General features: G+C 59.6%; 102 protein-coding genes, 1 tRNA gene, 3 rRNA genes and 3 pseudogenes (2 of these 109 running past the window's edge). 51 read left to right on the plus strand and 58 right to left on the minus strand.

The genetic code is table 11. The features are described from left to right. The 4 genes from ACZ5C7_RS16430 to ACZ5C7_RS16445 all read right to left on the minus strand — a co-directional run. Positions 1–880, minus strand: partial view of a transposase gene (locus ACZ5C7_RS16430; RefSeq protein ID WP_464377360.1) — the 5' portion only. The gene continues 767 nt to the left of window position 1, outside the view; 880 of the gene's 1647 nt are visible here — the first part of the coding sequence; its start codon is at positions 878–880; its stop codon lies off the left edge, out of view. Between the two features lie 496 nt (positions 881–1376). Beyond that, a complete protein-coding gene (locus ACZ5C7_RS16435; RefSeq protein WP_464377361.1) occupies positions 1377–3203 on the minus strand; it encodes an ATP-binding cassette domain-containing protein in 1827 nt (608 codons plus the stop codon). A gap of 466 nt (positions 3204–3669) precedes the next feature. Then, positions 3670–4455 (minus strand): ABC transporter permease, encoded by a 786-nt coding sequence (locus ACZ5C7_RS16440; protein WP_464377362.1) that lies wholly within the window; start codon positions 4453–4455, stop codon positions 3670–3672. A 35-nt stretch (positions 4456–4490) separates the two neighbouring features. Beyond that, positions 4491–5543, minus strand: coding sequence for an ATP-binding cassette domain-containing protein (locus ACZ5C7_RS16445; protein WP_464377363.1), 1053 nt, complete (start codon positions 5541–5543; stop codon positions 4491–4493). A gap of 501 nt (positions 5544–6044) precedes the next feature. Here ACZ5C7_RS16445 and ACZ5C7_RS16450 point away from each other — a divergent pair. Next, positions 6045–6680, plus strand: a complete 636-nt coding sequence (locus ACZ5C7_RS16450) for a TetR/AcrR family transcriptional regulator (RefSeq protein WP_464377364.1) — start codon at positions 6045–6047, stop codon at positions 6678–6680. 215 nt (positions 6681–6895) lie between these two features. Here the strand turns inward: ACZ5C7_RS16450 and ACZ5C7_RS16455 are convergent, their stop codons facing one another. The 5 genes from ACZ5C7_RS16455 to ACZ5C7_RS16475 all read right to left on the minus strand — a co-directional run bounded on the left by ACZ5C7_RS16455 (position 6896) and on the right by ACZ5C7_RS16475 (position 11347). Further along, positions 6896–7129, minus strand: coding sequence for an HVO_2901 family zinc finger protein (locus ACZ5C7_RS16455; protein WP_464377365.1), 234 nt, complete (start codon positions 7127–7129; stop codon positions 6896–6898). Between the two features lie 240 nt (positions 7130–7369). Next, the gene (locus ACZ5C7_RS16460; protein WP_464377366.1) at positions 7370–8785 is read right to left on the minus strand and encodes a class II fumarate hydratase; all 1416 of its coding nucleotides are present in this window, start codon (positions 8783–8785) and stop codon (positions 7370–7372) included. Positions 8786–8907: 122 nt separating this feature from the next. Further along, positions 8908–10587, minus strand: a complete 1680-nt coding sequence (locus ACZ5C7_RS16465; protein ID WP_464377367.1) for a PH domain-containing protein — start codon at positions 10585–10587, stop codon at positions 8908–8910. Then, a complete protein-coding gene (locus tag ACZ5C7_RS16470) occupies positions 10584–11045 on the minus strand; it encodes a PH domain-containing protein (RefSeq protein ID WP_464377368.1) in 462 nt (153 codons plus the stop codon). The genes ACZ5C7_RS16465 and ACZ5C7_RS16470 overlap by 4 nt, the downstream gene beginning before the upstream one ends. Before the next feature lie 50 nt (positions 11046–11095). Continuing rightward, a complete protein-coding gene (locus tag ACZ5C7_RS16475) occupies positions 11096–11347 on the minus strand; it encodes a BolA family protein (protein ID WP_464377369.1) in 252 nt (83 codons plus the stop codon). Positions 11348–11507: 160 nt separating this feature from the next. Here ACZ5C7_RS16475 and ACZ5C7_RS16480 point away from each other — a divergent pair, with 160 nt between their 5' ends. Then, positions 11508–12035: a DUF7523 family protein gene (locus tag ACZ5C7_RS16480; protein ID WP_464377370.1), complete on the plus strand. Its 528-nt coding sequence runs from the start codon at positions 11508–11510 to the stop codon at positions 12033–12035. Here the strand turns inward: ACZ5C7_RS16480 and ACZ5C7_RS16485 are convergent. Continuing rightward, positions 12032–13300, minus strand: coding sequence for an MFS transporter (locus tag ACZ5C7_RS16485; protein ID WP_464377371.1), 1269 nt, complete (start codon positions 13298–13300; stop codon positions 12032–12034). The two genes, ACZ5C7_RS16480 and ACZ5C7_RS16485, sit on opposite strands and share 4 nt — an antisense overlap. 213 nt (positions 13301–13513) lie before the next feature. On the opposite strand from ACZ5C7_RS16485, the gene cysS reads away from it, so the two are divergent. Next, positions 13514–15022 (plus strand): cysteine--tRNA ligase, encoded by a 1509-nt coding sequence (gene cysS / locus ACZ5C7_RS16490; protein ID WP_464377372.1) that lies wholly within the window; start codon positions 13514–13516, stop codon positions 15020–15022. 103 nt (positions 15023–15125) lie between these two features. Then, positions 15126–15773, plus strand: coding sequence for a DUF6517 family protein (locus tag ACZ5C7_RS16495; RefSeq protein WP_464377373.1), 648 nt, complete (start codon positions 15126–15128; stop codon positions 15771–15773). 61 nt (positions 15774–15834) lie between these two features. Here ACZ5C7_RS16495 and ACZ5C7_RS16500 read toward each other — a convergent pair whose 3' ends face one another. From ACZ5C7_RS16500 to ACZ5C7_RS16515, 4 genes are all read right to left on the minus strand, one after another. Next, positions 15835–16974 (minus strand): presenilin family intramembrane aspartyl protease PSH, encoded by a 1140-nt coding sequence (locus ACZ5C7_RS16500; RefSeq protein WP_464377374.1) that lies wholly within the window; start codon positions 16972–16974, stop codon positions 15835–15837. Between the two features lie 216 nt (positions 16975–17190). Further along, positions 17191–17442, minus strand: a complete 252-nt coding sequence (locus tag ACZ5C7_RS16505) for an H/ACA ribonucleoprotein complex subunit GAR1 (protein WP_464377375.1) — start codon at positions 17440–17442, stop codon at positions 17191–17193. After that, positions 17442–17723, minus strand: coding sequence for a signal recognition particle subunit SRP19 (gene srp19 / locus ACZ5C7_RS16510; RefSeq protein ID WP_464377376.1), 282 nt, complete (start codon positions 17721–17723; stop codon positions 17442–17444). Before srp19 ends, ACZ5C7_RS16505 begins: the two co-directional genes overlap by 1 nt. A 213-nt stretch (positions 17724–17936) precedes the next feature. Then, positions 17937–19100, minus strand: a complete 1164-nt coding sequence (locus ACZ5C7_RS16515; protein ID WP_464377377.1) for a PGF-CTERM-anchored ABC transporter substrate-binding protein — start codon at positions 19098–19100, stop codon at positions 17937–17939. A gap of 61 nt (positions 19101–19161) precedes the next feature. Here ACZ5C7_RS16515 and btuC point away from each other — a divergent pair, with 61 nt between their 5' ends. From btuC to gatE, 3 genes and pseudogenes are all read left to right on the plus strand, one after another. Then, complete coding sequence (btuC, locus tag ACZ5C7_RS16520; protein WP_464377378.1) at positions 19162–20292, plus strand: vitamin B12 ABC transporter permease BtuC; 1131 nt, start codon at positions 19162–19164, stop codon at positions 20290–20292. A gap of 182 nt (positions 20293–20474) precedes the next feature. Beyond that, a pseudogene (locus tag ACZ5C7_RS16525) lies at positions 20475–21791 on the plus strand (ATP-binding cassette domain-containing protein); the annotation flags it as partial. A gap of 254 nt (positions 21792–22045) precedes the next feature. Beyond that, on the plus strand, positions 22046–23920 hold the full coding sequence (gene gatE, locus ACZ5C7_RS16530; RefSeq protein ID WP_464377379.1) for a Glu-tRNA(Gln) amidotransferase subunit GatE: 1875 nt from the start codon (positions 22046–22048) through the stop codon (positions 23918–23920). A gap of 130 nt (positions 23921–24050) precedes the next feature. Here gatE and ACZ5C7_RS16535 read toward each other — a convergent pair whose 3' ends face one another. Continuing rightward, positions 24051–24809: an RNA methyltransferase gene (locus ACZ5C7_RS16535; RefSeq protein ID WP_464377380.1), complete on the minus strand. Its 759-nt coding sequence runs from the start codon at positions 24807–24809 to the stop codon at positions 24051–24053. 1415 nt (positions 24810–26224) lie between these two features. Here ACZ5C7_RS16535 and ACZ5C7_RS16540 point away from each other — a divergent pair. Beyond that, positions 26225–27487: a Cdc6/Cdc18 family protein gene (locus ACZ5C7_RS16540; RefSeq protein WP_464377381.1), complete on the plus strand. Its 1263-nt coding sequence runs from the start codon at positions 26225–26227 to the stop codon at positions 27485–27487. 44 nt (positions 27488–27531) lie between these two features. On the opposite strand, the pseudogene ACZ5C7_RS16545 reads toward ACZ5C7_RS16540, so the two are convergent. Continuing rightward, positions 27532–27833, minus strand: a pseudogene (locus ACZ5C7_RS16545) (hypothetical protein); the annotation flags it as partial. Between the two features lie 76 nt (positions 27834–27909). Between ACZ5C7_RS16545 and folP the strand changes: the two are divergent. Then, positions 27910–28776, plus strand: a pseudogene (gene folP, locus ACZ5C7_RS16550) (dihydropteroate synthase); the annotation flags it as partial. Between the two features lie 485 nt (positions 28777–29261). Further along, positions 29262–29969 carry a 6-hydroxymethylpterin diphosphokinase MptE-like protein gene (locus ACZ5C7_RS16555; RefSeq protein WP_464377382.1) on the plus strand — a complete coding sequence of 236 codons (708 nt, stop codon included), beginning with the start codon at positions 29262–29264 and terminating at the stop codon, positions 29967–29969. A gap of 38 nt (positions 29970–30007) precedes the next feature. On the opposite strand, the gene ACZ5C7_RS16560 is transcribed toward ACZ5C7_RS16555, so the two are convergent. Both ACZ5C7_RS16560 and ACZ5C7_RS16565 read right to left on the minus strand, forming a co-directional pair. Further along, the gene (locus tag ACZ5C7_RS16560) at positions 30008–31390 is read right to left on the minus strand and encodes an APC family permease (protein WP_464377383.1); all 1383 of its coding nucleotides are present in this window, start codon (positions 31388–31390) and stop codon (positions 30008–30010) included. Positions 31391–31638: 248 nt separating this feature from the next. Further along, entirely contained in the window at positions 31639–32802 is a 1164-nt protein-coding gene (locus tag ACZ5C7_RS16565; RefSeq protein WP_464377384.1) for a tubulin/FtsZ family protein, read from the minus strand. Positions 32803–33154: 352 nt separating this feature from the next. On the opposite strand from ACZ5C7_RS16565, the gene ACZ5C7_RS16570 reads away from it, so the two are divergent. The 3 genes from ACZ5C7_RS16570 to ACZ5C7_RS16580 all read left to right on the plus strand — a co-directional run bounded on the left by ACZ5C7_RS16570 (position 33155) and on the right by ACZ5C7_RS16580 (position 36373). After that, complete coding sequence (locus ACZ5C7_RS16570) at positions 33155–34915, plus strand: ABC transporter substrate-binding protein (protein ID WP_464377385.1); 1761 nt, start codon at positions 33155–33157, stop codon at positions 34913–34915. 166 nt (positions 34916–35081) lie between these two features. Further along, positions 35082–35966 carry a phosphatase PAP2 family protein gene (locus ACZ5C7_RS16575; RefSeq protein ID WP_464377386.1) on the plus strand — a complete coding sequence of 295 codons (885 nt, stop codon included), beginning with the start codon at positions 35082–35084 and terminating at the stop codon, positions 35964–35966. A 92-nt stretch (positions 35967–36058) separates the two neighbouring features. Then, entirely contained in the window at positions 36059–36373 is a 315-nt protein-coding gene (locus tag ACZ5C7_RS16580; RefSeq protein ID WP_464377387.1) for a HalOD1 output domain-containing protein, read from the plus strand. A 166-nt stretch (positions 36374–36539) separates the two neighbouring features. On the opposite strand, the gene ACZ5C7_RS16585 is transcribed toward ACZ5C7_RS16580, so the two are convergent. The 7 genes from ACZ5C7_RS16585 to trmB form a co-directional block, all read right to left on the minus strand. Next, entirely contained in the window at positions 36540–37505 is a 966-nt protein-coding gene (locus tag ACZ5C7_RS16585) for a sugar phosphate isomerase/epimerase family protein (RefSeq protein WP_464377388.1), read from the minus strand. A gap of 67 nt (positions 37506–37572) precedes the next feature. Next, on the minus strand, positions 37573–38643 hold the full coding sequence (locus ACZ5C7_RS16590) for a Gfo/Idh/MocA family protein (protein WP_464377389.1): 1071 nt from the start codon (positions 38641–38643) through the stop codon (positions 37573–37575). Between the two features lie 228 nt (positions 38644–38871). Further along, complete coding sequence (locus ACZ5C7_RS16595) at positions 38872–40059, minus strand: ABC transporter ATP-binding protein (RefSeq protein WP_464377390.1); 1188 nt, start codon at positions 40057–40059, stop codon at positions 38872–38874. 9 nt (positions 40060–40068) lie between these two features. Then, on the minus strand, positions 40069–41151 hold the full coding sequence (locus ACZ5C7_RS16600; RefSeq protein ID WP_464377391.1) for a carbohydrate ABC transporter permease: 1083 nt from the start codon (positions 41149–41151) through the stop codon (positions 40069–40071). Next, positions 41151–42194 carry a carbohydrate ABC transporter permease gene (locus ACZ5C7_RS16605; protein WP_464377392.1) on the minus strand — a complete coding sequence of 348 codons (1044 nt, stop codon included), beginning with the start codon at positions 42192–42194 and terminating at the stop codon, positions 41151–41153. The genes ACZ5C7_RS16600 and ACZ5C7_RS16605 overlap by 1 nt, the downstream gene beginning before the upstream one ends. Next, positions 42184–43659, minus strand: coding sequence for an extracellular solute-binding protein (locus ACZ5C7_RS16610; protein WP_464377393.1), 1476 nt, complete (start codon positions 43657–43659; stop codon positions 42184–42186). The genes ACZ5C7_RS16605 and ACZ5C7_RS16610 overlap by 11 nt, the downstream gene beginning before the upstream one ends. 283 nt (positions 43660–43942) lie before the next feature. Next, positions 43943–45004: an HTH-type sugar sensing transcriptional regulator TrmB gene (trmB, locus tag ACZ5C7_RS16615; RefSeq protein WP_464377394.1), complete on the minus strand. Its 1062-nt coding sequence runs from the start codon at positions 45002–45004 to the stop codon at positions 43943–43945. Positions 45005–45129: 125 nt separating this feature from the next. Here trmB and ACZ5C7_RS16620 point away from each other — a divergent pair, with 125 nt between their 5' ends. Continuing rightward, the gene (locus ACZ5C7_RS16620; RefSeq protein WP_464377395.1) at positions 45130–46137 is read left to right on the plus strand and encodes a mechanosensitive ion channel family protein; all 1008 of its coding nucleotides are present in this window, start codon (positions 45130–45132) and stop codon (positions 46135–46137) included. Positions 46138–46192: 55 nt separating this feature from the next. Next, positions 46193–46651 (plus strand): universal stress protein, encoded by a 459-nt coding sequence (locus tag ACZ5C7_RS16625; protein WP_464377396.1) that lies wholly within the window; start codon positions 46193–46195, stop codon positions 46649–46651. Between the two features lie 25 nt (positions 46652–46676). On the opposite strand, the gene ACZ5C7_RS16630 is transcribed toward ACZ5C7_RS16625, so the two are convergent. Together ACZ5C7_RS16630 and ACZ5C7_RS16635 are read right to left on the minus strand one after the other, a co-directional pair. Then, positions 46677–47087: a universal stress protein gene (locus ACZ5C7_RS16630; RefSeq protein ID WP_464377397.1), complete on the minus strand. Its 411-nt coding sequence runs from the start codon at positions 47085–47087 to the stop codon at positions 46677–46679. Positions 47088–47121: 34 nt separating this feature from the next. Beyond that, positions 47122–48483 carry a bifunctional metallophosphatase/5'-nucleotidase gene (locus ACZ5C7_RS16635; RefSeq protein WP_464377398.1) on the minus strand — a complete coding sequence of 454 codons (1362 nt, stop codon included), beginning with the start codon at positions 48481–48483 and terminating at the stop codon, positions 47122–47124. A 159-nt stretch (positions 48484–48642) separates the two neighbouring features. Between ACZ5C7_RS16635 and ACZ5C7_RS16640 the strand changes: the two genes are divergently transcribed. The 6 genes from ACZ5C7_RS16640 (at position 48643) to ACZ5C7_RS16665 (ending at position 55365) form a co-directional block, all read left to right on the plus strand. Beyond that, on the plus strand, positions 48643–48879 hold the full coding sequence (locus ACZ5C7_RS16640) for a DUF5816 domain-containing protein (protein ID WP_464377399.1): 237 nt from the start codon (positions 48643–48645) through the stop codon (positions 48877–48879). Between the two features lie 672 nt (positions 48880–49551). Continuing rightward, a 16S ribosomal RNA gene (locus ACZ5C7_RS16645) occupies positions 49552–51025 on the plus strand. Positions 51026–51178: 153 nt separating this feature from the next. Beyond that, a tRNA-Ala gene (locus tag ACZ5C7_RS16650) sits at positions 51179–51250 on the plus strand. Between the two features lie 211 nt (positions 51251–51461). After that, positions 51462–54383: ribosomal RNA gene (locus tag ACZ5C7_RS16655) — 23S ribosomal RNA — on the plus strand. Between the two features lie 145 nt (positions 54384–54528). Then, positions 54529–54650: ribosomal RNA gene (rrf, locus tag ACZ5C7_RS16660) — 5S ribosomal RNA — on the plus strand. Together the 16S, 23S and 5S rRNA genes with 1 tRNA gene alongside form the textbook arrangement of a ribosomal RNA operon. 409 nt (positions 54651–55059) lie before the next feature. After that, complete coding sequence (locus ACZ5C7_RS16665; RefSeq protein WP_464378464.1) at positions 55060–55365, plus strand: DUF7116 family protein; 306 nt, start codon at positions 55060–55062, stop codon at positions 55363–55365. 18 nt (positions 55366–55383) lie between these two features. Here ACZ5C7_RS16665 and ACZ5C7_RS16670 read toward each other — a convergent pair whose 3' ends face one another. Continuing rightward, positions 55384–56595, minus strand: a complete 1212-nt coding sequence (locus ACZ5C7_RS16670; RefSeq protein ID WP_464377400.1) for a pyridoxal-phosphate-dependent aminotransferase family protein — start codon at positions 56593–56595, stop codon at positions 55384–55386. A 103-nt stretch (positions 56596–56698) separates the two neighbouring features. Between ACZ5C7_RS16670 and ACZ5C7_RS16675 the strand changes: the two genes are divergently transcribed. Then, a complete protein-coding gene (locus tag ACZ5C7_RS16675) occupies positions 56699–56899 on the plus strand; it encodes a dodecin (RefSeq protein WP_464377401.1) in 201 nt (66 codons plus the stop codon). 99 nt (positions 56900–56998) lie between these two features. Here ACZ5C7_RS16675 and ACZ5C7_RS16680 read toward each other — a convergent pair whose 3' ends face one another. The 4 genes from ACZ5C7_RS16680 to ACZ5C7_RS16695 all read right to left on the minus strand — a co-directional run bounded on the left by ACZ5C7_RS16680 (position 56999) and on the right by ACZ5C7_RS16695 (position 59314). Further along, positions 56999–57367 (minus strand): HesB/IscA family protein, encoded by a 369-nt coding sequence (locus tag ACZ5C7_RS16680; protein ID WP_464377402.1) that lies wholly within the window; start codon positions 57365–57367, stop codon positions 56999–57001. A 69-nt stretch (positions 57368–57436) separates the two neighbouring features. Next, entirely contained in the window at positions 57437–57658 is a 222-nt protein-coding gene (locus ACZ5C7_RS16685) for a hypothetical protein (protein WP_464377403.1), read from the minus strand. A gap of 108 nt (positions 57659–57766) precedes the next feature. Beyond that, on the minus strand, positions 57767–59050 hold the full coding sequence (hisD, locus tag ACZ5C7_RS16690; protein ID WP_464377404.1) for a histidinol dehydrogenase: 1284 nt from the start codon (positions 59048–59050) through the stop codon (positions 57767–57769). A 42-nt stretch (positions 59051–59092) separates the two neighbouring features. Continuing rightward, complete coding sequence (locus ACZ5C7_RS16695; RefSeq protein ID WP_464377405.1) at positions 59093–59314, minus strand: hypothetical protein; 222 nt, start codon at positions 59312–59314, stop codon at positions 59093–59095. A gap of 129 nt (positions 59315–59443) precedes the next feature. On the opposite strand from ACZ5C7_RS16695, the gene ACZ5C7_RS16700 reads away from it, so the two are divergent. Next, on the plus strand, positions 59444–60046 hold the full coding sequence (locus tag ACZ5C7_RS16700) for a metal-dependent hydrolase (RefSeq protein WP_464377406.1): 603 nt from the start codon (positions 59444–59446) through the stop codon (positions 60044–60046). 368 nt (positions 60047–60414) lie between these two features. On the opposite strand, the gene ACZ5C7_RS16705 is transcribed toward ACZ5C7_RS16700, so the two are convergent. From ACZ5C7_RS16705 to ACZ5C7_RS16715, 3 genes are all read right to left on the minus strand, one after another. Then, complete coding sequence (locus ACZ5C7_RS16705; protein WP_464377407.1) at positions 60415–60726, minus strand: DUF7521 family protein; 312 nt, start codon at positions 60724–60726, stop codon at positions 60415–60417. Further along, positions 60723–61070 carry a helix-turn-helix domain-containing protein gene (locus ACZ5C7_RS16710; RefSeq protein WP_464377408.1) on the minus strand — a complete coding sequence of 116 codons (348 nt, stop codon included), beginning with the start codon at positions 61068–61070 and terminating at the stop codon, positions 60723–60725. Before ACZ5C7_RS16710 ends, ACZ5C7_RS16705 begins: the two co-directional genes overlap by 4 nt. Positions 61071–61144: 74 nt before the next feature. After that, complete coding sequence (locus ACZ5C7_RS16715; RefSeq protein ID WP_464377409.1) at positions 61145–62032, minus strand: DUF6159 family protein; 888 nt, start codon at positions 62030–62032, stop codon at positions 61145–61147. Positions 62033–62604: 572 nt separating this feature from the next. Between ACZ5C7_RS16715 and ACZ5C7_RS16720 the strand changes: the two genes are divergently transcribed. Further along, complete coding sequence (locus ACZ5C7_RS16720; RefSeq protein ID WP_464377410.1) at positions 62605–63939, plus strand: metallophosphoesterase; 1335 nt, start codon at positions 62605–62607, stop codon at positions 63937–63939. A gap of 396 nt (positions 63940–64335) precedes the next feature. Here ACZ5C7_RS16720 and ACZ5C7_RS16725 read toward each other — a convergent pair whose 3' ends face one another. Next, a complete protein-coding gene (locus tag ACZ5C7_RS16725) occupies positions 64336–65706 on the minus strand; it encodes an NAD(P)/FAD-dependent oxidoreductase (RefSeq protein ID WP_464377411.1) in 1371 nt (456 codons plus the stop codon). A gap of 153 nt (positions 65707–65859) precedes the next feature. Between ACZ5C7_RS16725 and ACZ5C7_RS16730 the strand changes: the two genes are divergently transcribed. The 3 genes from ACZ5C7_RS16730 to ACZ5C7_RS16740 all read left to right on the plus strand — a co-directional run bounded on the left by ACZ5C7_RS16730 (position 65860) and on the right by ACZ5C7_RS16740 (position 67748). Beyond that, positions 65860–66828: a D-2-hydroxyacid dehydrogenase gene (locus ACZ5C7_RS16730; RefSeq protein ID WP_464377412.1), complete on the plus strand. Its 969-nt coding sequence runs from the start codon at positions 65860–65862 to the stop codon at positions 66826–66828. A gap of 93 nt (positions 66829–66921) precedes the next feature. Beyond that, complete coding sequence (locus ACZ5C7_RS16735; protein ID WP_464377413.1) at positions 66922–67179, plus strand: hypothetical protein; 258 nt, start codon at positions 66922–66924, stop codon at positions 67177–67179. A gap of 140 nt (positions 67180–67319) precedes the next feature. Then, positions 67320–67748 (plus strand): universal stress protein, encoded by a 429-nt coding sequence (locus ACZ5C7_RS16740; RefSeq protein ID WP_464377414.1) that lies wholly within the window; start codon positions 67320–67322, stop codon positions 67746–67748. Between the two features lie 98 nt (positions 67749–67846). On the opposite strand, the gene asd is transcribed toward ACZ5C7_RS16740, so the two are convergent. After that, positions 67847–68881, minus strand: coding sequence for an aspartate-semialdehyde dehydrogenase (asd, locus tag ACZ5C7_RS16745; RefSeq protein WP_464377415.1), 1035 nt, complete (start codon positions 68879–68881; stop codon positions 67847–67849). A 265-nt stretch (positions 68882–69146) separates the two neighbouring features. Between asd and ACZ5C7_RS16750 the strand changes: the two genes are divergently transcribed. Continuing rightward, positions 69147–69416, plus strand: a complete 270-nt coding sequence (locus ACZ5C7_RS16750) for a hypothetical protein (protein WP_464377416.1) — start codon at positions 69147–69149, stop codon at positions 69414–69416. A 150-nt stretch (positions 69417–69566) separates the two neighbouring features. Here the strand turns inward: ACZ5C7_RS16750 and ACZ5C7_RS16755 are convergent, their stop codons facing one another. Together ACZ5C7_RS16755 and ACZ5C7_RS16760 are read right to left on the minus strand one after the other, a co-directional pair. Next, on the minus strand, positions 69567–69758 hold the full coding sequence (locus ACZ5C7_RS16755; RefSeq protein WP_464377417.1) for a 30S ribosomal protein S17e: 192 nt from the start codon (positions 69756–69758) through the stop codon (positions 69567–69569). Positions 69759–69814: 56 nt separating this feature from the next. Beyond that, positions 69815–70777, minus strand: a complete 963-nt coding sequence (locus tag ACZ5C7_RS16760) for a hypothetical protein (protein WP_464377418.1) — start codon at positions 70775–70777, stop codon at positions 69815–69817. A gap of 407 nt (positions 70778–71184) precedes the next feature. On the opposite strand from ACZ5C7_RS16760, the gene ACZ5C7_RS16765 reads away from it, so the two are divergent. Further along, entirely contained in the window at positions 71185–72102 is a 918-nt protein-coding gene (locus ACZ5C7_RS16765; protein WP_464378465.1) for an alpha/beta hydrolase fold domain-containing protein, read from the plus strand. 67 nt (positions 72103–72169) lie between these two features. On the opposite strand, the gene ACZ5C7_RS16770 is transcribed toward ACZ5C7_RS16765, so the two are convergent. Further along, positions 72170–72850, minus strand: a complete 681-nt coding sequence (locus ACZ5C7_RS16770) for a DUF447 domain-containing protein (protein WP_464377419.1) — start codon at positions 72848–72850, stop codon at positions 72170–72172. 25 nt (positions 72851–72875) lie between these two features. Further along, positions 72876–73727 carry a triphosphoribosyl-dephospho-CoA synthase gene (locus tag ACZ5C7_RS16775; RefSeq protein WP_464377420.1) on the minus strand — a complete coding sequence of 284 codons (852 nt, stop codon included), beginning with the start codon at positions 73725–73727 and terminating at the stop codon, positions 72876–72878. A gap of 138 nt (positions 73728–73865) precedes the next feature. On the opposite strand from ACZ5C7_RS16775, the gene ACZ5C7_RS16780 reads away from it, so the two are divergent. Continuing rightward, positions 73866–75062, plus strand: a complete 1197-nt coding sequence (locus ACZ5C7_RS16780) for a YhjD/YihY/BrkB family envelope integrity protein (protein ID WP_464377421.1) — start codon at positions 73866–73868, stop codon at positions 75060–75062. 6 nt (positions 75063–75068) lie between these two features. Here ACZ5C7_RS16780 and ACZ5C7_RS16785 read toward each other — a convergent pair whose 3' ends face one another. The 3 genes from ACZ5C7_RS16785 to ACZ5C7_RS16795 all read right to left on the minus strand — a co-directional run bounded on the left by ACZ5C7_RS16785 (position 75069) and on the right by ACZ5C7_RS16795 (position 78498). Next, positions 75069–75824 carry a tRNA-dihydrouridine synthase gene (locus ACZ5C7_RS16785; RefSeq protein WP_464377422.1) on the minus strand — a complete coding sequence of 252 codons (756 nt, stop codon included), beginning with the start codon at positions 75822–75824 and terminating at the stop codon, positions 75069–75071. Between the two features lie 2 nt (positions 75825–75826). Continuing rightward, positions 75827–76819 (minus strand): 2-phospho-L-lactate transferase, encoded by a 993-nt coding sequence (gene cofD, locus ACZ5C7_RS16790; RefSeq protein WP_464377423.1) that lies wholly within the window; start codon positions 76817–76819, stop codon positions 75827–75829. A gap of 95 nt (positions 76820–76914) precedes the next feature. After that, entirely contained in the window at positions 76915–78498 is a 1584-nt protein-coding gene (locus ACZ5C7_RS16795) for a glutamate-cysteine ligase family protein (RefSeq protein WP_464377424.1), read from the minus strand. A 184-nt stretch (positions 78499–78682) separates the two neighbouring features. On the opposite strand from ACZ5C7_RS16795, the gene ligA reads away from it, so the two are divergent. From ligA to ACZ5C7_RS16845, 10 genes are all read left to right on the plus strand, one after another. Next, on the plus strand, positions 78683–80425 hold the full coding sequence (gene ligA / locus ACZ5C7_RS16800; protein ID WP_464377425.1) for an ATP-dependent DNA ligase LigA: 1743 nt from the start codon (positions 78683–78685) through the stop codon (positions 80423–80425). 202 nt (positions 80426–80627) lie between these two features. Further along, complete coding sequence (gene hisC / locus ACZ5C7_RS16805; protein ID WP_464377426.1) at positions 80628–81818, plus strand: histidinol-phosphate transaminase; 1191 nt, start codon at positions 80628–80630, stop codon at positions 81816–81818. Next, positions 81815–82381, plus strand: a complete 567-nt coding sequence (locus ACZ5C7_RS16810) for an adenylate kinase family protein (protein ID WP_464377427.1) — start codon at positions 81815–81817, stop codon at positions 82379–82381. The genes hisC and ACZ5C7_RS16810 overlap by 4 nt, the downstream gene beginning before the upstream one ends. Then, positions 82378–82992, plus strand: a complete 615-nt coding sequence (locus ACZ5C7_RS16815) for a CDP-alcohol phosphatidyltransferase family protein (protein WP_464377428.1) — start codon at positions 82378–82380, stop codon at positions 82990–82992. Before ACZ5C7_RS16810 ends, ACZ5C7_RS16815 begins: the two co-directional genes overlap by 4 nt. A gap of 76 nt (positions 82993–83068) precedes the next feature. Continuing rightward, entirely contained in the window at positions 83069–83626 is a 558-nt protein-coding gene (locus ACZ5C7_RS16820) for a multiprotein bridging factor aMBF1 (protein ID WP_464377429.1), read from the plus strand. Between the two features lie 120 nt (positions 83627–83746). Further along, complete coding sequence (gene tpiA, locus ACZ5C7_RS16825; RefSeq protein ID WP_464377430.1) at positions 83747–84391, plus strand: triose-phosphate isomerase; 645 nt, start codon at positions 83747–83749, stop codon at positions 84389–84391. 501 nt (positions 84392–84892) lie between these two features. Further along, positions 84893–85849 (plus strand): nickel ABC transporter permease, encoded by a 957-nt coding sequence (gene nikB / locus ACZ5C7_RS16830; protein WP_464377431.1) that lies wholly within the window; start codon positions 84893–84895, stop codon positions 85847–85849. Continuing rightward, a complete protein-coding gene (nikC, locus tag ACZ5C7_RS16835) occupies positions 85842–86771 on the plus strand; it encodes a nickel transporter permease (protein ID WP_464377432.1) in 930 nt (309 codons plus the stop codon). Before nikB ends, nikC begins: the two co-directional genes overlap by 8 nt. 1 nt (position 86772) lies before the next feature. After that, positions 86773–89109: a dipeptide ABC transporter ATP-binding protein gene (locus ACZ5C7_RS16840; protein ID WP_464377433.1), complete on the plus strand. Its 2337-nt coding sequence runs from the start codon at positions 86773–86775 to the stop codon at positions 89107–89109. A 63-nt stretch (positions 89110–89172) separates the two neighbouring features. Beyond that, positions 89173–90720, plus strand: coding sequence for an ABC transporter substrate-binding protein (locus ACZ5C7_RS16845; protein WP_464377434.1), 1548 nt, complete (start codon positions 89173–89175; stop codon positions 90718–90720). Between the two features lie 60 nt (positions 90721–90780). Here ACZ5C7_RS16845 and ACZ5C7_RS16850 read toward each other — a convergent pair whose 3' ends face one another. The 5 genes from ACZ5C7_RS16850 to ACZ5C7_RS16870 form a co-directional block, all read right to left on the minus strand. Next, the gene (locus ACZ5C7_RS16850; RefSeq protein WP_464377435.1) at positions 90781–91779 is read right to left on the minus strand and encodes a zinc-binding dehydrogenase; all 999 of its coding nucleotides are present in this window, start codon (positions 91777–91779) and stop codon (positions 90781–90783) included. Positions 91780–91862: 83 nt separating this feature from the next. Beyond that, positions 91863–92552, minus strand: coding sequence for a creatininase family protein (locus ACZ5C7_RS16855; protein WP_464377436.1), 690 nt, complete (start codon positions 92550–92552; stop codon positions 91863–91865). A gap of 144 nt (positions 92553–92696) precedes the next feature. After that, a complete protein-coding gene (locus tag ACZ5C7_RS16860) occupies positions 92697–93314 on the minus strand; it encodes a nitroreductase family protein (protein WP_464377437.1) in 618 nt (205 codons plus the stop codon). Between the two features lie 237 nt (positions 93315–93551). Next, positions 93552–94628, minus strand: a complete 1077-nt coding sequence (locus ACZ5C7_RS16865) for a methionine synthase (protein ID WP_464377438.1) — start codon at positions 94626–94628, stop codon at positions 93552–93554. Beyond that, positions 94625–95629 (minus strand): 5-methyltetrahydropteroyltriglutamate--homocysteine methyltransferase, encoded by a 1005-nt coding sequence (locus ACZ5C7_RS16870; protein ID WP_464377439.1) that lies wholly within the window; start codon positions 95627–95629, stop codon positions 94625–94627. The genes ACZ5C7_RS16865 and ACZ5C7_RS16870 overlap by 4 nt, the downstream gene beginning before the upstream one ends. A gap of 160 nt (positions 95630–95789) precedes the next feature. Between ACZ5C7_RS16870 and ACZ5C7_RS16875 the strand changes: the two genes are divergently transcribed. The 5 genes from ACZ5C7_RS16875 to ACZ5C7_RS16895 all read left to right on the plus strand — a co-directional run bounded on the left by ACZ5C7_RS16875 (position 95790) and on the right by ACZ5C7_RS16895 (position 102915). After that, positions 95790–96845: a DNA-methyltransferase gene (locus ACZ5C7_RS16875; RefSeq protein ID WP_464377440.1), complete on the plus strand. Its 1056-nt coding sequence runs from the start codon at positions 95790–95792 to the stop codon at positions 96843–96845. Between the two features lie 99 nt (positions 96846–96944). Further along, positions 96945–98609: a gamma-glutamyltransferase family protein gene (locus tag ACZ5C7_RS16880; RefSeq protein ID WP_464377441.1), complete on the plus strand. Its 1665-nt coding sequence runs from the start codon at positions 96945–96947 to the stop codon at positions 98607–98609. A 237-nt stretch (positions 98610–98846) separates the two neighbouring features. Continuing rightward, entirely contained in the window at positions 98847–101984 is a 3138-nt protein-coding gene (locus ACZ5C7_RS16885; RefSeq protein ID WP_464377442.1) for a PAS domain S-box protein, read from the plus strand. Positions 101985–102095: 111 nt separating this feature from the next. Continuing rightward, on the plus strand, positions 102096–102404 hold the full coding sequence (locus tag ACZ5C7_RS16890) for a HalOD1 output domain-containing protein (RefSeq protein WP_464377443.1): 309 nt from the start codon (positions 102096–102098) through the stop codon (positions 102402–102404). Between the two features lie 286 nt (positions 102405–102690). Further along, the gene (locus ACZ5C7_RS16895) at positions 102691–102915 is read left to right on the plus strand and encodes a glycine zipper 2TM domain-containing protein (protein ID WP_464377444.1); all 225 of its coding nucleotides are present in this window, start codon (positions 102691–102693) and stop codon (positions 102913–102915) included. Positions 102916–102982: 67 nt separating this feature from the next. Here the strand turns inward: ACZ5C7_RS16895 and ACZ5C7_RS16900 are convergent, their stop codons facing one another. The 3 genes from ACZ5C7_RS16900 to ACZ5C7_RS16910 all read right to left on the minus strand — a co-directional run bounded on the left by ACZ5C7_RS16900 (position 102983) and on the right by ACZ5C7_RS16910 (position 105443). After that, on the minus strand, positions 102983–103768 hold the full coding sequence (locus ACZ5C7_RS16900) for a PHP domain-containing protein (RefSeq protein ID WP_464377445.1): 786 nt from the start codon (positions 103766–103768) through the stop codon (positions 102983–102985). A 147-nt stretch (positions 103769–103915) separates the two neighbouring features. Next, positions 103916–104923, minus strand: coding sequence for a TIGR04024 family LLM class F420-dependent oxidoreductase (locus tag ACZ5C7_RS16905; RefSeq protein WP_464377446.1), 1008 nt, complete (start codon positions 104921–104923; stop codon positions 103916–103918). A gap of 199 nt (positions 104924–105122) precedes the next feature. Continuing rightward, on the minus strand, positions 105123–105443 hold the full coding sequence (locus tag ACZ5C7_RS16910; RefSeq protein WP_464377447.1) for a hypothetical protein: 321 nt from the start codon (positions 105441–105443) through the stop codon (positions 105123–105125). Positions 105444–105582: 139 nt separating this feature from the next. On the opposite strand from ACZ5C7_RS16910, the gene ACZ5C7_RS16915 reads away from it, so the two are divergent. Together ACZ5C7_RS16915 and ACZ5C7_RS16920 are read left to right on the plus strand one after the other, a co-directional pair. Continuing rightward, positions 105583–106995: an FAD-binding oxidoreductase gene (locus tag ACZ5C7_RS16915; protein ID WP_464377448.1), complete on the plus strand. Its 1413-nt coding sequence runs from the start codon at positions 105583–105585 to the stop codon at positions 106993–106995. Between the two features lie 235 nt (positions 106996–107230). Continuing rightward, positions 107231–108091: a UbiA family prenyltransferase gene (locus ACZ5C7_RS16920; protein WP_464377449.1), complete on the plus strand. Its 861-nt coding sequence runs from the start codon at positions 107231–107233 to the stop codon at positions 108089–108091. Between the two features lie 32 nt (positions 108092–108123). On the opposite strand, the gene ACZ5C7_RS16925 is transcribed toward ACZ5C7_RS16920, so the two are convergent. Beyond that, positions 108124–108372 carry a hypothetical protein gene (locus ACZ5C7_RS16925; RefSeq protein WP_464377450.1) on the minus strand — a complete coding sequence of 83 codons (249 nt, stop codon included), beginning with the start codon at positions 108370–108372 and terminating at the stop codon, positions 108124–108126. Positions 108373–109120: 748 nt separating this feature from the next. Here ACZ5C7_RS16925 and ACZ5C7_RS16930 point away from each other — a divergent pair. After that, on the plus strand, positions 109121–109609 hold the full coding sequence (locus ACZ5C7_RS16930; protein WP_464377451.1) for a type II toxin-antitoxin system death-on-curing family toxin: 489 nt from the start codon (positions 109121–109123) through the stop codon (positions 109607–109609). Positions 109610–109634: 25 nt separating this feature from the next. Further along, positions 109635–109775, plus strand: coding sequence for a hypothetical protein (locus ACZ5C7_RS16935; RefSeq protein ID WP_464377452.1), 141 nt, complete (start codon positions 109635–109637; stop codon positions 109773–109775). Positions 109776–109957: 182 nt separating this feature from the next. Here ACZ5C7_RS16935 and ACZ5C7_RS16940 read toward each other — a convergent pair whose 3' ends face one another. Further along, the gene (locus ACZ5C7_RS16940; protein ID WP_464377453.1) at positions 109958–110737 is read right to left on the minus strand and encodes an alpha/beta hydrolase; all 780 of its coding nucleotides are present in this window, start codon (positions 110735–110737) and stop codon (positions 109958–109960) included. Positions 110738–110890: 153 nt separating this feature from the next. After that, positions 110891–112069 (minus strand): redox-regulated ATPase YchF, encoded by a 1179-nt coding sequence (locus tag ACZ5C7_RS16945; protein WP_464377454.1) that lies wholly within the window; start codon positions 112067–112069, stop codon positions 110891–110893. A gap of 157 nt (positions 112070–112226) precedes the next feature. Between ACZ5C7_RS16945 and ACZ5C7_RS16950 the strand changes: the two genes are divergently transcribed. Beyond that, positions 112227–112637 (plus strand): DUF2267 domain-containing protein, encoded by a 411-nt coding sequence (locus ACZ5C7_RS16950; RefSeq protein WP_464378466.1) that lies wholly within the window; start codon positions 112227–112229, stop codon positions 112635–112637. A 36-nt stretch (positions 112638–112673) separates the two neighbouring features. Here the strand turns inward: ACZ5C7_RS16950 and ACZ5C7_RS16955 are convergent, their stop codons facing one another. The 3 genes from ACZ5C7_RS16955 to ACZ5C7_RS16965 form a co-directional block, all read right to left on the minus strand. Then, positions 112674–113096: a thiol-disulfide oxidoreductase DCC family protein gene (locus ACZ5C7_RS16955; RefSeq protein ID WP_464377455.1), complete on the minus strand. Its 423-nt coding sequence runs from the start codon at positions 113094–113096 to the stop codon at positions 112674–112676. Positions 113097–113232: 136 nt separating this feature from the next. Beyond that, positions 113233–113964, minus strand: coding sequence for an N-acetyltransferase family protein (locus ACZ5C7_RS16960; RefSeq protein ID WP_464377456.1), 732 nt, complete (start codon positions 113962–113964; stop codon positions 113233–113235). Between the two features lie 105 nt (positions 113965–114069). After that, positions 114070–115071, minus strand: coding sequence for an LLM class flavin-dependent oxidoreductase (locus ACZ5C7_RS16965; protein ID WP_464377457.1), 1002 nt, complete (start codon positions 115069–115071; stop codon positions 114070–114072). Positions 115072–115178: 107 nt separating this feature from the next. Here ACZ5C7_RS16965 and ACZ5C7_RS16970 point away from each other — a divergent pair, with 107 nt between their 5' ends. Beyond that, positions 115179–115343, plus strand: partial view of a hypothetical protein gene (locus ACZ5C7_RS16970; RefSeq protein WP_464377458.1) — the start only. Its footprint extends 324 nt past the window's final position; only the first 165 of its 489 coding nucleotides appear in the window; its start codon is at positions 115179–115181; its stop codon lies off the right edge, out of view.

The following is a 115343-nucleotide window of genomic DNA, read 5'->3' on the forward strand; positions in this document are numbered from 1 at the left end:
CCATCATCACGAGGTCGATATCGGCCATCTCGGTCGCCTGCGACAGGAGTTCCTCGACGATCTCATCCTTCGACTGACCGCGTACGCGCGGGATGACGTCGAGAACCAGCGGGATGTTCATCCCGACGATCTTACACACTGCCCACTGGTAGTACTCGTTGCCGTCTTTGTACCCGAGGATATCGTCTTCGTGGTCCTCTACGTCACCAGTGAATGGGAACCCCTTGGTCACGTCGATGGCTGCCCAGAGTTTCCCAGTGAATTCGCCGTGCTGGCGGGCACGGTCGATCAGCATCTGTGTAGTGTTTCGCAGCATCGAACGGATGTCGGCGACTGAGAGCTTCTCGATCTGGTAGCGGTGGGTCGATCCCGACGGAACTCTGTCACGGGTCGTATCGAGAAAGAACGAGGCCGGGCCACTCGCGGCATACATGTCCTCGCGCATCCCCATGTAGGCGTGCTGTTCCCAGAAGGTGTTCTCGTGAATCTGCCAGTTTCGACCGCGGTCGAGCGCGAACGCGTCGGTCACGAACGGCTTGGCCTGCTGCCACACTTCGTCGGTTTTCTCGGCGACGAGTTGATGTTCGGGAGGATCATCGGCGTTTGGTTTATCCGGTTCGTCGCTGCCGATCCGATCAGGGAGTGAAATTTCGCAGGCATGCGCGGCTGTGACGATGCTGTCAGCACACTCCTGTGTGGCGTCACGCAGTGCCGCGCTGAAACGTTCATTCCACGCCCGCCAGAACGTCGATTGATTCGGGAGCGTCTTGAAGCCGAGATTCTGGCGGAGCGAGGGATTCGCTCGAAGGTGGTCGTGGAGCGCGGTCTCGTCCCAGCCGTTGATTTCTTTGATGATGGACGCTCGGACGTGTGTCGCCATCGGATACGGTCCCAAATATGGCGCTAACGAATCGTGTGTGGCGAATGTAATATAGTCAATTGGGAGACGGCAAACCAACGTCTCGATGTCAGCGTAGTCCTCGCAATGCTCACACTGCGACTGTGCGATGGTGGCGACATCCGAAATGAATCCGCTGAGAGCGTCGCTTGCTCTTTCTGGTTCTGAGGTGAAAAAGTGGAGCTGTCCGCGGTGATCGGTGAACTCCCCGGTGAGAGTCGATGTATCTGTCTTCGCGCTGTGGTTCGGTCGGTCTACGACCGTCGACTTCGTATTGATGCGTGTATCCATGATGGCTGAATTCAATGCAGATTCTGTGTCTAGAGCATGCGTGTGCCACAATTTTCCTTGATTGATCCACTTAGTTACATTATTTCATTTTATCCATGAACGTTCTTCTCTGGGTTGCTCACAGATGAGGCGTATCATTTAAAACAAAACTGATGAGTATTGGAGAGAGAGACCAGACATATATTGTTTACAGGCTTTGCCGCAGGTACTCACCTGTGAGCGAGTCATCCGACTCTGCAAGTCGTTCTGGTGTCCCTTCGAAAATCACTTCGCCACCTCGAATCCCCCCGCCGGGTCCGAGATCGATAACCCAGTCGGCCTGTTTAACGATATCGAGATTGTGTTCGATGACGATGACTGTATTACCATCTTCGACGAGAGTATCCAGCACTGTTATGAGCTGGTCGATGTCTGCCATGTGAAGGCCGACAGTCGGTTCGTCAAGGATGTAGACGCCATCCGAGTTGCCGAGTTCACTTGCGAGTTTGATGCGTTGGCGTTCCCCACCGGATAAACTGGTCAACGATTGTCCGAGAGGCAGGTATCCTAGTCCGACCTCTTCTAACGTCGTGAGCGTCTCCTGGATGGTGGGATCTTCGAAGAATGCGGCTGCCTCCGAAACGGTCATTGCCATCACCGCAGCGATCGTTCTCCCCCGTAATCGGTACTCCAGTGCCTCGTCACTATATCGTGTCCCGTCACAGACTTCACACGTGGATTCGATGGGATCGAGGAACGCCATATCAGTGTACGTGAATCCACGGCCATCACACGCAGGACAGCCACCAGTCGAATTGAAGCTGAAGAGTGACGTACTCACCTCGTTCGCTCTAGAAAACTTCTCACGGATGCTATCCATCATCCCACTGTATGTTGCAGGGACCGACCGAATTGATGTGCTTATTGCGTCCTGATCAATGTACACAGTATCGTCGTGTTGTTCACGGAACGTCTCGATGAGTGAACTTTTTCCTGCGCCGCTCACACCTGTGACCACGGAAAGTACCTCCCGAGGAATTGTGACGGTGATATCCTGTAAGTTGTTCCGAGTCGCGTGTTCGATGGGTAACTGGCCAGTCGGTGATCGAAACGATGATTTGATCGATCGGGTCTTCCGGAGTTCGTTTCCAGTGGGTGTGTCCGTTCGTTGAAGTCCCTCGATGCTACCTTCGTGCAGAATCTTCCCCCCGTTTTGCCCGGCTCCGGGACCGAGATCCACAATATGGTCTGCTGCGTTTACCACGGTCGGATCGTGTTCAACGACCAGTACAGTGTTACCATCATCTCGGAGTTCGTAGAGCAGTTCGACGAGATCCCCAACGTCGTGTGAGTGAAGACCGACAGTTGGCTCGTCAAAGATGTAGATAAGGCCTGTGAGACCACTACCAAGTTGTTTTACGATTTTCAACCGCTGTGATTCGCCGCCGGACAGTGTTTCAGTCTCCCGATTCAGCGTCAGGTAGCCGAGCCCGACGGACTCAAGGTGTGTTAATCGGGAAACTATCGCGTCTACCAGAGGGTTTGCATCGGGCTCCTCGAGTGCTTCCAGTACCTGCCTCAACTCGGCAACTGGCATCTCGGAAAGGTCCGCGATATTGTAGCCGTCGATCCGGCTCCGTAATGCGTCCTGATTGAGTCGTGCGCCGTCACAGACTGGACACTCGCTCTGAGAGACGAGCTGTGCAACCTCCTCTTGAAGAGTCTCGCTCAGATCATTGATGTCCCGGTTGATGTATAACCGCCGGAACTTCTCGACGAGCCCCTCGTAATCGCGTTCTGTGGTCCCTCCCTTTGTGGAGAACTCCACTGTAGTATCCGTACCGTACAGCAGAGTATCCCATTCATCTTCCGTGTACTCTTTCAGTTTCTTGTCGTTGTCAAAGAGTCCCGAATTCGTGTAGATTTTCCACTGGTATTTTCCGACCGCGAACTGCGAGAAGTTGATCGCCCCTTCGTTCAGTGATTTCGACGTGTCGAGAAATGCGTTCAGATCAAGTGATTGGGCTTTTCCCAACCCATCGCACTCCGTACACATCCCATCTGGATCATTAAACGAGAAGGCGTTCGAATAGCCAACAGAGGGAGTACCGAATCGGGAATACAACAACCGCAAAAAGGAATGAATATCGGTATACGTTCCCACGGTAGATCGAGCATTGCCGTGTATTCGTTGCTGGTCCATGATGATTGCAGTGGACAGGTTCCTCAGTTCGTCCGCTTCCGGCTGTCCGTAGGTTGGCAACCGGTTACGCACGAACGGTCTGAACGTGTCGTTCAACTGCCGTTGGGCTTCTGCCGCGATCGTATCGAACACCAACGAGGACTTCCCGGCACCCGACACGCCGGTAAATACGGTCAACTTCCGCTTTGGGATATCGACTGATACATCTTTCAGATTGTTCTCTCGTGCTCCGACGACCGATATGTACTCCGGACGAGCACACGTGAGGTTTCGTTCTGTCATTTCGTGTGTATTGTGGTTATTTCGGCCTGGCATCCGTCGCTCGTTTCATCAACACCGTCGCAACACTACAGAGAATCAGCGTGAATACGGATAGTCCGAGAATCGACGGTCCAAGGACGCTCCAGTCCCAGCCGTCGAGCATGAGTACTCGAATGGCATCGACACCGTACGTCACCGGGTTCAGTACGCTGATTGCCTGAATCCAGTTCGGTAAGAGGTCTTCCGGGAGAAATGCGGTACTCACGAACAACAAGGGTAACGCGAAAAAATTTGTCGTAATGATTGTCGCATCTTCGTTCTGCGTCAAGAGCGCGATTATATTCGAAAGCGCCGCAAACCCGAGACTAAAGACGACGCTGAGAGCGATAATTCCGACTACCCCGAGAATTCCTGTCTGGACGGTCGCACCGAGAACGAGGGCGACAACGAGGATGATGACAACCTGTATGATCGTTAGTACTGACTCGGCAATCGTCTTCCCGAGGAACATCGATGCCCTGTTCGTCGGCGACGCGAGCATCTTGTTGAACACACCTTCACGCATATCGTAGACGAGGTTGATTCCCGAGTTTGATGCGGAGAACAACGCGACAAGGACGACGACCGCTGGTGCGAAGAATTCGACGTAATTCACGTCTTCGAAGCCGGGAAGGCGCGTAATCGACTCGAACACCTGTGTGAATAGTACCAACCACACGATCGGCTGAACGAGGCTAAAGAACAGCACGTAGGGGTTTCGGAGGTTCTTCGTCGACCACCGTTTGAACGAGGACCAAGTGTCGGAGAGAAGCCACGACCGCAAGGTGTGGCTCCTCCCGGGAGTCTGATTCTCGCAGGTCATTGATCTGTCCTCACTCCGGAAACGTTTGCAGGTACTCGGTCACTCGAATCAGGGGGATCGTTGCTCGCGTCGTCGAGTGTCTGCCCCGTCAATTCCAGAAAAACATCGTCAAGTGACGGTGACCGGACGCTGAACTCCGTGACAGTCGCGCCGGCATCGTTCAACGCGGACAGTACGTCGGGACCAATTCGTCGTGCATACGGCGAGGAGATGACGACGCCGGTGGCGGTGGTACCGACTGAATCGGAGTCGGTGAGGATCTCCGATCGTCTAATCTCGTCCTCGGCCTCCGTCGGTCCGAATTGAGACGCTAGGTCGAGTGTGATCTCGAGGGCTTCACCGCCCACAGCGGATTTGAGTGAGTCGGGAGCGTCAACTGTCACGAGTTCGCCGTCGTTGATCACGCCGAGCTTCGAACAGAGATAGTCAGCTTCTTCTAGGTTCTGAGTCGTCAAGAAGATCGTCGTCCCGTCATCGTTGATTCGTTCGAAGTACTCCCAAAGCCGCAGGCGCGATCTTGGATCGAGACCTGTGGTCGGCTCGTCGAGGAACAGGAGCGTTGGCTCGTGGACGAGACTTGTTGCGATGTCGAGGCGTTTTTTCATTCCACCCGAGAACGTTTCGGCTTGCTTGTCCGCGACCTCCTCCAGTTCAACGAGATCGAGAAGTTCCCGAACACGCTCATCTCGCTGCGATTTCGGGACGTGGTATAGTTCACAGGCGAGCACAAGATTCTCTCGAGCAGTGAGCTGTGGATCGACGCTGGTCTCTTGGGACGTGTACCCCACCGAGGCTCGAATCGCCCGGGGGCTTTCATTGCTGTCAAACCCGTTTATGACAACTTCTCCCGAAGTCGGCTGTAAGAGCGTTATGAGCATTTTGATGGTCGTTGTTTTTCCGGCTCCGTTCGGCCCGAGGAATCCGAAGAACTCTCCAGCGGGAACGGTGAAACCCACGCTCCGGACCGCTTCAGTCCCATCTGAATACGTAAGTGAGAGGTTTCGAACCACGATAGCCTCACGTTCCAAACCAGCCGAGGTTGCGGTCATCGGAGTCTAGATCGTCTCTCGAGGAGACTTTCCCCCATTTGAGCCCGTACCGACGAATGAGCCGTAGGTGCAGTTGAGCTCTTCCACCTCGGAGTTCGGAGGTAGTTTGTTCTCGAGTTGACGCCGTCTATGCGTTCTAAAGGGGTTCTATCTATAGAAGTGATGTCCTCACTAACGTTCCTCCCGCGGTGTTCTAATTTAGTCATGTGACTAAACATTGGTTGACGAGATGATAACTGTTCCGGTCGTGTGGTCCACATTCGGATTACATGATTCCAGCCGAATATACCGAAGCCACTACGAACAGATACTGTGAACCTGTTCATCAAGTTCGGTATCGCTGCGCTGTGCTCCCTAATCGGTGTTCGCTCTCAAAATTCCGGAACCCCTGTACGTTCCGTCGAACGGGACAGCCGGGATTGATACGAAGGGTGTGGCTGACTCCGCTAACGAGTACCGATAGAACACCACCTTCAATCTGTTCCGGTAACAAGCAGACGCATGGAGAACCCTGGAAACTACCCAGATTTCGATGATCCATACTGGGATGACGTCCCAACGGACAAGGTATTACTTGAAGCAACCGTCTGGGTACTCGCAGAACAGGGGCATCAGGGCCTGACAATTCGACGTGTAGCTGGTCGCGCGGGGCTTAATCGTGGTCTTATTCACTATTATTTCGATTCGAAACACGATCTATTATTATCATTACTCGATCACATTCTCGAAGGGATGGAAACATTTCTCCAGCTTGACAACGAGACACCACCAGTCGAGCAACTCTGGAGCGTGCTCGAATTTCTCGCATTCGGACCCGATGGAATCGAGGATAAGGGGCGTCACTATAACGAAGCGATCATACAATTGCATGTTCTGGCCCCGTACGATCCCGAAATTCGCCAGCGACTCACACGAAATTACCAGTTTACGATCGACCTGTTAAGAAGTATCGTTGAACGTGGAATCGATGAAGGGGTTTTTCAGCCAGTCGATTCGGAACAGCTGGCCGTGTTTTTGATCTCAACAATTAATGGAGCTCGCCATGCCGACCTCACACTCGACACCGACACGAGACGTGAAGCGGTTTTACAGCACCTGAAGCGAGTGATTCCAATGGCACCAGAAAATGAGTTCTGAGCATAATCTCCCAGCCAATGACGTTCTCTCAGTCACACCCAGAAATTGACCTCCGGCAGATGGATTTCTCATACACGGTAGATGCCGAAACCAATCCCGACAGTCTAAATTTCGAGGATATCTATGCATTACTAATCGATCTAGCCGCCCTCAGGTAGTCTAGGGAGCAGAAAATCGCATCGTAGAATATGACCGAATTAGCCTACGCAATCGGGTTAGTGTGTCGCAGTTCGGACGTCCCCAACATTGAAAATATCCTCTTGCAGTCCGTTCCCCTCGCAGTCGTCGTTTGGACACTCGTAGTGCCAGCCATCACGCGTCGCTTCGCCCTCGCTAAATCGGTCACCGCAAACGTGACAGCAAAGTTGTGACTTCTTGCACGAGTCCCGGTGCAGTTCGAGCGCAAGTTCAGTCTGAAACGACTGATTACAGTTACGACAGGTGTGCATGTTTTGTCAGACGGCAGCATCCGTAAAAACTGCTTGGGTTCTCTTATTCTACACGAGCGGCTCTGGTCGGCGTCCTTTCTATCGATTCAATTCCACGAACGCAAACGAACGACGAGAGGAGTCCTCGAATTCGAAACCCTCGTTTTCCGTCTCTCGAAAGCGATACGCGAGCGCGATCTCGTCCGAAGTTGGTGTCTGAAATCAGTTACGTCCTATGTCACGACCGGTCAGTCTTCCGGTCTACTCGTCCTGACCGAGAATGCCTCGTTCGGTCATCTTGGCCGGATCGAGAACCTCGTCAGCCTCATCCTCGGTGAGGTACTCCTTCTCGAGGGCGACTTCCCGAACGGTTTTGTCCTCCTTGAGCGCCGTTTTGGCGACTTCGCTCGCCTTGTCGTAGCCGATGTGGACGTTGAGCGACGTTGCGAGCGCCATCGATTCGAGCACTGCCGACTCACAGTGGTCGCGGTTCGCTTCGAGCGGGTCGACGAACCGGTCCGCGAAGATCGAACTCGAGTTCGCGATCAGTTCCGCGGACTCGAGGAAGTTGTGTGCGAGAACGGGCTTGTAAAGGTTGAGATCGATCTGGCCTTCGGCGGCTGCCGAGGAGACCGCGGCGTCGTTCCCGATGACCTGTTTGTGGACTTGGTTGACAGCCTCGGCGACGACGGGGTTGATCTTGCCGGGCATGATCGAGGAGCCCGGTTGGTTCTCCGGTTGTTCGAGTTCGCCGAGTCCGTTTCGGGGCCCCGACGCGAGCAGTCGAAGGTCGTTCGCGATCTTGTTGAGCGAACCGGCGACGACGCGAAGTGCGCCGTGGGCCTCGGACATCGCGTCGTGGGCGGCTTGGGCTTCGAAGTGGTTGTCAGCCTCTCGGAACTGGACGCCCGTCTCTTTTGTGATGTACTCCGCCGCGCGGCTGGGGAACTCCTCGTGGGTGTTCAGTCCGGTTCCGGTCGCGGTTCCGCCGAGTGCGAGCTCCGAAAGGTGATCGCGAACCTTGTCGACGCGGGAGAGGCCTTTCTGGACCTGGGCCCGGTAGCCGCCGAACTCCTGTCCCAGCGTGACCGGCGTGGCATCCTGGAGGTGCGTTCGACCGGTCTTGACGACGTTGTCGAACTCGTCTTCTTTCCGCTCGAGGGACTCACGGAGCGTATCGAGCGCCGGGATGACGTCCTTTTCGACGGCCTCGAGGGAAGCGACGTGCATGGCCGTGGGGATCACGTCGTTGCTCGACTGACCGTAGTTGACGTGGTCGTTCGGGTGGACGACGCGGTCACCGACCTCCGCGCCCATGATTTCGGCGGCACGGTTCGCGATAACCTCGTTCGCGTTCATGTTGGAGGACGTTCCCGACCCGGTCTGAAAGACGTCGACGGGGAATTGGTCGTCGTGTTCGCCCGCGATGACTTCGTCGGCCGCTTCGATAATCGACTCCGCGATTTCGTCGTCGACGAGTCCGAGGTCTCGATTCGCCTGCGCGGCGGCCTTCTTGACGATGCCGAGAGCTCGAACGAACCGGCGTCCGAACGAGATTCCCGAGATGGGGAAGTTCTGGATCGCCCGCTGGGTCTGTGCGCCCCAGTAGGCGTCTTTCGGAACCTGCATTTCGCCGAGACTGTCCTCCTCGATGCGGAACTCGTCATCCTCTGCCATACGCGGAGTGTGTCGGTGAGTCAGGTAAAAGCCACCGAAAGGGCGACGCCAATAGTCGGAACTGACGTAAGATCGCGCACGACGATCGGTCGGAAAAAGCGGTCCGAGGGTATACGGACCGATCAGGTGAAGTCTACGGTCAGCCCGAGATCGTCGTCTTGGGCTCGCTCACGTAGCGTCCGCTGGAGTTGTTTTCGACTGGTTACGTTCACGTCTCGAGCGTCCTCGAGGTCAAGGTCGTAGATCGTGGGTGCGGTCATCGAGAACGAACTGGAACTCGCGGTATCGACGACGACCGAGGCGAGGCCGAGTCGACGCTGAAAGACCGACCGGCGCGTCGAAACCGTCTGGATACGGTAATAGGGGATAACGGTCGTTCGACGCCGCCAGAAGCCGCGCCGAACCACGAGGTGATCCTCGCCGACGAAATACTGGATGTTGACGTAGCGCAAGTGTGCCGCGGGCGGAACGGCGACGAACACGATCGCGGAGAGGTACCACTGCTCGAGCGTCGTCGCCAGCGAGACGCCGAACGCGATGGCAACGATCACCCCCGCAATGATCGAGTATCGAGCGAGGTACCGTCTGCGAGCCAGCTCCGGTGGACTGAGGAATTTTGGAGTCTCGGCCCCCGTTAGCCGTTCGGCAAATTCGTAGACTCGTGCCTTCTGTGCGAGCGGAACGGCGGACTGACTGCCGCTACTGCTTTCCGGGCCGTACCCTGCCGTCTCGATCCACATTCCTGCGTAGTCGATCAGGCGCTGTAGCGGGTTGTCGGTCACGGTGACCGACTGGATCTTTTCGGCCGGGATCGAGCCGCTATAGCGCTGTACCAATCCGCGTTCGTAGACGAAGTCTTGGCCCGCACGGCTGAGTTTGAAGCCGTAGTACGTTGCGAACGTGTAGGCGACGCTCACGAGATACGTGACCGCAACGGCGTAGACGAACGAAACGGCCGTCAAAATACCGTAATCTCCCGCAGTTCCCGTCTCGAGATTTTCCGGCCCGCCAACCGGTTGTGCCACGGTCAGTAAGTGGTTGATCACTGGGTCGATAGCGATGAAGACGAAAAACAGGAGCGCTGCGCCCACTGCTGGACGGAACGACGTGAACGAGTACAACAACAGCTCTCGAGCCTCGAGATCGAACAGCGATTTTTCCCGTTCGGCGTGGTCCCGTCGCTGAGTGGCTGTCGAAGTCGATACGGGGTCGGCTGACGGCTCCCCACCTCGACCATCTACACTCTCGTCGCGGTGTTCAATCGGATCTCCCGCTTCGTTTCGGTCCCGAACGGACTCTGAATCGGCCGCTGGAACGTCCTCGAGGTCGTCCGTCGAAGACTTCGATCGCGTTTCCGTCGCTTCCGCAGTTCGGCGACGAATCTCCCGCTGAAGCCGGTTTGCTTCTTCCTCGCTGACGAAGTTCAGGACGGCTTCCGTATTGCCGCCGCCTGCGGTTTCAATCGAGACGACGGCGAGACCGAGGAGCCGTTGTAGAATGCCGACCCGAACGTCGACGTTCTGAATTCGCCTGTAGGGGATTTCTCGGGACCGCCTCGAGAAAACGCCCGAGGAAACGTCAAACGTAGTGTCAGTGATCTCGTACTCGAACCGAAAGTAGTAGACGATTCCGTAGGTCCCACCGAGGAGGAACCCGAGCGGGACGGCGACGGTCATCCAGGCGCCCGAAACGAAGTCGACGAAGGCGGCAAGCCCGGTGACGACTGTAAGGGCGATAAATAACCCCGCGAGCGCACGCCGGAGTGCCAGTGTGACGGCACTCAGTGGGTGAAGTCGATTCATACGGCGTCGTCCGTATCGCTCTCGACGGCCAGTTCTCGAAGCGTATCCTGTAGACTTCGGGCGCGATCGGGTGTCAATCCGGGAACGCGGACGTCCGCGTTTCGCGATCCTGCAGTGTAGACGACGACGCTCGAGAGACCGAGTGCGCGCTCGATGGGCCCGAACTGCGTATCGACGTGCTGGACTCGGACGAACGGCACCGCGGTCTCGACGAACGTCACGACGCCACGTTCCAGATAGAGGGCGTCGTCTTGCAGTTCGAACTGCCAGACCTGATAGAGCCGAACCGCGTAGGCGATTCCGAGGATTGCGGCGACTGCGACCACCGCGGCGATCACCTCCATCGGAACGTCGACGACTATTCGATCAACACCAACGAGCACCGCGCCGAAAATCGCTGCGACGATCGCTCCTTGAGCGATCCACAGCAGCCGAATACGGGAATTGAGCGACTCCATGTCAGTATCGTATTAGCTCTGGACGATAAATGTGGGGTTATCTCGATGGCTTACGATGCGTCTTCGTACTCTTCGGGCGTGTACGTCGACAACTCGAGGGCGTGAATATCGGTCGTCATGTGGCCGTCGAGTGCGTCGTACACTTTCTGGTGCTGTTGGACGAGGGGAACTCCGTCGAACGCGGGGGAGACGACCGTCGCAGCGAGGTGGTCATCGTCGTGTTTTCCTCTCGCGCGCGTGACCGTAGCGTCTGCGTCTTCGAGTTCCGATTCGATGAGGTCTTCGACGTCTGCCGGGTTCATATCGTCTCTTTTGGTACCTCGATGCAAAAGCGACGCGGTACAGCGCTGTCGACGAGTACATCTAGAAACAACCGAGTTGGAACCGGCCAGCAAGTGAGCCGAGGCGGCGAACGGCGGGTGATCCACGCCGTTTAAGCCGGTCGACTTCGCGGTAGTGGATATGTCCCTTGCGAGCGAGACGCGTCGAGCCGCCGAGGCCCACCCGTTTCTGATCTCCGCTCTGCGGGCGGGTATCGTCAACTACACCGCTGGCGCACGCTTTCTCGAGGTCGACGGCGAAACGGACGCCGTCGCGACGGCGCTTCGCCGATACGCCGAGGACCTTCCCGAATTCGGGAATCAATCGCGAACCGTCCGCGTTACGATGGAAAGCGGTATCGGACCCCTCGAACACCCTTCAGAAGGCAGAGGCGAAGCCGACGAGTTGCTTACCGTCGGTGGATCGTCGTTCGGGCCGTCCGGTGACGGGTTTACGGCTATTCTGGTCGCTGGCGATATCGCCCCATCGTCGCTGGCTACTGGTCTTCAGGCGCTCGCTCTCGAGGAAATCGCGACCGAAGCGGCCGGTATTTGCGACGGAACGATGATCGTCGTCGTCGAACGGTTGGACGGCGCAAACGCCGTTCGTGCGATCGAGCGGGTGCTCGCAGAGGCGACGACACCACCCCGCGATACCGCCGCACCTTAGTAACGCTCGCGTTCGACGACCCACAACGTGGTAGCGCTAGTCGCACCGATTACGAGCAGTACTATCAGCGAGTTGAATCCGACGGTGACCCCGAACCTCGCGAAGCTGAGACCGATCACCACTGCACCGACGCTTCCGCCGAGATAACACAGCGACCGGAGCCCGCCGATCATCGCACCGGTGTACCGTTCGGAGCATGCGCTTGCGTGACTGTTGATAACACGATCGCGCGCAGGGAGGATGCTATTGAGGCCGAGACTGAACACGGCGAGCGTTGCGAGAACGCGGGATAACGAGGAGACAAACGACAGAACCGCGAGCGCGACTGCAGCGGTTAGGAACCCCGAAACGAGAATCGGAACGGCTCCGACCCGGTCTCTGAAAACGCCGCCGAACAGCGCGGCGACCGCACCGATTCCAAATATTCCCCCCGCATAGAGGCCGCCGAGCGTCAGCGTGAGCGACGTCGTTTCGATGAGATATAGCGGGAGAATTGCCAGGAGCGAGTTCGACGTCGTCGTGAATGCCGTTCCAAACGCGACGACGAGGAGCGTGTTGGCCGAAAACAAGTGTTCGCGGAACGTCGCGAACGCCCGTCGTGCCGTCGGAATTCGCTTCGCTTTCGGACGAGTCCGGACCGAAGCTGGGTTCGTGAAATAACACAGGAAAACGAGCGGAACCGGGACGAAAGCGAGCAACAGTGGGACCGTATAGACATCGTACGTCCTGAGGAGCAACGCGACGGCGACTGGACCGACGACGTATCCCAGCGGATTCGCGGCGGTGAGTATTCCCAGCGCGGTTCCCTCCGTTCTGTCGGGAACTGTGCGAGCGACTGCGATTTGACTGACAGTTCGGTAACTTCCGATTCCGGATCCGACAACGAAAACGGCGACGAAAACGTGAACGTAACTACTGGCGACCGCGAGCGAGCCGAGGGTAACGCTGGTCGCGAGAATACTACCCACGATAACGTTTCCGGGACCGAGCCGATCAGCGAGGAATCCGGCAGGAAACTGGCTGAGTGCGTATCCGCTAAAAAACGCGCCAAAGAGAACGCTGACCCCAGTGTACGTCGTCTCAGTCACCTCGAGAAAATCGGGGAGAGAGATCGAGAACGTAATGCGATAAACGCTGAGTACGAACCAGATTCCGGAAAGGAGGGCGACGCCAACGAATGCCGATGGAACGGTTTCAGATCCGAACCCGTTCAAGGGCGAACCGTCGTCTCCGGTACGGTCGCCGACCGGCTTCTTTTCATCCATTGGAGCATATGGCATTCGAGTAACAGATAATAGTTTCTATCCTGTTACTATACCGTCTTATTCTCCGCGGAAAATGTGGCCACCATTTACGACGAACGAGTCCACTCGAGCCCCTGTTGGCGAGGATTCCTTCGGGATGGCGATACCCCACAGCGTGGGCGAAGTCGCACCCTATCCAACGCTTTAACTTCGATCCGTGGTTACTGGAACGTAATGACCCTGCGTATAACGAACACGTTGACGGGCGATTCCGAGCCGTTCGAGCCACAGGACCCCGATAACGTCTTGCTCTACTACTGTGGCCTGACAGTTTCGGACCCGCCCCACCTCGGACACGCGCGCTCGTGGGTGCACGTGGACGTGATGCACCGCTGGCTCGAGTATCTCGGCTACGACGTCCGTCACGTCGAGAACTTCACCGACGTGAACGAGAAAATTGCCGCTCGCGTGGGCGAAGACGACCTCGGCGAGAGCGAAGCGGAAGTCGCTCGGACGTACATCGAGCGGACGATTTCGGATATGCGATCGCTAAACCTCCTGCGAGCGGAAGTCTACCCTCGGGTCTCCGAACACGTTCCGGAAATCATCGACCTCGTCGAGACGCTCATCGAGAAGGGGTACGCGTACGAATCGAACGGGTCGGTCTACTTCGACGTGACGCAGTTCGAAGAGTACGGCAAACTCTCGAATCAAAATCTCGAGGAGATCGAAGAACAGGGCGAACCTGACGAACGAAGCGAGAAGCGCCATCCGGCTGATTTCGCGCTCTGGAAGGCCGGCGGCGTCGATCCGGACGCGATCGAGGAACACCGCCACGAGGGAGTCGCGGGCGAACCGCCCGAGGGGCTGACGTGGGACTCCCCCTGGGAAGAGGGCCGTCCCGGGTGGCACATCGAATGTTCGGCGATGAGCATGACCCACCTCGGCGAGACGCTCGACATTCACGTCGGCGGGCGCGACCTCGTCTTTCCACACCACGAAAACGAGATTGCCCAATCCGAGGCGGCGACCGACCACCAGTTCGCCAACTACTGGCTCCACTGCGAGCTGTTCCAGATGGACGACGAGAAGATGTCCTCGAGCCTGGGCAACTTCGTCACGGTCGACGAGGCGGTCGATGCGTGGGGAACGAACGCGCTCCGAACGTTCCTCACCGCGGGGTCGTACAACAGCAAACAGCTGTACTCCGACGAGACGATCGCCGAGGCCAGAGAGCGCTGGGATCGACTCGAGCGGGCCTACGAGACCGCCGTCGACGCCGTCGATTCGCCCGATGCGAAAACGAAAGCCGAAGACGACGAGCTTCGTACCGCGGTCGACGACGCTCGAGACGCGTTTACGGCGGCGATGAACGACGATTTCAACACGCGCGAAGCGCAGTCGGCGTTGCTCGAAGTCGCGACGGCGATCAACCGGCACGCGGATACGGCCGGGACTGCCGACGGCGATGTCGAATCATTCGATTATCGAGGACTTCGCCGGGCCGTCGACACGCTCGAAGAGTTCGGTGGCGTTCTCGGCCTCTCCTTCGACGGCGAGACGACCGGATCCGCCGAGCTCGCCGGGGACGTCGTCGAACTGGTGCTCGACATCCGCGAAGAAGAACGCGGCCGGGGGAACTACGACCGCGCCGACGAGTTGCGGGACGAGCTCGAGGCGCTCGGCGTGGAAGTTCAGGACACCGACGAGGGGGCGACCTACCGAATAGAAACCGACGAATAACGCGAGTTGTCAGCTGGATACAGGCTAGTAAGAACGGAATACACCGATCCGCGTCCGGGAGGGCACACGATACTTTTACTCGCCGAGGAAGTGCCCAGACAGTATGGACCGACGAGTATTCCTCGCAACCGTCGGGGTCGGGGGCGCGGGACTCACTGCGGGGTGTATCGGAGCGTTTCTCGAGGATTTGACTACCTACGAGGCGACGCCTGCAGAGATTTCGAGCGGTGCGCTCGAGGAAACGGGCTACGAACACGACGGAACCGACGAATGGGTCGAAGAGGAATCGGTCGCGAGCGAAACCGTCGAAGTGACGAACTACGCGAACGAGTACAGTCGAACGATCGATCTCTCGATTCTCGGCCTCGGGGAAATCGAAGCCGGCGTGTTCGGAACGATCGCGACGCCGCAGGTCGAAGTGGCCGGAGAAAATCACAACCCGATCGGAGAAATGGGGGCCGGCGAACTCCTCGATCTCGTACAGGACCGCTACGGGGACCTTTCCGTCGATACCGATACTGAGGTCGACGAGCGAGAACTCGAGGCCGTTTCCCAGACGGTATCGATATCGACGTACGAGGGCGAAGCGCAACTCGAAGACGAAGGGAGCGTCGACGTGTTCGTCGATCTTACACAACCCGACCACGGGGACGATCACCTCGTTTTCGCGGGCGTCTATCCGCAGGACATCCCCGACGAAAGCGATCGGCTCGACACCTTGATCGAGGGTGTAGAGCACGGACACGAGTGAGGGGTTCTTACGGATTGATGGAAGTCATTCGCTTTACAGGCCTAGTGTGGCCATATTTGCTTTACAGGCCGACTGCAGCCATAATCGTCAGTCCGCTCGCGAGCGCGCCAACGAGGTAGCCCGCGATAGCGCCGCCATTGAGGAGCGGCAGTCCGGCGTGGGCTCTCCCCTTCATGACCATATACATCAGGATGAGGAGGCCGATATTGGTCCCGATTATTGCGCCGAGGGCCGGCGCATTCAACGCGATTCCGGGAACGTCGATAGTGCCTTCTTCGACGAAGAACGCGGCGCTCGCCACCAAAATCGTCGGAATAACGGCATCGCCGAGGCCGATAAAGAGGGCGTCTCGTCCGCGTTCTTGCCCGTCCCCTTCAGCGGTTTCCGCCGCGTTCTGATCCGAGCTTTCGTCGCGTTGCTCGAGGGAGATTTCCCCCTCCGGGCCGCCGTTTCGTTCGACAGTCGCATTTCGTTCGACAGCCGCATCGTCGCTCAGGGCGTTCGGTTCACCGTTCGAACCGGTCTTGGAGTCGTCCGCAGCGTTCGCACTGCTGTCGGAATTCGAGGTATCCTCGAGAACGCCGTCGGTGCTTCCCTCGGAGAGGTAGGAGTACGGAAGCGTCGTCGGGACGATGAAGATGACGGGTATTTTGAGGTCCATCACGCCGTCGGCCAGATCGAGCATGTGTTCGGTCTTGTAGACGCTGATCGCGTCGTATATCGCCAGCACGACGAGAAACAGGATCGCCGGGAGCAAGCCGAAACTGATGCCGAACAGTCCGGCGGCGCCGGCACCCATCAACACCCCGGCGGTGTCGATGACGTACCACTCTGGATAGAGCAAAAGTGCACCTGCGACTCCAGCGGCGGCCAGCAGTGCGATCGCGTTTACCGATCCAAGCGTGACCGTCGGCGGGATAATTTCCGTGAAGACGAACCAGGCGAGCATTCCGCTCACGCCGATGATCAGTCCCCGAATCAACCGCTCGGCATCGTATTTGAACGCCGCAAGCATCAGCCCGGTGGCGACGAGAATAACCGCAAAGTAGATCGCGCTGTTAGTAGGGTCCGTCGGGTCCTCGACGGCCTGTCGGTCGGAGTCGTGGAACGGTTCGACCAGTGCCAGTGCACCGAGTTGCACGCCGAGAAACAACAGGACCGTCACTCCGACAGCGAGGACAATCCGTGCCCGATCGTTCATACCGTCGTCTTTGAACCCCTGTGGTATCTGTGTTTTCTTCTTCGGGAAACGGTCTCTACCGGATCGGAGACGGAACGCAATAGGAGCCGAAATCGATCGTTGGGGGCGAGACCACGTTCAAATCGAACGACCCCATCCAAAATGATGAGGGGATAATCCCGAAATGATGGGATATTGACCCGAAATGAATAGGAGTGGTGTCCAAAATAAATGTGACTATCGCGCGTACAGTGTCGTGCTGACTAACGACGGTTTGTGGACGCCATCGTCGGTCGTCACCGCGAGGTACGGTCGATCGACGGGACCGAACACGTCGACGACGCGTCCGACTTCCTCGAGGTTGTCGTCGAGGACGGTCGTTCCGATGGTGTGCTCGAGGTCGTCGGTCGAATCTCCGGTCGTGTCGTCGTCCGCTCTGAGGATCGCGAGCCCCTGTGAAATCCGAACGACCTGGCCAACCCGACGCATCACTCTCTCATCGCGACGACGTAGGCCGCCACAGCCTGAACCAGATCGTTCTTTGTCGAGTCCTCCGCGCCTCGGACGACGACGCGACCGCGCTCGTCCCACGGGGCTCTCGAGTAGGACTTGTCGCGTTCGACGATCGCGTCATATCCGATCTGCTGGACGGCCTGTGCGATTTCGTCGACTGTCGGCTCGTCGACGGCGAGATCCTCGGGAACGCGTCGTCCGTCGGCCCGGGAACAGGTCGCATCGAGATAGGCGGGCCAAATGACGTTTTCGACCATACCCTTCCATGTGAAGGCCCGCGAGTAAACCCTTTTCATAGCGCGGGCGCTCGAATTCGGAGCGACGCTTCTCGATGTTCGTGAGTCGACGTTCGAGGCCAAAACGACTCTCGAGGAGGGCAACGCGAACGAATCCGGAAACGAAAGGAGAACGTACTTCGTATATCGAAAAGACGTGAAGTGTCACCGAACAGTGTGGCGAGGCGTGACTGGTTACGAACGCCGCCGAAGAGCGACCACGCTAGCCGACAGAAGTGCCGCTACGGCAACCGGGACGCCGAATCCTGGGATCGTTTCGTCGTCTGCGTCAGTAGCCTCGCCATTGTCGGTCTCGGCGTCTCGGTACTCCTCATCGAGTGCCTCGAGATCGGCTTCGATTTCGGCGTAGGCGTCCGGATACACGCCTTGGACGATTTCTTCGATAGCGAAGACGACCTGTGGAGCGGGTTGGCTCATCGCGTTATCGTCGACAGGTAACAGGTTGCCTTCCTCGTAGGCGGTCGTCCCATCGACGCCAGTACTGAAGTCGAATTCGTCTGTCCCGTCATCAGGATGGATGATCCATTCGGGGTCTTCGTCGACGATCTGTTCGGAGTCGACTTCTCCCCACGTCTCGAGGCCGACTCGTTCGGCGAGGTTTTCGACGCCGGCAGTCGTGAGCACCTCGTCCTGGAACGACTCGGTTCCGGCCGTTTGTCCGCCGCGCATATCGTAGAAGGCGAGCGGCCGATCGTCTGCGTCGTCTACCGTTGCGTTCTCGAGCAGATCGATCCGTTCGTCCATCCATTCGACCGACTGTTCCGCGCCGTCGCACTCACCGACGAGTTCGCCGGTGGTGAGCGTGTTTTCTCGAACGTTGTCGAGGGAATTGCCTTCGTCGAACACGTAGACAGCAAGTCCGGCCTCGCGAAGCTGTTCGATGTCGTCGTCGAACGTCGCGTTGGCCGCGAGAACGATATCGGGGTCGAGCGCGACGATTTGTTCGTCGAGCACCGTGTAATCCTCGTCCATTACGGCTTCTCTATCGCCCATATCGAGTTCTTCGGTTGCCGGCGTGTCGGGCATTCCGTCGAGCCGGTCCTCGGCACCGATTTCGAACATCGTCTGCGCGTCGCTGGGTTGGAGCGCGACGACGGAATCGGGTTCTTCCTCGAGGGTGATCGTTTCACCCGTCGCATCCGTGCGTTCGACGGGATACTCACACTGGGCATCTGTGACGCCCGTCGCCGCCGAGCCTACCGCGTTAGCCGGCGCAGTATGTTCGCCTATGTCGACTTTCATTGTGTTGGATTCCGCGACTGTGCTCGCCGAGGCCATCGGAGCGAAGGCCGATGCGACGAGTAAAATGGTCAAAAACGCTGCTAATTGCTGCTTCATCTGGATGTATATCCACGGTACTTCAACAAATATTTGGCTACTCCAACCGTGGTTTAGTTCGATGAAGCGATCGGTCCGAACCGTCGCCTGGTCGGCCGGCTTGACCTGCCTTCTCGTCGCCGTCGTGGTCATCAGCGCCGGGCTTGGATCGGTCTGGATCGAACCGACGACCGTCGGAATGGCGATTCTCAACGCGGTCGTTATTCCAACCGGAATCGCCGTTGAAAGTTCCTCTCTGCCGTTTTTCGGCTGGTCAGTTCCGATGCCGGGCCTCGAGTACGCGGCCGTCTTTTCGTTCGACGTCTCCTCGTCGAATCAGGTCATCGTCGAGACCCTTCGACTTCCGCGAATCGCCCTCGCCGCGACGGTCGGGTTCGCGCTGGCGGCCGCCGGAACGGTGATGCAGGGGTTCTTTCGCAATCCGCTCGCCGACCCGTCGATAATCGGCGTTTCCTCGGGTGCGGCCGCTGGTGCGGTTGCCGCCATCGCCTTTCCGGCGTTGATCCCGTTTGGCGGCCTCCACCTCGCTGCGTTCGTCGGTGCGCTCGGAACTGCCTTTCTGGTGTACGCGATCGCGACCGAAGGTGGGCGAACGCCCGTTGCAACGTTGCTCCTGGCAGGCGTCGCCGTTCAGGCGTTTCTCGGTGCCGCCATATCCTACATGCTCGTTTACAGCGGCGACGACCTCCGTGAAGCGGTCGTCTGGATGATGGGCCACCTCCACAACAGCTCCTGGGGAGACGTCGCGTTCGCCCTGCCGATATCGCTCGTCGGGGTCCTCGTCCTCGGGGGGTTCACTCGAGAGATGAACGTCCTCCTGCTCGGCGAAGAAGACGCCCACCACCTGGGCGTCAACGTCGAACGGACCAAACTCCTCTTGCTCGCGCTCGCGAGCATTATCACCGCCGCTGGAGTCGCCGTCGCGGGCGTCATCGGCTTCGTGGGTCTCGTCGTCCCGCACATCATGCGCCTTATCGTGGGTCCCGATCACCGGATCCTCCTCCCGACGAGTGCGCTCGCGGGCGCGTCCTTTCTCGTCGCGACCGATACGATCGCTCGGCTTGATTCGGTGTCGTTGCCACTGGGGATCGAGTTCGGGATGCCCGTCGTCCCCGTCGGTATCGTTACCGCCGCGCTCGGTGCCCCGTTCTTCCTGTTCTTGCTTACTCGGCGGGAGGTGCACTCGGTATGACTGAACCGGAGCAGTCAGATGGAAGCCGTTCGGACGCCGATAACTCGGGTGCTGACAGCTCGGACGCTGGCGATGTAGATGCTGTCGATCTGGATACTAACAGTTCGGGGTCCGGCTCCGGCGCGATTTTTATCCGGAACCTCAGCCACTCGTTCGACGATGTTACCGTTCTCGAGGACGTCTCGCTTACTATCGAACCGGGTGAGTTCGTCGGGTTCGTCGGTCCGAACGGGGCCGGGAAAACGACGCTACTACGCGCAATCAGCGGCGCACTCGAGCCCGATTCGGGCCGAGTCACGATCGACGGCGTCGATATCCACGAGGCGTCCTCACGGGCCTCGAGCCGGCTCGTCTCGGTCGTCCCACAGGATACGAGTCTTTCGTTTTCGTTTCCCGTTCGCGACGTGGTCGAGATGGGGCGCCATCCGTACCGATCCCGGTTCTCGCCGCCGACGCGGGAGGACCGGGAAGCGGTCGACCGGGCTCTCGAGCGAACTCGAACCGCCGAACTTGCCGATCGTCCTATCGACGAGATCAGTGGCGGGCAGCGCCAACGGGCCGTACTCGCTCGAGCCATCGCACAGGAGACGCCCGCCCTCCTGCTCGACGAACCGACGGGGAGCCTCGATATTAACCACCAGATCGAGACCCTCGAATTGGTTCGAGAGTTGGTCGACAGCGGCCGAGCGATCTGTGCGGCGATTCACGACCTCGATCTGGCGGCGCGGTACTGCGACAGGTTGGTGATGCTCGCCGATGGCGGCGTTCGGCGAACGGGAGCGCCGGAGGCAGTGTTATCTGCGGAGACGCTTTCGGACGTGTTCGATTCGAACGCGGCCGTTACCGAAAACCCGGTCACCAGAACGAGTACGGTCACGGCGCTTCCGGCCGCCGAAACTCCGAATCGGGGCCAAGCGCGCAAAAGAGGGGGGTCCTCGCCTGCGGTACCCGATCGCGTCCACTGCATCGGTTCCGGATCCGCCGCCGTCGGCGTCCTCGCTCGGTTGACGAACGCGGACATCGAAACTTCCCTCGGGCCGGTTCCGAGTGGCGATATCGCCGCGGAAACCGCTCGTCGTCTCGAGGTCGACCGGATCGAAGCGCCACCGTTCGACTCGCTCTCCGAAAATCACTTCAGGGAGCTCGAAGACCGAATTTCGGCAAGCGACGCGGTAGTGCTGGCCGACGTGACGATTAGTCCGGGGAACCAGCTCGTTCTCGAGAAGGTCGCCGCCGCCGAATCGCTCGTGGTAGTCGAAACGCGGCCGTTCGATGAACGACACTTCGCGGGTGAGAAAGCCAAGGAACTGTACAACTCGTCCCGTTTGCGCGCGATCGAGTCGAATCCGGAAAACGTTCTCGAGGCCGTTTTGCGAGCGAACGCCGAGGATGGCGGGTCGACCGATATGAGTACGGGAGAGGTATCCGACCCGCCGAAATCGGCAACCGGTCCAGCCGATCCGAACTCACCGGACTCGGCGAATTCATCGGGACGGTAGCGGCTACGGCCTCGAGACGGTACGGCTACTGTATCGGGATGGTAGCGGCTACTGCACCGGGACGGTACGGCTACTGTATCGGGATGGTAGCGGCTACTGCTTCGGGACGGTACGGCTACTGCACCGGGACGGTGATTGCTAACGCACGGAGAAATACAAGTCGTATTTCAATCCCCCATTGCTCAAAGAACAGGTGTGAACCCACCCGGACGAACTGAACGGTTTTTTACCCTTCGGCCTCCGAGTCATCGACAATGACCGAGGACGAGTACGATTACGAGGCACTCGGACTCGTCGCCGGGCTGGAAATCCACCAGCAACTCGATACGGCGACGAAGCTGTTCTGTCAGTGTCCCACGGAGTTGCGCGAACCCGAGGAAGCGACGCGGGAGTTTACCCGCTATCTCCACCCGACGCGGAGCGAACTCGGCGAACTCGACGACGCCGCCGTCGAGGAGAGCAAGGTCGATCGAGAGTTTACCTATCTCGCCTACGACTCGACCTGTCTCGTCGAAGAGGACGATGAGCCACCGCATCGACTGGACGAGGAGGCTCTCGAGACGACGCTCGAGGTCGCCCAACTGATGGATATGAACCCAGTCGATCAGGCCAACGTCATGCGAAAGATCGTCGTCGACGGCTCGAACACGTCAGGCTTCCAGCGCTCGTCGCTGATCGCGACCGGCGGCTCGATCGAGACGAGCGAGGGTGAGGTCGGAATCGAAGACCTCTTGCTCGAGGAAGAGAGCGCCCAGCGCGTCGAAGAGACGGACGAGGGTGTGACCTACAGCCTGGATCGGCTCGGCATCCCGCTCGTCGAAATCGGAACCAGTCCCGACATCCGGTCGCCGGAACAGGCCCTCGAGGCCGCAGAACGGATCGGCATGTTGCTTCGCTCGACCGGCAAAGTCAAGCGAGGGCTGGGAACGATTCGTCAGGACGTCAACGTCTCTATCGAAGAAGGCGCTCGCGTCGAGATCAAGGGCGTCCAGAGTCTCGACGACATCGACGATATCGTCCGCAACGAAGTGAAACGACAGGCGAAGCTCATCGAAATCGTGGCGGAGTTAGACGAGCGTGACGCGGCAGTTGACGACCCCCAGGACGTGACCGACGTCTTTGCGGACACCGAAAGCGGCGTGATCGGCGGAGCGCTTTCGTCCGGCGGGTCGGTAACCGCCGTGTCGCTTTCCGGATTCGACGGGATCGTCGGACGAGAGATCGCACCGGACCGACGGCTCGGAACCGAGTTTTCGGATCACGCCAAACGCCACGGTGCGGGAGGGATTTTCCACACCGACGAGCTTCCGGCCTACGGCGTGACCGCAGAGGAAGTTGCGGCGTTACGAGACGCGGTCGGAGCTGGGGCCAACGATGCTGTCGCAATCGTTGCCGCAGAGACTGACGTTGCCGAATCGGCAATCGACGCTGTCGCCTCCCGCGCCCAAACTGCACTCGAGGGCGTCCCCGAGGAAACTCGCGGGGCCAACGACGACGGTACGACCCGGTACCTCCGTCCGCTTCCCGGCGCTGCACGAATGTACCCCGAAACGGACGTGCCGCCCGTCGAACCCGATCCGAGCGACGTTCCCGAACCCGAACTCCTGACGGAGAAAGTCGAGCGCTATCAAGAGGAGTTCGGGCTCGGATCCGGGCTAGCGAACCAGGTTGCTTACGGCAAGTACATGCCCGCCTTCGAGGACGTCGTCGCCGACGGCGTCGATCCGACGCTGGCCGCGACCACCCTCGAGTCCACGCTCACCGAACTCAGACGCGACGACGTGCCGGTCGGGCAATTGAACCAGCGCCATCTCGAGGAGGTCTTCGAGTTAGCCGAAAACGGCGAGCTTCCCAACGAGGGGATTCCGGATCTGTTGACGGTACTGGCCAACGAGCCGGGACAGTCGGCCGAGGACGCCGCCGAGGACGCTGGACTCGGCTCCGCGGGTGAAGAGGAAGTCAGAGAGGCGATCGCCGAGGTCGTCGAACGAAACGAATCCCAAGTCGAAGAAGAAGGGATGCAGGCTTTTTCCGGGTTGATGGGCGAGTGTATGGGTGCACTTCGCGGGAAAGCCGACGGCGACCTCGTGAGCGAGGTACTCCGAGAGGAGATTCAAAAGCGAGCCTAATTCATCGAGTATTCGGGTTGGTTACGGGGCGGCGATACTGGCAACCGATTTCCAATACATGCTGGCCTGAGTAGGGTGTCGTCTACGTGTCTCGGTGTTCCCAGGACTACGTGTCTCAGTGTTCTCAAGACTATGTGTCTCGGTGTTCTGAGACCTGCTGATCCGGACGTTCCGTCGCACGTCGCAACAGGCCGAGGAAGGTGTTGACCTCTCCTTCGGTTGGATCCGCTCTGCCGTAGATGCGGCGGATCATCCGCATCGTTTTCTTCCGTTTCTCTTCGGGGTGGTTGAGTTCCACGAGGAGGTCGTCCCACTGATCGTAGAGCCGCTCGAGCAGCGGTTCGGGCGCACGAAGCCGCTCTTTGTCCGGCAGCTGGGTATCTGTGTCCTCGAGGGTGAGCGTTCTGAGTTCGTAGAGAGTGATCGTTGCGGCTTGGCCGAGGTTGAGCACGGGGTATTCGGCGCTCGCAGGGATCGAACAAATCTCGTCCATCCGGCTCAGTTCCTCGTTCGTGAGGCCGACGCGCTCCCGTCCGAAGACCAGTACTGTGGGAGCATCGACGGCAGGTAACCGGTCGGCGAGTTCGGAGGGGGTCGTGTACGGAAATCGAACGTGGCTCTGGTCGTCCTCGTTCGTAACGGCCGTACAGCCGATCGTGTGGTGTTCGTCGACGAGTTCGTCGAACGAAAGTTCCGTGGCGTTGGGCAAGATATCGTCTCGAGCGTGGCCAGCGAACCCGTAGGCTTCGCCGTCCGGATCGAGTTCCGGCGGATCGACGAGCAACAGCTCCTCGAAGCCGAAGTTCTTCATCGCTCGAGCGATGGTCCCCACGTTCCCGGGAGTCGTCGCATCCACGACTGCTACGGCAGGTGGATCACTTGAGGCCATGTACTCCGCTACTCGTGGGCAGGGAAAAGAATCCCGTTCGAAGAGAGGTTCTCGGAGGGAATGGAGAGCTGTTCTCGAGAAAAAGGCCCAAAATGAGTGGGCAGTTATGGCGGGTGGGGAGTGTAGTGAAAGGGCAGTTGTGGTGCGTAGGCGGGTTGCAGTGGATTAGCGATTGGAGTAAATGAGTGGGCGTGGTGCGTAGGCGGCTGTGGTGGACGGCCAGTTACTATGATGGGTTGATTAAACTGGATTGTGTCAGGCTGTTTTAAGCTATCTTTTGTCTGATTACTAGTTCCATACTAGCTAGTTATAGGAGGATCTAGTTGTTTGTTGTATATTCTAGTTGTTGGTTGTATAGAATAAGAACTAGATCTAGTCTAGAGATAGTAATTGGAACGCTCGTTTTCTGAAAGTGATTTTGGGAGTCTTAACCGCTGAACCGGTTGTCTCGAGCGATAGTAGAACATGATTTGTACTGCTTGGGGGGTGAGACACCTCCTTCGCGTTTGTAACGGTGTATGTGGGTGGGGGTTCTGTTTGGGAACACACCTCCGTCGCGGATGTAAATCTATCCGTAAATTGATGGGATATCAGGAATTCGGCGATATCTGACAACCCCCTCCCCTCATTTGGAGTTACAAACGCGACGGGGGTGTGTGTCCCATCGCATCACGCACCCCATCGCGTTCGTCGCAAAATCACCCTCGTTGTACCGCAGAAATTCGGGTTCGGACCGGCCCCGTTTGCTTCTCGAGCGAGTACAAATCTTTCGGAGACTCGGTACTTTTCGTCGGACGCGTCCAGACAATACAAGAAATCATCGAGAGCGCCCATCGGATCTGGTCGAGGGTCAAACTCATCCGGTGGAAGCAACGTGAATCGAACAGAGAACGTCTCCACGATAGTCGTTAAAAGTTGGTACCACTTGCGAGAGTATTCGTATCACTGCGTACGATTTTACCTCTCAACTTTCCGACCGTGTGAACGACGATCGATTCGTCGAGCGAACCGACCGGAAGTCAAATATACGGAGCACGAATCAAGCAGTTCGGTTCGAACGAACGCGTTATTTTCCCTATTAAATAGGTGTACAAATACCGAAAATAGTCTCTCTCGGTTAGTCGAGTCCCCGATTGAAATCCGGGATTGTTTCCCCTCGTCTCTATTCGCGTGCTTGCTGACCTCTCAAATTCGGTCACCGTCTCACCCCATCCTTCAGTGCTCTTACACTCGCGACACTGGTGTGGGGGTACCACCCAAGACCCACCCAGATAGAAACGCGAGAACAGCACTTTCCTCGAGAGTCCGCAATTGATGGGTTTCAGCCCACAAGAAGGGGATACATATAACATTTACACACGCGAGGTAACCCTATGGGTTTATGATAACCCAATTAGTATCACTCCGGTACTGGAATGTCCTCCAACGATGACCGGGACCCGCTTTTTCGGTACGATGATCCGATCTTCGCCGACGAGCGTTTGCTCGAGATAACGCATCTTCCAGGGCCCGACAGAATCGTCGGGCGGGACGAGCAGATGCAGCGGGTGGCCGATGCACTAAACCCTGCAGTGTTCGGGAGCGAGCCGAATCACCTGTTTATCTTCGGAAAGACGGGAACTGGCAAATCACTCATCTCGCGATCGGTCACTCAGCGGGTGATCACGGAAGCTGAACGCGACGACGTGACCGTCAAATACGCCTTTATCGACTGCGGAGAGCAAAACACCGAAGCATCGGTCGTCAAAACGATCGCCCAAATCGTAAACGAACCGGACAACAGCGGCGTCACTATTCCGGACCGCGGGCTCGGAACGGGTGACTATTACAAGCGACTCTGGCAGACGATCGATCACTGTACCGACGTTACGATCGTTATCCTCGACGAGATCGACATGCTCGAGGACGACGAAATCCTCCGAAAACTCTCTCGGGCCGGTGAGAACCGGCGAATTTCGGACTCGGCTATCGGCATCATCGGGATCTCGAACAAGATCGATTTCCCGGATCACCTCTCCGAACGAGTCAAATCGAGTCTCTCTCGAGACGAACTCGTTTTCTCGCCGTACGACGCGAACCAGCTCGTCGAAATACTCGAGAAACGTCAGGACGCGTTCCACGACAGCGTTCTCGAGGACGACGTAATCCCGCTAACATCCGCGCTTGCAGCGCAGGAACACGGCGACGCCCGAAAAGCGATCGACATCCTCCGAAACGCGGGTCGGCTCGCGAAGAAACAAAACGACGCGCGCGTGACCGCCGAGAACGTTCGCGAGGCGAAAGAAAAGACCGAAGCCGACCGATTTAACGAGTTGATCGAGGGATCGCCACAGCAGGCGAAGGCTATTCTGTACGCGCTCACCCTGTTGACTCAGAACAGTTCGCAAAAGGAGTTCCCGACGAAGATCATCTACAACCAATACAAGGAACTCGCACGACGGCTCGACTTCGATATCCTTTCGGAACGTCGCGTGCAGGAAATCCTTCAGGAACAGAACTTCCTCAACGTGATCCAGTCCGAGCGAAAGGGTCGAGGGCGGGGCCGCGGTGCCCACGCCAAACACAGACTTCTCGAGAACCCGTCGATCGTCAAGAAGGTGCTGTTACGAGATTCCCGACTCGCGCTTCTCGAGGAGGATACGAACGCTGAAGAGCAGCAGACGAAACTAGGACAGTAGCTGCGACAACTGGATCTCGGGTTAGCCAGAGTACTACATGTGAACTACCCCTGCCTACTCGCCGCCTTCGGCGGCTCCTTGAGGCAGGGGCTTCCTGCTTCGACGACGCGACTTGCAGACACGGAAAGTGTGTTCACAGCGTCCACGAGAACGGAGTTCTCGTGCGGCCCATCAGAACCTTCCGTTCTGAGGACGGTCGCAGTCTCCACAGGCGTTCGAAAATCGCTACGCGATTTTCGCAGCCCATCAGAACCGTGAGGTTCTGAGGACGTTTCTTCGGAGTGACCCACTCCTAGTTTCTCCAAACACGGTGTAGCACGTTCAAAGCCGCGTTCCAATCCCTGTCTAAACAGCAACTGGCGACAACTGAACCGGTTGATCGTAACCGCGATACCTTTTTGTCTCGCTTTCTCACTGTTCGTATGAACAGCGTCGACGCTGCTGGACTGGGTATTGGGGACGAGCATCCAGCCCGGATTATGGGCGTCTTAAACGTGAGCGAGGAGTCGCCCTACGATCCGAGCGTGTACGACGATCCCGCCAATGCGGCGGCGTACGTTGACGAAGAGTTACTCGAGGAGGGGGCAGACATCGTCGATATCGGACTCGAATCCGCGAACAAACGCTTCGATGTCCTGACGGCTGAAGAAGAACTCGAGCGCCTCCACGTTGCGATCGAAACCGTCGACCAGATTACCGGGGATGCCGTGTTTTCGATCGAGACTCGATACGCCGCCGTCGCGGACGAAGCGCTGTCCCAGGGGTTCGATATGGTCAACGATATCTGCGGATTCGCCGATCCGAAGATGCCCGCCGTTTGTCGAAAACACGACGCTGCGGTGGTCAAAATGGCGAGTCCACCGGATCTCGAGCGTCCCGGTGCGGTCGAAGAAACCGATTGGGCGGATCGTAAATCTCCAGCGTGGGCCGAGAAGGCGGATTACGTCGATATGGTGTACGAAGCGGTAAAGCAGAACGGATTCACGGATAAGACCATTATCGATCCGGCTTTCGGCGGGTGGAGCGAGGCTAAGACCACTGAACACGATCGTGAGACGTTTCGCAGGCTTTCGGAGTTCCGCTCGCTCGGAAAACCGATGCTGGTCTCGATCAATCGAAAAAACTTCCTCGGGGAGATCGCGGGCCGCGAGACGGACGAGCGGCTTCCGGTAAGCCTCGCGGCGACGTCGATGGCGATCGAACGCGGAGCCCACATCGTTCGGACCCACGACGTTGCCGAAACGCGCGACGCCGCGCGCATTGGGTCGGCGTTCGCCGAGCGCGGTCAGCCGCTTCTCGACGGATCGGAGTAAGCCGACTCGAGGGGCGACCCGATCGATCACAAGGATTCCATGACGCCCTCTGCGGTGTCGGCATACAAGGGAACTCTCGATGAATCCGAACGGTTTTTCGCTGAGCGATGATAGACCCCGTTTCTCGGTTTTCAACCGTTCTATGTGGTGAAAACAAGACTATTGTTCCTTATGGGACGGGTATTACCGATGTCTTGCAGTAAGAGAAAGCTTATACCGAAGGCTTCGAAAGAGGGGAATGGACGCCGGGCGGCCTCCCGGGTAGGGGTACTTTGGAGGCGACCCCCGGCCCACAACACGGAATTATTGTGGTCCTACATCCGAAAGAGGCATCTATACGCTTCTTAATCCGGAAGTATACATTCCATAACCCTGGGAGAAACTTCACAAGCCGAACGGAACCGCACCGCTTTACCGTTACTAGAACTAGTATTATCGCGAGCTACCCCGAGACCCAACGTATGGAATACAACGAATTCGAACCCGTCTACGAAGCTATCTTGGAGGATTTCGGCTTCGATCGAGCGGCCGACGAGCGCGCACGAGACATCCTCGCGGAAATGGCGGAGCCATTCGACCTCGAACACCTCCGCAGTGCCCGGAACCGAACCGTCGCAATAGCGGGCGCGGGACCCTCCCTCGAACTGTCTGACTCGCTCGAGCGCGTCCGCGAATGCGATGTCGTGTTCGGGGCTTCGACGGCGGTCGACACGCTCGAAGACCACGGCATCGCGGTCGACTGTATGGTGACCGACCTCGATAAAAACCCGAAGACTGTCGTTCGGTTGACCGAGCGCGGGACGCCCGTCGCCGTTCACGCCCACGGTGATAACATCCCCGCGGTGCGCGAGATCGTCCCGGAGTGTTCACCGGAGTTCGTCCTTCCGACGACACAGGCGTCACCGTCCGGGCCCGTCAGAAACTTCGGGGGATTTACCGATGGCGACCGAGCGGCGTTCCTCGCGGATGCACTCGGCGCTGAGCAGCTCGTTTTCGTCGGGTGGGATTTCGACGACCCGTCCGTCGATTCGATGAAAGCGAAAAAACTCGAGTGGGCGAAACGGCTACTACATTGGCTCGAGACGCACCGCGAAGAACGGTTTGACGTTCTCGAGGGGTATCGAGATACGCTCGAGATGACCGCGCTTCCGATCGAAAACCGTTCTTGATCACCGGGTACCACTCTTACTCATGGAACCGCTGCTGATCAGTCCGCATCGGCCTGTTCGTTCTCGTGAAGCTGCCCCATCCGACTCTTGAGATCGATTCCTCGTTGATCGAACCAGTAGACTCGAGTCCGATAGAAGACGTAGCCGAGCACCATCCAACCGAGTAAGACGCCGACCATCAGCGGCAGTTGTGTTGCGACGAGTACCCAGAGGAACACTGCAGAGCCCACCGCTCCAACTGCGGTGAACTTCAACAACCACAGCGGGAGTTTGTACAGCGAGTGTTCGTACCGCTTCGGGTATACCTTCGGGAGGTTCCAGAGACCGATTCCGGCGACGGCGAGTCCGAAGAGGATCGTCATGGAGAGTGCAACCGAGAGTGTCACGGTACCGGGAGCAAACGGGGCGACCAGAAGCGGCGGGACACCGAGTAGAATCACTGCGACGTACGGTGAATCGTACTGATCGTGGATCCGAGCGATCGCCGAAGGAATAATATTGTCACGGCCGGCTCGCATCAAGAGACGGGAGTAGGCGGTGTAGGTCATATTGATCGAGGTGAGTGCGCCCATCGCCGCAGCGACGAGGACGAGCGCAGTGAGCGGGGCCGGGGCGGTGTCCATCGACACTTGCGCGACTGCAGCGTCCATTCCGCCGAGCGTCTCCCAGTTTGTCGTGCCGACAAGGACGATGACGAGGCCGATCAACAGCGTCAGCGAGACGGCGGCTGAGAGACCCAACACTCGCGGGATGTTTCGCGCCGGGTCTTTCATCTCTTCGCCGAGTTCGACGACGAGTCGGAAGCCGCGCAACGGGAAGTAAAGCGAAACGATCGCAACGATAACGGGCGCGGTACCCTCAGGGAACAGCGGCGTGTAGTTCGACGAGTCGACGGCGAACGCCCCGGGAACGATGAAGGCAGTCATCCCGAGGACGATCAGTGACACCATCAGGAACTGGACGATCGCCACCATTCGAATGCCGAGCACGTTCAAGATAATGAACGGGATGAGCAAGCCGTATATCAACGCGAGTTCGGGGATCGCCGGCACGAATGAGATCGTTTCGGAGACGAAACCGACGTACTCTGCGAACCCGAGGGCGATGAACAGCATTCCAGCCCAGACGCCGGGTATCGTAATCCACGGGAGCAAGAACCCCCAAAACGGTCCGACGAGGCGGGAGGCATAGACGTAACTACCGCCCGCGACTGGGATCGCCCCACCCAACTGTAGCGACATGACGATCCCAAAAACGAGCGGAATCAGTGCGAGCAACAGCGCTAAGATAACGCCTGGACCGACATCGCCCGCGAGGGGACCGGGAAGGACGAAGGCGCTTACCCCGATGACGTTTCCAATTATCAGTACTGTCGCACCGACCACCCCAACCTTGGTATTGATTATCCCGTGTTGTGACATTGTTTCCCAACTATGATGATTGTTGAAGTACAATAGCCGATATAATAACAATGTTGCGGTAGCACTCAGCATACATTCGCCCGGAAGGAAGAAGGTGTATTAGATTAAATCTGTTTAGCAATACGCCTCGGGTTACCAACACTGGTGTTTGCAGTAACGCATTCGATCGATCCGTTTGTAGTCCGATTTTTGGGTATGCCGTTGCCGTCTGACTCCCGTTTCGAGAGGCGACAGAGAAACGGCAGTCGTCAGAAAAGCGCGTCGATCTCGCCGTCGGTATCCATAAGCGACGAGAACTGATCCTGGCTCTGGGCCTGAATGTCCGCGTTCCGGTCCTTGGCGTCGATCGCCACCTGCTGGAGCGTCTCGATCCGCGGGACAGAGGTAACGCCCGAGAGAAGCACGATCGATCCGACTTCGTCTTCTCCGACGAGCGGGTAATCGCCGCCTCGGATTTCCATGCTTCCCGTTTCGTCCTCGAGCCACTTGCGTCCGCGTTCGACACCCTTTCTGTTCAGGTACGATGGAGGACCGGTCGCAACCGCGAGCCCTCGCTCGGCACTCGAGACATCACACGGCAGTGTGAGTCGACCAAGCGCCGCCTTTCGGACCAGGCTCGTCAGCCGGTTCGTTGCCGACAGTTCGTCGGATGAGGGGTTCTCACGGAACGTAGACATGAGCCCTTTCTGATTGTTCTCGACCGTCTCTCGAGCGTAGCCGATCGTCGAAACGCCGCCGCCCGAGAGCGTGTTTATTATCTCCGAGGAGTCGACGACGCTTTCGGCGACGTGATCGCCCTGTCCGACCTCACCGGCGGCAAACAAGAGACCGAACCGCTCGGCGATTTCGCGGTTTATCTGATCGTATCCGCCTTGGATCGATTCGCCGGTCTGGCGCCAGGCATCGTTGTCGAAGACGAGCAGGTTGTCGACTTCGTGAACGAACGTCTGGAACGATCGTGCGGCGTTGAGCGTGTAGATCCCCCCCTCGTCAGTGCCGGGGAGAATTCCGAGCCCGTACACCGGTTCGGAGTGTATCCGTTTGAGATGTTTCGCGAGGACGGGCGCCCCGCCCGAACCGGTGCCACCCCCCATACCAGCGACGATGAGAAATGCGTCGATTTCGTGAACCGGGACCTGATCTACGGCTCCCTGAATTTCGTCGATATCTTCCTCGGTCACCGTCGCTCCGAGTTCGTTGTCGGCGCCGACGCCGTGTCCTTTCACTCGTGCCTGCCCGATGAGGACTCTATTCTCCGTGGGAATCTCTTCCAGTCCCTGTAAATCAGTCGTTGCGGAGTTGACTGCGATCGCCGATTCGACGAAGCGAGCGTCGATCGTGCGTTCGTACGCCAGGAACTCGTCGACCACTTTCCCGCCTGCCTGTCCGAAGCCGATGAGTGCGAGTTTCATAGCTATCGTTTGTGGCCGTTCTCCGAGAGCGGTCAGCGGAGACCCCGCCGGGCCGAGCCGTGAACGGTTTCCACATCTACTCTCTCACCTATGTCAAGTATTGTTATGGCCCACATACGATCGATAAAAAGACAATCAGGTAGTCAATAATATCATCAGAACGTGAATGAGTTGAGACGCTGTCGATCGGAGCTGGGTAGGGAATCTTCAGAGCGATCGAAGGATATTATCCGTCGATAGCGGAAGTATCTCTATTTCGGATTTCGGTGCACTCGATCGGGTAATACGGGGTTTGGCGAAAGCTATCGTCTCGAGAGTAAGTCCTATACATCGTGGTGACTACGGGTCTCGTATGGAGGAAATCGCTCCACCCACTCGCCGTCAGTTGCTCGCTGGGGTTGGCGCGACAGCAACAGGAAGTGTTGCGGGGTGTATGGAGCGATTCTGGTCAGGACCGGAGGAGAATGCGCCAGATCAAGTCGCGTTAGTAATTAAAACGGTTCCGACAGACGACGACTTTATCGCCGCAGCGGTTCTGAGTCAACTCAGAGAAAACCTCACGGACGCCGGGATTGAAGTAACCCACGAACCGGTTGCAGAGCGCGAATTCTATCGGGACATTCTCATCCAACGCGATTATGACATCTTCGTCGGACGCCATCCCGGATTATTCGAACCGGATGCGCTTCGCGGTCTCCTTCACTCTACCTTCCGGAGCGAAGAAGGGTGGCAGAACCCGTTTAATTTCTCGAATATGGCGATCGACGACCTTCTCGAGGAGCAGTATACGTCGGAGGGCGAAACGCGGGACGAGACGCTTGAGGAACTATACGAATCGCTCGAGCAGATAGGGCCTCATTCGGTCGTCGCATTCCCGAACCATCTGGGAGGCGCTCGCAACGAAGTCAGTACGCCGTGGTCCCCGAACCGCGCAGAGGGATATATCGACCTGCTTTCGACGGAACCTGCTGACGGAAGCCGGAACAGCCCGCTCCGCGTCGGGCTCTTTGGAGAGGGACTTTCGGATCGATTTAACCCGATTGCGGCAGATGTTGGAAGCGAACGTCCGCTGCTTGAACTTCTGTACGATCCACTTGCTCGCAGGATCGATGACGAGTACGTTCCGTGGCTCGCCGACGACATTTCGTGGACCGATTCGAGCATCGGTCTCGAGGCGACGGTACGACTTCGCGAGGGACTCACCTGGCATGACGGCGAGTCACTGGACGCTTCCGACGTCGAGTTTACGATGCAGTTTCTCGAGGATACGTCGCTTGGTGAAATAGACAACGGGATCCCGGCATCACAGTACAGAGGGCGTCAATCAGTGGTTGAATCCGTGTCTGCGGTTGGAACGAGAACCGTCGAGTTTACGTTCGAAACGCCCACCGAAGCGATTGCCAGTCAAGTTCTCACAGTTCCCCTCCTGCCCGAACACGTGTGGGAGTCCCGATCCGAACCCGTCGGTGAGTACCAAACTGACGCTCGAACCACGGACAACGAGCCTCCCGTCGGCTCGGGCCTGTTCACGTTCGGCGAGCACGAAGCGGACGAACTGCTCGAGTTCGAACTGTTCGACGAACACGTGCTTTTAGATCCGACAGTTTCGAACCGCCCGTCGATTCTCGACGAATTTCCCCAGTATGATGGCCTCGAATTTCACATCGTTGGTCCGTATCCAGGCGTTCTGATCGAGATGCTAGCTGACGACGACATCGATGTCATTGGCGCAGACCTCCCACCCGAACACGTCGAGTCGATCGCCGAGGAGAACGAGGTTTCGATGGTGAGCTCCTCGACGGATTCGGTGTACGTCGTCGGATATAACTTTCAACACCCACAGCTCGGGGATCCACGGTTTCGCTCTCTCGTCTCCCGGCTGATCGACCGGGATCACGTCATCGAGGAGGTTTTCGACGGGCACGCTGAAAAACCTGAATCCTACGCCGAACTTGCCGGTGTTCGATCACCGGAAGACCGCAGTCGATCGGCCGATGGAACCTCCGAAGTATTGCGGTTCCCCGGTTCGGATGGGGAGATCGACCAGAATCGGGTTCGGACCTTATTCGAGGACGAAGGATATCGATACGACGATGAGTCACTGTTGGAATGACCTGAACCGCTGCTGTGGTGACTGCGTCGAGGGTCCGTCTCCGGGGCGGTATCGACCGATTCAGCCGGAGACCGTCCACCGGGCAATGACGATTGGAGAGTCGTTCCGAGAATTACCGTTTCCCAACCGGTTCGTATTAGTGGCCTCCAGATAGTATTCTCTCAATATGGTCCTCGCTAGCGTCGTTCTCGAGATTCTCCTCGCCGTCTTGGCGATGCTCGTCGCGGCGACGCTCGTTATCGTCGGTCCTCGACCGTTCGTACGGGCAGTTCGGGACTTTCGGTGGCGACTCGAGGGAATCGCACTTCCGATGACCGTCTTGCTCTGCGTGTTGTTCCTCAGGTGGGCGACGCAGGATGTTGCTCAGACGATTTCGACACAGGTAATTGGTGTTGCTATCACGGATTATCTCTTCGGGATCGACCGAGTGCTTTTCGGCGAAACACCCGTTGTTTTCCTTCAGTCGATCCAGATGAACGAACTGACCTCGTTCTTCGTATTTATCTATATCTACGGCTACGCGTTCTTACTCGCGTTTCCGTTTATCGCGTATTTCGCGCTCCGAGAAATGGACGACCTTTCGACGCTTCTACTCGCATACACCGCCAACTACGGAATCGGGCTGCTGTGTTATTTGGTGTTTATCGCGTACGGTCCTCGAAACGTCGACCCGACGCTATTCGAAGGGCTTCTGTACACGGCGTTTCCAGAATCGGGCTTTCTCACGCACTCGGTAAATCATAACACGAACGTGTTCCCGTCGCTTCACACGTCGATGGCGATGACGGTGTTTTTCCTCGCCGTACACACTCGGGAGGAGTATCCGTTGTGGGTCCCTCTTTCGGGTGTTCTCGCCGTGAGTGTTGCACTCTCGACGATGTACCTCGGTATTCACTGGTTTTCGGACGTGATCGCTGGAACGCTTCTCGCACTCGTCAGCGTCTATATTGGTCGTAATTATACCGTCGAGGGACTCGTGAGGACAGCGAGAGCGTTCTTCAGCACGAAATTCAAAAACGCCCGAATGCGGTTCGAAGGTGGCCGAGAGTAACCGACGGCTTCTCCCCGGGAATCGGTAGACGATAGCCCGATTCAGTGAAATTAACCAGCAAACTTATACCTTGACAAAAGTTAGCATAGGATATGGTCACTCCAAGAGACACTTCGACGGCCGATCGAGGGATCCCTCCAACCCAGGCGATCATCGAAGCCATAGCGAGCGCCGAAGGTGTCGATGTCGTGGAGTTGCGGCCGCCCGCGTACGATCCACTGTATTCCGTGATCGATCCCGAAGCACTTGATTTGCTGTTCGACGAACACCCGCCGGAGGAGAACGACTCCGACATTCGGGTTACGTTCACGTACGAAGGATACGAAGTCGACGTCTATGATGGTGGTCGAGTTGACGTTTCGGAGGCGAGTCCGTCCGATGATACAGTTAACTCGATCGGAAAATGAGACCACAACGAAGGACGTCGACGACAACACCCGCTACCGCCACCGGAGTTCGATAGCGAGGATCCAGCGACGATACTAAATTCTCGAACCGGGGACGGCACCCAGCGGAACGACACCATTCCCACGGAATTCTATCCATTTCGGCTGCCGTCGCGTACAGCCCCGATTACGCCCAGTACGCATCTCCTGGATCCGTTTCGAAGCGGACCCGCTCGAGGAATTCGATCGCCTTCTCGAGTCCCTCTCGAGAACTCGTGAGCGAATCTTCGTGTTCGATGCTCAGGACATCGTCGTAGCCAACCATTCGGAGCGTCGAGACGATCTCTTTCCAATGAATTTCATCGTGTCCGTAACCGACGGAACGAAAGAGCCACGATCGATTCTTCTCGTCGTCGTAGGCGGTCGTATCGAGAACGCCCTTCTCTCGAGCCTGCGATTCGTAAACCCTCGTGTCCTTGGCGTGGACGTGTTTGATTGCGTCGTCTTCGCCGAGTAACCGAATCGCGTCCGGAATCGAAACTCCCTGCCAATAGAGGTGAGAGGGATCGAAGTTGACTCCGATCCGCTCGTTGGTCGCCTCGCGCAATCGAAGCAACCCGCGCGGTTCGTAGACGAGCATGTTTGGGTGCATCTCGATCCCGATGTCCACACCGTGATCGGCCGCGAACGCCGCGAGTTCGCTCCAGTATTCGAGGGCTCGATCCCACTGGTACTCGAGTGCGTCGGTGTGTTCTGGGGGCCACGGTGCCGTAATCCAGTTCGGTACGTCGTCGTTCGGCCCGCCAGCGGGGAGGCCCGAAAAGCAGGTAACGGTGGAAACGTCGAGTTGAGCTGCGAGTTGAATCGCCTCCCGAAGCTCGGTCGAAGCTCGATCCGCTCGCTGTTCGTCCGGGTGAAGCGGATTGTTGTGCACGGCCAGCGCGCTGATCCGTATCTCGTAGGTCTCGAGGACGTCCTCGAGGTCGGCCTGTGCCTCGGCGTCGTCGAGGTAGTCGGCACGTGGTAGATGATCCTGTCCCGGAAAGCCACCGACACCGGGTTCGATCGCCGTGATGCCCTGTTCGTTACAGTACGCGAGTGCGCCCTCGAGCGACTCGTTTGCCAGCGGCGGGGTGTGCAGACCGATCTCCATGGGGGTGCGTTTGACGCCAGTGGCGAAATAAGACGGGGCTGCCTGTCGGAAAACCGACGCCGAATCGCTATCGGTCCGAAACCGAGATCGTTTGCTCCTCGTTGCTCGAGCGGTAGATGGCATCGATAACCTGTTGGACGTTGAGGGCCTGCTCGACGCTGTTTTCGAGGTCGGTATCGGTGACGATCGCATCGAAAAATGCCTGCTGCTCGTCGGTGTGGGTGTCGTTCTGACGCGTTTCTATCGATGTGTTTTCGAGGTGGTCCGGACCGATCGTACTCGCCGAGTGAAAGCTCAAGTTGTTCTCGAGAAGGTCGAATTTGGCGGCAGCATCCGTTCCGCGGACAACGAACTCATGGTTCTCGGGTCGGTTCGTCGCCCAGGCGACCTCGAGCGAAACCGTTCGGTTCCCATCGCAGCGGACGAAGGCACTTGCGGAGTCATCGACGTCGAACTCACCGGGGCCCGAGTCGCTTCCCCACATATCGAGATACGCGTACTCCTCCCGCGGACCGAACTCGCCGCGCGTGACGCCGGACACTTCGAGGACGGCCGGGTACCCGAGTAGGTACAGCGCGAGATCGATGGCGTGAACGCCCAGGTCGATAAGCGCGCCGCCGCCGGCGATCGCTCGCCGAGTAAACCATGACCCCCGTCCGGGAATCCCTCGTCTTCGTACGTAGTTCGCCTCGAGGTGTTTGACGGTCCCCAAATCGCCTCGATCGATCCGGTTTTTGACGATCTGGACGGTGTTTGCGAATCGATTGTTGAACCCGACCATCGTAACTCCCGACGACTGTGTGGCTGCGTCGGCGATCCGCTCGGCGCTTTCGAGCGTATGAGCCAGCGGCTTCTCGAGAAGAACGTGTAGGTCCTCTTCGAAGGCGCTCACGGCGTACTGTTCGTGGAACTTGTTCGGCGTCGTGATGATAATTGCATCGACGATATCGTATAAATCCTGATAATCCTCGTAAACGTCGACATCGTAGCGTCTCCTGAACCGCTTGCGCGCTTCGGGAGCGACGTCCACCCCACCGACTAAGGGAACGCCGAGCTCGAGAAGCCGCTCCGCGTGATACTGGCCAATGTTTCCGAGTCCGACGATCCCCGTGTCAACATCAGTTCGGTCAGGAGTCATTGGTGCTAATTAGTCCGAATTCGATTTCGTCAGCGATGGCAGGGATGTTCCGTCGAGTAGTCAACAGTACCGAACGGTTGGCGATCGGTTGTCTTTGGTCCGTCGATGATTTGCAACGCGTGAGTCTGTGTTCGCTTCACCGGTGCCGTCCGGAAGGCCAAACAGTTGATCAGTCTACCTCGGTCATCGTTTCCCCCACATCAATCCGTTCCCGTCACCATCGTCCCTTTAGCCGTCCGCCTCGGTCATCGTCGCCCCATCGTCCGTGCCGCCGAGTTCGGTGATGCCGTGTGTGAGTGCCGTTCCCGTTTCGGTATCGAAGAGGTGAACCCTCGTTCCGTCGAACACGACGTCCGTCGACTGTCCCTCAGCGATCTCGGTGTCGGAAGTGACGCTCATCAGGAGTTGATCCGGAGAGGAGGCAGGATCGCGTTCCATCCCTCCTTCGACGGCTTCCGAGAGCAACAGGTAGACGAACACCTCGTCACCCATCGGTTCGATAACGTCCGTTCGGACGGGGATCGAACCCGTCGGCTGGGTCACCGATTCAGCGTACTCCGCGAGGTGGACGTCTTCGGGTCGAATCCCGAGGGTGACTGCGTGTCCGACGGAAACGCCCGGCACTCGAGCCGGATCGAATTCGACGAGGAAGTTCGGCGTTTCGAGCCCGTTTTCGACGAGTTCGCCCTCCACGAAGTTCATCGACGGCGAGCCGATGAAGCCGGCGACGAACAGATTGTCGGGTTCGTTGTAGCAGATCAGGGGCGGGTCGACCTGCTGGAGTTTTCCCGCGTCTAGAACCGCGATGCGATCGGCCATCGTCATCGCCTCCGCCTGGTCGTGCGTAACGTAGATGACCGTTGTCTGTAACTCGCGATGGAGTCGCTGGAGTTCGGTCCGCATGTGGACGCGAAGTTTCGCGTCGAGGTTCGCGAGCGGTTCGTCCATCAAAAACACGCCCGGATTCCTGACGATCGCCCTGGCGATCGCCACACGCTGTCGTTGCCCGCCCGATAACTCGTCGGGCATTCGCTCGAGCATGCCTTCTAACTGCACGATATCGGCGGCTTGCGTGACGCGTCGCTCGATCTCGTCGTCGTCGTAGGTTCGCAGTCGAAGCCCGAACGAGATGTTTTCGAAGACGTTCATGTGTGGAAACAACGCGATGTTCTGAAAGACCATCGCGACGCCCCTGTCTTTCGGCGCGAGGTTCGTGACCTCGTGCTCGCCGATGTAGATGGTTCCGTCGCTCGGCTTCGTGAGCCCGGCGACGGTCTCCATCGTGGTCGATTTCCCGCAGCCCGAGGGCCCGACGAGACAGAGGAACTCTCCGTCCTCGATGTCGAGACTGACATCGTCGACCGCGGTGACATCTTCGTAGCGTTTCGTGACGTTCTCGAGTCGTACTCGTGCCATGATTTGGTATTACTCCTTGAGTGCGCCCGCGGTGAGCCCGCTGACGATCTTTTCTTGGGCCACGATCACGAGGATCGCGACGGGGATGACCCCGATGATACTCGCGGCGGCCATGAGGTGATACATCACTTCGTACTGCCCCTGATAACCGAGAATCCCCTCGAGAATCGGGGCCCAGTTCTCGGGTTGACCGTCGGTCATCAGAAACGAGAAGAAGAACTCGTTGTAGACGGCGATAAATGTCAACACGCCCGCCGTGGCGACGCCCGGTGCCGACAGCGGGATGATGACTCGAAAGAGCGCTCCCAACCGGGTCGTGCCTTCGACGCGTGCGGCGTCTTCGAGCCCCTCCGGAATCTGCGAGTAAAACGTCGTCAGGATAAAAATTGCCAACGGCATGAAGATCGCCGACAGCGGCATCACCATCGCCCCGGGCGTGTTGTACAGCGTTCCGTCGCCGGTGATCGGCTCGAGAATCCCGACGGGCGTGTTGAACAGATCGTTCAACGGAATGAAAAACGCCGCCGGCGGGAAAAAGGAGATGACTAACACGAGCAACAGCAACGGAACTTTTCCCGGGAACTCGAGTCGACCAAAGGCGTACCCCGCGAGGCTCGCGATGACGAGGACGATGATGGTCGACGCCGTCGCAATCACGAAGCTGTTGAATATGTACCAGTGGAACGGAATGACCTCGAAGACCTCGACGAACGCCCCGGGATTGAACCCGTTCGGCGTGAGAATGATATCCTGTTGTTGCCCTTCGGGGGTCAGCGCTACCATCAGGAGCCAGTAGAACGGAAAGAGCGTCGTCAACAGGAAGAAGATCGTCGCGACGTAGAACATCGATCTGTAGACACGGGACGGGTTCGAAATCGAGTCGGCGACCCACTGCTGGAAGAACCCTCGGCGAAGTTCCGCGTCGTCGGTTTCGCCGACGACCGTCCCTCCGTCGGCCGCTCGAGTTGCCGGGAGTTCGGCCCCGGATTCGGTCTCCGCCTTGAGGTCGGCGTTTCCCGTACCGGTTTCGTCACCGATTCGTTCGCTATCCGATCCGCCGTCGTCTTTGACGCCGTCTCGATTATCGGTCATCAGTAGACACCTCCCTCGGTATCTCGGAAGAAAAAGACGTACATCGAGATGATGAGCCCGATCACGAGCGCGGTCGCGAACGCGACGGCCGCGGCCGTCGCGTAGATGCGGGTTCCACCGAACATCGCCTCGACGACGAGACACGTCAACGACGGAACGGTGGTACAGCCCGCGGTCGATTCGATGAGTCCGTACACTCGCATAGCGTCCATCGTTCGGAACAACATCGCGACCAGCAGTGCGGGCAACACCAACGGGAGCGTGATTAGTTTGAACCGTTGCCACGGTGACGCTCCGGCTACCTGAGCGACGTTGTAGAGGCTCCGATCGATGCTCTGGAGTCCGGCGAGGATGAGCAGCGCCATGAACGCCGACGACTTCCAGATGTCGGCGATAAGGATGATAATGAACGCGTCTTGGCTGTCCGCAAGCGGGTCGGCTCCGAAGATCCCGAGCCACTGCATGAGGTCGCTTCCGAAGCCGACCGTCGGCTGAAAGAGCAGAAAGAAGATCATCCCTTGGATGACGATCGGAACGGCCCACGGGAGGATGATCGCGACGCGAACCCACCGCCGTCCGCGGAAGTCTTGGTCCAGTACGTACGCCTGCCCGAAGCCGATGACCGTCTCGAGGAAGACGCTGATGACGGCGAACGCGAGCGTAACGAACAGGGCTTGTTGTAAAAACGGAACGCCAAGGTCGATAAACGGGAACGACGTCGAGACCGAGACGTCGAGAAACTGTCGAGCGAGCCTCGCGTTTCCGGTGAGAATATCGACGTAGTTGTCGATGCCGACGAACCCGCCTAAGGGCTCGGCGCCCCTCGTTTGGTCCTCGCGCAGGGACATTACGAACGTCATCAACAGCGGATAGAAGGCGATAAACGCCAGCAGCGCGAACGCGGGGAGCAAAAGCAGGTAGGCGTAGGCCGCCTCGCTCAGCCCCTCCATCCAGTTGGTGATCGGGTTTCCGGTCCGGTCCTGTTCCGGCTCGCCACCCCCGCCGACCAGCAATCCTCCCTCGGAGTCTGGGTCAGTCGCCATTCTGTTCCTCCACGCCGGCTTCGCTCGCCTCGAGCCGCCCCATGAGATCGGACATCGCACCTTCCGGCGACTTCACGCCGCGATAGGCGGCGTTTACTTCCTGGAATATTAGCGCGGACTGTTCGGGCCAGATATCGGTAACGGGTCGTGGAACAGCGTTCTCTCCGGCGATCTGTATCTGTTCAGTGTACCGTGCGACCGGACCGATTTCGTCCGGATCGGCCTCTTCGACCAGCTCGAGTATCGGCGGGAGAAAGCCCTGGAGTTCGAAGATAGTGAGCATGACTTCCTCCTGGGTGAACGCCTCCAGAACCTGCGCCGCCTCGTCGACCCGGTCAGTGTTGGGGTTGAGCGTGAGGTGCCATCCGCCGAGGCCAGCGGCCGTTCCGCCGACACCCTCGAACTCAGCTTCTTCCTCGCTGACCGCATACGGCATCGGCATTACACCGAGATCCTCGCCGAAGGCGTCTTCTTCACCAGTCTGGGCGATCGCGAACGGCCAGTTCCGGTGGGCGATCGCGTTTCCGTTTGCGAACGGGCTCAGCGATTCTTCTTCGGACCATTGGACGATAGCCGAGGGACAGATCTGCTCGTAGCCCTCGAGTGCGTGCTCGTCGTCCGACCCGTGGATGAACGTCCGCATCATCCGAATCGCGTCGAGGACCGGTTCCGACTCGACGGTGATCGGGCGATCACCCGCAACGAACAGGTTCTCGCTCCCGCCGAAGTATCCGCCGCCCCAGGTTGATATCGCCTCGGTGAACGTACAGCAGGCGAGTCCTTCGTAGGCCGCCGCCTGTGTTGTAAATCCAAAATCGACGCCGCTCTCCTCGAGGGCGTCGCTCGTCACTTCGGAGAACTCCTGCCAGGTCGGCGGCTCGGTCGCCCACTCGTCCGTCTCGTACCCCGCGTCTTCGACCAAATCTTGCCGATAGAGCATCGTGCCGAAGTCCGGGAACAACGGAATCGCGTGAAGCCTGTCGGTTTCCGGATTGCGGGCCGTCTCGAGTGCCGCCTCGAGGTACTCGCTTTCGACCCGTTCTATGATCTCGGGGGAAAGTGCGTCTTCGAGGGGAGTCGTTTGCTCTCGAAGAATAAACGGGATCGTCCATCCGCTGTCCATCATGAAGATGTCCGGGGGGGATCGCCCGGCCTGCAACGCGGATTGGTACGATTGCATCCGCTGGGCGGAATCGTCGACGCTCGCCTGTGCCTCGACGGTAATCTCGTCGTCGAGTCCGGCATCCCAAAGCGCCTGCTGGACCGATGGCTCGTCTCCATCAGTGTGCATGATGTCCGCGAAGTCCGTATCGCCGGACATTACGACCGTTCCTTCTTCACGTGCCCGACCCAGACAACCGGCGACGGCCACGCCGGTCGTCGCCGCCGAAACCGACGCCGCTTTGACGAATGTCCGGCGGGAAACCCTACGTCCGGACCGCTCGTGGATCGCCTTTGGGGCCATCTCTTCGAACTAGAGCGCACTCTCCAATATAATCCTTCGCCAGGAACGCTGTAATAAAAATTAACTCTCACGATTCTGTACGCGTCTAAGACGAGCTTACAGAATGACGTAGCCGTGCTTCATTTGCTATCCGTTCTCGCCGCCGCCCACCATCATTTTTCGAGTGACTCAGCCAAACGGCCGAGTAGCACCATCTATTCTCCCTTGCTATCGAGTTTCGCCAGTAAAACACTCGTTGCACGCGGATACGAGCCCCTACTCCAGACGGTGACCAGCCGATGATCTATTCCTCGAGCGCCGGCGGTTTGTGTCGGCCGATCCGGATTTCGTGCGCTTCGATGTCCTCGAGTGCTGCGACGCGACCGCCGACGGTCAGGTCGCCGTTGTCCGTCTCGAGCGTTAACGACGCAACTTCTTCGGATACTTCGAAGGAAACGTCGGTAACGAGTCCCTGAACGACGCGCGAACCGCCGACAGCGACATCCCGTCCTTCGATCGTCGCGTAGAACTCTCCGCCTTCGTCGATCACGTCCTTTACACAGCGACGAATCGACGCGTATCGGCGGGGATAGGGACGTCCCTTTCCGTTTTCGCCCAGCGTCTGTTCGGCCGTGGTCCAGAGCACGGTTCCGAAAAAGCCCGAGACGAGAAAGCCCAGTGCGGACCGGTTGAAAATAACGCCGTAGCGATCTTGATCGTCACGCAGGGCATCCTGTGTCGCGTAGATCGAATAGTTTCCGTCGGCGACGGCGACGACCGGTGTCGTAATTCCTCTTCGCGCACGCGCTGTCGTCGCGACCTCGAGGTAGTCGAACTCGTCGGGTTCGGGGGCCTCCGAGGCGGGAGTAACGATCAGATCGACGCTCACGTCGGCCTCGACCGCCGCCTTCAATTCGTCCTCGAAGCGCGTCAACAGATCCGGGGTCAGTGAGAGTGCGAGTTCGTACTCGGCCGCATCGATCACCTCCTCGAGGTAGCGAAGAATCGTCGATCGGGATTTGACCAGCGAGACAGCCTCCGTGTCTCGAGCAGGTGCCGTATACCGGGACCCGAGTTCGTCGATCATCTGCTCTAAGGAGCTCTGGACGTTCTCGAACGCCTCCTCGGGATCGATGGCGACGACTTTCATCGGCCGAGACTCTCGCAACTCGACCAGTCCACGGTCGCTGAGACTTCGGACGGTGTCGTACACTCGCGGCTGGGGAATATCGGTCCGGTCCGCGATTTCACTCGCCGTGAGCTGGCCCTGCTCTAAGACAGTCAGATAGGCATCAATTTCGTATTCGCCGAGGTTGAATCGGTCCCCGACGTGCTCGACGGTCGAGCGGAGCTCGTCCTGTGACATGTCTCGTAGTATGCTCTCGAAGGATAAATGATTTATTATGGATTGAGTAACACTCATTTTCGAAATTCGGTTGTTTCGGTGAGCCCGTCAGAACGCTTAACCACTGGCGACAAGAGTGTGCTTTTATGCGCGAAGACTGGCTGTGGCCCGGTGAGCTCGCTATGGCCGAGGAATCTTACAGCCTCCTTTCGGACTGGGATTCGGAACGGCTCGTCGATGCCGGCTTCGAGATCCTTCTTGCGTGTCTCATCCTCGTCGCTGGCTGGTATCTCTCGAAACTCGTCGTGAGACTCACCGGACGGACCGTCGCCAGACAGATCGAACGGCCGAGCGTCACCCGAACGATCCTCCGGGGAGTTCGTGTCAGCGTCCTCTTGCTGACGATCGCAGTCGCCGCGAACGTCTTCGGCCTCGGCGGCGGCGAGATCTTCTTTTCGGTCGCCGTTATCTCCGCGATCGTCGGTGTCGTCCTCGCACCGCTTATTAGCAGTTTCATCAACGGTATCTTCATCCTCTCCGACCGCCCCTTCGAGATCGGCGACATGATCGAAATCACCGACGAAGGGCACAAAGGGTTCGTCGAGGACATCACCATCAGGTACACGAAAATCTTCACGCTCGAGAACACCTTTATCGTGATTCCAAACTCCGAGATCCACCGTCGGGACGTCATCAACTACTCGGCAGAAGATGAGCGAACACGAGTTGCCGTCTCGTTCGATGTCACCTACGAAAGCGACCTCGAGGCCGCTCGACGCCACGCCCAACGAGCGGCCCGAAGCGTCGATACCGTCATTTCGGGCGGCCCTGATATCCGAATCGGAAGCGCACGGTACGGTGCGGCCCCCATCTGTGATATTATCGAGTACGGAGATCACGGCGTGAACTTACAGGTCCGCTTCTGGATCGAACACCCCTACAAGCAGACGGTCGCCCGCTCGGACGTCCAGGCCGAGATTCGACGGCGATTCGCAGAGAACGATGTCGAGTTCGCCTACCCCCACACGCACCACGTCTTCGACGAGACGAGCGGCGTCGCCCGGACGACTATCGAGGACCAGCACGTCCAGGAACGAGCGCCGCAAACGGAGGTTCAGACCGGTGACGGGAATCCCGATACGCCCGGATCGTAACCTCACTGAGGTCATTTTATGGGGACGGCGTCCGAATCTTCCCGTAGATCGATAGATGTACGACGACATTCTGGTTCCGACGGACGCCAGCGACACCGTTCCGGAGACGCTTTCGCACGCCCTTTCGATCGCAGGGGACAACGACGCGACGGTCCACGGTCTCTACGTCGTCGATAGTCGAATTACGACTGCGGCAGCCGACGAGACGAAGGCTGATCTCGAGGAATCACTCGAGGCCGAGGGCACGCGTGCCGTCGACACCGTCGAAGCCGCGGCGCGCGAGAAGAACCTCGACGCGGTCGGATCCGTTCGACGCGGGACTCCCTCGAAGGCGATCCTCGAGTACGCGGACGAACACGGGATCGACCTCATCGTGATCGGAACCCGTGGAAAGAGCCCTCGGGAGAAAGTAACGTCGTTAGGGAGCGTCTCGGAGCGAGTCGTCGACAACGCGTCGATTCCCGTTCTCGTCGTTCGAAACGCAGGAACTAGCGCCCGAGAATCGAGTCAGTGAACCAATCGTCGGGCTATCTCGCCGCTCAACTCGGTGATTTATCCACGGTGATCACCTCACAATCGAGGTGTGAACGCAGATAGTGGTCGATGTTCGGGTTGTCCGTAAACCGCCTGAATATACGCCGCAACCGACTCACCTGTTTGGTTCCGATGACCGCCACATCCGCTTCTTCCGCTGCAATTTCCTCGAGAATACTCTCCTCGACCAAGAACCCCGAGCGAACGATGTATCGAACGTTCTCGAGTTGGCCGAACCGCTCTTCGACGGCGTCTTTTAGCTCGGTTCGAGTTACGCTCTTTCCGTTCTGATACAGGTTCACGTGCAGGACGGTCAACGCACCATCGCGCTCGCGCGCGACGCTGATTGCCTGCTCGAGCGTTCGTTGGGAGTGTGTTGTTAAGGGGTACCGGACGGGGACCACGACCAGCGTCATCATCCATTCGAATGCTCCGCGTGCTGGTAAACGTTTAGTATCGCCGTCGGATCCGGCCATCTATAGTCGGCTCGATTCCACGCTCGCGCGCGTACTCGAGTAATACCTCGTACTGACTGTCATCGGTCGTTCCAGTTCGATCCGTGGCCTCGAGCGCTGGGAACTCGTCGTCCGTATGAAAGAGGTAATTCGACGTTGCCAGCTCGTAAGTTGCGTCGCTATCGAATGGCTCCCCGTTTACCCGCTGAATCGTCACCTCGTGGTTGCTGTGTTCCCACTCGAGTGTGAGCCCGCTCACGTGGGCGTGCCACCAGTCGGGTTCAGCGAATCCCAGATCAACGCCTGCAGCGCCGTCTAACACGGCGGACAGTTGGTCCCCGGTGAGTTCTGCGGTTGCGATCGGTTCCTCGAACGGAATCAAACTGATCAGATCCGACGCGGTCACGTTCCCCGCGAGCGAAGCTCCGGAACGAATCCCGCCGCTGTTTTGGAGACCGACATCGGCACCGGTCTCCCACCGATAGGCGTCGGCGACGAAGTTTCCAACCCGACTTTCGCCGCCGAACAACGTCGATTCGGTCCGTTCGATCGGTTCTTCGACTGTCGCAACGACATCGTTCAGCTCGGCCGAGGCCTCGAGGTCTCGAAACGCCTCGACGACATCCGGTGCTGGCTCGTAGTCGTCCGTCCGAACGATTCTCGAATCGGGCTCGCTTTCGATCGTTACGTCGACGATCGCACTGCCGCCATCGCCGGGTCTGGTTAGCAGCGTTCCATCGATTCGCTCGAGTCGCGTACTCGGAACGTGGCCGCCGAGAATAACGTCCGCGTCAACCGCACGCGCGAGGTCATCATCACCACCACCGAGATGCGAACAAACCACGACGATATCGGCACCTGCACTACGAAGTTCGGCCACGGCTTCCTCCACGGCTGCAATCGGATCCCGAAACCGCAATCCCGTCGCCATCGGGTTCAACGATCCAGTCCGTTGGGTTGTGACGCCGGTGACCCCAACCGTTGTCCCGTTTCGGTCTACCGTCGTCCACGGTTCGACCCCTGCCTCGGTGCCGAACGTCTCGCCGTTTCGCTCTACGTTCGCACTTACCCACTGCTGTGGCGAGTTCCGGACGACCTCGAGGGTCGCCTCGTAGCCGTAGTCGAAATCATGATTGCCGAACGTTTCGACGTCAGGCTCGATCGCGTCGTAAAACTCGAGGGCTTGTTTGCCGTCAGTTATCAGCGGCAAGACTCCGGGAGACGTGTTATCTCCGGTCCCCAGAACCAGCGTGTCGTCGTCGGCACGCGCTCGGATCGCCCGTGCGAGTCGTCCGATCTGTCGGGGGTAATCACAGGCATTTTCGACGTCGGAGTACTGTACCAGACGGAGAGACATTTATCAAAAAGTACGACACTGGCGGCTTGATTCCGTCGATTTTCTCCTTTGTGTTACCTCTTCGAGTGTTTCAACGAGTAGATGAGCACACACGACCCGGTTTCCTCGACAATTCCGGGGAAAGACACGCATTTATTTCGAGCCCACCAAGGATGGGTCATGCAAACGAAATCCACGGAAGACGGGACTGTCTTCATTTCGGAAACGGAAGGCGATACGGGATCGAAAGCACCGTTTCTCGTCGCCTACAAGTCTCGAGATCGGAACCAGCGATACGGCTGGTTCTGTGCGAACTGCGAGAGCATCGATAACGCGATGGACTCGATGGGGCGGATTAAGTGCAACCAGTGTGGGAACTTCCGCAAGCCGACGGAGTGGGACGCGGCTCACGAGTAACCGACCACACAGCGCGGCGTGTCTATTGGAAAACCGTGGCATGGTAGCGGAATGCGGAGAGAGGTTCGTTCGACGGCCTTATGTAGGGACCGTCTCCTCGTTATGAATGTAAACGACGTGACGCAGGATGTCACGTCCCCTCTGGCCGGATTCCGGCACGGAGGGCAGTTCGTTCCCCCTCGAGTCGAGGTCGTTCCAACGACCTTAAGTGCTCGAGGGGATTCGACTATGAACGTGACCGCGATCGGGGTCGACCCGGTCGCCTCGAGACGACGCCCTTATATGGTGTCGTCGTCTACGAATGGTTACGTGAAATCCGGTGCCGGGGATCGATTCCGGCGCCGATTCAGATCCGACGGCCTTATAAGGATAGGGCAGTTCGGATATGAACGCAACGAACACGTGATCGACGGGCCGTTCAACTCGGCTCGTCATCTCGGACTACTACAGTCGAAGGGGTTTTGTACCCTGGCTGACTTAGGATAGAGTCCGAAGGAAATGAGGATCTCACCCCTGCGGTCCGCCGTTAAGATGGGATCTGATGTTAGCCTTGACAGTTCGGTGACGCTCGATCGGTCGACGATCTGGTTGCCGAACTGTGGACCACGCAATGTGTGAGTGTGTATTTATACCATTCACCGCCAAACCCCCCTGCTCTGCAGGGGATTTAGCATTCCGGTTGATCCTGCCGGAGGTCATTGCTATTGGAGTCCGATTTAGCCATGCTAGTTGTACGAGTTTAGACTCGTAGCAAATAGCTCAGTAACACGTGGCCAAACTACCCTATCGAGCACGATACTCTCGGGAAACTGAGGTTAATAGTGCATACGGCTCGCTGCCTGGAGTGGCGCGAGCTAGAAATGCTCAGGCGCGATAGGATGTGGCTGCGGCCGATTAGGTAGACGGTGGGGTAACGGCCCACCGTGCCAATAATCGGTACGGGTTGTGAGAGCAAGAGCCCGGAGACGGTATCTGAGACAAGATACCGGGCCCTACGGGGCGCAGCAGGCGCGAAACCTTTACACTGCACGAGAGTGCGATAAGGGGACTCCAAGTGCGAGGGCATATAGTCCTCGCTTTTTCCGACCGTAGGATGGTCGGCGAATAAGTGCTGGGCAAGACCGGTGCCAGCCGCCGCGGTAATACCGGCAGCACAAGTGATGACCGCTATTATTGGGCCTAAAGCGTCCGTAGCTGGCCACGCAAGTCCATCGGGAAATCTACTCGCTCAACGAGTAGGCGTCCGGTGGAAACTGCATGGCTTGGGACCGGAAGATCCAGAGGGTACGTCTGGGGTAGGAGTGAAATCCTGTAATCCGAGACGGACCACCGGTGGCGAAAGCGCTCTGGAAAGACGGATCCGACGGTGAGGGACGAAAGCTCGGGTCACGAACCGGATTAGATACCCGGGTAGTCCGAGCTGTAAACGATGTCTGCTAGGTGTGGCACAGGCTACGAGCCTGTGCTGTGCCGTAGGGAAGCCGTGAAGCAGACCGCCTGGGAAGTACGTCTGCAAGGATGAAACTTAAAGGAATTGGCGGGGGAGCACTACAACCGGAGGAGCCTGCGGTTTAATTGGACTCAACGCCGGACATCTCACCAGCATCGACAGTGTGCAGTGAAAGTCAGTGTGATGAGCTTACTGGAGCCACTGAGAGGAGGTGCATGGCCGCCGTCAGCTCGTACCGTGAGGCGTCCTGTTAAGTCAGGCAACGAGCGAGACCCGCACCCTTAATTGCCAGCAACACCCTTGAGGTGGTTGGGTACATTAAGAGGACTGCCAGTGCCAAACTGGAGGAAGGAACGGGCAACGGTAGGTCAGTATGCCCCGAATGTGCTGGGCTACACGCGGGCTACAATGGTCGAGACAGTGGGATGCTACGCCGAAAGGCGACGCTAATCTCCGAAACTCGATCGTAGTTCGGATTGCGGGCTGAAACTCGCCCGCATGAAGCTGGATTCGGTAGTAATCGCGCCTCAGAAGGGCGCGGTGAATACGTCCCTGCTCCTTGCACACACCGCCCGTCAAAGCACCCGAGTGAGGTCCGGATGAGGCCGGCGTTACGCCGGTCGAATCTGGGCTTCGCAAGGGGGCTTAAGTCGTAACAAGGTAGCCGTAGGGGAATCTGCGGCTGGATCACCTCCACAGACCGGGACCGGGGCGACGCCCCGGCCCACAGCGGTTTCGCGATTCGGTCCACACGTTCGATCGACCACCGTCAGGCCGACCGAGCACCTTAGAACTGTCAAGGCTAACACTCCCGATTGATCCCCAGTCTGCACATCAGCAGAGTGGGGTGGGCCCATAGCTCAGTGGTAGAGTGCCTCCTTTGCAAGGAGGATGCCCAGGGTTCGAATCCCTGTGGGTCCATGACTCGGGTTAGATCAAAACGAATCGTGTCCCTTAAGTGGGAGACAGCGCTTTGATGTAATCCGAAGCAACGAACCAATGCACCACCCCGCGCAAGTGTGGGTGGGAAGGGTTAATGCAGGCCCGCTGTCTACGGGCGTGCAGATGATACCGTGTGTACGTGTAGTCCAGGCGTCCACTGGACCCGTTCCCGGGTCACTACTGATCCGAAAGAACGTGGCTACTGTGCCAGCTGGTGGATCGCTCGGCTCAAGAGCTGAAGAAGGACGTGCCAAGCTGCGAAAAGCCTGAGGGAGCCGCACGGAGGCAAAGAACTCAGGATCTCCGAATGGGAATCCCCACCGCAATTGCTTCGCGCAATGGGGAACGTCGAGAATTGAAACATCTTAGTATCGACAGGAAAAGAAAGCAAACCGCGATGTCGTTAGTAACGGCGAGTGAACCCGACACAGTCCAAACCGAAGCCCTTACGGGCAATGTGGTGTTCGGACTGACATTCAGCACTGGACCATCTACAAGAAATCTCCTGGAACGGAGTACGAAACAGGGTGACAGTCCCGTATGGTAGATCAGTACAGTGTGCGTCAGCTCCAGAGTAGCGGGGATTGGATATTCCTCGTGAATGTTGCGGGCATTGACCGCAAAGACTCAATACTCCTTGAGACCGATAGCGAACAAGTAGCGTGAGCGAACGCTGAAAAGCACCCCAAGAAGGGAGGTGTAATAGGGCGTGAAATCAGTTGGCGATAGAACGACAGGGCACACAAGGTCCGACACGAAATGAATCAGATGCGAATCTGTAGTAAGCAGTGTCGGAAGCCGGTGTTCTGTCGTACGTTTTGAAAAACGAACCAGAGAGTGTGTCTGATTGGCGAGTCTAACCTGATCATCAGGGAAGGCATAGGGAAACCGATATGACCGCAGTGCTTTGCACCAGGGTCACCGTGTTCAAGCGCGGGGAGCCACTCGGACACGACCCGAAACCGGACGATCTACGCATGAGCAGGACGAAGCGTGCCGAAAGGCACGTGGAGGTCCGTTAGAGTTGGTGTCCTACAATACCCTCTCGTGACTTATGTGTAGGGGTGAAAGGCCCATCGAGTCCGGAAACAGCTGGTTCCAACCGAAACATGTCGAAGCATGACCTTCACCGAGGTAGTTTGTGGGGTAGAGCGACGGATTGGGAGACCGGCCTCCGAGAGGAGTTCGCCTCCCTGTCCAACTCCGAACCTACGAACGCTGTTGACGTGAGGAGTCCGGTGCGCGGGGTAAGCCTGTGTACCGTGAGGGAGACAACCCAGAGCTGGGTTAAGGTCCCCAAGTGTGGACTAAGTGCGATCGAAAGTGGTGCCGAGCCCTAGACAGCCGGGAGGTGAGCTTAGAAGCAGCTACCCTCTAAGAAAAGCGTAACAGCTTACCGGCCGAGGTTCGGCGCGCTGAAAATGATCGGGGCTCAAGTCCACCACCGAGACCGAGCGACACATTTTACAATGTGATTCCGTAGGTTGGCGTACTGTTCGGATGGAAGCATGGAAGAGATTTCGTGTGGACCGTTCAGTAACGAAAATTCTGGTCATAGTAGCAGCGTTAGTCGGGTGAGAACCCCGACGGCCGAACGAGTAAGGGTTCCTCAGCAATGCTGATCAGCTGAGGGTTAGCCGGTCCTAAGTCTCACCGCAGTTCGAATGAGACAAAAGGGAAATAGGTTAATATTCCTATGCCAGTGTGAATTAGAAGTCGACGCTTTGGAGCCGCCCAGGCCGGGCACTCGCCCGGTGTAACCATCGAAATCCGTGGAAGCCGTAATGGCACGAAGCGGATGAATGGTGGGATGCCGCAAGCTGGGTCAATCTGGAGCCCGTGAAAAGACGATCACACTGTCCGTACCGAGATCCGACACAGGTACTCGTGGCGGCGAAAGCCAAGGTCTGTCGGGATCAACCGACGTTAGGGAATTCGGCAAGTTAGTCCCGTACGTTCGCAATAAGGGATGCCTGCCTCGGAGAGAGGCAGGTCGCAGTGACTCGGGCGCTCCGACTGTCTAGTAACAACATAGGTGACCGCAAATCCGCAAGGACTCGTACGGTCACTGAATCCTGCCCAGTGCGGGTATCTGAACGCTCAGTACAATGAGAAGAAGGACCCGTTAACGGCGGGGGTAACTATGACCCTCTTAAGGTAGCGTAGTACCTTGCCGCTTTAGTAGCGGCTTGCATGAATGGATCAACGAGAGCGCCACTGTCCCAACGTTGGGCCCGGTGAACTGTACATTCCAGTGCGGAGTCTGGAGACCCCCAAGGGGAAGCGAAGACCCTATAGAGCTTTACTGCAGGCTGTCGCTGAGACGTGGTCGTCATTGTGCAGCATAGGTAGGAGCCATTACACAGGTACCCGCGCTAGCGGGCCACCGAGGCAACATTGAAATACTACCCGATGATGACTGCGACTCTCACTCCTGGCGGAGGACACCGGTAGCCGGGCAGTTTGACTGGGGCGGTACGCGCTTGAAAAGATATCGAGCGCGCCCCAAGGTTTCCTCACTCGGGTCGGAGACCCGAGTAAGAGTGCAAGAGCATAAGGAAGCCTGACAGTGTCGAGCACAACAATCGACGCTGACGCGAAAGCGTGGTCTAGCGAACCAATTAGCCTGCTTAATGCGGGCAATTGCTGACAGAAAAGCTACCTTAGGGATAACAGAGTCGTCACCCGCAAGAGCACATATCGACCGGGTGGCTTGCTACCTCGATGTCGGTTCCCTCCATCCTGCCCGTGCAGAAGCGGGCAAGGGTGAGGTTGTTCGCCTATTAAAGGAGGTCGTGAGCTGGGTTTAGACCGTCGTGAGACAGGTCGGCTGCTATCTATTGGGGGTGTTACGGTATCTGACGAGAACGTTCGTATAGTACGAGAGGAACTACGAATGGGTGCCACTGGTGTACCGGTTGTTCGAAAGAGCACGTGCCGGGCAGCCACGCACCACGGGGTAAGAGCTGAACGCATCTAAGCTCGAAACCCACTTGAAAAAGAGATACCAACTGAGATCACTCGTAGAAGACGAGTTCGATAGACTCGGGATGTACGCACCAAGGCAACGAGGTGTTGAGTCCGCGAGCACTAACAGATCGAGCCACCATTCATACGCATTTGGATCATGTACGGACCCGGAAACGGGTCCAGGCGTGAACTGGACTACACGTACACACGGTTCGGCACCGTATACCGAGACTGGAGTCACACGCTCAATGGAGCGTGTGTGGCGGTTCGAATCCGTAGCTCGGCGTTACGGCGGCCATAGCGGCGGGGTTCCTCCCGTACCCATCCCGAACACGGAAGATAAGCCCGCCTGCGTTTCGGTGAGTACTGGAGTGGGAGACCCTCTGGGAAACCCGATTCGCCGCCTTCACTCATACTTTATCACACACCAAAGAGAGTCATCCAACGTGGTTGGCTCTCTTTTTTATTTACACTCGAGCAGCGGTAGCTCCGTGATCCTCGTTCCCACGACAGCCATCTCAGTAGTTTTCGACAGCGATCTCTCTAATTAGCGGAAAGCCGCCCATACCGAATGGACACCGTGTCGGAGAACTTGAGTACGATCTCGAACGAAGGGCTGCGACAAGTACAAATCACAACCCCATATTCTATTGCTTAATCGGGGCAGATCAGCCACTGATATACTAATTACATTGGCTATCCCACTATTTTAGCACAAACTAGGCTATACTCGTCCACTACTACTGGCGAGTTTGTCGGATAGACCAACCTTTATCACGGGTGCCGTCGTATCCGTTTAGTGAATGGGACCTGTTAACATGCAACTCGTCGAGCAGGCCAGGTCGATCTTCGCAGAGCTCGGATACACTGTCGAAGGAGACGGCCCCGAGTTTCGAGCCCAGCGAGAATGGAAAGTCGTCCACGTCAGTACAGTCCTCGAGACGGGAACCCTTCCGAACGAATCGGGAGAATTCCACTGTTTCGTCGCACAACCAAGCGATGTAGATGAACTCGAGAGACGACTCAACCAGACAAGCCCAGACTACGAGTGGGCGATTATCGTCGTCGACGGAGACGAGTATCAGGTCGAACGAGCCCCGCCGGGACCACGCGCAACAGCGTAGTTCGGCACTGTTTTCTGATTATTCGGTTTCGTCGAGAGCGCGCCGCGTCGCAGTAACTCCTGTTCCTGGATCGACGTCGGCACCCATGGACTCGAGGATGTCACCAAGTGCGGTCACCGTGAAGATCACGTTTTTCGCGCGTGCTGAGTGACCCATACAGCCGATACGGAAGATGTCACCAGAGAGATCACCGAGCCCGCCGGCAATCTCGAGATCGTACTGTTCGAGTAGGGCGTCACAGACGGCTCCGTCATCGATTCCATCGGGGACGCGGACCGCGTTTAGACTCGGGAGCCAGTATTCGTCGGGAGCGTTCATCTCGAGACCCATGCCTTCGACGCCGGCTTTCAGTGCGCCGGCGAGGCGTTCGTGGCGCGCCCAGCGGGCTTCGATTCCCTCCTCGGCGACGAGACGAAGGGCTTCCCGAAGCGCGTAGACGTTAGTAATCGGCGCGGTATGGTGGTACGAGCGTTCCTCACCCCAGTAGCCCTCGAGCAAAGAGAGGTCGAGGTACCAAGATCGGGGCTCCTTCTCGCGCGAGAGGACCTTGTCCATCGCTTCGTCGGAGAGCGTGAGGGGACTCGCACCGGGCGGACAGGAGAGACACTTTTGCGGACCAGCGTAGGCGACGTCGATGTCCCACTCGTCGACACGGAGCTCGACGCCGCCGATCGAGGTAACGGTGTCTGCGATCACGAGCGCGTCGTGATCGTGTGCGGCGGTCGTGAGTGTGGGAACGTCAGGCTGGAGGACGCCCGTACTCGTCTCTGCGTGGACGAATCCGAAAATGTCTGGGTCGTGTTCTGCGAGCGCGTCGTCGACTGCACTCGGCTCGAGTGGTTCTCCCCAAGGTGCATCGACTTCGACGACGGTTCCGCCGGCGCGACGAGCCATCGACGCCATCCGGCCGCCGAAGTAGCCGTTCGTCGGAACGAGCATCGTATCGCCCGGTTCGACGAGGTTTCCGATCGCGGCTTCCATCGACGCCGAGCCGGTTCCCGAGACGGGTATCGTCCACTTATTGTCTGTCCGGAAGGTGTATCGCAGTAATTCCTGAACTTCGTCCATAATTTCGACGAACGACGGATCGAGGTGTCCGACGAGCGGTGTGCTCATCGCCTGGAGCACGCGCGGGTTGGCATCGCTCGGTCCCGGCCCCATCAGCGTTCGATTCGGTGGGGTGAGTTCTCCGACTTCTGGGTTCGAATGTGACTCATCAGTAGTAGGCATGCTTGAACGTGGAGTCGGAACCCTCAAAAACATTGACTCACCGGCAGCGACCGATTCGCATCGGCGTACGTTTAAGGGATATTGTGTCTTAGTAGCACAGGCAATGGTCTTCAAGAAAATCACGCTGATCGGAACGAGTACCGAAAGCTTCGATGCAGCGGCAGACGATGCTATTGACCGCGCCGAAGACACGCTCCAGAACGTGTACTGGATCGAGGTCGACGAGCTCGGTGTCGAAATCGCAAATACTGAAGGCCGAGAGTATCAGGCTGAAGTAACGGTCGCGTTCGAACTCGAGGAGTAGTGTTTGACACCCGTTTGGTGAAAGACAGAAACTGTTTTCCACACGTTGGAAGGGAGATCGAGAAGGAGATATCCGACAAATCAGCGGTCGAGAAGCGACTTACGTTCGGAACGATTCGCCACAGCCACATTCGCTGACGACGTTTGGATTCTCGACGTGAAATCCTTCTGCTTGGAGCCCGCTTTCGAAGTCGAGAACGCTTCCTTCGATATATTTCAGGCTTGCCGGGTCGACGAAGACCCGAAGGTCGTGGTGTTCGTATATCGTGTCGTCGTCCTCGGGTTCGTCGTCGAACCGCATTCCGTAGGAGAGCCCTGCACAGCCACCTTGTTGGACGAACAACCGCAGTCCGGCGATGTCATCATCTAATCCCTCTCCATCGAGCAGTGAGCGAGCCTGCTCTGCGGCGTTCTCGGTAACCTCGATCTGGGGTCGCGCGTCCCCACCATCCATGCTTTCGGTGCTCATATACTACCATTCCCGCGCAACGATGTTAACGTTGACGCCATTCGGGTAGCTCTCGATTCGGGTGTGGAATCAAATTGTCTCGTTAAAATCCGACTGAACGGCGTTGTAATACTCCCCGAACCGTTTTTTGTCGTTCGGTGATAGCTGGATGCCGTTGACCGCCAGCAGTTCGACCATTCGTTCGACATCGTACTCGTACCACATCGAGAGAATCCAGAGATTCTTCTGGGCGTAATCGTAGTTTCGCTCAAGCACGCGCCGATCGGTCGGATCGACGACGTCCGGTTGCATCTCGTCTTCGACTCCATTATTCACCCACGTAAAACCAGTACCTGCTATTCTCAGGGTGAGAGCCCGTCAGCTCACCAGCGGAGAAACCCTAAAGATTGTTTTGAAAGATCAATTGTGATCAAGTCGCATCCGGACGCTTTCGGCGTGGGCCTCCAGCCCTTCTGCCGTCGCCAGTGTCGTAATCGTTTTTCCGAGATTCTCGAGTCCGGTTTCTGAGAGTCGTTGGACGGTTGTCGATCGAAGGAACGTTTCGACCGAGAGTCCGCCGGTCACGCGCGCGCCGCCGTTGGTCGGCAGAACGTGATTCGTCCCGCTAGCGTAATCCCCCGCGGCAACTGGGGTGTGCGATCCGAGAAAAACGCTTCCGGCGCTGTCGATCCGCTCGAGGAGTTCCTCGTCGTCCTCGGCGATAATCGAGAGGTGTTCGGGGGCGTACGCTTCGGTGAACAGAATCGCTTCGCTCATCGATCGTGCGAGCAGTACGCCGCTCGCGTCGTTCGAGAGCGCGGATCGAACCGTTTCTTCGCGCTCGCGCTCGCCCGCTTGACTCTCGAGTGCTTCGGTGACGGCTTCTGCGGTCGCCCCGTCATCGGTGATCGCAACGACCGATGCGTTGGCGTCGTGTTCGGCTTGGGCGATTAGTTCCGATGCGACGAACTGCGGGTCGGCAGTGTCGTCCGCGACGACGACGACTTCGCTGGGTCCGGCCAAGAAATCGATCGCGACATCGCCGCGGACTTCGGCTTTCGCCGCCGTGACCCACTGATTACCGGGGCCGACGATTTTCTGGACGCGGGTAACCGACTCGGTGCCGTAGGCCAGCGCTGCGATTCCCTGCGCACCGCCCACGCTGTAGACGGCGTCCGCACCCGCGGCGTGGATCGCTGCAAGTGTTACCGGACTGATCTGCTCCGCTGGCGGCGTCACGACCGAGACGTGGTCGACACCGGCGACGACGGCCGGAACGATACCCATGATCGCACTCGAGGGGTAGGCTGCGCTCCCGCCGGGAACGTACACGCCGACGCGGTCGATCGGACGGAATCGTCTGCCGAGTTCTCGTCCGTCGTCGAAGGACTCGCGCCAGTCTTCGGGGAGTTGTGCCTCGTGAAACTCCCGGATGTTGTCGGCGGCGGTTTCGATCGCCTCGAGTAGCTCGTCGTCGAGGTCGTCGTACGCACGTTCACATTGGTCCGTAATCTCGAGGTTTCCGACCGAAACGTCGTCGAACTGCTCGGTGAACTCGCGAACGGCGACATCACCTTCTTCTCCCACCCGTTCGACGATTTCTCGGACGTCCGAACGGACGGATTCAACACCCGCGTCGCGGTCGAAAAAGGCGACGCGCTCGCCGGGTCCGAGTTCGGAGACCTCCCGCTCTTGAATACTCATACCGGTGTTAATGTGGGCATCGCGAAAAACGGTTTCCTTCCGCTATGCGTCACCATTATCGACGGCCCAGAGCCCCGCTGCGTCGAGCGTCGCACGGATGAACAGGTACACGAGAAGCGAAAACCCGATGACGGCAATCGGAGCCTGAAGCATTTCGGCGATTCCGCGACCGAAAAGCAGCTGGCTGAATCCGCGGACGAAGAAACTGAAGATGACGAGTCCGAACGCGATGACGGAGAGCTTGACGAAGCCCGAACGGTCCATGCGCCACTATCTAAGTCGGTTCCGCAAAGTCGTATCGAAAGCTCACGAGCGATGGCTCACGTTCGTCAGTGACTGCCTTCGGCTGACAGGCGATGCATAACTAATCCTGACTCGCCGCTTCCATCCCCTATGTGGCCCTGGGAACACGCAATTGTCGGGTACGTGGCGTATTCGCTCTTCTGTCACGCCTATTATCGCGACTCGCCGAGCGGGCTCGAGGCGTTCGCGGCCGTCTTTGGATCCGTTTTACCGGACCTTATCGACAAGCCACTCTCGTGGGAGTTCGGCGTGTTCGAGGCGGGGTACGCTATCGGTCACTCGATATTTTTTGCGGTTCCACTCGCGATAGTCGTCGGATTCGGGACACGGTCGGTGGGGCGTCCTCGAACCGGGATCGCGTTCGGACTGGCCTACCTCCTTCATTTACCGTCGGACGTGCTTGACGCGTACGTTCGTGAAGATATCGTTCACTACGAGTTGATGCTGTGGCCGGTCGTAACTGTCCAAGACGGCGGGCACGGTCACGGATTTCTCGAGCAGTTTTCGATACTGTTCGACCAGTATCGGGCGGAGCTATTCTCGAGCGATCCGTCGGCGTATCTTTGGGCTCAACTCGGACTTGGCGTGTTTGCCGGGTTGCTCTGGCTGTACGACGGCGCACCGGTAGTTCGAGAATTCGCCGTTGGTGGCCTTAAGGTGTGTACAGGTCTCGTCGGACGTATGAAGGGGTAAACGAACGCACGCTTCCAAGCGATTTATAACTGGTAATCGAGAGCGTTTTCTCAGCCAGAAAATCGTGTTGTGGGGTTACTATTACCTGAGTCAATCCTCGAGTGAGGACGCGATGTCCGGCTCTGAAGGACCGTGCTCCTCGATCATCGACTCGGTTGGGAGGTGCCTCTGACAATCACCTCTGACAGTCGACGATTCCCAACCGAGCCCCACTCATACTCCGTCGACTCCATCTGAATTTCAGTGACGACTCGGGTACGGTAGAATAGTTCGAGACTGTCGGCGATTTCACCGAGGCTGTTCGTTTGAGGTGTGTTTCCTCTTTCAGAACGCTCAATCAAACCCATGCCAGAGCTCGGTTGGCCGCGTCAGTGTCGCCCGTATAGTGAATACATGATGGACAACAATCCGAGCAACCGGCTCGTGTTCTCGAAGAACACGGTGACGACCTGCGACGGACTGATAACCGTCGTGATGAAGACATTAATCAGGAACGGAAACAGTGTCAGCAATAGGAGTCCGATTGAAAGATACAGCATCGACGTGCTGTCGTTCCGTCTGTACCCTCGGAACGCTTGGTAGGCGATGACCGTTCCAACGAGCGCGACGAGGAACAGACTCGCGACGGTCAGTATCTCGAACAAGGGAGCCTCGTCGAGTCTGACAACGTTCTGGCTCATCGCATCCCCTCCCACATCCGCGTGAATTTATCCGCGACGTCCCGATCGCGATAGGAGAGATCGAGGGAAAACTCGCCCTCCTCCAGTGAAAGTTCGAGGCTGTCGAGGTTTGCCGAATAGACGCTGTAGTGGTTTCCGTCCTGTGCAAGTTCTGTTTCTTCGGTGATGAGCTGACACTCCGTGAGCCGATCGAGCCGACGATAAATCGTCGGCAAAGAAGCGTCACACCGGTCGCTCAATGTACTGGCTGACATGGGTTCGACGCTCGTTTCGGTGAGGATCGCTCGTGCGTACTCGTCGTCGAGAACAGCGAGCAATTCCGTCAGGTCGCAGTCCTCACTCACTGGTAATATATCGTTTCGGGACTGATATGAAAAGGAGTCCGGTTTTTCTACTTCAGAAAATCCTCCTAAACGAGCTAAATTCCACGTTTAGTTCCTTGCATGCCGCCTGAACCCCGTGATTTGTCTTCTGTGTCTCCACCTGCCGATTCGAACATCGAATCGAAATTGAACTGGTTGAACTCCTCCGGTTTGATATCTTCGGTCGCGTACACGTAGAGTGCCGTCTTCGCAACGCCGGTGATGACACCGCCGACGAGCATCGAGAGAACGCCAGCCGAAATGGCGACGGCCAAAGCGACTACGACCATTGCAAGGCCCTGGGAAGCAACGAGAATCCCGACTGCCAGGATGACCCCGGGAATCATGATGAGTGCGGGGATAATTCCCAGACCAACCTTGGTACCGACGGTTTCCCCCCAGGTCTCTTTGAACGTCGAGGCGCTCTCGGTGAACATCGATGTCGCAGTCACGTCGTCCTGGAAGACGATAACTGGAATGACGAAGAACGTTGCGACGGCCCAGCCGACGCTGAAGATCATCGCGGCGATCTGCGCACCGATTCCGCCGCGGGACTCGAGTGCCTGGATGAAGATACCGACGACTGCGCTCACGAACGACCAGATGAGCAGCGTTCCCGATTTTCTCGAGGCGGCTCGCAATCCCTCATCGATATGTGGGTCGTTTCCGTGGAAAACCTCCCCGACGGAGTAGACCAGACCGGCGTTGAACAGTGCGGTGATATATGTCGTACCGAAATAGACGACGAACAACACCACGATTTCGATGCCACCCAGCGACAGCTCGCTGGCCAGAAAGAGCGGTCCGAGTAGTGCAGCCACGAACACGGCCGATGCGATTCCGCTCACGAGCGGGTACAACGCGAGCTTCGGGTGCGATCGAAGTACTCGAAGGCTGGCAATCGACAGGACGAAGCCAGTCTTGAGGCGGCTGAAATATCCCATGAGTGAATTTGGTGCTAACAGCTTATCAATACGCAGTAATAGTTTCTGGCCCGGAAACTCCGCTCGAGTAGCACATTCGACCCCGCCTCGAGGAATTCTCTCGGTCGTCCGCATCGCCAGCCGCCCGTTCCGCTCGTCGCTCGTTTCCACGTCGACGGTCGTCGAGTCGGTCAGAAACTGACCCGCTATTTCCGTCGTCGGGGTTGGATTCGCTGAACACGCTTGCCAAGACGGCCACCAACAGAACCGACTCATACGGTCTGCTGTGGGTCATTTTCGGGGCGACTGAGACCCGTTCTGCGGTCTCCGATACCCGTTACACCAGACTGTATCAATCGTCGCGGGCGATGTCGTACAAAGCTGCCGTCGGATCTCTGTCATCGGTACCCTCTGCATTCGAACCCTGATGTGTGGACAACATGACGTATTCCTGGCATTTGGGGCGTACTGATCGTGTTCTCCGATCCTTCCAACGGAGACGAAACTATCCACATTCAAGACCGTAACACTCGACTACTGCGCGCGTCCCTAGGTGCGAATATTTTTAACGGGAGCCCCGAAACCGTCGTCTCATGGTCGACGATGGCGACGATCGCGTCTACTACGTTATCAGCGACATTCATCTCGGCGGCGACGAGCAACTCGAGGAGGCCGCGTTTCTCGACGAGCTTCTTTCCTTTCTCGAACGCCTCGAGCGGACCGACGAGAACGCCGAGTTGATCATCAACGGCGACGCGTTCGGTCTCTGGGAGTTCACTCGCATCGAGGGGATCGAAAAGTTCGACGCACTGAAGGAGGCGTATCCGGAGCTATTCGAACAGTTTCGTGCGACCGGCGAGAACACGCCGATCACGCTGTTGCCCGGAAACCACGACCACGAACTGGCCGCCTACGACGAATACGTCGGTCGGCTCGCCGAATATAATATCGACCTCGTTCAGGACCAATCGATCAACCGACCCGTCGGAGAGCAAGCGATACACTTCGAACACGGACACCAACAGGATCCGAACAATCGGATCGAAGACTGGGGAAATCCGCATGCGTCGCCGCTCGGATACTATTACAACACGCTCGTGACGAGCCGCGCCGGCCAGGTGTCCGACCGAGGACGGTATAACTGGTTGAAGGATGTCCAAGCTGTCACGCCGACCGAGTGGATGCCCATCTGGCTCATCTCGAAGTACTTCTACCGCGAGATGAACCCGCTTATCCGGTACGCGATGGTTCCGTTTCTCCTGTTGTTCAACGTCAGTGCGATATTGGCGATCCTCGCAGGTCTCGATCTCGCCGGTGTCTGGTCGACGCCGGTGGAGGAAGCGACCGCATTTCTCGGCCAGTTCGGTACCGCCGGGACGGCGGCGTGGTACCTGCTCGCGATCAACATCGTCGTCACCGGCTTGTTGCTCCTGGTCGGGATTCCGCTGTACGTCCTGCAGCGAGATCTCAAGAAGACCATCGATCGATTCGGGATTCTAGATACGGAGATGACGATCGATCCCGTCGCATCGTACGAGGAGGCCGCTCGAGATGTCTTCGACGACGATCCGGAAACGACGATCTTCTGTTACGGACACACCCACCGTCCCGATGTCCGAGAGATCGATGGCGGGTTGCTCGTCAATACGGGGACGTGGTTGAAGCGACTCCACCGTCGAGACGGCGTTACGGGACTTCTCCCGCCGGTGTTTTATCCGTCGTACCAGCTCTGTGCGGTTCGGATCGCCGCCGAGTCGGATGGCGTCGTCGTCGAACACGAGGCCATCGAGAAACCGAGCCCCAGCGCGGAGGAACTCACGCTCACCGAACGACTGCTTACGCTCGGCCGAGAGCCGAACCCCGAATTACCGGACCAGGCGGTCCTCGAGGACGGTCCGGAAGTTTCGACGCCGGAGCTGGCGGAGTAATCTCGCCAACGAACGGCCGGCCAGTCATTCTCGGAGCGTCTTTGGTATGAATAGTGTCACCCGGAACACTAACGTCCAGCCTCATCCCGTGGCGGCATGCCGCGTCGGCTGGCTAACCCTCGTGCCGGGCGGGTGAGTTAAACGGCCTCACCATCCGTGCGGCGGTTTGGGACCGCCAGACCGGTGGTGAAACGCACCACCAACGTGTGTCGCGTGCCCGGGTTCGCCGTTCTATCATCGCACCCGAATGGGTAAGCTCGGACGGGGACTTGAGGCACGCATCCGATAGTAGCGTCGCGTGCGTTTAAAGGCTGTTGCGTGGCCCAAGAAAGAATGGATATGCCCTCAGCGGATCGAACTGTCGTACCCAGCACCGCTCGCTAAAACGAATCGAACTTAGTAGATGTACTCGTCTTCGCTAAACTGGACGTAGTTCCCGTTCCGGTACGCGAACTTCCGCTTTTTGTACGCCGCAAGGATCTTCGCCGCACCGATTCCGGCGGAGTACTTCTTCGAAATGATCGAATCACCGTCGTTCGAGCCCTGCATGTCGCGTACCGTTTCGAACGCCCAATCCCAGTCGTCCGGTTCGTAGTCGGCGACGATATCGGCAAACGCGACGTTTCGGCGGATTTCGTCGCCGATCGCCCGTTTCCAGACGTCGTTGTAGTTCGCGAGCGAGTCCGTCGCGGCGAGTCGGCCCGCGATTTTCCCGGTGCGGACCGCGACGTGGTACCCGCCTTCGTGGAACGCCGAGGTCGTTCCCATCGCACCGCCCGCGACGGCGATGTTCGCGCCGACGGGCGACTCGACCGGACGAGTCGAGGAAATCGGATACGTTTCGGTTCCGTTGGACTTGCCTCGATCTTCGACGATCGGGAAATCCTCCTCGATATCGTACTCGTCGCCGTACTCGAGTTCGAGTAGTCGGCGAATGTACTCCGAGCCGGACGGGATGCCGTCGTCGGTCGCCTTCAGAAGCTTGTACGATTCGGGATTGTCGACGTCATCGAGAGTCATCCCAATCGGCATCGTGAGCCCGACGCGAGCGACCGTTCCGTCGTTCGGGAAGACCCACGGGTACGCAGTCTCGCCGGGCATGTAGCCCCACCAGAATTTGAGCCGGTCTTCTTCGAACAGTTCCTCGGGAAACTCCCGGTACTCCTGATAGGCGATGTGGTTCGCCTCGGGCGGCGAGAGCTGTTCGGAAATACTCGAGCCGGGTTTCGTGAACTGATCGAGCGCGTCGAGAGTCACCCGCCGCTGTGGACCGTCGGCGAGAACGACGTATTCGGCTTCGACCTCGTCGCCGCTCGAGAGCGTCAGCGTATGCGATGGACCGGAAAGATCAGTGTCGACCGATTTGACGCTGGTCCCGACGCGAAGGTCCGCACCGGCATCGATGGCGCGTTCGTGAAGCCAGTCGTCCATTCGAGCGCGATGGAAGGTGTAGCCGAACTTCGGATAGGTGGCGTCCATCCCGGTCGTGTTCAACTTGACGGACGAACTGGGGCCGACGAAGTCGGTTCCCTCGAGTTCTCGGTGGACGACCTCGTCCGGAATCTCCTCGAACTCGAAGTCCATGATATCGATCCAGTAATCGAGCATCCCAGCGGCGTCGGTCGAATCGGGACCAGCTTCCGTACGGTCCTCTCGTGGGACTCCCTGTTCGAACAGGACGGTCTCCGCGTCGTGGGAGGCGGCCCGCTCGGCCGCGGTCGCACCAGCGGGACCACCACCGATAATCGCGACGTCGACGTGTTCCATATTCCGTTCGGACTCAGCGAGCCATATTAAACTGCCTGAAATTCGTATCTGCTATCGTGTGGTTCAGGCTTGCTGACAACGCATCCGATCAACGTGATCGAGATTGAGTGGACGTAACGAACGTTTTTGAGGATACCACCCAACAGCACGGACATGGCCGACGAATTCGACGTTCTCGTTCTTCGACGAGGAACACACGGCATGCCCGTCGAGCAATACGTTGAGTCGCTGCGTGACCGCCTCCCAAATCGAACCGTCGAACTCGCTCGAACACCGGCGGCGGAGCGGGAGAAGATCCGCGACGCGAGGTTCGTCACCGGAATGACGCTCGACTCGGAACTACTAGAACACGCTGAAAATCTCGAGGTGTTCGCCTGCGCGTACGCGGGGACGGGCCATCTCCCGCTCGAGGAGCTCCGAGAGCGGGGCGTCACGGTGACCAACGCCTCGGGCGTTCACGGCCCAAACATCGGCGAGCACGTACTCGCTTCGATACTGTACTTCACGCGGCGGTTCCACGAAGGCGAGCGCCGCCAACGACGACGGGAGTGGCGACACTACCAGGTCCACGAACTCCGGGGTTCGACGGTAACTATCGTCGGTCTCGGTGCGATCGGGGAGGCCGTCTGCCGACGGCTCGAGCCCTTCGACGTCGACACGGTCGGCGTTCGATACTCGCCCGAGAAAGGCGGGCCGACCGACGACGTGATCGGGTTCGGAACGGAGGCCTTCCACGAAGCACTCTCCGAGACTGATTATCTGGTGTTGGCGTGTCCGCTCACCGACGACACGCGAGGGCTGATCGGTCACGACGAATTCGTCACTCTCGATCCCGATGCAGTCATCGTAAACGTCGCGCGCGGACCCGTCATCGAGACGGACGACCTCGTGGATGCGCTACGCTCGAGTTGGATTCGAGGTGCGTCGCTCGACGTGACGGACCCGGAGCCGCTTCCCGAAGACCACCCGCTGTGGAACCTCGGAAACGTTCATATCACGCCGCACAACGCCGGACACACCCCTAAATACTACGAACGGCTCGCGGAAATCGTCGCGACGAACGCGACGCAAATTGCGGAGTCCGGATGGGACGTCGAACTCGAGAATACGATCACCTTGTAACCTCGAGACGGTCTAACGGCCGGAACGGAGAGAAATCTTCTACATACGACTCCACAATGTATTTACTAACATAGACGAAACAGTACGACGAATATGACGGTCCTCTCGACGGAAGACGAAGGCAAGTTCCTCATGGATATCCGCGGCGAACAGATCGGTATCGTTACGGAGGTCGATGCGATCGAACAGTTCGCGTACGTCGATCCCGAGCCGAAACTCACGAACGCGTGGGTCCAGAGCCTCGGATTCGGTAAAGCGGGCGAGGACGATATCAAAGTTCCGGCAGATAACGTCGCGACGGTAACCGATTCCGAACTTCGTGTCGATGCCGACCTCAGCAGCGAGGAGTAATCCGACTGTTCGATCACTCCTTCCGCCCGATTGCTTTTATAATCGTCTAGGACGAACTCCTCCCTAATGAGTAGTCGACAGGTCGACCCATCAGTCCAGTATTTCACGACCCAACTAGTCCAGTTCGGCGAGGGAAACCGATGACGCTGACGTTCGAGGGAACGATCGTGGTGCCGTTGGCGGACCCCGAAGACGCCGAACGGACTGCAAGCGCACTCGCTCCGCGCCTCGAGCCGACCGCAACAGTTGCGCTCGTGAACGTGATCGAGAAGGCGGGCGGCGGGATCGACAAGGCACCGATGGGCCAACGCGAGGAGTACGCCGAGGACATCTTCGATGCGGCCCGCGACTCCCTCGCGAACGCCCCGGTCGACATCGAGACGGACGTTCTCTACGGAACTGATGTCGTCGAGACGGTGTTCGACGGCGCACAGGAGAAAAACGCCGATGCGATCGCTTTCATTCCTCGAAGCGGAAACCGTCTCACGGAGCTCCTTACGGGAGATGTCGCTCGACGACTTATCAGGGAGGCGTCCGTTCCCGTCGTTTCGCTCCCACAGCAAACGTAGGTCTCAGGACGTGTGAGTATCGTTGTCCGTCGGGTCACCTAACCGGCGGACACGATCCAGATATGCGTCCTCCCAGCCTGTCAAAATGTCGTGGTTCGTTATAGGTAGCCGTTCTCGAGCAGCAGTTCGCCGTTGAGCACGCTCGCTCCGGCGGCACCGCGGATAGTGTTGTGTGCAAGACAGTTGTATTGCAGGCCGAACGGCGACTCGCGGATACCGCCCGCGGCGATGGCCATACCGCCACCGAGAGTGCGGTCCATTCGGGGCTGTGGTCGGTCGGGTTCCTCGAAGACGTGGATAAGCTGATCTGGCGAGGATCGAAGGTCCAGCGAGGGATACGCTTCCATCGCCTCTGCGGCGTCTTCGGCCGTAATATCCTTCTCCGTTTCGACCCAGACGTTCTCGAGGTGGCCGTCGATAGTCGGGATTCGGTTACACGAGGCTGCGACCTCGACGCTGTTGTTCGAGAGTTCGGCGCCGTCGAACTCGCCGAGCAGTTTCCGCGACTCGGTCTCGAGTTTGTCTTCTTCGCTTCCGATGTGAGGGATCGCGTTGTCGATGATCTCCATCGACGTCACACCGTCGTAGCCCGCTCCCGAAACCGCCTGCAGAGTCGAGACGTGAACTTTCTCGAGGCCGAACTGTGCGAGAGCCGCAAGCGTCGGGACGAAAGTGATCGTCGAGCAGTTCGGGTTCTTGAGCAGCGCACCGTCCCAGCCTCGTTCCTCGCGCTGGACTTCGAGGAGATCAACGTGTTCTGCGTTGACTTCTGGGATCACCAGCGGAACGTCCGGATCCATCCGTCCGTTCGAGGAGTTCGAAGAGAGGACGTAGCCCGCCGTACAGAACTCCGGTTCGACTTCGGCACCGACGCTCGAGGGCAAAGACGAGAACACGAGGTCGATATCGTCGGGAATCTCGCTCGGGTCGGTCCCAGTGACGGTCATATCCGCGACGTCAGCAGGAATCGGCGAGTCGACGCGCCACTTCGCGGCGTCACGGTAGGTCCGGCCCGCACTCGACGCGCTTGCGGTCAACGCCGCGATTTCGAAGGATGGGTGGGGATCGAGAAGCTGAATCAATCGCTGTCCGACGGCGCCGGTTGCACCGAGAATTCCGACACGTACAGTCATTTTCCGCACCTCAGGTTTGTGAGCGCAAAACCGTTTGGATTTCCCTCGCACACCGCTATCTGCGAGGACGAACATGATCGGCTTTCAGCGAGTGTGCGCGAGCCTCGAAACGAGCATAGAAGATATTAAGAAAACGTAGCCAAACAGTACGACCAATGGAACACAATCTGTCCCCGAATCGTTCAGTGAGGTCGTTGGCGTTCACCGATGATACGGATTCAGTCGACATTCAAGTTTACACGCCCCACTCGTCCGGGTGGTCCCAATGAGCGGTTCGACTTCGGACTCGACCGCCGTCGGGCCATTTACCGGCGGCTTCGGTATCGGTGCGGCCGCTCTCGGTGTCGTAAGTATCCTCTTCGGCCTCTTCGCGGCTATCGACGGTTACATGGAACTCGGAATGGCCGTCACCGGGGATGATCCGATGCTCGAAGGAGTCGTCATCCTCACGTTCGGCGTCGGAATCGGCGTCGTCGCGCTGTTCGTCGGCGCGTATATGGAACCCGGATTCGGCGACGACGATCACGGCCACTGACTGGGCGGTTCAGCAGCTGAACAGGATCTCTCAGGTTACTCCGGCCGAACAACAGAGTACAACTCTAACGGTTCTCGCCGGTGTGGCGATTGGCGGTGAACCCACTCTCTGGATTGTAGAGTAACGCGTCGCGATTGCTCGTCGGAGAATTTAGGCAGCGACCTTTCCGCTCTTCTTTCGCGTGACGTAGCCCGCAATCCGGTTACGAACGCCCTTCGATTCGATGTTCGTGAGCTTATCGACGCTGTCTTTGTTCTGTTCGAAGTCGGTCGTGAACGCGTCCGGATACCGCTCCAGCAGGAGCGCTCCCGTCTTTTTGACGTAGGCCGGTTTGATTGCCATAGGAGGGTTTTCCGTCTAGAGGGCCTTAATTGACTCCCTTTTCGCTCGCTCGAACGTCACGACTGCTCGATTCCGTTTCCGCCGGCGAGACTCCCGCTCGAGGGTCGAGAACCCTCCTTAACTCCGTGGTCGTCTGCTTTGCCCACGAGTTCTTGGAATTTTTCGGACCGTTTTGCCACGCGATCCACCGCCTCACTGTCGGGCTCTGTGTCTCGTGACTCGAGAAGGAACGTGGTGATTACGACCGTCTTGACCCACGGTTTGAGGAAGCCGGTATAGATCGTCACGACCGTCCCGCCGACGAGCGCCCACCCGAGTAGTTGGTACTGGCCGGAAACGCTTCCGAGCATCGTTGCAACCGGTATCAGTGCCAGCGCGAGTCCGAATGCCGCGACGTACATTCCGATCACGATCAGCAGCGTCGACGCGAGTACCGGTTTCCAGTTCTTGCCGTAGAGGACCACTCCGTTCCTGGCCGAGCGCCACCGGTTTTGCTCGCTCTTCGTAAACATGTACGCGATGATCGCTTCGTCGATGTACGACGCTGCTATCGCGATCGCCTTTCCGAGAAGCTGGACGAGCTTTTGTACGTTCGGGACGACGGAAACGAGACTCGAGAACGAGACGACCGTCTCGTTGAACTGTTTGATGATCGCTTTGACCAACTGGTCCACGGCGAAGAGAGCGCTCGCTTCCGCAAAGTGCTCGCTCACCTGTGATTTGCCGTACTGGAGCTGATTCGATGGAACCTCACCGGTTTCGATAACGTGGGCGATGACCGCGATGTGTGCTACTTTGACGAGATAAAGCACGTACCGGCTGAGCAGTCGCCACCCCGCCACGAACAGACCGATCGAAAGGATCAGACCGACGATCGCGACGAGTTCGGAAATCGATCCCGACTCGAGCAGCCGCCGCCCGAACCAGGCGATCGCGCCGAAGTAGACGATCGCGAGCAGTCCACAGAGCAATCCGATACCGAGCCGAAGCACCACGAACGGCAACGTTTTTCGGAACACACTCGTCGCAGTTCTGAAATGAAACCTCATCTACGGGACGATCCCGCCCAATGGTATTTAAACTCGAGTGAGCCCGGCAAATTCCATTGGGGGAAATGTAGCCAGTGTTCATCGGCGAGACCATCGTGAGACAGTAACTTGACAAAGTCCCCCAACTATAGATACATGACCTCCTAATTACCGTTAACATGGGACCGAATACCGACCCGATCGACGAGAAGACAGGAACCGATAGACGGACTTTCGTAGGCTTGATCGGGTTGACCGGAACGACCACGCTCGCTGGCTGTTCGGAGTTAGGACCAAGCGACACCGCGAATGATGACGAGGACGGTGGAAATAACGGGAAGCCAGATTCCGTCGCTGTCTACGAAGATCTCACCTACGCGGAGCGCGATGCGGGCGAGATGAAACTGGACCTGTACGTCCCCGAGGTCGACGATCCGCCGCTGGTCGTTTACGTCCACGGCGGCGGGTGGGTCTTCGAAACTCGAGAGAACGTCCCGGACGGAAAGCGGTACGCGGCGGAGTGGGGATGTGCGATCGCCAGCGTGAGCTACCGGTTGGCGAAAGTTCCAGACGACGTAGACCTGCCGTTTCCGATCGATCCGGACAATCCGACGCCGAGGGGCACCTTCCCCGATCAGATCGTCGACGTGAAGGCGTCGATCAGGTGGCTACGAGCGAACGCCGACGACTACGGGTACGACGCGGAAACCGTCGCGACGTGGGGTGCGTCGGCCGGCGGCCACTTGGCCAGTCTCGCCGGTGTGGTCGACGACGTCGAGTCCGTCGCGGGGGACGTATACCCGCCCGAAGCCGTCGAAAAGGAGGTTGCCGCCGACGAGTCCGGTGCCGTGCAGGCGGTTATCAACTGGTACGGGATCACCGACCTCCTCGAGCTTCCGGGTGGCTCCGATTCGGTCGAATCCCTCCTCCTCGGCGGGCCGATTTCGGAGAACCAAGGAGAAGCCGAGCGAGCGAGTCCGACAACCTACGTGTCCCAGGATAGCCCGCCGTTTCTCATCATGCACGGCCGCCCGGATCAGGTCGTTTCCGTCGAACAAAGCCGGATCCTGTTCGACGCGTTGGCCGAGGCCCACGTCGACGCGGTGCGTTACGAACTGCACGACCTTGGTCACGTATGGGGAGAAGATTCGGAACGAACGGCGATGGACGGGCTGGTAGCGGATCCAACGCCCGCACAATCGATTTCCGAGACGGCCCACCTCGAGGAGGGTGGATCCCCGGTCGACCTCGTCGGAGAGAAAACCCCGGCGGGACCGGAGTCGATCGGGAGCTTCTTAGAGCGGACGATCGTGTGAACAGAGTCGGTCGTGCCCCTCGGAATCGCGAAACCGAGTACTCGCGCCTGAAAATCAGCACCGAACCCTACCAGTCGGTGTGCTGGCGAACCCGCGAGAGCGCCGTCTGCTCGCGTTCGCTTCCGGCCCGTTCGACGACCGACGCGCAGTGGTCGAGCCGGTCGCGAAGAACTGACTCGTCGTACCCCTCGACGTCGAGTCTGGACGCGGCGACCGTCGCTTCGATGACCGCACCGAACCCTCGGTTGATCGTCGGCACCGTCTCGGTTTCGACCGCCGACTCGAGCGGACGGAGTCGCCAGTCTTCCCATTCCGTTCCGTCCTCGGTGCCGGAATCGATTCGTTCAACCGAAGCCCGAGCCCAGGCGTCGGCCGACTCGAGAACTGGGTCCTCGAGTTCGTAAATCGAGAGCGCGGCGTCGACGAAGTCGACGGGATCGCGCGTAAATTGAACGTAGCCAGTGCCCTGTCTGTGAAAGTTACGGCGCGTCCGCGTGTTTCCCCACGTGCGCGCGGTAACTCGATATTTGTTCCCTTGCTCTTCGGGATACCCGGACTCGTTTTTGCTATCGTTCGTCTGCGGTCCGTCGACCGTTTCGGCAAACAGTCCGAGCGCGGCCGCGTTCCAGCGGCCGTTCGGACCGAGCGTGGTTACGACCGCCTCCGTGGCTCCCTCGAGCGTGACCGGCCAGTCTGCTTCTCCCTCGGGAGCGCTCGCGTACTCATCGTCACCGTCAGCGCCCGTCATAGTTCTATCACGCCGTCAGGCCCCGTCATAGTTCGATCAGTTCGTTCTCGAGCGCGATGAAGAGTCCGGCGGCGGTCAGGTCTGCCGTCGTCCCCGGATTCACACCCCGGGAAACGAGTTCGTCGGCGAACGATTCGACCGCGTCCCGATTCGTCTCGAGCGCCCCTGAATCGACCAGCTCGGCGGCTCGTTCCGTCACTTCCGTTGCGACGGCATCGCCGTGGCGACCCTCGACGAGCGTGTCCGGTCGGTCCGAAAGGACGGAAAGAAAGGTCGCCGCGGCCCGATCTGCAATCGGTCCGGTTGCCTCGGCGATTTGGTCGGCCGCGTCGAACGACCGCTCGAATCCGGTGACCCACTCGCGGGCCACGTCGTCGCCGGGAACGCTTCGATCCATCACGTCGACCAGCGTCAGTCCGCGCTCCTCGAGGGCCGGAAGCGCGTCGCCACCCCGACGAACGTCGAGGGACTCGAGTTCGGCGGGCGGTTCGGAAACGAAGACGTCGACGTGCTCAAACGCTCGATAAAACGCTTTTGCATCCGCGACGGTGGTGTCCTCGACGACCGATTCGGCGGCGGATCGCGAGACGCCGTCGTCCGCGGCCTTCACGAGCGCGACGAGCAACAATAGCGCGCCGAACTGCGTGTTTCCGCCGCCCTGTTCGGCCATCCCCTCGACGCTGCGCTCGAACGACGGGCCGAGCGCCTCTCCGGATTCGGCCATCCGGAGCCCGTGCTGAGAGCCGACGGCACCCGCAAGAAAGTGTTCGAAGAACAGATCCTCGAGGTCCCGCGAACGGTCGACGTTCCCCGGTTTCGGGGTTCCACAGACCTCGAGCAACAGCGCGAGTTCGGCGTTCTGGGCAGCGCTTCGCATATGTACTACGTTCGAATCCGTCCGCCGTCGGCTTAGGACTTGCTGGATGGTCGGAACGGCACTCGAGACGCGTTGCTTTCGAACGCCTCCGGTTCTCGCAAGCCGCCCCGTTTTTTCGATGGGTGCCGAGCGTTCGCTATGACCGATACCCGACAGGAGACGAGCGCGTTTCAGCGGGGGCGATCGTTCGCCGAAACGGTGGTCCGGGGAATCAGCGACGAGAACGTGACCTTCATGGCCGGAAGCATCGCTTATCAGGCGTTCATCTCGCTGATTCCGCTTTTGGTATTAGTGTTCTTTCTCGTCTCGGTCGTCGGCGACGAGGGGCTGGCATCGCAGGTCACGCAGACGACCGAAGGGTTCCTTCCGGACGCCGGAAACGAACTGCTCGAGGACGCAATCGCCGGATCGGTCGCGACCGCCGGCGGAACCGTCATCGGTCTCATCACGCTGCTGTGGGGCTCGCTGAAGATTTTTCGAAGCCTCGATACGGCGTTTTCGGAGATTTACGAGTCCACCGGCGAGGCGTCGTTCGTCGAACAACTTCGCGACGCGTTCGTCGTGTTCGCCGCGATCGGTATCGCGCTTCTCGCCGCGGCCGTCGCGAGCGTCGTCTTCGCGTTTTTCCCCGATAGCGCTCTCATCGGGTTGGTGAACCCCCTCATTCTCGTCGTCGGTCTCACGCTCGCGTTCCTTCCGATGTACTACTACTTTCCCGACGTGGACACGACCGTTCGACAGATACTCCCTGGCGTCGTCGTCGCCGCCGTCGGCTGGGCGGCGCTTCAGGGATTATTTCAGGTGTACGTTTCCTTCGCCGCGGACTCGGAGTCTGCGGGGCCGCTCGGAGCGATTCTTCTGCTGTTGACGTGGTTGTACTTCGGGGGTCTGGTCCTCTTGATCGGTGCCGTGGTAAACGCCGCACGGAGCGGCCACTTGCCCGCCGCCCAGAAGTCTGCGGATCACCACGCTGTCGACGGCCCTCACGAAGGCGACGATACCAGCGGTTCCGAGGCTGTACGGACGACTCGCGAGGACGATTTCGTTTCCGAGCGAACCGCGGAACGCACGATCGCCCGCCTCGAGCGAGAAACCGATGATCTCGAGCGCCAACTCGGGATGCTCAAGAACGATCTCGGGGCTCAGCGACGCCGCCGGTACCGGCTCGAAGATCGAACGGCGGCGCTGGAAGCAGAAAACGAACGACTTCGATCCGAGAACGAGCAGCTTCAGCGCAGGGTCGAACGGGAGCGACACCCGGCCTGGAGGCGGACCCTCGAGCGGGTCTTCGAGCGCGCGACGAGCGTGAGTCTGGGCGTCGTGCGACGGTCGTAGAGTAACTCAGCGTTCGATCGAACCCGGTTCGAGACCGAGGTGGGCGTCGACTGCATTGTGGACTCGCTCGAGCACGACCGGATTGTCGCTGGGACGGCCGACGCTGACCGCGTCGGCACCGTATTCGACGTACTCGCGGACCGTTTCACCGTCGCGGACGCCGTTGTTCGCGATCACGAAGCAGTCCGTTTCTTCGACGACATCGGCGATCACGCGCTCCGAATCCATCGCGTCCACGTGGACGAACGTCGCGCCGGCGTCCTCGAGTTCGGACGCGAGCGCCGGCAGGTCGACACCGGACACTTCTGTTCGGATCTTGACGCCGACCGTGGCTTCCGTTTCGACCGCCGTTTCGACGTACGATCGCAGGCGTTCGGTATCCGCGAGCAACCGCTCTCCGCAACCGACCGCACGCATTTCGTCCTGTCTGCAGTGGGCGTTGATCTCCAGGAACGCGTCTCGGTCCCGGCAGACGCGAGCGGCCCGCGCTATCGGCTCCCTCGTCGCACTTCTGACGTTGACGGCCGGCTGTATCTGCGTCGACTCGAGGGTCTCGAGCTGCTGATCGACGAACGCGAACGGATCCTCGGGAAGAAACTCGTCGCGGTCGCGGTCGACGAGCTTTCGGGCTGCCGTCCGCGACCGCTCGTCGATGGCGATGCCGCCGAGGAACGCACAGCCGGCGAACTCCGAGCCGGCTCGAGCCCACTCGGCGTCGGACTGGCCGCTGAGACTCGCCAGCGCGAGTGGTGGCGTAAACATACTCACTCGACCGTTTCGATTGCGTCCGCGACGGTTCGAACGATGCGTTCGGCGTCCCCAACGGAGTCTATTTTGATGTCGGTCCGGATCGTCGGTTGCTCGAATTGGGCTCCGTCGCTCTCGTCGACGACGAACGCGTCGGCGAACGGGTAGGTCGTCGCGAGTCCCGCCGTCGACGGCTCCGCGCCGACGGCTTCCATCAGTTCTTCGGCTGGCCCGGAGAACGCCTCGTCGCCGAGGAACGGCGAGACGACGACGACGGGCGTCTGGCTCAACGCGTCGGAGAATCCCGGAATTGCGAGCATCGGGCCGATGCTCGTCACCGGGTTCGACGGCCCGATGACGACCGGTTCCTCGAGCGCTTCGAGGACCCCTGGGGCCAGTTGAGCGTCGGCCGCCCCTCGAAACTCGACGTCTTCGACGACCGGTTCGGAGTTTCTCCCGACCCAGTACTCCTGAAAGTGCATCGGCCCTTCGTCGGTGTGGACGAGGCTGGCGACCGGATCGTCGCTCATCGGAAGGAGATCAAACGGCACGTCGAATCCGGACGCGAGTCGCTCTAGGGCCTCGCTCAACGACTTCCCTTGATCGATGAGGCTCGTCCGGGTGATGTGAACGGCGCGATCCCGGTCGCCGATCGTCATGAACTCGGCGACACCCGAGAAGCGACGCCAGTTGGCAATCTCTCGGCCCGCCGTCTGGCGCTCCTCGGAGAGGTACTGCGGGCCGTCAGGGAGGCCCGCCGAATCTGCGATATCGAGCAGTTCGGCGTTCGTTCGGTGCGTATCGTCTTCGATTCCCCACCACGTTTCTCGGTCGAGAACCTCGCCACCCTGAAAGAGAAGCGTGTCCACGTCAGGACAGACCAGCAAGCCGCCGAGTTCGATGTCGTCGCCCGTGTTAGCGACGATCGTCACCTCGTCCGGCGAGAACGCGGCTTCCACTCCGTCGACCAGCTTCGGTGTCCCGGTGCCACCGGAGAGGAACGTAACCATACGCACACACGCGTCCGGTGGTACTTAGTCCCTTTCAGCCGGATCGAAGACTGCTCGAGAAATCGTCCGACGCTCGTCGTTTTCCCCTAACCGCTTCACTCGGTGACCCAGTCGGCGAAGCTCCCCTCGAGGAGCGTTTCCGATTGGCGCTCGACGTACCGGCGCTGCATCGATTCGATCGCCGTCTCGAGGTCGTCGCCCGACTCGAGCGATCGGCTCACTTCGTCGTGTTTCCACTGAGCCGGCGTGAGGCCCTGTCGAACGCGTCTTCTGAGCGGGTAGAGGTACTTCGCTGCTTCTTCCTCCGAGAGGCCGCGATTCGTCAGGCCGTCTTCGGCGTGTGCCAGCAGGTCGTCGTAGAGATCGAACGAATCGGACGTCTCCTTGCCGTCGTTCGTGATCCACGTCATGTTCGCGTCGAGGCCGTCGCGCATCGCGGCGTAGAAATTCTCGTGGGCGTGTTCCCAGTCGAGGTCGTATACGGGGTGCTCGAGGCGGACCAGACTCTCCATCAGCCCGGCGAATGCGGCCTGGAAGGCGACGGAGTCCCGAACCGTCGGCTGTGCGGGGATCGGACGGAATTCGATGCGAGCGTTTGCCGCAGAACGCGTCGCGCCGTCGAAGACGGGACGAACCCAGCGCCAGTAGGTGCCGTGCTTGCGCCGGAAGTGAGGAAACTGATCGTCGAATCGGTCGCCGGTTTCGACGGGCATCGGAACGAGGGTGTCGTCGTCGACGATCCGTTCGATCGCCTCTTCGACCTGTCCCAGATCGCGCGGGAACCGAACCTTCCCTTCGGAGGTGTGTCGTTCGTTGAGCACCGATTCGAAGACGGCGATTCTGTGTTCCATCCACGCGTCCTCGAGGACCGCCTCCGGACCGACACCTTCGTCGTAACAATCCGCGGGGAAGAACGGGGAGTTGACGCCGAGAGCCAGGAGGGGGCCGGCGATGCGAAGGGCGTAGTTGAAGTACAGCGGGAGGTCGATCGCGTGGGGAACCTGGTAGTGGGGCTGGATCGAGGTGATCAGACTCTCGGGCATGACGGTATCGGCTTCGAGCGTCACGTTCGGAGCGTCGATTTCCATCGCCGCGGATTGGGCGCGGTCGGTGTTAGCCATCGCGTGATACCGTCCCGAATCGCTCATGTTCGTCGCGATCCGGATCTGTTGGCCGTCGTCCTCGGACGGGTCGACTCCCCCATCGGCCTCGCCAGCATCGGTAACCGTGCGTTCGACGCTATCCGTGAGGTAGGTCGTCGCGTCCTCGCCCTCGGGCGGAATCGTCCACATCGCGTCACTGACGAGGCGCATTCCTTCCGGGTGAGTCACGTCGAGTGCCGTCCGGAGGCGGGCTTTGACTTCCGACTCCTGTGCACGGAGGCCGTGAGCGTTCAGCGGCTGGGGGCTCGTCGTCATCTCCGCGTTGTGGAGCCCGAGTTCCTTTTCGAACCCGATCAACTCGAGGAGGCGGCGCGGAACTCGTCGAAGCGAACACGCCTCTGATTCGACCGCGTAGAACTCGTACTCGAGACCGACGATGGCCTGCGGGTTATCGAAGACGCCGTCGTCGATCGCCTGGATAATCGTTTCGGCGTCGGCCTCCGCCTTCGAACGAAACTCCTCGGCATCGACCGTCAGTACGTCTGCGACCCGTTCAGCGAGTTCCTCCTCTGGCATACCTCCGAGTGTGAGCCCGATTGCCTTGAAGGCACGCCCATCGAACTGTGGGTGAGGGCGTGTCACACGACATCTCTCGACCGAGACGTTCATCGCTAACGTGTCGTTTCTCCCGTCCTCCGTTCGTCGTTCGAGGCGCTTCCAGTCAGTCCGTTTAACACCGTCAGTTACGTAGCTACCGCCGATGGAGTTCGCCACGTTCGCGGATCGCGCCGCCGAGATCGAAGCCGAGCCAGCGGACCTCGAGATCGTCGACCACGTCAGGGCGCTTTTCGAGGAGAGTACGGCGACAACCGCCGAGAGAGACGGTTCGGACGCCGAGGACGGTGACGACGAACTCGAGATCCTTGCTCGGTACGTTCAGGGTCGCGTCTTTCCGGCGTGGGACTCGACGACGCTCGATATCGGTCCCAGTTCGTGTTACGAGGCGATTGCTCGCGCGGCGGGAACGAACGTGAGTTCGGCCGACATCGAGGATCGGCTTGCGGAGCTGGGCGAGATCGGCGAGGTCGCCGCGAGTTACGAGTACGGCGGCCAGCAGGGACTGGGTGCGTTCACCGAAACTGGCGGCGGTAGCGGGCTCACCGTTCGCGAGATCGACGAGACCCTTCGCGATCTCGCGACGGCGGACGGCTCCGGCAGCGCCGACAAGAAAATCGACCTCCTCTTCGGCCTGTTCAACCGGTGCTCGAGCGAGGAAGCCAGATACCTCGCAAGGTTGGTCCTCTCGGAAATGCGTATCGGCGTCGGCGAGGGAACCGTCCGAGACGCCGTCGCGGCGGCGTTCGAGATTCCCGCGGAGCGCGTCGAACGGGCGCTACAGGTCTCGAACGATTACGGACGTGTCGCTCGCGTCGCCCGCGAGGACGGACTCGAGGGGTTGGATGCGATGGATCTCGAGGTCGGTCGTCCCGTTCAGGCGATGCTCGCCCAGACGGGAACGGTAACGGGCGCGCTCGAGGAGTGGGAGAAAGCCGCCGTCGAATGGAAGTACGACGGCGCTCGGGTCCAACTGCACTACGAGTCGGACGGAACGGCGGGTGAAGCGGACGGAGCTCGCGTCTTCTCGAGAAACATGGAAGACGTGACGGACGCGCTTCCGGAGGTCGTCGAATTCGCCGAGGAGACCCTCGAGGAACCGGCCATCCTCGACGGAGAGGTCGTCGCGGTCGACGAGGACGGCTCGCCGCTTCCGTTTCAAGAGGTTCTCAAACGGTTCCGGCGGAAACACGACGTCGCGAAAGCGCGCGAGGACGTTGCCGTCCGCCCGGTCTTCTTCGACTGTCTGCACGCCGACGGTGAAGACTTGCTCGAGGAGCCACTGGCGACCAGACACGACCGGCTCGAGGACGTCCTCGCCAACGGCGACGAGCGGCCAGCGGACGTGGACGGCCTCTCCCTGCTGTGGCTCACGGACGACCCCGACGAGATCGAGTCGGTCGACGCGGACGCCCTCGAGGCGGGTCACGAGGGGATCATGCTCAAGAATCCTGAATCGGCGTACTCGCCGGGTCGCCGGGGGAAAAACTGGCGCAAGCGCAAGCCGGACGTCGAGACGCTTGACTGCGTCGTGACGGGCGCGGAGTGGGGAGAGGGCCGCCGGGCGACGTTCCTTGGCACCTTCGAGTTGTCCGTTCGGGACGAGAACGACCTCGAGACTATCGGCAAGGTCGCGACCGGGATCACCGACGAAAAGTTGGCCGACCTCACGGACCTCCTCGAGCCCCACGTACAGGCCGAAGACGGCCAACGCGTCGAACTCGAACCGGCCGTGGTCTTCGAGGTCGGCTACGAGGAGATCCAGTCGTCGCCGACGTACTCGTCCGGCTACGCGCTCCGGTTCCCGAGGTTTCAGAGCGTTCGCCACGACAAGGATCCAGCCGACGCAGATTCGCTCGAGCGCGTCGAACGGATCCGAAGTGATTGAGGCGGTCTGCTGTACCGATCACCCCGAGCGACCGCAGGACGGGTCGCGGCCGCTCCGGAAATGACGGACAGCAGTCTCCGACGACCGCAGTACTGACGACACCGTTCGATTCGGGTCGTCCGTTGAGCTCCCGACGCCGTGGAAGCTCCGCAGGACGAAGCCAGGTAAGCACCCTTAAGAGCCGCCGCGAGAAGGCTGTCGTATGCAACCGCGCGATCTATCCGACCACGTCGCGTATCAGGCCGGTCGGGGGATCGAGGAGGTCGCCCGCGAACTCGGGCGTGATCCCGCCGAATTCATCAAACTCGCCTCCAACGAGAACCCCCACGGGCCCTCGCCCGCGGCCGTCGAGGCCATCCGAGACACCGCTTCGAGCGTCAGCTCCTACCCGAAGGCCGCGCACGCGGACCTGACGGGGACCATCGCCCAGCACTGGGGAGTCGGGGACTCGGAGGTGTGGCTCGCCAACGGCGGCGACGGGACGATCGATTATCTCCATCGAGCGACCCTCGAGCCGGACGACGATATTCTTGTTCCGGATCCTGGCTTTGCCTACTACGGCATGAGTGCTCGATTCCACCACGGCGACGTCAGCACGTACGCGCTCGAGCGCGAGAACGACTTCGAACAGACGGCCGAACCCGTTCTCGAGGCCTACGGCGGCGAACGAGTCGTCTACCTGACCAGCCCCCACAACCCGACGGGCTCGACGATCGCTCTCGATGAAATCGAGCGAGTGGCCGACGGAACGGACGAGGAGACGCTCGTCGTCGTTGACGAAGCCTACGGCGAGTTCGCGGACGTCGACAGCGCGCTCGCGCTGATCGAGGGACACGACGGGTACGATACTCGAGACGACGTTGCGACCCTGCGGACGTTCTCGAAAGCGTACGGTCTCGCCGGAGTCAGGCTCGGCTACGCCGTCGTTCCCGAGGAGTGGAGCGACGCCTACGCACGCGTGAACACGCCCTTCGCGGCGAGCGAACTGGCCTGTCGCGCAGGCCTCGCGGCCTTCGACGACGACGAGCACGTCGAACGAACCGTCGAAACGACCCTCGAGTCGCGCGAGTACATGCGCGAACGCATCGACGCACACGTCTGGCCGAGCGAGGGGAACTTCGCCCTCATCGCCGTCGGTGACGCGTCTGCGGTAGCCGACGAAATGCAAGAGCGCGGCGTTATCGTCCGGGACTGCACGAGCTTCGGATTACCGGGCTGTATCCGCATCACTTGCGGGACCGAATCCGAGACCGAACGCGCGGTCGAAACGCTCAATCGAGTGCTCGAGGAGCTTGACCTTCTCGACGGCGACACGACAGATGGCGACACGGCGGACGACGAGACGACCGACGGGAACGCAGATTCGACCACACTGGAGGTGTCGGACTCGTGAGGGTCGCCGTCACCGGAACCCCCGGAACCGGAAAGACCACCGCGACGGCCGAACTCGAGTCCCCGTCCGGCCAATCGGATTCGGACTCGACGATGGGCGCAATTTCCGTCGACGGCTCGACGCTCGAGGTCGTCCACCTGAACGAGGTGCTCGAGAACGAGGCGTTGTACACCGAGGTCGACGAGGAGCGAGCGAGCAAGGTCGCAGACATGGACGCACTCGAAGCCTGGCTCGAGGGACGAGACGACGTGCTGATCGAATCCCACCTGGCACATCACTTCGAGGCCGATCGAGTCGTCGTGTTGCGCTGTCGACCGGATCGACTCGAAGAACGCCTCGAGGAGCGCGGCGAACCGCCGAAAAAGGCGAGCGAAAACGCCGAAAGCGAAGCGCTCGACGTCGTCCTCAGCGAAGCTGTCGACCGTCACGGTCTCGAGTCGGTGTACGAAATCGATACGACGGACCGGGACCCCGATGACGTGGCCGAGGCGCTCGAGGCTGTCGTCGCCGGCGAGCGCGAACCGTCTGCGGGCGAAGTCGACTTCGTGGGGTATCTCGCATGACCCTCGATCAATTCAGACCGTACATTTCGCGATTCCTCGACCCGTTCGTCAAGGGGTTCGACCGAATCGGTATGACGCCGAACAGCGTCAGCGTGCTGGCGTTCGGAATGGCGGCCGCCGCCGCCGTCGCCTTCATGCTCGGCGGACGGGCGGATCCGATCTGGTTCGCGGTGGCGGCGGTGCTCGTGTTCGTCAACGGCTGGTTGGATATCGTCGATGGCGCGCTCGCGCGCGAACAGGGCGTTGCATCCGCCGGCGGCGACCTGCTCGATCACGTGCTGGACCGGTATGCGGATATCGTTATCATCGCTGGGTTGGCCGCAGGTATCGAGAGTTACTTCCTCGGCTTCCTCGCGGTTACGGGCGTCGTGATGACCTCGTATCTCGGAACGCAGGCACAAGCCGTCGGTCTGGACCGAGTTTACGGGGGTCTGGTCGGACGCGCTGACCGACTCGCGATAATCGGCATCGTCGGCTTTCTGGCCTACCCGCTCTGGGATATCGCTCCGGCCGGCGTCACCGTAATCGGCTGGCTGTTGATCTTCCTCGCCGTCGTCGGGCACTTCACCGCCCTCCAGCGGTTTTTCTACTCCTGGTCGGCACTCGATTGAATAGCGGCGTTCCTGTTTCCTTCCTAACTCGAGGCTCGCCGCATGGTTTATCACGCACCGGAATATAGGGTCTTCCATGGTTCAGTGCGAAATGTGTGGCGCCGAGACGTCGTCCCCGAAAACGATCAAAGTTGAGGGTGCCAAACTGGACGTGTGTTCGGATTGCACAGATTTCGGCACCGAAGTGAAAACTGGGTCTTCGAGTTCGAGTACGTCGACGAAGTACTCGACGAGTTCGAACTCCAGCGGCTCCTCGAGTTCGGATGGACAGTCCTCCGGATCGGCCTCGAGTTCGAGCACCGCCAGCAGTTCGGGCGGCTCGACCCGTCGATCGGACATGTTCGACGACATGGACGAAATCGCGACCGATTACGACGATCTGATCCGCAACGCACGCGAGCAAAAGGGACTCAGCCAGTCGGAACTCGCGAACGAGCTCAACGAGAAGGCGAGTCTCATCACGAAACTCGAGCGCGGCGACACGCTTCCGACCGATAGCGTCCAGTCGAAACTCGAGAAGTTCCTCGACATCAGTCTCACCGGCGGGGCTAGCTCGAGCGATGACGCCGACTGGGGCGGTGGCTCCTCGAATGGAAGCTACACGCTCGGTGACGTGGTCAAACGAAAGGACTGATCGTCGCGGTATAGACAGGGGATCGATCGGATCCTCGGCGAGTTGCGGTTGACGACCCGTTCGAACCGCTCACACACGACTGTCGAAACCTCTTTCTGTACTGGCGAGCCTGTCTCCGATATGTTGATCCTCGTCAATTTGAAGACGTATCCGTGTGACCCAGTCGCCGTCGCAGCGGCCGTTCGCGACGTCGACGAAAAAACCGACGCTCGACTCGCCGTTGCGCCCCAGGACGCCCATATCGAGCGGGTAGCCGCGACCGGCGTCGAGACGTGGGCCCAACACGTCGATCCGATCGACCACGGGAGCAACACGGGCCACACGCTGGCCGAGTCGGTTGCCGAGGCGGGTGCCGAGGGAACGCTGATCAATCACTCCGAGAACCGACTGAAGCTCGCGGATATCGACGGTTCGGTTCGCGCCGCCCAACGCGCGGGCCTCGAGACGATCGTGTGTGCGAACAACCCGGCACAGATCGGCGCGAGCGCCGCGCTCGGTCCCAACGCCGTCGCAGTCGAGCCACCGGAGCTTATCGGAACCGGGACGCCGGTTAGCCAGGCCGATCCCGATATCGTCGAGGACGCCGTCGATGCTGCGAGCGGCGTCGACGACGACGTTTCGGTCCTCTGTGGTGCGGGAATCAGTACCGGCGACGACGTGGTTTCTGCGGGCGAGCTCGGCGCGGAAGGCGTGTTGCTCGCCAGCGGCGTCGCGAAAGCCGACGATCCCGAAGCGGCCCTCGAGGACCTCGTCGCTCCGCTGTAACGTCGGCTCATATGGCGGTTTGGTGCTCGCTCGTTTCGAATTCCCTTTCGCATCCAACTTTCGCACCCCGTGACACGGATGAACCCAGGTTTTCGGCGAGTAGCATTTTACGTTCGATTCAGGTATAATACTCATCGATCACCGCGTCTTTTCGTCGGATTCTGCTGCGACGAACAATACCATGTATATTATCCATAGACAATTAAATAGCAAGTATTAACATAAATCTGGATAGCTATAATAACATGGCCGGAGTCATCGACAGTACTCGGATCGATCGGCGGCGATCGGTTCGATCGGGGTGGATCATTTCGAGGTGCAAACCCGAAGTTTTACAACTAATATTTCACTACTTAAAATCGAATTGATGTCCGTGACGCACCACCCCGGTCACCCACGGACCGATACGTCCCGTTCCGGGACGTTCGATGCTCGGGTGCCGAGTCCACAGACGACATCGGTGCCGATACCAGGAGCGTGGGCCCATCGAGGTGACAACGTGTGATACGAGCTCTCCTCTCTCGGATCGGTTCGATGACGGTCGTCCTCGCGGGAGTCTCCGTTATCACGTACGCGTTCGTCTTTCTCACGCCCGGCGATCCCGCGTACACGATCCTCAGAGAGCAACAACAGGGACCGCCCTCCGAGTCGCAGGTAGAAGCGTTCCGCGCCGAACAGGGTCTCGACGAGCCGTTCGTCGTCCAATACGTGACCTGGCTCGGAGACGCCTTACGAGGCGATCTCGGTCACTCGTATTACCGCTCGGAGCCCGTCACGTCGCTGTTGCTCGAGTACCTGCCGAACACGCTCGAGCTCGCCCTCGCAGCGGTGGCAGTTTCGTTGCTGCTGGCGGTTCCGACGGGCGTCGCGAGCGCCGTTCATCGGAACACGTGGATCGACCGAACCAGCCAGATCGTCGCGCTGATCGGCATCTCGATGCCGAACTTCTGGCTGGGATACCTGCTGATTCTCGTCTGCTCGCTGTGGTTGGGACTCACGCCCGTTTCCGGTGCGGGTACGCTCGGACACCTCGTGTTGCCCGCGATCACCCTCGGGACGGGGATGGCCGCGGTCGTCACCCGGTTGGTCCGCACATCGATGCTCGAGGTGCTCGACGCCGAGTACGTCGATACGGCGCGGTCGAAGGGCGTCCGCGAACGCCTCGTGGTGTACAAACACGCCCTCCGAAACGCTCTCATTCCAGTCGTGACCATCGTCGGGTTGCAGTTCGGCTTCATCCTCAACGGCGCGGTTATCGTCGAAGTCGTTTTCCAGCGGCCCGGGCTCGGAACGTTGCTCGTCGACTCCATTTTCATCCGCGACTACCCGATCGTGCAGGGCGTCGTCCTGGTGACCGCGGTCGCGTTCGTGGTGACCAACCAGCTCGTCGACCTCGCTTACGTCGCGCTCGACCCGCGAATCGAGCCGGGCGGCCGAGGGGTGAGCGCGAATGAGTGAACACGCAGCAGGCGGGGACCGGACCACTTCGAGGGCCTCGGCCGTTCTCGAGCGCGTGCGGCGGTTCGGTCGCTCTCGCATCGGAACGGCGATGCGGACGAACGGACAGATCCGCCTCGGCGGCGGGATCGTCTGTCTGCTCGGACTGGTCGCGGTCGTCGGACCGGTTCTCACACCCTACGATCCGGCGGCCCAGGCGCTCGAAACTCGCCTTCAGGGACCATCGCTCGCGCATCCGCTCGGAACCGACTCGCTCGGCCGCGACGTGGCGACGCGGCTGGTCCACGGCGCCCGGATCTCGCTCGCGTTGGCGATCGCAGCCACCGCCGTTCGCGTCGTGCTCGGAACGACCATCGGCCTGCTCGCGGCCGTCAGCGGCGGGTTCGTCGATACCGCCTTGATGCGACTCGCGGATATCCAGCTCGCGTTTCCCGGACTCGTGCTCGCGCTGGTGATCGCCGGAGCGCTCGGACCCAGCATCCGAAACGTCGTCATCGCCCTTTCCGCGGTCGGGTGGGCGACGTACGCGCGGATCGTTCGCGGCAACGCCCTCGCCGTCAACGAACGACCGTTCGTCCAGTCGGCACGCCTCTACGGTACGCCGAAACGGCGAATCGTCAGGCGGCACCTGCTTCCGAACGTCGTCAACCCGGTGGTCGTCCTCGCGACGCTCAACCTCGGGACGGTCGTGCTTGCGGCCGCCGGACTCTCGTTTCTCGGTCTCGGAGCACAACCGCCGACGGCGGAGTGGGGGACGATGATCGCCGGCGGCCGGGACTACCTGCGAGCCGCGCCGTGGCTGATCACGGCCCCCGGCGTCGCGATCGCACTTACCGTCATCGGGTTCAACCTCCTCGGCGACGGCCTGCGGGACGCACTGGACACTGACCGCATCGACGACGGCAAACGGAGGCGAACCTGAGATGACCGGACCGCTCTCGGTCGAGAATCTACACGTCAGGTTCCGAACCGAATCCGGGCAGGTTCACGCGGTCAACGGCGCGAGCTTCGAGGTCACAGCCGGCGAAATCGTCGGCCTCGTCGGCGAGAGCGGCTGCGGCAAATCGGTCACGGCGCGATCGCTCGTCCGGCTCGAGGATCCCGGAGAGATCGTCGACGGGCGCGTGCGCTTCGACGGTCAGGACCTCACGACGGCCGACGAGCGGACGTTGCGACGGATTCGCAGCACCGAACTGGCGATGGTCCCTCAGGATCCGTCGACGGCGCTCAACCCGGCCTACACCGTCGGCGAACAGGTCGCCGAGGCGCTCCGGGTTCACCGGAGCCCGGACGACCAGCCGTTTTTCTCGGAGCTCGCCGTCGGCGTTAGCTCGCGGCTTCGCTCTCGAGCGCTCCGGTCGCGGGTTCTCGAGTTGCTGGAGACGGTTGATATTCCCCGTCCCGTGGATCGGATCGACGACTACCCCCACCAGTTCAGCGGCGGCATGCGCCAGCGCGTCTTGCTCGCGATCGCCCTCGCCCGCGATCCGTCGGTGCTGATCGCCGACGAGCCGACGACGGGACTAGATACGACGACGCAGGCGGCGATACTGGACCGACTGACCGACCTCAACGACTCCCGAGACATGGGAATGTTGCTGATCAGCCACGACTTCGGCGTCGTCTCGGCGCTGTGCGATCGCGTCGTCGTCATGTACAACGGGACGGTCGTCGAGCGTGGGCCGGTCGAGGCGGTCCGATCGAATCCGACCCATCCCTACACGAAGGCGCTATTGGGCTGTCTCCCGCACCGATCCGAACCGCGATCGCGACTGCCGACGGTCGAGGGCTCGCCGCCGGACGGATCCGACCCGCCGGACGGCTGTGCCTTCGTCGACCGGTGTCCGTTCGCGACCGAAGGCTGTCGCGGGGCCGCTCCGCCGGTCGTTTCCGTGACCGCCGATCACGACGTTCGGTGCGACGTTGCCGAAGCGCGCGAGGCGACCCTCGAGTCGACGCTCGCAGCTGACGACGGCGGTTCGGCGGACGATCCATCCCCAGCGGGAGAGCAGTCCGCGAGCCACCCGACTCCGGCGACCGCCGTGGACGGCGGGACCGTTCGAACCGGAGAGACGGACAGCACGCCGATGGCAACTCCCGCAAAACCGACGGCGTCCGGCGGCGACGAAACGACCCGAACCGTCGACGACGAGACGGCGATGTTCGTACGGGAATCCGCCGATGCGTTGCCGATCGTCGAACTCGAGGAGGTGCACAAATCCTTCCGGGAATCCGACGCGCTCCTTGATCGCGTGCTTCCGTTCGGGGACGACGAGACGGTCGACGCCGTCAGAGGCGTCTCGCTCGAACTCCGCGAGGGGGAGACCCTCGGTCTCGTCGGCGAGAGCGGCTGCGGAAAGTCGACGCTGGCGAAGCTGGTGACCGGCCTCGAGGCGCCGACGGACGGGAGCGTTCGCATCCGCGGCGAAGCCGTCGCCGGGGTCGACCGACGGACGAACGAGCAACTGGCGGAGATCGGTGCCGTCTTCCAGAACCCCGGAGCCAGCCTCAACCCGAAGCGGACGGTCGGCGAATCGATCGCCGAGCCGTTATTCGAAGCCGGCTGGGACGAACGGCGACGAACCGATCGGATCGAAACGGTGCTTTCGCTCGTCGATCTTCCTCTCGAATGCGCCGATCGATACCCGCGGCGGCTTTCCGGCGGCCAGAAACAGCGGGTGGCAATCGCCCGCGCCCTCGCGCTCGAGCCGTCGGTGCTCGTTCTGGACGAGCCGACGGCCGCCCTCGATGTCTCCACGCAAGCGACGGTCCTCAATCTCCTCGCCGACCTCCAGGACGAACTCGGGCTCGCGTACCTGTTCATCTCTCACGATCTCGACGTCGTGCGCAACGCCGCTGATCGCGTCGCCGCGATGTACCTGGGTCGACTCGTGGAAATCGGACCAACCGAACGGACGCTCTCGGAACCTACGCACCCTTACACGCAGGCGCTTTTGGACTCGATTCCCGGCGATCGCTTCGGCGAAAATTCGACGGAGCACAGGCTCGCGGGCGAGCCGCCGAGTCCGACTGACCCGCCCGAAGGCTGTGCGTTCCACCCCCGCTGTCCCGCCGCCACGCCGGAGTGTTCGCAGATCGATCCCGACCTCGAGTCCGTCTCAGAAGGCCAGTCGCGGTGTCTGTACGCACCCGACTGGCGAGACGACACGGGCGAGACCGATCAGTACCGAGGGACGAGCGAACGGCGAGCAGCGGGCGAACGACAGTCGATGACGCGACCGAGCGGCGACCAACGCTGATCCCGCGAGAGCTCACACCGACGCGAAACCGAACTCGAAATCGAATACGACGATTGAAAGACGATGACAGAACGAACGCAACCGACGATGAACCGACGTACCGCGTTGCAAACGACGATCGGAACGGCCGCGCTCGCGGTCGCCGGCTGCCTCTCGAGCGAACCGACCGAGGTCGACCTTCGAATCGGATCCCCGTGGGACATCAACCGGGATCCCCTCGACGGCGGGAGCATGGTTCGGCGGCTCGGAATCGCGGAGTCCTTACTCAGTGTCGATTACGAGGCGAATCCCGCACCGGGAATCGCGACCGAGTGGGATCGTCCGGACGACTACCACTGGGAGTTCTCGCTTCGCGAGGACGTAACCTTTCACGACGGGGACTCGCTCGCAGCGGAGACCGCGGTCGAATCGCTCGAGCGCACGTTTAACTCGGCTTCGTTTACGGACTTACCGGTCGAATCGATCGAGGCGACGGATTCGACCACCATCGAAATCGCGACCGAAACGCCGTTTTCGCCGCTACCCGCACATCTTGCGCGAAGCGATGCGGCCATCCTGAACCCCGCGACGTTCGACGAGGAGGGGGCGGTTTCTGAGCTGATCAGTACGGGACCGTTCGTCGTCGACGAGTTCCGGCCGGGTACCTCGGTAACGACCGTTCGACACGAGGAGTACTACGGCGAGGTCCCCGAGATCGAATCTGTCCGCTGTGAGATCATCGAGGACGACCAGACCCGGCGGATGAACCTCGAGAACGGCGACATCGACATGGCGCGGATCATGCCTCTCGAAATGGTAGAGTCGCTCGAGGAAGACGACGGCGTTGAACTCCACATGCCCGAGATTCCGCGGATACGGTTTCTCACGTTCGACACCGAATCGGAGCCGTTCGACGACGAGGAAGTCCGCCGGGCGGTGAACTACGGGATCGATCTCGAGGGGCTCACCGAATCGATCCTCGCGGGAGTCGACGATCCGGCGGTCGGTCCGTTTTCCGAGGAGATCACCGAGTGGGCGAATCCCGACCTCGAGGGCTACGAGCACGACCCGGAGCGCGCCCGCGACCTGCTCGAAGACGCCGGGTGGACGGCGGACGGTCCCGATGACGTTCGCACCCGCGACGGCGAATCGCTCGAGGTCGAGTTCGTCACGTTCGACTCGAGAAGCCTGCCGTTGATCGCGGAGGTGCTCCAGAACGATCTCTCGGCGGTCGGATTCGACGTCGACCTCTCGACGGTCGAGTTCAATGCGATGCTCGACGAGGTCGGACAGGGGTCGTTCGACGGCTACCTCACCTCTTGGGGAACTCTCCAGTACCCGGACCCGGATCGTCTCGTCGAAATGTTCCACTCCACGGAAGCCACGCTGTTTCACGGGTACGAAAACGAGCGGGTCGACGAACTCCTCGAGGAGGCGCGCGAACTGACCGACCGGGAGGAACGAACGGAACGGTACCACGAGGTGCAGTCGATCGTCCTCGAGGAAGCTCCTGTTGTCTTCCTCACCAACTACACCAACGTCGTGGCGACGGTACCCGAACTCGAGGGCTACGAACCGCATCCGACGGAAGCGAGCTACGGGCTCGAGACCGTCTCGATGAACGGGGAGTGAGGTCGCGCCGTTCTCGGGTAGTGTGCCCGCGCTGTCTACGGGTAGTGGTCCCGAACAGTCTCACTCGTTGAGGAGCAGGAGCTTGCCCTGGAAGTCGCCCGTTTCTCCCAGTCGGTGTGCGTCGGCGACGTCTTCGAAGGCGAATCGCTCGTCGATGTGCGGCTCGACGACGCCGTCGTCGACCAGCGTCGCGATATCCTCGAGTTCGTCGCCGATCCGCTCCTGGTGCTCGCCGAGTAACACGGGGAGGATCACGAGCACGACACCGAGCTCGAGCGACCGTTCGTGCATCGCCGAGATGTCCTGCGTTGAGCTCGATTCCGTCGTTACCACGGTTCCGAACGGCGCTACGGCGTCGAAGGCCGTCTGGAGGTGGTCGTCGCCGATCGGATCGAAGACCACGTCGAAGCCGTCGTCGCCCGCGTGTTCCTCGACGTACGACTCGACGTCGGTCGCGGTGTAGTCGACTGTCGCGTCCGCACCGAGCTCTTCGGCGAGGGTTCGTTTTTCTTCGCTCGAGGCCGTCGCGGTCACGTCGGCTCCGAACCAGTCGGCTAACTGGACGCCGATGTGCCCGACGCCGCCGGTCGCGCCGTAGACGAGCACCTCGTCGCCGAGGAAGACGGTCGTCTTGTCAACGAGCATCTCCCAGGCGGTGAGCGCGACGACAGGCAGAGCCGCCGCGTCCTCGAGCGGGATCGATTCCGGCGCGTGGGCGAACGTCCCGACGTGGCCGACGACGTAATCCGCGAGCGATCCCTGCCGCCCAGCGCCGCCGGGCATGCCGTACACCTCGTCGCCTTCTTCGAAGCGCGTGACGTTCGCGCCGACTTCGTCGACGACGCCCGACACGTCACAGTGGAGCGTCGCGGGGAGTTCCGGCGCGAAATCGGGAATGGCTCCCTGTCGGATCTTGTAATCGACTGGATTAACGCTCGAGGCGGCGACCTCGACGCGGATCTCGTCCGGGCCGGGTTCGGGAACGTCGACGGTCGTCTCCGTGAAAACGTTTGGTTCTCCATACTCTTCGATCACGTGAGCGGTCATCTCGGAAGGCATAACGATTCGACGTTCGATCGCCTGCTGGGAATATGCGGCGCTTGCGGCGATCAGTGGGGGTGGTCGCGGCTGCCCGAAGGCACCTAGTCGACGCGAGCCACGAACGAACCGAGCGCGTCGACTGCCGTCTGGAACACCGCTTCGCCCTGTTCTGCCGTGGCACCTGTCGCATCGCCGACCGCGCCGTTTTCGCTAAAGCCGTCGGTGAATCGGTGGAGAGTGCCGCCGTCGACCGTGTCGTCCCACTCGAGCGCGTCGCCGACGACGGGCTCGTCGACGTCGTCCGGGCACAGGTGGAGTAAGACGGCCGTCTCGAGTTCGCCCGCGTGGCCGACGTGCGCGTCGACGGCCCGCATCCACTCCCAGCGATAGGCCTCGAGGTCGGTAGACGGCGACTCGCTCACCTCTCGAGCGAGGTGTGCGAGGGTGTCTCCGTTGCCGCCGTGGCCGTTGACGAAGACGACGGTCTCGACGCTCGAATCCGACAGCGACGTGACGATATCCCGAACGTAGCTCCGGAGCGTTTCGGGCGAGACGGAAAGCGTTCCAGGGAAGTGTTCGTGATACGGGGCGACGCCGACGGGAAGCACAGGGAGGACGACCGAATCGGTATCGCCCGTCTGGTCTGCTTCGGCGGCGATCGCTCGCGCGATGATCGTATCGGTGCCGACCGGAGCGTGCGGTCCGTGCTGTTCCGTGCTCCCGATGGGGAGTAAGGCAGTCGTCGGCGATTGCTCCTCGACGCCGGTCCAGGAATTCGTCTCGAGTTGCATGCGATCACGTACGCGCGTCGCTACTAAGAGGCTGCTATCTCGTCGCAGTCATCCGGTTTCGTCCTCCCGCATTTCGGCCGCTCGAGGTCGCGACGAGCGAAAAATAACACCGTACCCCTCACCACCGTCGCGCCGACGGGGTCGTTATTGATCGAACGTGCCCTGGAAGGTGATCTCCGAGATCGGTTTCCGGTCGCTCGGCTGCTCGCGTTCCTGCAGTTCCTCCGAGAGTGTTTCAGGCGGTGCGCGCTCGCCGACGGCGAACATCGCTTCGACCTCGAACTCCTCGGGAACGCCGAGCTCATCGGCGGCGCGTTCGTAGTCGAACCCGGCCATTCCGTGCACCGCGAGCCCTCGGCGCGCTCCCTCGAGCGCGAGGTTCTGCCAGGCTGCGCCGGTGTCGAAGGAGTGGACCGGCGCTGGTTCGCCGTTGTGGTCGAACGTCGTCTTCGAAACGATGACCGCGAGCACGCCAGCGTTTTCGGCCCAGGCGTTGCCCTCGTTCAGGAGGTCGACGAAGGTCTCCCACTCGTCGTCCTCGGGGGTTGCGTAGACGAACCGCCAGTGCTGGTTGTTGAACGCCGACGGAGCCCATCGGGCGGCTTCGAACAGCGGGAGGTACTGTTCTTCCTCGAGGGACTCGCCGGTCATCGCGCGAGGCGACCAGCGGTTGACGAAAAGTGGGTCGATATCGTGTTCGGGGTTTCGATAGTCGGAAACTTCGTCGTCGAGTTCGCGTTCGGCCGCAGCTGTCTCTTGCATCACGGTACTGTTCGGGCCCGACGTATGTGTGCGTTTTTGGACGTTCCAGTTACCAGGTAACGGTCGTGTCGTCGGCTCGAGCCAACAACTGACGTGGATGTAACTCACAAAGCGATACGCCGCGGGCGAGGCCGCCGAGTAGAACGGGAGGCGGTTTGCTCGAGGAAGAAAAATCCGGAGACAAAAACGAAACGTGAACAGTCGAAAACGCTCGTTAACGAATCCCGAACGGTGACGTCAGTCGTCTGCGGGGGCGGGCGTCTCGCGCTCGATCTCGATTTCGCCGGCGTCGAGTTGGGCTTCGACGTTTCGGGCCGCTTCGACCATGTTCGCCATCTTGCCGTAGGCGACTTCGCGCGGGAGGAGCTTCACGCCGCAGTCTGGCGAGACGACGAGCTGTTCGGGCGGAACGATCTCGAGTCCCTTCTTGATATTCTCCTCGATCTGTTCGACCGACTCGACCTCGGCGACGTGGACGTCGGTGACGCCGAGTGCGAGATCTCCGGTGAACTCGGGGTCCTTGAAGACATCGAGCTGGTCGTAGTCACCGTTGGCGAGTTCCAGGTCGAACTCGTCGACGGGGTACTCGAGGATTTCGGGGTAGATACGGGAATAGTCGCCGTAACAGACGTGGAGGCCGATGCGAACCTCTTCGGGAATGTCGGCGACGATGTGCTCGAGCGCCTCGCCGACGATGGCGTGGTCGTCCGGCGTCGTCGCGAGCGCGGGCTCGTCGATCTGGATGTAGCGAGCGCCGGCCTCGACGAGTTTTTCGATCTCCTCGTTGACGAGGTCTGCGAGCTCGAGTGTGAGCTCGTCGTCGTCGTCGTAGGCCTCGTTGAACGACCAGTTCGCGAGGGTGTAGGGGCCCGTAATCGGGACCTTGACCGGGCGATCGCTTGCCTCGGCGGTGAACTCGTACTCGTCGACCAGCCAGCTTTCGTCGTATTCGACCTCGCTGACGACGCTCGGCTTGTCGAAGTAGTTGTGTCCCCAGACCTTGACGGGGCCGTTAAACTCGTAGCCCTCGATGCGGTGGGCGAAGAACTCGACCATCTCGTTTCGGCGCATCTCGCCGTCGACGACGACGTCGAGCCCTGCGCGTTCGTGTTCGTTGGTGATGAGGCGGGCGGCGTCGTCTTTGGCTTCCTGGTAGTCGCCCTCGTCGAATCCGTGATCCGGATCTTGATAGAGCTCTTTTGCGCGGTTCAGCCACTTCGGCTTCGCGTAGCTGCCGACGACGGTCGACAGCAGGAAGTGGTCGTTCTCGTGATCGTCCGGTCGGAACTGGTCTTTGTTCTCGTTCGTGCTCATGTTGCTTTCACCTCGGCGAGATCCGCAGCCTCGGCAAGGATCTCGAGTTTCGCTTCGTGCTTGTTGTACGGCAGGTGGAAGGTTCCGGTGTTGGTCGTCAGGTAGACGGTTTCGAAGTCGGTGACGGGAATCTGGTCGAACACCCAGTCGGTTCGCTCGCGAACCGCTTCGGGGTCCTCGACGAGCGTGTTCTGGCCGTCGACGAGTCCGAGCGAGATGTCGTCCGTCGCGCCGTACTCCTGAATGTTGTAGAGGTTGTCCTCCTGTTCGGAGACGAAGTCGAAGCCGACCGCGTCGATATCGGCATCGAGAAGGTGGGCGTACGTCTTCTCCTCGAGTGCGCCCCAGTAGGGGTGGGCGACGACATCGGCGTCGGTCGCAGCGGCGACCGTGTCGATAGCTTCACTTGCGCGTTCGTCGAGTCCGTCTTCGGGTGCGTCTTCGACGAGCGACGGCTCGAGCAGGTACAGCGTCTCGACCTCGGGGAAGGCCTCGACCTCGCCTGCGAGGAAGTCGGCAACCGCGGCGAGGAAGTCGGTTTCGTCGCCGTAGTGTTCGTCGGTCGCGAGATCGGCGAGGGAGTACGGACCGGGAAGAACCGCCTGTAGATCGGTGCCCTCGAGCGCGTTCTCGGTGGCCTCAAGCTCGGATGCGACATCACCGGAAAAATCGAGGTCGCCGGAGACGACGGGCTCTCGATAGAAATTGTTGTTGTCGTAGTATCGAACGATGCCTCGCGTTTCGACGGCATCGTGGACGGCGAGTGGGTGTGCGAGCATGTCGTCCCATCGCAGTTGCCCTTCGACGATGCGGTCGAGACCAGCATCTTGCTGGCTCTCGACGACTTCGCTCCGAGCGTCCTCGTACACCGAGGCGATTTCCTCGCTTTCGTCGCCACCGATAAGGTCGTGTTTCTGGTGTCCCTTTAGATCCGAGAGGTCGTCTTTCGCCCAGTCGGGGAGCGCAAAGAGCCCCGCCGTGGTCGAAACGTATTCGGTCATGCGTACAGCCGACTAGGCTATGCCGACGCTTAATATTTTCCATCCATGTTAATACGCTACAGTAATTATCGGGCTGGGCGCTTTCGATATTCGACGCCGGCGGCACTAGCGGAAAACGGTGACGAAGGACCTAAGAGGCGAACGGAGACATTGTGAGTAAATGGAGACGACCCACCGGTTGTTCGTCGGCGACTCGCGGGACCTGGCCGCCGTCGCTGACGATTCTGTCGAACTCGTCGTCACGTCTCCGCCGTATCCGATGATCGAGATGTGGGACGATCTCTTCGCCGACCTCGACCCGGATATCTCGAACGCACTGGATGCGGGTGACGGACAAGCGGCATTCGAGGGGATGCACGCCCAACTCGATCGCGTCTGGGACGAACTCGAGCGGGTGCTAGTCGACGGCGGGATCGCCTGTATCAACGTCGGCGACGCGACCCGCTCGCTCGCGGACAGCTTTCGCGTCTATCCGAATCACGCGCGAGTGACGGAAGCGTTCGAAGAACGAGGGTTCGACCCGCTTCCCGACGTGCTCTGGCGAAAGCCGGCCAACAGCGCCGCGAAGTTCATGGGAAGCGGGATGATCCCGCCGAACGCGTACGTTACCTTGGAGCACGAGTACGTGTTGCTATTTCGAAACGGCGGCGATCGACGATCCTTCGAACCCGGCGCGGACCAGCGCTACGAAGCCGCTTACTTCTGGGAGGAACGGAATCGGTGGTTCACGGACGTCTGGACCGAAGTCCGCGGCGAACTACAGGGACTCGAGAACGTGCCCGAGGACGTTCGGGAGCGCTCGGGTGCGTACCCCCTCGAGATCCCGTATCGGTTGATTTGTATGTACTCGACGTACGGCGACACCGTTCTCGATCCGTTCTGGGGAACCGGAACGACCTCGCTGGCCGCGATCTGTGCCGGCAGAAACTCCGTCGGCTACGAACTCGAGGACGGATTCCTCGACGTGTTCGACGATCGAGTCGCTGAAATCGGGGCTCTCTCGAGAGATATCGGTCGAACGCGCCTCGAGCGCCATCGCGAGTTCGTCGAGCAACGCCGACGGGACGGCGAGGACCTGTCCTACGAGGCCTCCAACTACGATGTTCCCGTCATGACGAAGATGGAGTCGGACATCCTGTTTAGAGAGGCCGAAACCCTGCGGGAAACCGATTCGGGGTATCGAGTCGAGCACGTCCCGCTCGAGGAATCCGAGTAATCAACTGGCTTCCCGTACCCGATCGATCGGGCCGTCGGGGCGGCGACCACACATCACCTCGACACGTGCTTTTTATACGGTCTCGAGCAAATCACCGCTATGGATATCGATCTGGACCGGTACGACTCGAGGCGGTCGACTGTGTATGCGGATCGCGGAATGGTTGCGACGAGCCAGCCGCTCGCGGCACAAGCGGGACTCTCGATACTACGCGACGGCGGGAACGCGTTCGACGCCGCCGTCGCGACCGCCGCCGCGCTCAACGTTGTCGAGCCGACCTCGACGGGCCTGGGGGGCGACGTCTTCGCGCTCTATCGAACTGCCGACGGAGAGGTTGGCGGCATGCGTTCCTGCGGCGGTGCGCCCGCCGATGCGACCATCGAAAACGTTCGAGCTTCGCTCGAGGAGATGGACGACCGATCGACGTACTATCCCGAATCGAGAGGGTACGCGGTCGACGCCGGCGAAGAGACGGACGACCTCGAGATGCCGTTTCTCGGTCCCCACGCCGTCACCGTTCCCGGCACGGCGCGGGGCTGGGAGGCGACGATCGAGCGGTTCGGTGAGACGTCGCTCGCTCGAGCGCTCGAGCCGGCCATCCACTACGCGACGGAGGGTTACCCCGTCTCCGAGGTAATCTCGTACTACTGGTCCGGTGCGGACGAACTCTTTACCGACGATCACGCGCGCGAGGCGTACCTCTTCGACGGCGAAACGCCCGACGCCGGTCAGACCGTAACGCTCCCGCGTCTCGGCGAGTCGATGCGAACGATCGCGAACAAGGGGGCCGACGCGGTTTACGAGGGCGAGATCGCCGGCGAAATCGCCGACGAGATTCAGCGCCAGGGCGGGCTCATGACACGAGAGGATCTCGCGGCTTTCGAACCCGAATTCGTCGATCCCGTGAGCACGACCTACAACGGCGCCGAAATCTTCGAGCTGCCGCCGAACAATCAGGGGTTGATCGCCCTCGAGGCGCTCAACATTGCCGAGGAAATCGGCGCGGGCGAACACGCCTACGATTCGCCAGAGCGGGTGCACGCGTTCGCCGAAGCGATGAAGCTCGCGTTCGTCGACGGCCACCACTACATTACAGATCCCAAGTATGAGGCGGTGCCGCCGCTCGCTTCGAAAGCGTACGCGAGCGAACGCGCCGAGGCGATCAGTAGCAAGTCGCCGATTCAGGACCCCGAGGTGGGCGTTCCGACTCGAGCGGCCGAAGACGCCGATACCGTCCTGCTGACCGTCGGCGATGAGGACGGAAACCTAGTCTCGTTCATCAACTCTCGGTTCGCCGGCTTCGGGAGCGGCATCGTCGCGGGCGACACGGGCATCGCCCTCCAGAACCGCGGGGCATCGTTCTCGCTCGACCCCGAGGACCCGAACAGTCTCGAGCCCCGCAAGCGTCCGTTCCACACGCTGGTTCCGGCCATCGCGAAGTTCGACGAGGACGACTGGGCGGCCTTCGGCGTGATGGGCGGGTACATGCAGCCCCAAGGGCACGTTCAGGTGATCTCGAACGTCGTCGACTACGGAATGACGCCCCAGCAAGCGCTCGACGCCCCGCGGTGGCGATACCGCGAGGACGGCGCGCTCGGCGTCGAGGAACGGTTGCCGAACGGAGCGAAGCTCGCACGGATCGGCCACGACGTTCGCGTCCTCCCGCCGACGCTGTTCGGCGGCGGACAGATCGTCAGGCTGCGAAACGGGACGCTCGAGGGCGGAACCGAGCCGAGAAAAGACGGCGACGTCGCCGGCTACTGAATTCGACCGACCGTCTGCCGAGAGATTCGGGCGCACACACGTCATCCGACATCGGTACCAATTAATCGCGACGATCGCGCTATACGGCTGTTTTGTCGCCAAATTATGCTCCCATCGCTCATTTGCGGATAACCGTCTGATGCCGCCCATCGTCGTTCTCTCTCTTGCCCGTCAGAGATCATATAAAAAATTTGAGGACAGCGCGAAGCTTTTAGTTCCAGAGCACCGATCGGATGTATGAACCGCGGTCCCGAAGGGGCCAATCTATCGGTGCTCAACGTCCTCGTCGTTGGCACCTCATCGTGGGCCGAGTCCGTCGCGTCGTCACTCGAGTCCGGCGACGTTTCCGTCGAGGGACCGGTCGGCCAACTCGATGAGAAAGTGCTGGCGGATGCAGACTGCCTACTCACGGATGATCACTCGCTTCTCTCGCGTGTAAACGGACAGTGTCCGCTCGTTGTCGCTGTCGATAACGACGGTACTGACCGGACCGAACACGTACTCGGAAACGGGGCGAACGAAGTGGTTCGGGGCGACGAAGCACAGAATACGGACCTATTAAAACACCGGATCGAACGAGCGATCGAATCTTCAACGGCGTCACCAGCATCGATCGACCGCGACGGGTTGTGTCGAGAACTGCTCGCACACATGCGGGAGCCGGTATTAGTTCTGAATCGAGACCGGCGCCAGACGTTCGTCAGCCCGGCGATCGAACGCTTTACGGGTACCGATTCCGATGTGTGTCGCGGTCAAGTAGTCGACGACGTCATCCATCCGAAGGACGTTTCTGACTTTATCGACGCTTTCGAAGCGGTCTGTGCCGGTGGCCCCGAAACCACAGCGACCTGTGAATACCGCTTCCGTCACGCAGACGACACTTGGCACGTTCACGAAGCCGTCCTCACCAATAAGTTCGCGGACGAGATGATCGACGGCGTCGTCGTGTCGATACGGGATGTTACGGAGAGCACGAAAATCGAGCAGGAGTTACACGAATCATTCGAACGCGTGACGGACGCCTTTTTCGCGCTCGATTCGAGTAACAAATTCACGTACCTCAACGACCGCGCCGAAGAGTTACTCGAGTACAACCGGTCGGAATTAGTCGGACGACACTTTCTCGACGTATTTCCGGAACTCGAAGACACCGAGTTCGAAGCGCAAGCGCTCGACGTGATCGAGTGTCAAGAACCGCGAACGGTCGAGGGCTACCTCGAGCGATACCAGCGGTGGATCGAAGCTCGCCTCTTTCCCTCCGAATCCGGTCTTTCGGTGTACTTTCGGGACGTTTCTGACCGGATTAACCGCGAACAGACGCTACTCGAGCGTACCGAACGTCTCGAGGCGCTCCTCGAGAACGTCCCGCTAATCGTTTCCGTTCTCGATGACGACGGGGAATTCACGTTTGCGGAGGGAAGAGCGCTCGAAAACCTCGGGTTCGACTCCGGCGAAGTTGTCGGCGAATCGTTTTTCGAGACGTTCGAGGAGTATCCAGAGGTCCGTGCGGACGCAAACCAGGCGCTCGACGGCACCCCCGTCCATTCGCGAAGAACGGTCGGGGAACGGGTCCTCGAAACGTGGTACCGTCCCGTTTTTGACGAGGAGGAATTGGATCGAGTCATCACCGTCTCGGTCGACGTGACCGAGCGTGCACAGTACGAAGAAACACTGAGTACGCTTCAGGAGGCGACGCGGCACTTGCTTTCCGTGGATTCGAAACAGGAAGCCTGTGAGTATATCGTCAATGTTGCCGACGACGTTCTCGACCTCGATACGGTCGTCTTTCGCTTCGACGAGCGGGCGAACGAACTCGTTCCGGCGGCTTACGCCCCAGATGTCGAGGATTCGGTCGGGGTTCCAGTACGCTTCAAACCGAACGAGAGCATTACCTGGGAAACGTTCGTGACAGGCGAGCCACGTCGATTCGACGACGTCAGAAAATCACCGTCGGTGTACAACGAATCGACGAATATCAGAAGCGGGCTCTACGTCCCCTTCGGAGAACACGGTGTTCTGGCTGCTGTGTCGACAGAGCCGGGCCAGTACGACGAGGAGACGTTCGAACTCGCTCAACTGTTTGGCGCGACCGCAGAAGCCGCACTGGATCGGATCGGCCGAACCCATCGGCTTCGGCAACGGGAACAGGAACTCAAACAGCAAAACATGCGTTTAGAGCGGATAAACCGTGCGAGCCAGCTCCGGGAGGAAATCGAAGAGCACCTCTTGCGTGCGAACACGCGAACTGAGATCGAACGCGGTATCTGCGAGCAACTGGCCGAGATGGCGGAGTGTTCGTTCGTCTGGATCGGCGAGCCCGACCCGGGTGGGAATCACATCGTCCCGCGGACGAACGCTGGACGCGGTTCGGAGTATCTCGAGGAGGTTTCCGTGACGACCGTCGACGATTCTGCGACGGAACCTGCTGGACGGACAGCCCGATCGGAAGTTCCAACGTACGTCGAAAACGTCGCCAGCGAACTCCGGAACGGGGAGTGGCGAACGGCGGCGCTATCTCGAAACTTCCAGTCCGTCTACGCGGTCCCGCTCGTCTACGACGATTTCATGTACGGAGTGTTGACGCTGTATGGCACCCAGTTCGAAGCATTTGACGAAACGATTAGATCGACGCTCGAGGAGCTCGGCGAAACGATCGCGTACGCGATCGATACGGTCAAACGAACGAATCCGCTCAAAGAAAGCGACCGAAGCGAGATCGAACTCGAAATCGAGGACGGCTCGATTCTGAACGCGATAGCCCAGACGTTCGAGATCGGCGTTCAACTCGAGGGGGCGATTCCACAGTCCGACGGGTCGACGATCGTCTTCGCACGAACGAAGAGTGACGTGACCGATCTCGATTGGACATCGATCGATTCGGTCCGCGACGTGTCGATAATTGCACAAGGCGAGGATAGTTCGACGATTCAGCTCCGATTGGATACGGAGTTTTTCGGCTCCGTCGTCGAGACGAACGGTGGCGTGTTACGGGAGTTCCGTACCGACGAGTCGGGAACTCGAGCGACGATCGACGTCCCGCATTCTATCGACGTTCGCGAGGTGATATCCGGAATCAATCGGCGCGGATACTCCTCGAAGATGATCGCGAGACACGACAAGTCTCCGGAAACACAGCCCGTACTCGGAGCGAGTTCGCGAAATCTCCTTCTCGAAGAAGTTACCGAGCGCCAACGGGAAGTCGTCCAGACAGCCTACCACGGTGGGTTCTTCGAATGGCCTCGCCGAACCACCGGCGAAGAAGTTGCGAGTTCGCTCGGTATTTCATCGCCGGCGTTCCACAAGCACGTTCGATCGACCCAGCAGAAGGTATTTTCGTCACTATCCGATTCGGAAATTACCTCTGGCGACGGTTAATCAGTTAACCCCTCCCCGAATTAGCCATTATACAGTTAACGGCCAGACTCTTTAGGATCACTGCCAAAGGTGGCTCTGTCTCCGAACAGCGTATGGGGATACGCATATACTATGACCGAAATGACTACACAGTCTTCGTTTACATCAACTGATGAACAGTACGCCGTACAGTACGACAGGCTCGATACCGAACCGCTGAGCGTCGCCGTCGCCGAAGCCGTCGCCACGTTCTGCGGTGAAGACGTCACCGAACTCGAGCCGCTGCATTACACTATCAACGCCGACGCACTCGAGCGGTTATTCGAACCGCGAGCGGACGGGCTTCGATCGGGCGGATCGGTGACGTTCGAGTACAACGATTGCGTGGTAACGGTAACCGCAGCAGGTGAAATCACCGTCGAATCGGACACGCTCGAGTGACCCGGTTCGGAAAAACTCCTACCTTTTGACAGTTTCCGCGCGCGACCGAGCGTGGGGAAATAGCTATATAGTGTTAAGAGCTAACATGGTGCATGATGGAGCGCGAATCGCCGACCACTATGAAAGAGATCAGTCACACACCGCCTTCCGGACACTCGGTAACAAATATTTGGAAACGAGGACGAACTGATTAGCTCGCGCGAACATGGAGCATAACTTCCCTCTCGAACTTCATGTCGCTGACTCACGGGCAATATTTATCCCTTTCAATCACCAAATCAGACATATGAAAGGAGAGATCAAACGTCGACTGAGCCGTGCGCGATACGCAGCGATGGGAGCCGCAGCCGGTGCGGCAATCGGCGGATTAGTCAGCCGGAACGGAGCCAGCACCGGCGGCGCTATCGGCGGCATCGTCGGCGCCGTCATCGGCGAGAAACGCATTGCCGCCAGTTCGTTCGTCAACAGAGTCAAAGAACGGGACCGAGAGTCGAACGTCGACTCGAGTTGAACCGGTCGTCAGCACGATTGTCGACCATTCACCGAGACGAGACGCCGCGGTACGACACGGCCCGGTATTACTCGCCCCGTTCCAGTCCTGGCGGATCGACGGGGACGATCCCATTTTCATCGAGGAATTCCCGTAGAAACGGCGCTCGATTTTCGACTTCGGCCGGCGCGTGGCTATCCGAACCGATCGTAAACGCCACGCCCCGTTCGAGCAGAATCTCGAGGAGTTCCGGCCGAGGGTGGACGATCGCGCGTTCTCTGAGCGCTCGGCCTGCGTTGATCTCCGGGACCGTTCGAGAGTCTTCGAACGCCCGTGCGATCCGCTCGTACTGATCGACCGTCGCGCGCCCGGCGAGCGGATCGGTTCGCTCGAATAGGTCCAGATGGGCCGCGACATCGAAGAGCTCCGACTCGATTAACCGGACGAGCGATTCGACGTACTGCTCGACGAGATCGTCGAGTCGTGGGTCCGACTCGTCGCTGAAGTGTGACGGGACCTGAACGTTTCGACCGGCCAGTTCGTGCACGCTCCCGATCGCGTAGTCGAAGCTCGCTTCCTCGAGGAACGATCGGATTTCGGCTTCGTCGTCGGGATGGTAATCCATCTCGACCGCATCGTAAACCGCGATATCCGTTCGTTCTCGCACTCGCGCTATCCCCTCACGACGACGTTCGTAGGTCAGGTCGAGGTTGAAGCCGTGAGTGGCCCGCATCGACTGCGAACGGTCGCGGGCCGAAACGGAACAGTGATCGGTGAATCCGATCCCCTCGAGATCCGCCGACTCCGCTGCTCGAATCATCCGCAGAAGAAAGCTACCGTCCGAGTAGTTCGAATGTGAGTGGAAATCGTGCATAGTACGTCCATCAGCGGCTGCGAGTTAGTTCCTTCGACGACGTAAAAATCGTCCCCGCCTTCAACGGATGGGGAAATGTCCAACGCGATCAGCGTTCTCTCGATCCAGCCTTGCGTTCGACTCCGTGAACGCCGTCGAGATGCGCAACTACATCAGTTCGCCGAGCGCTTCCATTGTCGTCTCGATATCCTCGTCGGTGGCTCCGCGAACCGAACCGACTCGAACGGCGTCGACGCCGTCGACCTCGCTGTACTCCTCGACCCATTGGCGTACCTCCTCAGGCGTTCCGGCGGGTGCGAGCTCGTCGAGCAGTTCCTCGGGGAGCGCCGCCGCCATCGCGTCGGTGTCGCGGTCGTCCCAGGCGTCGCGAATGTTCGAAACGGCTTCCGAATATCCCTGCTCGGCGACCGAATCGCCGTAGTACGGGCCGTACGCGCCGAGCATGAACGCGATGGTCGATCGCGCGAGCCGACGCGCGTGCTCGCGATCTTCCGAGGCGATGGCGCGAACGATTGGGCTCACTCTGATATCCGAGATATCCTTGCCGCCGAGTTCGGCCCCGCGTTCGAGGTCCGCGAGTCGATCCTCGAGGCCGTCCGCGGTGAACATCTGCGGTGCCCAGCCGTCGCCGAACCGGCCGGCCATCTCTGTCGCTTTCGGGCCGAGCGTCGCGAGGTCGATCGGGGGCGGGTTCTCCGGGAGGTCGCGTTCGTACTTCAAGCCGGCAATGTCGAAAATTTCGCCCTCGTAGGCCGGCGTGCCGTTCTCGTAAACCGATCGGATGATCTCGATCGCCTCTCGCGTCCGGCGGAGCGGTCGGTCGAACTCCAATCCGTGCCACCGTTCGGTGATCGCCGGCGAACTCGGACCGAGTCCGATGCGGTAGCGTCCGTCGGAGACCTCCTGTAAGGTGAGTGCAGTCTGGGCCAACATCGCCGGCGAGCGACCGAACGGGGAAATAACATCGTTCGTGATGCCGATTTCCTCCGTCTGATCGGCGATGAGCGTCAGCACTGGAACGATGTTCCAACCTGTCGTTTCCCCCATCGTGACGCGGCTGAATCCCAGTTCCTCTGCGAACTGTGCGCGATCGGCTGCGGAACCGGGGTCCTCGTGGTTGCTAAGGATCATTAGGTGATCGAGTTCCGCGTTCACGGTTCTTCCCTCCGGCCGGCGTTCGCAACTGCTGTTGCCATTATCCGCTTTGACATGTTGAATCATTATAAATCTCTCCGTCGGGGAAATATCCTCGTCGAAGAAATCGCTGGTGCGAGCCGAACGATTCGACCGGCTCGGTACTGTCGGTTCTTTCGTCGGGCTGACCGCTAATTACCCCGAGAACGCCGACCGCTGGTTACTGGTCGTCCAGAACATCATCACAGATTCGCTTCGCGGCCTCGAGGTGTGCCGTCGCCGCCTCGTTGTTCGGCGCTTCGGCCTCCTCGAGAAGCTGTCGAACCTGTCGAACACGCGTCTCGATTACCTGTTTCTCTAATCCAGGCGTCGTCGCATCTCGAGCGACGGCTTCCGCCTCGCCGAGCCATCTGTTCGTCCGTCGGTCGATCGGCAGCGAAGCGGTCGCCTCGAGGTGGTCGTGTAGGGTGGCGACCCGAGACTCGAGCGAATCCGTTTCTGCTGTGTCCGGCCCGTCTAGCCCGTCCGAAGGACCCGTCATCACAGATACGATTCGACGGACGGGCGCGAACACCGTGAGCGTTCGGCCTGTGACCACCGTCCGCTCGAAGGGGTTTCGGCCCAGCCACCTCGGCGAGATGCGTGGAAACGTTGATAGTGTTCGTGGGCAATGGTGACCTATGTCACATGATTGTTCGTTTCTCGCGGCTCTCCCGATCGAGGACGACCAGTGGTCGTTCGACGACGGCCGTCTCGAGGCGCACGCGGCCGATTGGGGTTCCCAGGAAACTGAGCGTGCGGTTGTTCCCGATGCGGTCGTCTATCCCCGCTCCACCGCCGACGTCTCCGCAGTCCTCGCGGCGGCGTCCGATCGGGGCGTTCCAGTAACCCCCTACGCGGCCGGAACCGGTCTCGAGGGCGGTGCCGTTCCCGCCTCGGCCGGGATCAGCCTCGATCTTACGGAAATGGATGGAGTGGCGGACTATCGACCCGATGATTTCCAGATCGACGTCAGACCGGGGACCATCGGATCGGCGGTGAACGAGCACGTCGCCGAGGACGGGCTCTTCTTCCCGCCGCTTCCCTCCTCCGGCGACATTTCGACGATCGGCGGCATGATCTCGACCGACGCGAGCGGCATGCAGACCGTCAAGTACGGCGAGATAGCGGATTGGGTGCTCCACCTCGAGGCGGTGCTGGCCGACGGAACCGTGATCGAAGCCGGCTCGCGAGCGGTCAAGACCTCGAGCGGCTACAACCTGAAGGAACTCCTCATCGGGAGCGAAGGAACTCTGGCCGTGATAACGCAAGCGACGCTCGAGCTCGCCGGGCGGCCGGCTCAGATCCGCGGCGGTCGAGCCATCTTCGAGACGCTCGAGGACGCCACGGAAGCGGTTTCGGACTGCGTTCAGGCGGGCGTCGACGTCGCGAAGATCGAAGTCGTCGACGGGCTAAGCGCGACGATGGCCAACGAGTACTTCGGAACCGAACTCCCCGACGCGCCGATGGCCTTTCTCGAATTTCACGCGAATCACGGCATCGACGAGGAGGTCGAATTCTGCCGGGCGATCTTCGAGGATCACGACGTGTCCCGTTTCGAGATGAGCGACGACGATGACGAGATGGACGAACTGTGGCAAGTGCGTCGAGAACTCGCCTACGCCGTCGAGACGTACGATCCGAGCCTCGAACCGGTCCAGTCAGGAGACGTGACGGTCCCCATCAGCAAGTATCCGGAGATCGTCCGGACGGTCAAGCGCCTCGCGGCGGAACACGAACTCCTCGCCCCGTGTTTCGGACACGCCGGCGACGGGAACCTCCACTACACGGTGCTCGTTGATTCCGACGATCCGGCTCACCTCGAGACGTGCAAGGCGGTTTACTCGGAGGTCGTCGACCGGGCGATCTCCCTCGGCGGAACGGCCACGGGCGAGCACGGAATCGGGCTCGGAAAACGTGACTATCTCGAGGACGAACACGGCGCTGCGGCCGTCGACGCGATGAAAGCGATCAAGCGGACGCTCGATCCTGACGGAATCCTCAATCCGGGGAAGATCTTCCCGGACGGCGAGAGCCGTCGAGCCGACGATTAAGCGGGTCGGAGGAGGCCGTGATTCAGCGGCGAGAACGGGCCGTCAAACGCAGCATCTCACCGAACCAGATACGCCATTCCGCAGTGGACGGAGACGGCAGTGCCACCTTCCCCATCTCGCAGTGGACGGGGATGGCAGTGCCACCGTTACTGTGGACCTTCCTTTGGTACACACTAGAGTTCGGACATCGAAATTTGGCTGCGGTATTATAGGTTCCTCTCTCGTTACTCGTGCTATGGAACTGGCGCGACACGGGTCCGGCCTCGAGGCGACGGCTCGAGCCTATCTGTCGCAAGTCCACCCCGTGTTCATGCTACCGCCGCTCGCCGCTTCGGCCTTCGGTGCGGTTCTCGCCCAGCAGGTCGATCCGGCGCTGGCGGCGATCCACGTGCTCGCGATATTTGCTGCGGTGTACACCGCACACGTCAAAGACGGCTACGTCGACTTCCACCAGCGGGGGGAGGACGACGACCACCCGCTCACCGAGCCGGGATGTCGGCTCGGACTCGTGGCCTCGACGTCGGTTTTCGTCGGTTGTTGTGGCCTCCTCTGGCTGTTCGTCGGGCCGGTAGCCGTCGCGCTCACCGCGCCGACGTGGGTGATCGCCTACCACCACGCGCCACAACTGGATACGAACCCCGTGACGGCGACGACGGGGTATCCGCTGGGGATCGCACTCGCCATCGTCGGCGGGTTCTACGTCCAGACGGCGACGCTAACTCCCATCGTGGTGGCGTTCGCGCTCGTCTTTCTGACGCTTCTGTCCGGCGTCAAGGTGATCGACGACTCGCAGGATTACGACTACGATCGATCGATTCGGAAACGAACCGTCGCGGTCGTACTCGGCCCCGAGCGAGCGACTTCGGTCGCCTACGGCTTGATGCTAACGGCACTACTGGCAGTCGTCGGATTCGCCGTCGCTCGAGTGTTTCCGCCGACCGCCGTCCTCGCCTCGCTGGCGTTCGGCGTCGTCGCGCTCTTCGCCCGCCGGAGCGGACCGGAAATCGCGACGATGCTCCTCGTTCGCGGTTCCTACGTCTTCCTCGCCGTTCTCGTAGCGGCCGTCTGGTTCGAACCGCTGGCCCGGTTCCTGTGACCAGCAGTTCGCTCCGGAAACTGGGTGTCTGCCTACAAAACGACCAGCGCGTACAGGACCGATAGCGAGATACTGAAGAGCCCGAGCCCGGCGAGCAGGTAGCCAACCCAGCTTCGGCGCATCACCGTCGACAGTTTGTAGCCGAAGTAGGCCGCAAGAAACCCCACGATCGGGATCATGAGCGAGCCGAACGCCGAAAGCGCCGCGCCCCACAGATAGGCCATGTTTTCTTCGTGTGCACGCTCTAAGTCGTCCATCAGCGATGGCGTTGTGGTTGTCATGTCTCTCGAGGGCCAGTATGACCCCATCGAATTTAAACTGACCGGTCAGTCAGCAAATCACCGGGTAATGAACGGAACGGAATGTTAACTGAGCAGCGTCTCATCGTGGAGAATCCAGGACTCTCCGGTCGGACTCAGTTGGCTGGAATGTTCACGAGGCTATCGAAACGATCTTGATTACCATCTCTGAGTACACACAGTGTACACAACGTATAAACTCCATTTTGATCTGCCTCGATCTTCGCGGTCACTGCAGATGCGGATTAAGGAGCGACTATTTGTGGGTTGAAATCAACACCTCTCGTATGTCTGATTCGGTGAAAGCAAGAATGGTTGGAACAGAGGCGTGGAATAACAAGCGGTATATCGTTCTAGGTTCGCCAATTCTTGCAGTTATTGGTATTTTCATCGGCAGGTTATTCGGCGCCCACTTGGTTTCTTCCGAACTAGGAGAAATTCTAATTGTAAGTTTATCTATAGGAATGGTTGTTCTGATAGGGTGTATCGTACTCGCTGTTATTGACAAACGGTAATTTGCACGGAGTCTCATTTGACACAAATATCACCTGTACTGACCGCTGTACCCAACTAAACAAAGGGGAGACTAGTTAGAAATATGTTAATTGGTACTCACGATCTTGATCAGTACTTCTGAGTACACACAACGTACACAACGGATAAATACAGCCAGACTCCGTGAGCTGCAATAGCAAGAATTACCCCGGGTGCAGTATGATTGAACGAACGAATGGCAGACTCGTTCTGGTATCCGTCAGTGGGCGACGTTCTCGCCATCCACGACGACACCGTATCAGAGTATTCTGACACGCACGCTGGCGTCAAGAGTCGTGGAGATATCGAGTTTGCCCTGAACTACGTCGAGAGCGGGAGTTTCGGAACGGTACCCGAGACGATTCACGAGAAGGCGTTTCATCTCCTACGGCTGTTGGTAGCGAACCATCCGTTCGTCGACGCGAACAAGCGCACTGCGCTCAACACGACGGCCGTATTCTACTTTCTCAACGGATATCAGTTCGAGTACGATGACGAAATCAGGACGATCCTCAAACAGTTCGGCACCGATCAGACGACCGTCGACGAATTGGAAACCGTCGAATACCTTCGTTCCCACACCGAAGAAATCGACCTTGTGGGCGAGGTCGAACAGTGGCGCGACGACCTCATCCAGTACGGACTGAACGAACTAACTGGTGACTCGTCTAACCCGAACGATTAACCGGAGTCGGGACGATACACCAACTATGGCAACCGAGGAAGGTTCAGAGTCCGATTCTCCTCTCGATGAAGTGATGGACGATATTCGACGAGAACTCGTCCAGCAGGTGGCAGCGGCTGACCGGGACGCGAATCGAGATATCTACGACGCACTCGAAAACGAGTAACACAGTACGGTTCCGATTTTACGACTCTCGGTTTCCGTTCCCAGTCGTGACTGTAATAGTAGCATTGTTGTTAGTTGGTACTCACGATCTTGATTAGCGTTCGCAAGTCCACACACTGTACACAACTTATAAACCAAATATTGGTCCTGCCTAATTTCTCGGTCGCTACGGGTGCGTATCCATCAAGACTGAATTCGCTCAATGAAGGTCACAGTTCGGTTCACTGTTCGCTCGAACCACGGATTCTCGGTGAAAAAGAAGTGATCTCCCGGTGGTGTACGCAGTTCGACATCCACACCCGCGATGTTGAGGACGTCCCGGTACGCACGCGTTTCACGCATCGTGAGCCACTCATCGTCTTCCGCGAGATACAGTAGTGTCGGCGGATGCGCGGACGTAACACGCTCACGCGGTGACGCTTCCTGGTACCGCTCGGGAATCTCGGTCGGCGACCCACCCATGAACTCTGCCGTTTCACCGTGTTCTTTCGCACCGAGTAGGTCGTAGGGCCCATCGAAACAGACGAGTCCGTCGACCGTCATCGCAGCGTTTTCGTATTCGTCATCGGGTGTCGGCTCGCTCGCCGCAGTTGCCCCCGTCAATGCAGCGAGGTGGGCACCGGCTGAGTGTCCGCAGAGTATAATTTGGTGTGGCGTAATTCCGAACGGCTCTTCGTGTCGAATCCACCGAACCGCACTCTTCACGTCCCGTGCTGCAGCCGGATACGTCGCTTCGCCGGAAAGCCGGTAATCGGCCGTCAACGCAGGGATACGTTGCTCGGCGAACGCACGACATCGGTCGTCAAAGAACGACCGGTCGCCGCGATTCCAAACGCCGCCATGGAGACAGATGACGACCGTGTCTCTCCAATCCTCGGTAGACGGAAGAAACACGTTCGCAAGAAGTTCGCGTTCAGGGGTTTGTTTGAAACGGATATTTTGTTCCTCAATGACACTACTCATGAAATTCAAATAAGAATACGTCCATAAAAATGTTCGCAGAGAGTGTTCAGTTACATTGGGGGGAGTACGATCTGTGGCACCCAATTTACTCTCCGCACTGACCGCTGCGTGCAACTACAACACAGATAAAAAGTCGGGATCGTTCGGCAATCGTCAGTTAGTACTCACGATCTTGATCACGTCACCTTCCTCGAGTTCGTGCGTATCCCCGATTTCGCGGCTCGATTTCGCGTCGACGGCGTGGAGGTAGCCGTCGCCGATATCGGAGTGGACCGCGTAGGCAAGGTCGACCGGGGTCGAGCCGTCGGGGAGCAAGAAGGCGTCGGGTAACACGTTCCCACTCCCGTCGGACCACTTCGAGGCGTCCTCGACCGGATAGGCCGTGAAGTACTCGAGCAGGTCGTAAACCGCGTAGTTCAGGGCACCTTGCACGCCGGTGCCGTCCCAGTTGGTCATCGTCTCCGAGAGATCCTCGAGCGCCTCGCGCTGTGCTTCGTTCGCGTCGTCGCTGATCTCGACCGTTTCGTCACCCGGATCGTATTCCGCGAGTCCGCCCTCGGCGGCCCGTCTAAGTGCGAGTTCTCCCTCTGCGGTCGTCGGTATGACGGGCTTGTCTAGTTCGAGCAGTCGCTCGACGTTTTCTTCGGGCGCGACGTCGATCTTGTTCGCCGCGACGACGATCGGTTTGGTGCGCCGGCGAACGTCTCGAGCGAGCGCCTCCCGGTGTTCGTCGGTCCACTGGATGGGGTCGTTGGGATACTCGAGGTCGCGGAGGACTCGAGCGACGTCCGTCGGCGTCGCCCCGAAGCCGGTGAGCATGTCGGCGAGCGCGTCGTCGATGTCGAAATCCGGCGAGCGGGACTTTCGCTCGACCGCCTCCCAGTTTCGATCGACGATGTCCGCCAGCCAGAGGTCCATCTCCTCCTCGACGAAATCGATGTCCTCGAGCGGATCGTGATCGCCGATATCGACGGGTTCACCCTTCTCGTTCGTGCCGCCGGAGGCGTCGACCACGTTGACGATGACGTCGGCGTTCGTCAGTTCGTCGAGGAACTGGTTGCCGAGCCCCTTCCCCTCGTGAGCGCCCGGAACCAGCCCGGCGACGTCGAGCAGTTCGATCGGGACGAACCGTTTGCCGTCCTCGCAGTTGTCGGCGTTACAGCGCTCGTCGCGCTCGAGACACAGACAGTCGGTTCGAACGTAGCTCACGCCCCGGTTGGCGTCGATAGTTGTAAACGGGTAGTTAGCGACGTCGACCTCCGCCATGGTCGCCGCGGTGTAGAACGTGGACTTGCCGGCGTTCGGTTTTCCGGCAAGCGCGATCGAGAGCATACCTATCCGTCGTTCGGTCCGGAAAACTGTCTTTCGGTTCGGGGAGTCGAGCACCGCCGTTCGCTCGATGGGGCGTTCCGGCCGGACGAATCCGGATTCAGATTTCCTTTCAGTCGAAGGCTCCGAACTCATCACCGTTCCCGCTGAATTGCCGAACATGCAGTACGAAGAATTCACCGGCAACGTGCAAAATCGAGCACAGCTCGACTCTCGAGAGGCCGCACTGAGTATCTCGCGAGCGACGTTGACGACGCTCTCCGAGCGGATTCAGCCCGGCGAAGCGGAGAACCTGGCCGCACAGCTTCCCGAGGAACTCGGCCGGTTCCTCGAGAAGGTCGACGACGTCGAGCGGTTCGATTTCGACGAGTTCGTCGACCGCGTCGACGAGCGGGACGAAATCGGCGAGGAAGATCCGTCGGAGGCGACGTTTCACGCGCAGGTCGTAGTCGACGTCCTCACAGAGGCAGTAGAGGAAGGCGCGCTCGAGGACGTTCGCATGCAACTCCCCGAAGACGACGGCTATGACGCGCTCTTCGAGATCGCCGAGAGCGAGGAGAGCCCCGCCTGAGCATCGTTTCTCGAGCGTTCAAACCGACGACTCGGCTTACTCGAGAAATCGAGCCTGCGGGTTTCCGTCAGTATCGGGCATCGCACACCGGTCTTTCTTTCCGAACCACCGATATCGACGATTTGCGACGAAATCGTAGGCGAAATCTCGGAGCGCGCGCGGGAGGTATCGAAACGGCGAGAGGAGTCTGTAGACGCCCCCGAGCTTTGCGGCGATCCGGATAACGGCTCCCGATTTTACGAAGGCCTCGTCTCCCTCGATCAGTACCACCGACTCGAGTTCGTCCGTCGGGAGGCCGTGTTCGGCGAGCAAGGTTTTGCCGATGTCGGACTGGAGCGACGCGAAATAGAACTGCTCGTCCGTATCTCGAGGCAGGAGAAACTGGACGAATTCGTTGCAGAGATTGCAGACGCCGTCGAAGAGGACGATCGGGCCGTCATCCGGAACCTCCACGCTCATGGGTGCTGTTACTACCGGTGGATCGCAATTCAGGGTTTCGGTCGGATGGGACGAAAAGAGCGCTTCGGACGGTGTCACTCGAGGCTCGCGCACGTGTCAGTTCACCGTTCAGTGAATCGGAACTGGATCTGCGATCCTAGAGTTCGATCGCCATCATCACTTCGTCGGCGTACTCGCCGTTGAGTTTGTAGTGGTCCTCTCGAGTGGCTTCGGTCTCCCAGCCGTGGGACTCGAGGAATTCGATCGCCTCTTCGTTGACCGACGGGACGCTCTGATAGACCTTTTCGTAGCCGTTTGCCCCGGCCCACTCGAGCCCTCTCGAGAGGAGATGTGCGCCGAGTCCGTGCCCGCGGTACTCCTCGAGAACGCCGACGGTGAGTTCTGCGGTGTGGCTCAACTTGTCCAGTTCGGGCGCGTTGAGATGAACCCAGCCGACGACTTCGTTCTCGACCGTCGCGACGAAGAACATCCGCGACTCGAGTTCGTTGTACCGGAGTAGCGCGTTCTCGTGATCGATCTCGTCGGCGACGCTCTCGGCGACGATATAGGTCCGTTCCTCCGCGACCTGTCGGATCGCGCCGACGATTCCGGTGAGATCTTCCTGTCTCGCCGGCCGGATGTGGAACTCGAGGTCCTCCGTGACGTACTCCTCTCTGGCGCCTGCGTCGATCGTTACCCTGAGCTTGTCGTTGTCGTACTGGAGACGGCCGTCCCGTTTCAGTATCGCAATGTGGTGGCGAAATCCACCGGCGTCGATGCGAAGCTGGTTACGAACCGTCTCGGGATCGACGGCACCCTTTCGTTCGACGTACTCGTAGATGCGTTTGCGGTCCTCGTGGCCGAACTCGAGTTCTTCGCTGAAGGCCATGTTATGGTATACCACTCCATGATACTTAGTCCTTGGTCGGAAAGTGTTGCGATGGTCTACCCGAATTCGAAAAACGGTAACTGATCCAAGAACTCCTCCAGATCGTTAGCGCACGGGAACGACCTCGTTTCCGAGCCGTTCGATCGACTCGGTCATCGCATCCGTTCCGACCCCCGGACAGTACGAGCGGAAAATCACGTGGATGTCGTCGCCTAGCTTCTCCCTGTACTCCTCGAGTTCGTCCCGAACGTCCTCCGGGGTACCGACGATCGCACTCTCTTTGAGTTCCGCCTTTTTCTCGTCCGAAAGCTCCTCTGTCGAACCTTCCTCCATCCACTCGGCGTACTTCCGCTGTTGGTAGAAGTAGCCGTCGCGCATCGTCTCCCACGCCTCGTCCTCGGATTCGCCGACGAATCCGTATCTGATGACGTAGGTCGTGAACCTCCCCTCGATCCCCTCCTCGGCTCGAACCCGCTCGATATCGTCGATCCGCGTCCGGATATCCTCGAGCGTGAGCATTTCGTTCGCACACCACCCGTCGGTCATGCGAGCGGCCCGTCTGACCGCCGGCTTCGCGAGTCCGCCGAGCATGAGACGGGGCGGCTCGTCCGGCGTCGGCGTCACCGCCGTTTCGGGATCGATCGCGTGATAGGACGGCTTGAACTCGAGCGGTCCGGGCTCCCAGGCGTTCTGAAGGATTTTGATCGTCTCCTCGGTTCGCTCGGCCCGTTCTTCTCGAGGAACGCCGAAGTTTTCGAACTCCTTGTCCCAGTACCCGATAGAGAGGCCGAGCGTGAGCCGCCCGTCGGAGATAGCGTCGATCGTGGCCGCGTCCTCGGCGAGTTGGACCGAGTCGTAAAACGGAGCGAGTGCGACCGACGAGCCGATCCGGATCTCGTCGGTTCGTTCCGCGAGGGCGGCCAACGTCGGAATCGTTCCCGAGAGATAGCCGTCGTCGGCGAAGTGATGTTCAGACGTCCAGATGCTATCGAGCCCCGCGTCGTCTGCCGCCCCTCCGATCGTTAGTAGTTCGTCGTAAATCTCGGCGAGCGAGCGATCGTCGTCCGGACGCTGCTGTGCCGTCAACAATCCAATACCGACGTCCATAGACTACGAAACAGGTGTGAGAAGGAAAAACGCTACGCAGGTTCTCGGCCGGCAACCGACGGATTGATAATCGCATCGTCGGGATCGAAGACCAGTTCAGACGTGTTATGATCGGAATCGAAGTCGTCGTCGCTGGATGCGTTCTCGTCGCAACGGTCGGGATCGGGTTGGTCGCCCACGAGTTGTCACACGCGCTGGTTTTGCGTCTCGGCAACGTCGAGTACGAGATGTCCTACTTCCCCGCCCGATCAGAAGGGGTCGTCGGCGCGCTA

The organism is Halostagnicola alkaliphila, from assembly GCF_055379965.1.

Bases quoted from the DNA above. Each gene is read 5' to 3' on its own strand.
- ACZ5C7_RS16445 (WP_464377363.1), bottom strand. From the start codon at position 5,543: ATGACCGCAACCTCGGCTGGTTTGGAACGTGAGGCTATCGTGGTTCGA.
- ACZ5C7_RS16450 (WP_464377364.1), top strand. From the start codon at position 6,045: ATGGAGAACCCTGGAAACTACCCAGATTTCGATGATCCATACTGGGAT.
- ACZ5C7_RS16455 (WP_464377365.1), bottom strand. From the start codon at position 7,129: ATGCACACCTGTCGTAACTGTAATCAGTCGTTTCAGACTGAACTTGCG.
- ACZ5C7_RS16460 (WP_464377366.1), bottom strand. From the start codon at position 8,785: ATGGCAGAGGATGACGAGTTCCGCATCGAGGAGGACAGTCTCGGCGAA.
- ACZ5C7_RS16465 (WP_464377367.1), bottom strand. From the start codon at position 10,587: ATGAATCGACTTCACCCACTGAGTGCCGTCACACTGGCACTCCGGCGT.
- ACZ5C7_RS16470 (WP_464377368.1), bottom strand. From the start codon at position 11,045: ATGGAGTCGCTCAATTCCCGTATTCGGCTGCTGTGGATCGCTCAAGGA.
- ACZ5C7_RS16475 (WP_464377369.1), bottom strand. From the start codon at position 11,347: ATGAACCCGGCAGACGTCGAAGACCTCATCGAATCGGAACTCGAAGAC.
- ACZ5C7_RS16480 (WP_464377370.1), top strand. From the start codon at position 11,508: ATGTCCCTTGCGAGCGAGACGCGTCGAGCCGCCGAGGCCCACCCGTTT.
- ACZ5C7_RS16485 (WP_464377371.1), bottom strand. From the start codon at position 13,300: ATGGATGAAAAGAAGCCGGTCGGCGACCGTACCGGAGACGACGGTTCG.
- cysS (WP_464377372.1), top strand. From the start codon at position 13,514: ATGACCCTGCGTATAACGAACACGTTGACGGGCGATTCCGAGCCGTTC.
- ACZ5C7_RS16495 (WP_464377373.1), top strand. From the start codon at position 15,126: ATGGACCGACGAGTATTCCTCGCAACCGTCGGGGTCGGGGGCGCGGGA.
- ACZ5C7_RS16500 (WP_464377374.1), bottom strand. From the start codon at position 16,974: ATGAACGATCGGGCACGGATTGTCCTCGCTGTCGGAGTGACGGTCCTG.
- ACZ5C7_RS16505 (WP_464377375.1), bottom strand. From the start codon at position 17,442: ATGCGTCGGGTTGGCCAGGTCGTTCGGATTTCACAGGGGCTCGCGATC.
- srp19 (WP_464377376.1), bottom strand. From the start codon at position 17,723: ATGGTCGAAAACGTCATTTGGCCCGCCTATCTCGATGCGACCTGTTCC.
- ACZ5C7_RS16515 (WP_464377377.1), bottom strand. From the start codon at position 19,100: ATGAAGCAGCAATTAGCAGCGTTTTTGACCATTTTACTCGTCGCATCG.
- btuC (WP_464377378.1), top strand. From the start codon at position 19,162: ATGAAGCGATCGGTCCGAACCGTCGCCTGGTCGGCCGGCTTGACCTGC.
- gatE (WP_464377379.1), top strand. From the start codon at position 22,046: ATGACCGAGGACGAGTACGATTACGAGGCACTCGGACTCGTCGCCGGG.
- ACZ5C7_RS16535 (WP_464377380.1), bottom strand. From the start codon at position 24,809: ATGGCCTCAAGTGATCCACCTGCCGTAGCAGTCGTGGATGCGACGACT.
- ACZ5C7_RS16540 (WP_464377381.1), top strand. From the start codon at position 26,225: ATGTCCTCCAACGATGACCGGGACCCGCTTTTTCGGTACGATGATCCG.
- ACZ5C7_RS16555 (WP_464377382.1), top strand. From the start codon at position 29,262: ATGGAATACAACGAATTCGAACCCGTCTACGAAGCTATCTTGGAGGAT.
- ACZ5C7_RS16560 (WP_464377383.1), bottom strand. From the start codon at position 31,390: ATGTCACAACACGGGATAATCAATACCAAGGTTGGGGTGGTCGGTGCG.
- ACZ5C7_RS16565 (WP_464377384.1), bottom strand. From the start codon at position 32,802: ATGAAACTCGCACTCATCGGCTTCGGACAGGCAGGCGGGAAAGTGGTC.
- ACZ5C7_RS16570 (WP_464377385.1), top strand. From the start codon at position 33,155: ATGGAGGAAATCGCTCCACCCACTCGCCGTCAGTTGCTCGCTGGGGTT.
- ACZ5C7_RS16575 (WP_464377386.1), top strand. From the start codon at position 35,082: ATGGTCCTCGCTAGCGTCGTTCTCGAGATTCTCCTCGCCGTCTTGGCG.
- ACZ5C7_RS16580 (WP_464377387.1), top strand. From the start codon at position 36,059: ATGGTCACTCCAAGAGACACTTCGACGGCCGATCGAGGGATCCCTCCA.
- ACZ5C7_RS16585 (WP_464377388.1), bottom strand. From the start codon at position 37,505: ATGGAGATCGGTCTGCACACCCCGCCGCTGGCAAACGAGTCGCTCGAG.
- ACZ5C7_RS16590 (WP_464377389.1), bottom strand. From the start codon at position 38,643: ATGACTCCTGACCGAACTGATGTTGACACGGGGATCGTCGGACTCGGA.
- ACZ5C7_RS16595 (WP_464377390.1), bottom strand. From the start codon at position 40,059: ATGGCACGAGTACGACTCGAGAACGTCACGAAACGCTACGAAGATGTC.
- ACZ5C7_RS16600 (WP_464377391.1), bottom strand. From the start codon at position 41,151: ATGACCGATAATCGAGACGGCGTCAAAGACGACGGCGGATCGGATAGC.
- ACZ5C7_RS16605 (WP_464377392.1), bottom strand. From the start codon at position 42,194: ATGGCGACTGACCCAGACTCCGAGGGAGGATTGCTGGTCGGCGGGGGT.
- ACZ5C7_RS16610 (WP_464377393.1), bottom strand. From the start codon at position 43,659: ATGGCCCCAAAGGCGATCCACGAGCGGTCCGGACGTAGGGTTTCCCGC.
- trmB (WP_464377394.1), bottom strand. From the start codon at position 45,004: ATGTCACAGGACGAGCTCCGCTCGACCGTCGAGCACGTCGGGGACCGA.
- ACZ5C7_RS16620 (WP_464377395.1), top strand. From the start codon at position 45,130: ATGCGCGAAGACTGGCTGTGGCCCGGTGAGCTCGCTATGGCCGAGGAA.
- ACZ5C7_RS16625 (WP_464377396.1), top strand. From the start codon at position 46,193: ATGTACGACGACATTCTGGTTCCGACGGACGCCAGCGACACCGTTCCG.
- ACZ5C7_RS16630 (WP_464377397.1), bottom strand. From the start codon at position 47,087: ATGACGCTGGTCGTGGTCCCCGTCCGGTACCCCTTAACAACACACTCC.
- ACZ5C7_RS16635 (WP_464377398.1), bottom strand. From the start codon at position 48,483: ATGTCTCTCCGTCTGGTACAGTACTCCGACGTCGAAAATGCCTGTGAT.
- ACZ5C7_RS16640 (WP_464377399.1), top strand. From the start codon at position 48,643: ATGCAAACGAAATCCACGGAAGACGGGACTGTCTTCATTTCGGAAACG.
- ACZ5C7_RS16665 (WP_464378464.1), top strand. From the start codon at position 55,060: ATGCAACTCGTCGAGCAGGCCAGGTCGATCTTCGCAGAGCTCGGATAC.
- ACZ5C7_RS16670 (WP_464377400.1), bottom strand. From the start codon at position 56,595: ATGCCTACTACTGATGAGTCACATTCGAACCCAGAAGTCGGAGAACTC.
- ACZ5C7_RS16675 (WP_464377401.1), top strand. From the start codon at position 56,699: ATGGTCTTCAAGAAAATCACGCTGATCGGAACGAGTACCGAAAGCTTC.
- ACZ5C7_RS16680 (WP_464377402.1), bottom strand. From the start codon at position 57,367: ATGAGCACCGAAAGCATGGATGGTGGGGACGCGCGACCCCAGATCGAG.
- ACZ5C7_RS16685 (WP_464377403.1), bottom strand. From the start codon at position 57,658: ATGCAACCGGACGTCGTCGATCCGACCGATCGGCGCGTGCTTGAGCGA.
- hisD (WP_464377404.1), bottom strand. From the start codon at position 59,050: ATGAGTATTCAAGAGCGGGAGGTCTCCGAACTCGGACCCGGCGAGCGC.
- ACZ5C7_RS16695 (WP_464377405.1), bottom strand. From the start codon at position 59,314: ATGGACCGTTCGGGCTTCGTCAAGCTCTCCGTCATCGCGTTCGGACTC.
- ACZ5C7_RS16700 (WP_464377406.1), top strand. From the start codon at position 59,444: ATGTGGCCCTGGGAACACGCAATTGTCGGGTACGTGGCGTATTCGCTC.
- ACZ5C7_RS16705 (WP_464377407.1), bottom strand. From the start codon at position 60,726: ATGAGCCAGAACGTTGTCAGACTCGACGAGGCTCCCTTGTTCGAGATA.
- ACZ5C7_RS16715 (WP_464377409.1), bottom strand. From the start codon at position 62,032: ATGGGATATTTCAGCCGCCTCAAGACTGGCTTCGTCCTGTCGATTGCC.
- ACZ5C7_RS16720 (WP_464377410.1), top strand. From the start codon at position 62,605: ATGGTCGACGATGGCGACGATCGCGTCTACTACGTTATCAGCGACATT.
- ACZ5C7_RS16725 (WP_464377411.1), bottom strand. From the start codon at position 65,706: ATGGAACACGTCGACGTCGCGATTATCGGTGGTGGTCCCGCTGGTGCG.
- ACZ5C7_RS16730 (WP_464377412.1), top strand. From the start codon at position 65,860: ATGGCCGACGAATTCGACGTTCTCGTTCTTCGACGAGGAACACACGGC.
- ACZ5C7_RS16735 (WP_464377413.1), top strand. From the start codon at position 66,922: ATGACGGTCCTCTCGACGGAAGACGAAGGCAAGTTCCTCATGGATATC.
- ACZ5C7_RS16740 (WP_464377414.1), top strand. From the start codon at position 67,320: ATGACGCTGACGTTCGAGGGAACGATCGTGGTGCCGTTGGCGGACCCC.
- asd (WP_464377415.1), bottom strand. From the start codon at position 68,881: ATGACTGTACGTGTCGGAATTCTCGGTGCAACCGGCGCCGTCGGACAG.
- ACZ5C7_RS16750 (WP_464377416.1), top strand. From the start codon at position 69,147: ATGAGCGGTTCGACTTCGGACTCGACCGCCGTCGGGCCATTTACCGGC.
- ACZ5C7_RS16755 (WP_464377417.1), bottom strand. From the start codon at position 69,758: ATGGCAATCAAACCGGCCTACGTCAAAAAGACGGGAGCGCTCCTGCTG.
- ACZ5C7_RS16765 (WP_464378465.1), top strand. From the start codon at position 71,185: ATGAAACTGGACCTGTACGTCCCCGAGGTCGACGATCCGCCGCTGGTC.
- ACZ5C7_RS16770 (WP_464377419.1), bottom strand. From the start codon at position 72,850: ATGACGGGCGCTGACGGTGACGATGAGTACGCGAGCGCTCCCGAGGGA.
- ACZ5C7_RS16775 (WP_464377420.1), bottom strand. From the start codon at position 73,727: ATGCGAAGCGCTGCCCAGAACGCCGAACTCGCGCTGTTGCTCGAGGTC.
- ACZ5C7_RS16780 (WP_464377421.1), top strand. From the start codon at position 73,866: ATGACCGATACCCGACAGGAGACGAGCGCGTTTCAGCGGGGGCGATCG.
- ACZ5C7_RS16785 (WP_464377422.1), bottom strand. From the start codon at position 75,824: ATGTTTACGCCACCACTCGCGCTGGCGAGTCTCAGCGGCCAGTCCGAC.
- cofD (WP_464377423.1), bottom strand. From the start codon at position 76,819: ATGGTTACGTTCCTCTCCGGTGGCACCGGGACACCGAAGCTGGTCGAC.
- ACZ5C7_RS16795 (WP_464377424.1), bottom strand. From the start codon at position 78,498: ATGCCAGAGGAGGAACTCGCTGAACGGGTCGCAGACGTACTGACGGTC.
- ligA (WP_464377425.1), top strand. From the start codon at position 78,683: ATGGAGTTCGCCACGTTCGCGGATCGCGCCGCCGAGATCGAAGCCGAG.
- hisC (WP_464377426.1), top strand. From the start codon at position 80,628: ATGCAACCGCGCGATCTATCCGACCACGTCGCGTATCAGGCCGGTCGG.
- ACZ5C7_RS16815 (WP_464377428.1), top strand. From the start codon at position 82,378: ATGACCCTCGATCAATTCAGACCGTACATTTCGCGATTCCTCGACCCG.
- ACZ5C7_RS16820 (WP_464377429.1), top strand. From the start codon at position 83,069: ATGGTTCAGTGCGAAATGTGTGGCGCCGAGACGTCGTCCCCGAAAACG.
- tpiA (WP_464377430.1), top strand. From the start codon at position 83,747: ATGTTGATCCTCGTCAATTTGAAGACGTATCCGTGTGACCCAGTCGCC.
- nikC (WP_464377432.1), top strand. From the start codon at position 85,842: ATGAGTGAACACGCAGCAGGCGGGGACCGGACCACTTCGAGGGCCTCG.
- ACZ5C7_RS16840 (WP_464377433.1), top strand. From the start codon at position 86,773: ATGACCGGACCGCTCTCGGTCGAGAATCTACACGTCAGGTTCCGAACC.
- ACZ5C7_RS16845 (WP_464377434.1), top strand. From the start codon at position 89,173: ATGACAGAACGAACGCAACCGACGATGAACCGACGTACCGCGTTGCAA.
- ACZ5C7_RS16850 (WP_464377435.1), bottom strand. From the start codon at position 91,779: ATGCCTTCCGAGATGACCGCTCACGTGATCGAAGAGTATGGAGAACCA.
- ACZ5C7_RS16855 (WP_464377436.1), bottom strand. From the start codon at position 92,552: ATGCAACTCGAGACGAATTCCTGGACCGGCGTCGAGGAGCAATCGCCG.
- ACZ5C7_RS16860 (WP_464377437.1), bottom strand. From the start codon at position 93,314: ATGCAAGAGACAGCTGCGGCCGAACGCGAACTCGACGACGAAGTTTCC.
- ACZ5C7_RS16865 (WP_464377438.1), bottom strand. From the start codon at position 94,628: ATGAGCACGAACGAGAACAAAGACCAGTTCCGACCGGACGATCACGAG.
- ACZ5C7_RS16870 (WP_464377439.1), bottom strand. From the start codon at position 95,629: ATGACCGAATACGTTTCGACCACGGCGGGGCTCTTTGCGCTCCCCGAC.
- ACZ5C7_RS16875 (WP_464377440.1), top strand. From the start codon at position 95,790: ATGGAGACGACCCACCGGTTGTTCGTCGGCGACTCGCGGGACCTGGCC.
- ACZ5C7_RS16880 (WP_464377441.1), top strand. From the start codon at position 96,945: ATGGATATCGATCTGGACCGGTACGACTCGAGGCGGTCGACTGTGTAT.
- ACZ5C7_RS16885 (WP_464377442.1), top strand. From the start codon at position 98,847: ATGAACCGCGGTCCCGAAGGGGCCAATCTATCGGTGCTCAACGTCCTC.
- ACZ5C7_RS16890 (WP_464377443.1), top strand. From the start codon at position 102,096: ATGACCGAAATGACTACACAGTCTTCGTTTACATCAACTGATGAACAG.
- ACZ5C7_RS16895 (WP_464377444.1), top strand. From the start codon at position 102,691: ATGAAAGGAGAGATCAAACGTCGACTGAGCCGTGCGCGATACGCAGCG.
- ACZ5C7_RS16900 (WP_464377445.1), bottom strand. From the start codon at position 103,768: ATGCACGATTTCCACTCACATTCGAACTACTCGGACGGTAGCTTTCTT.
- ACZ5C7_RS16910 (WP_464377447.1), bottom strand. From the start codon at position 105,443: ATGACGGGTCCTTCGGACGGGCTAGACGGGCCGGACACAGCAGAAACG.
- ACZ5C7_RS16915 (WP_464377448.1), top strand. From the start codon at position 105,583: ATGTCACATGATTGTTCGTTTCTCGCGGCTCTCCCGATCGAGGACGAC.
- ACZ5C7_RS16920 (WP_464377449.1), top strand. From the start codon at position 107,231: ATGGAACTGGCGCGACACGGGTCCGGCCTCGAGGCGACGGCTCGAGCC.
- ACZ5C7_RS16925 (WP_464377450.1), bottom strand. From the start codon at position 108,372: ATGACAACCACAACGCCATCGCTGATGGACGACTTAGAGCGTGCACAC.
- ACZ5C7_RS16930 (WP_464377451.1), top strand. From the start codon at position 109,121: ATGGCAGACTCGTTCTGGTATCCGTCAGTGGGCGACGTTCTCGCCATC.
- ACZ5C7_RS16935 (WP_464377452.1), top strand. From the start codon at position 109,635: ATGGCAACCGAGGAAGGTTCAGAGTCCGATTCTCCTCTCGATGAAGTG.
- ACZ5C7_RS16940 (WP_464377453.1), bottom strand. From the start codon at position 110,737: ATGAGTAGTGTCATTGAGGAACAAAATATCCGTTTCAAACAAACCCCT.
- ACZ5C7_RS16945 (WP_464377454.1), bottom strand. From the start codon at position 112,069: ATGCTCTCGATCGCGCTTGCCGGAAAACCGAACGCCGGCAAGTCCACG.
- ACZ5C7_RS16950 (WP_464378466.1), top strand. From the start codon at position 112,227: ATGCAGTACGAAGAATTCACCGGCAACGTGCAAAATCGAGCACAGCTC.
- ACZ5C7_RS16955 (WP_464377455.1), bottom strand. From the start codon at position 113,096: ATGAGCGTGGAGGTTCCGGATGACGGCCCGATCGTCCTCTTCGACGGC.
- ACZ5C7_RS16960 (WP_464377456.1), bottom strand. From the start codon at position 113,964: ATGGCCTTCAGCGAAGAACTCGAGTTCGGCCACGAGGACCGCAAACGC.
- ACZ5C7_RS16965 (WP_464377457.1), bottom strand. From the start codon at position 115,071: ATGGACGTCGGTATTGGATTGTTGACGGCACAGCAGCGTCCGGACGAC.